Origin of the sequence: Sulfobacillus sp. hq2 (genome assembly GCF_002903155.1) — a bacterium.
GTDB lineage: Bacteria > Bacillota > Sulfobacillia > Sulfobacillales > Sulfobacillaceae > Sulfobacillus > Sulfobacillus thermotolerans.
Genome location: NZ_NWUL01000023.1, coordinates 1 through 115343, shown reverse-complemented (window position 1 = coordinate 115343; position 115343 = coordinate 1). Strand labels below are relative to the sequence as shown.

Annotated in this window: 110 protein-coding genes, 4 tRNA genes, 1 other RNA gene and 1 pseudogene (1 of these 116 running past the window's edge); 65 read left to right on the top strand and 51 right to left on the bottom strand. The window is 51.9% G+C overall.

Features of this window, described 5'->3' with window-relative positions; all coding sequences use genetic code 11:
• The 4 genes from ppdK to asnB (CO251_RS03735) all read left to right on the top strand — a co-directional run.
• A protein-coding gene (ppdK, locus tag CO251_RS03750; protein ID WP_103374465.1) for a pyruvate, phosphate dikinase crosses the window boundary here: on the top strand, nt 1-623 show its final stretch. 2017 nt of this gene lie to the left of the window's left edge; only the last 623 of its 2640 coding nucleotides appear in the window; the start codon falls outside the window, past its left edge; its stop codon occupies nt 621-623.
• 205 nt (nt 624-828) lie between these two features.
• Nucleotides 829-2625, top strand: coding sequence for a DNA primase (gene dnaG, locus CO251_RS03745; RefSeq protein ID WP_103374464.1), 1797 nt, complete (start codon nt 829-831; stop codon nt 2623-2625).
• 1 nt (nt 2626) lies between these two features.
• The gene (rpoD, locus tag CO251_RS03740; protein WP_103374463.1) at nt 2627-3739 is read left to right on the top strand and encodes an RNA polymerase sigma factor RpoD; all 1113 of its coding nucleotides are present in this window, start codon (nt 2627-2629) and stop codon (nt 3737-3739) included.
• Nucleotides 3740-4003: 264 nt separating this feature from the next.
• Nucleotides 4004-5908 carry an asparagine synthase (glutamine-hydrolyzing) gene (gene asnB, locus CO251_RS03735; protein WP_103374462.1) on the top strand — a complete coding sequence of 635 codons (1905 nt, stop codon included), beginning with the start codon at nt 4004-4006 and terminating at the stop codon, nt 5906-5908.
• Here asnB (CO251_RS03735) and CO251_RS03730 read toward each other — a convergent pair.
• From CO251_RS03730 to CO251_RS17700, 6 genes and pseudogenes are all read right to left on the bottom strand, one after another.
• Nucleotides 5875-6129: a hypothetical protein gene (locus CO251_RS03730; protein WP_103374461.1), complete on the bottom strand. Its 255-nt coding sequence runs from the start codon at nt 6127-6129 to the stop codon at nt 5875-5877. The two genes, asnB (CO251_RS03735) and CO251_RS03730, sit on opposite strands and share 34 nt — an antisense overlap.
• 137 nt (nt 6130-6266) lie before the next feature.
• Nucleotides 6267-7127, bottom strand: a complete 861-nt coding sequence (locus CO251_RS03725) for an extracellular solute-binding protein (protein ID WP_103374460.1) — start codon at nt 7125-7127, stop codon at nt 6267-6269.
• Nucleotides 7114-7461 carry a DsrE family protein gene (locus CO251_RS03720; protein ID WP_103374459.1) on the bottom strand — a complete coding sequence of 116 codons (348 nt, stop codon included), beginning with the start codon at nt 7459-7461 and terminating at the stop codon, nt 7114-7116. The genes CO251_RS03725 and CO251_RS03720 overlap by 14 nt, the downstream gene beginning before the upstream one ends.
• 630 nt (nt 7462-8091) lie before the next feature.
• Nucleotides 8092-9021, bottom strand: coding sequence for a nucleotidyl transferase AbiEii/AbiGii toxin family protein (locus CO251_RS03710; RefSeq protein WP_103374457.1), 930 nt, complete (start codon nt 9019-9021; stop codon nt 8092-8094).
• Between the two features lie 237 nt (nt 9022-9258).
• Nucleotides 9259-9639, bottom strand: a complete 381-nt coding sequence (locus tag CO251_RS03705; protein WP_146038975.1) for a hypothetical protein — start codon at nt 9637-9639, stop codon at nt 9259-9261.
• Nucleotides 9640-10205: 566 nt separating this feature from the next.
• Nucleotides 10206-10467 (bottom strand): annotated as a pseudogene (locus CO251_RS17700) (transposase); the annotation flags it as partial.
• A gap of 402 nt (nt 10468-10869) precedes the next feature.
• Between CO251_RS17700 and CO251_RS03695 the strand changes: the two are divergent.
• Nucleotides 10870-11355 (top strand): tetratricopeptide repeat protein, encoded by a 486-nt coding sequence (locus CO251_RS03695; RefSeq protein WP_158246157.1) that lies wholly within the window; start codon nt 10870-10872, stop codon nt 11353-11355.
• Nucleotides 11356-11405: 50 nt separating this feature from the next.
• Here CO251_RS03695 and CO251_RS03690 read toward each other — a convergent pair whose 3' ends face one another.
• The 4 genes from CO251_RS03690 to CO251_RS03675 all read right to left on the bottom strand — a co-directional run bounded on the left by CO251_RS03690 (nt 11406) and on the right by CO251_RS03675 (nt 17152).
• Nucleotides 11406-14024, bottom strand: a complete 2619-nt coding sequence (locus tag CO251_RS03690) for a phosphoenolpyruvate carboxylase (protein WP_103374453.1) — start codon at nt 14022-14024, stop codon at nt 11406-11408.
• Nucleotides 14025-14143: 119 nt separating this feature from the next.
• Nucleotides 14144-14725, bottom strand: a complete 582-nt coding sequence (gene folE / locus CO251_RS03685; RefSeq protein WP_242968290.1) for a GTP cyclohydrolase I FolE — start codon at nt 14723-14725, stop codon at nt 14144-14146.
• 341 nt (nt 14726-15066) lie between these two features.
• A complete protein-coding gene (locus CO251_RS03680) occupies nt 15067-15798 on the bottom strand; it encodes a HisA/HisF-related TIM barrel protein (protein WP_158246156.1) in 732 nt (243 codons plus the stop codon).
• Nucleotides 15799-16003: 205 nt separating this feature from the next.
• Nucleotides 16004-17152: a CaiB/BaiF CoA-transferase family protein gene (locus CO251_RS03675; protein ID WP_103374450.1), complete on the bottom strand. Its 1149-nt coding sequence runs from the start codon at nt 17150-17152 to the stop codon at nt 16004-16006.
• Nucleotides 17153-17287: 135 nt separating this feature from the next.
• On the opposite strand from CO251_RS03675, the gene CO251_RS03670 reads away from it, so the two are divergent.
• The 5 genes from CO251_RS03670 (at nt 17288) to cydC (ending at nt 24389) form a co-directional block, all read left to right on the top strand.
• A complete protein-coding gene (locus tag CO251_RS03670; protein ID WP_103374449.1) occupies nt 17288-18184 on the top strand; it encodes a diacylglycerol kinase family protein in 897 nt (298 codons plus the stop codon).
• Nucleotides 18185-18415: 231 nt separating this feature from the next.
• Nucleotides 18416-19831 (top strand): cytochrome ubiquinol oxidase subunit I, encoded by a 1416-nt coding sequence (locus CO251_RS03665; RefSeq protein WP_103374448.1) that lies wholly within the window; start codon nt 18416-18418, stop codon nt 19829-19831.
• Between the two features lie 57 nt (nt 19832-19888).
• Nucleotides 19889-20899: a cytochrome d ubiquinol oxidase subunit II gene (cydB, locus tag CO251_RS03660; RefSeq protein ID WP_103374447.1), complete on the top strand. Its 1011-nt coding sequence runs from the start codon at nt 19889-19891 to the stop codon at nt 20897-20899.
• A complete protein-coding gene (gene cydD / locus CO251_RS03655) occupies nt 20900-22669 on the top strand; it encodes a thiol reductant ABC exporter subunit CydD (RefSeq protein WP_103374446.1) in 1770 nt (589 codons plus the stop codon).
• The gene (gene cydC / locus CO251_RS03650; RefSeq protein ID WP_158246154.1) at nt 22635-24389 is read left to right on the top strand and encodes a thiol reductant ABC exporter subunit CydC; all 1755 of its coding nucleotides are present in this window, start codon (nt 22635-22637) and stop codon (nt 24387-24389) included. Before cydD ends, cydC begins: the two co-directional genes overlap by 35 nt.
• Here cydC and CO251_RS03645 read toward each other — a convergent pair.
• Nucleotides 24386-25633, bottom strand: a complete 1248-nt coding sequence (locus tag CO251_RS03645) for an NAD(P)/FAD-dependent oxidoreductase (RefSeq protein WP_103374444.1) — start codon at nt 25631-25633, stop codon at nt 24386-24388. The genes cydC and CO251_RS03645 overlap by 4 nt on opposite strands.
• A 92-nt stretch (nt 25634-25725) precedes the next feature.
• Nucleotides 25726-25986, bottom strand: a complete 261-nt coding sequence (locus tag CO251_RS03640) for a hypothetical protein (protein WP_103374443.1) — start codon at nt 25984-25986, stop codon at nt 25726-25728.
• Nucleotides 25987-26358: 372 nt separating this feature from the next.
• Between CO251_RS03640 and CO251_RS03635 the strand changes: the two genes are divergently transcribed.
• Nucleotides 26359-27234: a DMT family transporter gene (locus CO251_RS03635; protein WP_242968276.1), complete on the top strand. Its 876-nt coding sequence runs from the start codon at nt 26359-26361 to the stop codon at nt 27232-27234.
• Nucleotides 27235-27257: 23 nt separating this feature from the next.
• Nucleotides 27258-28046: an MBL fold metallo-hydrolase gene (locus CO251_RS03630; protein WP_158246153.1), complete on the top strand. Its 789-nt coding sequence runs from the start codon at nt 27258-27260 to the stop codon at nt 28044-28046.
• A 50-nt stretch (nt 28047-28096) separates the two neighbouring features.
• Here the strand turns inward: CO251_RS03630 and CO251_RS03625 are convergent, their stop codons facing one another.
• The gene (locus CO251_RS03625; RefSeq protein ID WP_103374441.1) at nt 28097-28948 is read right to left on the bottom strand and encodes an alpha/beta fold hydrolase; all 852 of its coding nucleotides are present in this window, start codon (nt 28946-28948) and stop codon (nt 28097-28099) included.
• Nucleotides 28949-29137: 189 nt separating this feature from the next.
• The gene (locus tag CO251_RS03620) at nt 29138-30043 is read right to left on the bottom strand and encodes a LysR family transcriptional regulator (RefSeq protein ID WP_103374440.1); all 906 of its coding nucleotides are present in this window, start codon (nt 30041-30043) and stop codon (nt 29138-29140) included.
• Nucleotides 30044-30121: 78 nt separating this feature from the next.
• Here CO251_RS03620 and CO251_RS03615 point away from each other — a divergent pair, with 78 nt between their 5' ends.
• From CO251_RS03615 to CO251_RS03605, 3 genes are all read left to right on the top strand, one after another.
• Entirely contained in the window at nt 30122-30862 is a 741-nt protein-coding gene (locus CO251_RS03615) for a class I SAM-dependent methyltransferase (protein WP_158246152.1), read from the top strand.
• Nucleotides 30863-30935: 73 nt separating this feature from the next.
• A complete protein-coding gene (locus CO251_RS03610) occupies nt 30936-31349 on the top strand; it encodes a hypothetical protein (protein WP_103374439.1) in 414 nt (137 codons plus the stop codon).
• Between the two features lie 73 nt (nt 31350-31422).
• Complete coding sequence (locus tag CO251_RS03605; RefSeq protein ID WP_103374438.1) at nt 31423-32538, top strand: 5-methyltetrahydropteroyltriglutamate--homocysteine S-methyltransferase; 1116 nt, start codon at nt 31423-31425, stop codon at nt 32536-32538.
• A 72-nt stretch (nt 32539-32610) separates the two neighbouring features.
• Here CO251_RS03605 and CO251_RS03600 read toward each other — a convergent pair whose 3' ends face one another.
• Nucleotides 32611-33096 carry a PaaI family thioesterase gene (locus CO251_RS03600; protein ID WP_103374437.1) on the bottom strand — a complete coding sequence of 162 codons (486 nt, stop codon included), beginning with the start codon at nt 33094-33096 and terminating at the stop codon, nt 32611-32613.
• Between the two features lie 375 nt (nt 33097-33471).
• Here CO251_RS03600 and CO251_RS03595 point away from each other — a divergent pair, with 375 nt between their 5' ends.
• Nucleotides 33472-34749 carry an MFS transporter gene (locus CO251_RS03595; RefSeq protein WP_103374436.1) on the top strand — a complete coding sequence of 426 codons (1278 nt, stop codon included), beginning with the start codon at nt 33472-33474 and terminating at the stop codon, nt 34747-34749.
• A 54-nt stretch (nt 34750-34803) separates the two neighbouring features.
• Here the strand turns inward: CO251_RS03595 and CO251_RS03590 are convergent, their stop codons facing one another.
• The 4 genes from CO251_RS03590 to CO251_RS03575 all read right to left on the bottom strand — a co-directional run bounded on the left by CO251_RS03590 (nt 34804) and on the right by CO251_RS03575 (nt 35680).
• On the bottom strand, nt 34804-35160 hold the full coding sequence (locus CO251_RS03590) for a hypothetical protein (protein WP_103374435.1): 357 nt from the start codon (nt 35158-35160) through the stop codon (nt 34804-34806).
• A 238-nt stretch (nt 35161-35398) separates the two neighbouring features.
• Nucleotides 35399-35473, bottom strand: a tRNA-Val gene (locus CO251_RS03585).
• A gap of 48 nt (nt 35474-35521) precedes the next feature.
• Nucleotides 35522-35596 (bottom strand) — tRNA-Ile (locus CO251_RS03580).
• 8 nt (nt 35597-35604) lie between these two features.
• Nucleotides 35605-35680 (bottom strand) — tRNA-Asn (locus tag CO251_RS03575).
• A 149-nt stretch (nt 35681-35829) separates the two neighbouring features.
• Here CO251_RS03575 and CO251_RS03570 point away from each other — a divergent pair.
• From CO251_RS03570 to CO251_RS03550, 5 genes are all read left to right on the top strand, one after another.
• A complete protein-coding gene (locus tag CO251_RS03570) occupies nt 35830-36435 on the top strand; it encodes a thymidine kinase (RefSeq protein ID WP_103374434.1) in 606 nt (201 codons plus the stop codon).
• The gene (locus CO251_RS03565) at nt 36410-37027 is read left to right on the top strand and encodes a tRNA (adenine(22)-N(1))-methyltransferase TrmK (protein WP_207654605.1); all 618 of its coding nucleotides are present in this window, start codon (nt 36410-36412) and stop codon (nt 37025-37027) included. Before CO251_RS03570 ends, CO251_RS03565 begins: the two co-directional genes overlap by 26 nt.
• 38 nt (nt 37028-37065) lie before the next feature.
• A complete protein-coding gene (locus tag CO251_RS03560) occupies nt 37066-37533 on the top strand; it encodes a ribonuclease H (protein ID WP_242968274.1) in 468 nt (155 codons plus the stop codon).
• A 51-nt stretch (nt 37534-37584) separates the two neighbouring features.
• An RNA gene (gene rnpB, locus CO251_RS03555) (RNase P RNA component class A) lies at nt 37585-37939 on the top strand.
• Nucleotides 37940-38126: 187 nt separating this feature from the next.
• The gene (locus tag CO251_RS03550; protein WP_103374432.1) at nt 38127-38507 is read left to right on the top strand and encodes a DUF190 domain-containing protein; all 381 of its coding nucleotides are present in this window, start codon (nt 38127-38129) and stop codon (nt 38505-38507) included.
• A 164-nt stretch (nt 38508-38671) separates the two neighbouring features.
• On the opposite strand, the gene CO251_RS03545 is transcribed toward CO251_RS03550, so the two are convergent.
• The 6 genes from CO251_RS03545 to CO251_RS03520 all read right to left on the bottom strand — a co-directional run bounded on the left by CO251_RS03545 (nt 38672) and on the right by CO251_RS03520 (nt 45097).
• Nucleotides 38672-39619, bottom strand: coding sequence for a LysR family transcriptional regulator (locus CO251_RS03545; protein ID WP_103374431.1), 948 nt, complete (start codon nt 39617-39619; stop codon nt 38672-38674).
• 241 nt (nt 39620-39860) lie between these two features.
• The gene (locus tag CO251_RS03540; RefSeq protein ID WP_103374430.1) at nt 39861-40961 is read right to left on the bottom strand and encodes a TDT family transporter; all 1101 of its coding nucleotides are present in this window, start codon (nt 40959-40961) and stop codon (nt 39861-39863) included.
• A gap of 382 nt (nt 40962-41343) precedes the next feature.
• Nucleotides 41344-42300: a threonine/serine dehydratase gene (locus tag CO251_RS03535; RefSeq protein ID WP_103374429.1), complete on the bottom strand. Its 957-nt coding sequence runs from the start codon at nt 42298-42300 to the stop codon at nt 41344-41346.
• Nucleotides 42297-42725: a hypothetical protein gene (locus tag CO251_RS03530; protein WP_103374428.1), complete on the bottom strand. Its 429-nt coding sequence runs from the start codon at nt 42723-42725 to the stop codon at nt 42297-42299. The genes CO251_RS03535 and CO251_RS03530 overlap by 4 nt, the downstream gene beginning before the upstream one ends.
• Nucleotides 42726-42748: 23 nt before the next feature.
• Nucleotides 42749-43666: a serine O-acetyltransferase EpsC gene (epsC, locus tag CO251_RS03525; RefSeq protein ID WP_103374503.1), complete on the bottom strand. Its 918-nt coding sequence runs from the start codon at nt 43664-43666 to the stop codon at nt 42749-42751.
• A gap of 48 nt (nt 43667-43714) precedes the next feature.
• A complete protein-coding gene (locus tag CO251_RS03520; protein ID WP_103374427.1) occupies nt 43715-45097 on the bottom strand; it encodes a dipeptidase in 1383 nt (460 codons plus the stop codon).
• 177 nt (nt 45098-45274) lie between these two features.
• Between CO251_RS03520 and tpx the strand changes: the two genes are divergently transcribed.
• The 6 genes from tpx to CO251_RS03490 all read left to right on the top strand — a co-directional run bounded on the left by tpx (nt 45275) and on the right by CO251_RS03490 (nt 51014).
• Complete coding sequence (gene tpx, locus CO251_RS03515; RefSeq protein ID WP_103374426.1) at nt 45275-45790, top strand: thiol peroxidase; 516 nt, start codon at nt 45275-45277, stop codon at nt 45788-45790.
• A 178-nt stretch (nt 45791-45968) separates the two neighbouring features.
• The gene (locus CO251_RS03510) at nt 45969-47219 is read left to right on the top strand and encodes an HD domain-containing protein (protein ID WP_103374425.1); all 1251 of its coding nucleotides are present in this window, start codon (nt 45969-45971) and stop codon (nt 47217-47219) included.
• Nucleotides 47220-47248: 29 nt separating this feature from the next.
• Nucleotides 47249-47569 carry a tRNA-binding protein gene (locus CO251_RS03505; RefSeq protein WP_103374424.1) on the top strand — a complete coding sequence of 107 codons (321 nt, stop codon included), beginning with the start codon at nt 47249-47251 and terminating at the stop codon, nt 47567-47569.
• Nucleotides 47570-47616: 47 nt separating this feature from the next.
• On the top strand, nt 47617-48621 hold the full coding sequence (locus tag CO251_RS03500) for a glycosyltransferase (protein ID WP_103374423.1): 1005 nt from the start codon (nt 47617-47619) through the stop codon (nt 48619-48621).
• Nucleotides 48618-49982, top strand: a complete 1365-nt coding sequence (locus CO251_RS03495) for a hypothetical protein (protein ID WP_103374422.1) — start codon at nt 48618-48620, stop codon at nt 49980-49982. Before CO251_RS03500 ends, CO251_RS03495 begins: the two co-directional genes overlap by 4 nt.
• Nucleotides 49983-50000: 18 nt before the next feature.
• The gene (locus CO251_RS03490) at nt 50001-51014 is read left to right on the top strand and encodes a zinc-binding dehydrogenase (RefSeq protein ID WP_103374421.1); all 1014 of its coding nucleotides are present in this window, start codon (nt 50001-50003) and stop codon (nt 51012-51014) included.
• Between the two features lie 73 nt (nt 51015-51087).
• Here the strand turns inward: CO251_RS03490 and CO251_RS03485 are convergent, their stop codons facing one another.
• From CO251_RS03485 to CO251_RS03475, 3 genes are all read right to left on the bottom strand, one after another.
• The gene (locus tag CO251_RS03485) at nt 51088-51306 is read right to left on the bottom strand and encodes an alpha/beta-type small acid-soluble spore protein (protein ID WP_103374420.1); all 219 of its coding nucleotides are present in this window, start codon (nt 51304-51306) and stop codon (nt 51088-51090) included.
• A gap of 141 nt (nt 51307-51447) precedes the next feature.
• Nucleotides 51448-52656: a hypothetical protein gene (locus CO251_RS03480; RefSeq protein ID WP_103374419.1), complete on the bottom strand. Its 1209-nt coding sequence runs from the start codon at nt 52654-52656 to the stop codon at nt 51448-51450.
• Between the two features lie 31 nt (nt 52657-52687).
• Nucleotides 52688-53950, bottom strand: a complete 1263-nt coding sequence (locus CO251_RS03475; RefSeq protein WP_103374418.1) for an NAD(P)/FAD-dependent oxidoreductase — start codon at nt 53948-53950, stop codon at nt 52688-52690.
• Between the two features lie 419 nt (nt 53951-54369).
• Here CO251_RS03475 and CO251_RS03470 point away from each other — a divergent pair, with 419 nt between their 5' ends.
• On the top strand, nt 54370-55614 hold the full coding sequence (locus CO251_RS03470; protein ID WP_103374417.1) for an MFS transporter: 1245 nt from the start codon (nt 54370-54372) through the stop codon (nt 55612-55614).
• 88 nt (nt 55615-55702) lie between these two features.
• On the opposite strand, the gene CO251_RS03465 is transcribed toward CO251_RS03470, so the two are convergent.
• The 4 genes from CO251_RS03465 to CO251_RS03450 form a co-directional block, all read right to left on the bottom strand.
• Nucleotides 55703-56707 carry a hypothetical protein gene (locus CO251_RS03465; RefSeq protein ID WP_103374416.1) on the bottom strand — a complete coding sequence of 335 codons (1005 nt, stop codon included), beginning with the start codon at nt 56705-56707 and terminating at the stop codon, nt 55703-55705.
• Nucleotides 56708-56783: 76 nt separating this feature from the next.
• Nucleotides 56784-58178: a cell wall metabolism sensor histidine kinase WalK gene (locus CO251_RS03460; protein ID WP_103374415.1), complete on the bottom strand. Its 1395-nt coding sequence runs from the start codon at nt 58176-58178 to the stop codon at nt 56784-56786.
• On the bottom strand, nt 58179-58850 hold the full coding sequence (locus CO251_RS03455) for a response regulator transcription factor (RefSeq protein ID WP_103374414.1): 672 nt from the start codon (nt 58848-58850) through the stop codon (nt 58179-58181). It lies immediately after the preceding gene.
• Nucleotides 58851-59252 (bottom strand): hypothetical protein, encoded by a 402-nt coding sequence (locus tag CO251_RS03450; protein ID WP_103374413.1) that lies wholly within the window; start codon nt 59250-59252, stop codon nt 58851-58853.
• Between the two features lie 157 nt (nt 59253-59409).
• Here CO251_RS03450 and CO251_RS03445 point away from each other — a divergent pair, with 157 nt between their 5' ends.
• Nucleotides 59410-60714 carry a hypothetical protein gene (locus CO251_RS03445; RefSeq protein WP_103374412.1) on the top strand — a complete coding sequence of 435 codons (1305 nt, stop codon included), beginning with the start codon at nt 59410-59412 and terminating at the stop codon, nt 60712-60714.
• On the opposite strand, the gene hisIE is transcribed toward CO251_RS03445, so the two are convergent.
• The 9 genes from hisIE to hisC form a co-directional block, all read right to left on the bottom strand.
• A complete protein-coding gene (gene hisIE, locus CO251_RS03440; RefSeq protein ID WP_103374411.1) occupies nt 60695-61297 on the bottom strand; it encodes a bifunctional phosphoribosyl-AMP cyclohydrolase/phosphoribosyl-ATP diphosphatase HisIE in 603 nt (200 codons plus the stop codon). The two genes, CO251_RS03445 and hisIE, sit on opposite strands and share 20 nt — an antisense overlap.
• A complete protein-coding gene (gene hisF / locus CO251_RS03435) occupies nt 61285-62043 on the bottom strand; it encodes an imidazole glycerol phosphate synthase subunit HisF (RefSeq protein ID WP_103374410.1) in 759 nt (252 codons plus the stop codon). Before hisF ends, hisIE begins: the two co-directional genes overlap by 13 nt.
• A 2-nt stretch (nt 62044-62045) precedes the next feature.
• The gene (locus tag CO251_RS03430) at nt 62046-62750 is read right to left on the bottom strand and encodes a HisA/HisF-related TIM barrel protein (protein ID WP_103374409.1); all 705 of its coding nucleotides are present in this window, start codon (nt 62748-62750) and stop codon (nt 62046-62048) included.
• Nucleotides 62728-63348 (bottom strand): imidazole glycerol phosphate synthase subunit HisH, encoded by a 621-nt coding sequence (gene hisH, locus CO251_RS03425; RefSeq protein ID WP_103374408.1) that lies wholly within the window; start codon nt 63346-63348, stop codon nt 62728-62730. Before hisH ends, CO251_RS03430 begins: the two co-directional genes overlap by 23 nt.
• The gene (gene hisB, locus CO251_RS03420) at nt 63349-63930 is read right to left on the bottom strand and encodes an imidazoleglycerol-phosphate dehydratase HisB (protein ID WP_103374407.1); all 582 of its coding nucleotides are present in this window, start codon (nt 63928-63930) and stop codon (nt 63349-63351) included. It abuts the gene before it with no gap.
• Nucleotides 63927-65150: a histidinol dehydrogenase gene (gene hisD / locus CO251_RS03415; RefSeq protein WP_103374406.1), complete on the bottom strand. Its 1224-nt coding sequence runs from the start codon at nt 65148-65150 to the stop codon at nt 63927-63929. Before hisD ends, hisB begins: the two co-directional genes overlap by 4 nt.
• Nucleotides 65151-65181: 31 nt before the next feature.
• Nucleotides 65182-65796, bottom strand: coding sequence for an ATP phosphoribosyltransferase (gene hisG, locus CO251_RS03410; protein ID WP_103374405.1), 615 nt, complete (start codon nt 65794-65796; stop codon nt 65182-65184).
• Complete coding sequence (locus CO251_RS03405; protein ID WP_103374404.1) at nt 65786-66628, bottom strand: ATP phosphoribosyltransferase regulatory subunit; 843 nt, start codon at nt 66626-66628, stop codon at nt 65786-65788. The genes hisG and CO251_RS03405 overlap by 11 nt, the downstream gene beginning before the upstream one ends.
• Before the next feature lie 74 nt (nt 66629-66702).
• Nucleotides 66703-67797 (bottom strand): histidinol-phosphate transaminase, encoded by a 1095-nt coding sequence (gene hisC / locus CO251_RS03400; RefSeq protein WP_158246150.1) that lies wholly within the window; start codon nt 67795-67797, stop codon nt 66703-66705.
• A gap of 216 nt (nt 67798-68013) precedes the next feature.
• Between hisC and CO251_RS03395 the strand changes: the two genes are divergently transcribed.
• The 3 genes from CO251_RS03395 to CO251_RS03385 all read left to right on the top strand — a co-directional run bounded on the left by CO251_RS03395 (nt 68014) and on the right by CO251_RS03385 (nt 70441).
• On the top strand, nt 68014-68613 hold the full coding sequence (locus tag CO251_RS03395; RefSeq protein ID WP_103374402.1) for a superoxide dismutase: 600 nt from the start codon (nt 68014-68016) through the stop codon (nt 68611-68613).
• 216 nt (nt 68614-68829) lie between these two features.
• On the top strand, nt 68830-70251 hold the full coding sequence (glnA, locus tag CO251_RS03390; RefSeq protein WP_255398087.1) for a type I glutamate--ammonia ligase: 1422 nt from the start codon (nt 68830-68832) through the stop codon (nt 70249-70251).
• Nucleotides 70252-70354: 103 nt separating this feature from the next.
• Nucleotides 70355-70441: transfer RNA gene (locus tag CO251_RS03385), tRNA-Leu, on the top strand.
• 83 nt (nt 70442-70524) lie between these two features.
• Here the strand turns inward: CO251_RS03385 and CO251_RS03380 are convergent.
• Nucleotides 70525-71208, bottom strand: coding sequence for an alpha/beta fold hydrolase (locus CO251_RS03380; protein WP_158246149.1), 684 nt, complete (start codon nt 71206-71208; stop codon nt 70525-70527).
• Between the two features lie 175 nt (nt 71209-71383).
• Here CO251_RS03380 and polA point away from each other — a divergent pair, with 175 nt between their 5' ends.
• Genes polA through CO251_RS03345 form a run of 7 tightly spaced genes read left to right on the top strand, consistent with a single transcriptional unit; the run spans nt 71384 to nt 77696 of the window.
• Complete coding sequence (gene polA / locus CO251_RS03375; protein ID WP_103374400.1) at nt 71384-73939, top strand: DNA polymerase I; 2556 nt, start codon at nt 71384-71386, stop codon at nt 73937-73939.
• Nucleotides 73932-74747, top strand: coding sequence for a bifunctional DNA-formamidopyrimidine glycosylase/DNA-(apurinic or apyrimidinic site) lyase (gene mutM, locus CO251_RS03370; RefSeq protein WP_103374399.1), 816 nt, complete (start codon nt 73932-73934; stop codon nt 74745-74747). The genes polA and mutM overlap by 8 nt, the downstream gene beginning before the upstream one ends.
• A 22-nt stretch (nt 74748-74769) precedes the next feature.
• Nucleotides 74770-74964, top strand: coding sequence for a hypothetical protein (locus tag CO251_RS03365; protein WP_103374398.1), 195 nt, complete (start codon nt 74770-74772; stop codon nt 74962-74964).
• Nucleotides 74964-76232, top strand: coding sequence for an ABC transporter substrate-binding protein (locus tag CO251_RS03360; protein ID WP_103374397.1), 1269 nt, complete (start codon nt 74964-74966; stop codon nt 76230-76232). Before CO251_RS03365 ends, CO251_RS03360 begins: the two co-directional genes overlap by 1 nt.
• A gap of 44 nt (nt 76233-76276) precedes the next feature.
• On the top strand, nt 76277-76876 hold the full coding sequence (gene coaE / locus CO251_RS03355; RefSeq protein ID WP_103374396.1) for a dephospho-CoA kinase: 600 nt from the start codon (nt 76277-76279) through the stop codon (nt 76874-76876).
• Nucleotides 76849-77490: a lytic transglycosylase domain-containing protein gene (locus tag CO251_RS03350; protein ID WP_103374395.1), complete on the top strand. Its 642-nt coding sequence runs from the start codon at nt 76849-76851 to the stop codon at nt 77488-77490. The genes coaE and CO251_RS03350 overlap by 28 nt, the downstream gene beginning before the upstream one ends.
• Entirely contained in the window at nt 77487-77696 is a 210-nt protein-coding gene (locus tag CO251_RS03345) for a hypothetical protein (protein WP_103374394.1), read from the top strand. The genes CO251_RS03350 and CO251_RS03345 overlap by 4 nt, the downstream gene beginning before the upstream one ends.
• A 28-nt stretch (nt 77697-77724) precedes the next feature.
• Here CO251_RS03345 and CO251_RS03340 read toward each other — a convergent pair whose 3' ends face one another.
• Nucleotides 77725-78870, bottom strand: a complete 1146-nt coding sequence (locus CO251_RS03340; RefSeq protein ID WP_103374393.1) for a homoserine dehydrogenase — start codon at nt 78868-78870, stop codon at nt 77725-77727.
• A 348-nt stretch (nt 78871-79218) separates the two neighbouring features.
• Here CO251_RS03340 and CO251_RS03335 point away from each other — a divergent pair, with 348 nt between their 5' ends.
• Genes CO251_RS03335 through CO251_RS03320 form a run of 4 tightly spaced genes read left to right on the top strand, consistent with a single transcriptional unit; the run spans nt 79219 to nt 81987 of the window.
• Nucleotides 79219-80088: a VanW family protein gene (locus CO251_RS03335; RefSeq protein ID WP_173677062.1), complete on the top strand. Its 870-nt coding sequence runs from the start codon at nt 79219-79221 to the stop codon at nt 80086-80088.
• 46 nt (nt 80089-80134) lie between these two features.
• Nucleotides 80135-80977 carry an EamA family transporter gene (locus CO251_RS03330; protein ID WP_103374392.1) on the top strand — a complete coding sequence of 281 codons (843 nt, stop codon included), beginning with the start codon at nt 80135-80137 and terminating at the stop codon, nt 80975-80977.
• 32 nt (nt 80978-81009) lie between these two features.
• The gene (locus tag CO251_RS03325; RefSeq protein WP_103374391.1) at nt 81010-81552 is read left to right on the top strand and encodes a cob(I)yrinic acid a,c-diamide adenosyltransferase; all 543 of its coding nucleotides are present in this window, start codon (nt 81010-81012) and stop codon (nt 81550-81552) included.
• Between the two features lie 18 nt (nt 81553-81570).
• Entirely contained in the window at nt 81571-81987 is a 417-nt protein-coding gene (locus CO251_RS03320; protein ID WP_103374390.1) for a DUF2203 domain-containing protein, read from the top strand.
• 20 nt (nt 81988-82007) lie between these two features.
• Here the strand turns inward: CO251_RS03320 and CO251_RS03315 are convergent, their stop codons facing one another.
• On the bottom strand, nt 82008-82583 hold the full coding sequence (locus tag CO251_RS03315; protein ID WP_103374389.1) for an HDIG domain-containing metalloprotein: 576 nt from the start codon (nt 82581-82583) through the stop codon (nt 82008-82010).
• Nucleotides 82584-82729: 146 nt separating this feature from the next.
• Here CO251_RS03315 and CO251_RS03310 point away from each other — a divergent pair, with 146 nt between their 5' ends.
• Complete coding sequence (locus CO251_RS03310; protein WP_103374388.1) at nt 82730-83704, top strand: NAD(P)/FAD-dependent oxidoreductase; 975 nt, start codon at nt 82730-82732, stop codon at nt 83702-83704.
• A gap of 2 nt (nt 83705-83706) precedes the next feature.
• Here the strand turns inward: CO251_RS03310 and CO251_RS03305 are convergent, their stop codons facing one another.
• A complete protein-coding gene (locus tag CO251_RS03305; protein WP_103374387.1) occupies nt 83707-85461 on the bottom strand; it encodes a M61 family metallopeptidase in 1755 nt (584 codons plus the stop codon).
• Nucleotides 85462-85646: 185 nt separating this feature from the next.
• On the opposite strand from CO251_RS03305, the gene CO251_RS03300 reads away from it, so the two are divergent.
• The 10 genes from CO251_RS03300 (at nt 85647) to CO251_RS03255 (ending at nt 95873) form a co-directional block, all read left to right on the top strand.
• Nucleotides 85647-86294, top strand: coding sequence for an IS607 family transposase (locus CO251_RS03300; RefSeq protein ID WP_103374386.1), 648 nt, complete (start codon nt 85647-85649; stop codon nt 86292-86294).
• On the top strand, nt 86254-87675 hold the full coding sequence (locus CO251_RS03295; protein WP_103374385.1) for a zinc ribbon domain-containing protein: 1422 nt from the start codon (nt 86254-86256) through the stop codon (nt 87673-87675). Before CO251_RS03300 ends, CO251_RS03295 begins: the two co-directional genes overlap by 41 nt.
• 225 nt (nt 87676-87900) lie before the next feature.
• Nucleotides 87901-88803: a class I fructose-bisphosphate aldolase gene (locus CO251_RS03290; protein WP_103374500.1), complete on the top strand. Its 903-nt coding sequence runs from the start codon at nt 87901-87903 to the stop codon at nt 88801-88803.
• Nucleotides 88804-89037: 234 nt separating this feature from the next.
• Nucleotides 89038-89907 (top strand): coenzyme F420-0:L-glutamate ligase, encoded by an 870-nt coding sequence (locus tag CO251_RS03285; protein ID WP_103374384.1) that lies wholly within the window; start codon nt 89038-89040, stop codon nt 89905-89907.
• Between the two features lie 91 nt (nt 89908-89998).
• Nucleotides 89999-91072 carry a Glu/Leu/Phe/Val dehydrogenase gene (locus tag CO251_RS03280; RefSeq protein WP_103374383.1) on the top strand — a complete coding sequence of 358 codons (1074 nt, stop codon included), beginning with the start codon at nt 89999-90001 and terminating at the stop codon, nt 91070-91072.
• 116 nt (nt 91073-91188) lie between these two features.
• Nucleotides 91189-92835 carry a methylmalonyl-CoA mutase gene (locus CO251_RS03275; RefSeq protein WP_103374382.1) on the top strand — a complete coding sequence of 549 codons (1647 nt, stop codon included), beginning with the start codon at nt 91189-91191 and terminating at the stop codon, nt 92833-92835.
• A gap of 61 nt (nt 92836-92896) precedes the next feature.
• Nucleotides 92897-93391, top strand: coding sequence for an NUDIX hydrolase (locus tag CO251_RS03270; protein WP_103374381.1), 495 nt, complete (start codon nt 92897-92899; stop codon nt 93389-93391).
• A gap of 52 nt (nt 93392-93443) precedes the next feature.
• A complete protein-coding gene (locus CO251_RS03265; RefSeq protein ID WP_103374380.1) occupies nt 93444-94574 on the top strand; it encodes a hypothetical protein in 1131 nt (376 codons plus the stop codon).
• Nucleotides 94575-94604: 30 nt separating this feature from the next.
• Nucleotides 94605-95396: an SDR family NAD(P)-dependent oxidoreductase gene (locus tag CO251_RS03260; protein WP_103374379.1), complete on the top strand. Its 792-nt coding sequence runs from the start codon at nt 94605-94607 to the stop codon at nt 95394-95396.
• 213 nt (nt 95397-95609) lie between these two features.
• Nucleotides 95610-95873: a hypothetical protein gene (locus CO251_RS03255; RefSeq protein ID WP_103374378.1), complete on the top strand. Its 264-nt coding sequence runs from the start codon at nt 95610-95612 to the stop codon at nt 95871-95873.
• A gap of 8 nt (nt 95874-95881) precedes the next feature.
• Here the strand turns inward: CO251_RS03255 and CO251_RS03250 are convergent, their stop codons facing one another.
• A complete protein-coding gene (locus tag CO251_RS03250) occupies nt 95882-97342 on the bottom strand; it encodes an MFS transporter (RefSeq protein WP_103374377.1) in 1461 nt (486 codons plus the stop codon).
• Nucleotides 97343-97718: 376 nt separating this feature from the next.
• Here CO251_RS03250 and CO251_RS03245 point away from each other — a divergent pair, with 376 nt between their 5' ends.
• On the top strand, nt 97719-99713 hold the full coding sequence (locus tag CO251_RS03245; RefSeq protein ID WP_103374376.1) for a S9 family peptidase: 1995 nt from the start codon (nt 97719-97721) through the stop codon (nt 99711-99713).
• A gap of 448 nt (nt 99714-100161) precedes the next feature.
• On the opposite strand, the gene CO251_RS03240 is transcribed toward CO251_RS03245, so the two are convergent.
• The gene (locus CO251_RS03240) at nt 100162-100590 is read right to left on the bottom strand and encodes a peptidylprolyl isomerase (protein ID WP_103374375.1); all 429 of its coding nucleotides are present in this window, start codon (nt 100588-100590) and stop codon (nt 100162-100164) included.
• Entirely contained in the window at nt 100574-101389 is an 816-nt protein-coding gene (locus CO251_RS03235) for a lipoate--protein ligase family protein (RefSeq protein ID WP_103374374.1), read from the bottom strand. The genes CO251_RS03240 and CO251_RS03235 overlap by 17 nt, the downstream gene beginning before the upstream one ends.
• Before the next feature lie 156 nt (nt 101390-101545).
• Between CO251_RS03235 and CO251_RS03230 the strand changes: the two genes are divergently transcribed.
• Together CO251_RS03230 and CO251_RS03225 are read left to right on the top strand one after the other, a co-directional pair.
• Nucleotides 101546-101986: a DUF4149 domain-containing protein gene (locus CO251_RS03230; protein WP_103374373.1), complete on the top strand. Its 441-nt coding sequence runs from the start codon at nt 101546-101548 to the stop codon at nt 101984-101986.
• A gap of 36 nt (nt 101987-102022) precedes the next feature.
• Nucleotides 102023-102724 (top strand): NUDIX hydrolase, encoded by a 702-nt coding sequence (locus CO251_RS03225; protein ID WP_103374372.1) that lies wholly within the window; start codon nt 102023-102025, stop codon nt 102722-102724.
• Here the strand turns inward: CO251_RS03225 and CO251_RS03220 are convergent.
• Nucleotides 102721-103899 (bottom strand): LL-diaminopimelate aminotransferase, encoded by a 1179-nt coding sequence (locus CO251_RS03220; protein WP_103374371.1) that lies wholly within the window; start codon nt 103897-103899, stop codon nt 102721-102723. The two genes, CO251_RS03225 and CO251_RS03220, sit on opposite strands and share 4 nt — an antisense overlap.
• 490 nt (nt 103900-104389) lie before the next feature.
• Between CO251_RS03220 and dapA the strand changes: the two genes are divergently transcribed.
• Nucleotides 104390-105292 (top strand): 4-hydroxy-tetrahydrodipicolinate synthase, encoded by a 903-nt coding sequence (gene dapA, locus CO251_RS03215; RefSeq protein ID WP_103374370.1) that lies wholly within the window; start codon nt 104390-104392, stop codon nt 105290-105292.
• A gap of 32 nt (nt 105293-105324) precedes the next feature.
• Here dapA and asnB (CO251_RS03210) read toward each other — a convergent pair whose 3' ends face one another.
• Together asnB (CO251_RS03210) and moaA are read right to left on the bottom strand one after the other, a co-directional pair.
• Complete coding sequence (gene asnB / locus CO251_RS03210) at nt 105325-107169, bottom strand: asparagine synthase (glutamine-hydrolyzing) (protein WP_103374369.1); 1845 nt, start codon at nt 107167-107169, stop codon at nt 105325-105327.
• Nucleotides 107170-107312: 143 nt separating this feature from the next.
• Nucleotides 107313-108332, bottom strand: a complete 1020-nt coding sequence (gene moaA / locus CO251_RS03205) for a GTP 3',8-cyclase MoaA (protein ID WP_173677061.1) — start codon at nt 108330-108332, stop codon at nt 107313-107315.
• 202 nt (nt 108333-108534) lie between these two features.
• On the opposite strand from moaA, the gene CO251_RS03200 reads away from it, so the two are divergent.
• From CO251_RS03200 to CO251_RS03170, 7 genes are all read left to right on the top strand, one after another.
• Entirely contained in the window at nt 108535-109968 is a 1434-nt protein-coding gene (locus CO251_RS03200; protein WP_103374498.1) for a cytochrome ubiquinol oxidase subunit I, read from the top strand.
• A 46-nt stretch (nt 109969-110014) separates the two neighbouring features.
• Nucleotides 110015-111025, top strand: a complete 1011-nt coding sequence (gene cydB, locus CO251_RS03195; protein ID WP_103374368.1) for a cytochrome d ubiquinol oxidase subunit II — start codon at nt 110015-110017, stop codon at nt 111023-111025.
• Nucleotides 111026-111212: 187 nt separating this feature from the next.
• Nucleotides 111213-111614, top strand: coding sequence for a hypothetical protein (locus CO251_RS03190; protein WP_103374367.1), 402 nt, complete (start codon nt 111213-111215; stop codon nt 111612-111614).
• Between the two features lie 85 nt (nt 111615-111699).
• Nucleotides 111700-112212: a 5-(carboxyamino)imidazole ribonucleotide mutase gene (gene purE, locus CO251_RS03185; protein ID WP_103374366.1), complete on the top strand. Its 513-nt coding sequence runs from the start codon at nt 111700-111702 to the stop codon at nt 112210-112212.
• Nucleotides 112209-113342 (top strand): 5-(carboxyamino)imidazole ribonucleotide synthase, encoded by a 1134-nt coding sequence (gene purK, locus CO251_RS03180; RefSeq protein WP_103374365.1) that lies wholly within the window; start codon nt 112209-112211, stop codon nt 113340-113342. The genes purE and purK overlap by 4 nt, the downstream gene beginning before the upstream one ends.
• A gap of 272 nt (nt 113343-113614) precedes the next feature.
• Complete coding sequence (locus tag CO251_RS03175; protein ID WP_103374364.1) at nt 113615-114811, top strand: peptidoglycan-binding protein; 1197 nt, start codon at nt 113615-113617, stop codon at nt 114809-114811.
• A gap of 333 nt (nt 114812-115144) precedes the next feature.
• Nucleotides 115145-115343: twin-arginine translocation signal domain-containing protein (locus tag CO251_RS03170; RefSeq protein ID WP_146038971.1), on the top strand; the 199-nt coding region annotated here is incomplete at its 3' end.

Genomic DNA, 115343 nt, shown 5'->3' with positions numbered 1-115343 from the left:
GAATCGTCTATCCTGAGATCTATGCCATGCAAGCGCAGGCTATTTTTCAAGCGCAAGCGGCATTGTTGCAAGAGGGTTATCATCCCGTGGTCGAAGTCATGATTCCTTTAGTGGGAATTGACCAAGAGTTTATCCGGATGCGAGACTTGATTCAGCAGGTGAATGAAGCGACCCAACAGCGCACGGGACTAGATCTGCCGTATAAGATTGGGACCATGATTGAGATACCTCGGGCAGCCTTGACAGCAGGAACTATTGCGGAGTCGGCGCAGTTCTTTTCGTTTGGTACCAACGATTTAACCCAGACGACGTTTGGCTTTAGCCGTGACGACGCCGAAAGTAAATTCTTGCCTCATTATTTGGCAGAAAAGATCTTAACCGAAAATCCCTTTATGGTTCTGGATCGCCAAGGCGTGGGTAAACTCATCGAGATCGCAGTGCATGATGGACGCCGCACCCGTCCTGACCTGAAAGTCGGAATTTGTGGAGAACACGGTGGGGATCCCTCCTCGATCGAGTTCTGCCACTTAGCGGGGTTAAATTACGTGAGTGCCTCGCCATTCCGCGTTCCCATTGCGCGGTTGGCTGCCGCTCAAGCCTTTCTTCGCCACCAGTCACACTAAGTCGAGAAAAAAGTCCAGCAAAGAGCACGGGAATTCTCAAAACCCGTGCTCTTTGTGATATAATTGCTTCTGACAATAAACCTTCACGTATCCCAGCCGAACGGCTTTGGGTATTTTTTTTCTTCTTTTCGCATTAGAAGCCAAAAAGATGCAGGAATATTTCCCTCGGTGGCGAATTTTTTCACATGGACTGGAGTGATTCCTGATGTCTGACCCCGAATACGATACTTGGGTAGCATCGGTGCGAGAAGCCGCGGACATTGTCGAGGTTATTGGTCGGCAGGTCACCTTGAAGCGGAAAGGGAAGCACTATTGGGGTTTATGCCCATTTCATCAGGAGCAAACCCCGTCGTTTAGTGTCGATGCGGAGCAGCAATTATTCTACTGCTTCGGTTGCCATGTCGGCGGAACGGTGTTTACGTTTCTCATGCAACATGGCGGCATGAGTTTTTCGGAAGCTGTGGACATGCTGGCCACGGAAAATGGAATACCCAAGCCGCATCGATCACAACGGGACCATGCTCGTAGTCAGAAAATGAGTCGCTTGCAGGCCATCATGGAGTGGAGTCAGGAATTTTTCAGGGCAAGCGCCCAATCATCCGTGCGAATTTATGATGGCTATTTGCAACAACGGCAGGTGGATGAAGCAACACGCGAGCGGTTCGCATTGGGTTATGCACCAGATTCGTGGACGGCTTTGCGGGATTTCTTAATGAAGCACGGGATTTCCGAGGAAGAAATGTTGGAAGCGGGGGTCGTGGTAGCGCGGCGCGAAGGACGAGGTGTCTATGATCGGTGGCGCCACCGTATCATTTTTCCGATATGGAATCACCGGGGTCAAATTATTGCGTTTGGGGGAAGGGCAATATTACCGGAGCAAGAGCCAAAATATTTGAACTCCCCAGAGACGCCGTTGTTTCATAAAGGACAGGTGTTATATGGTGAGCATTTAGCGCGTCCGCTGTGGCGTCAAGGCCGTCGCCCACTGTTAGTAGAAGGAAATTTTGATGTAATTGCGTGTCATCAAGCTGGCCTGGGACAGGCTGTCGCATCATTGGGGACAGCGCTTACAGAGGATCACGCACGATCGTTGTCGCGCCATGCGAAGGAAGTGGACTTGCTTTACGACCGGGACACGGCCGGAGAAGAAGCCATGCGTCGTGCTTTTCTGATCTTGTCAGCGCAAGGGTTACAGGTCAATCGCGTGCAGTTGGATGCAGGCAAAGACCCCGATGAATTTTTGCGGGAAAAAGGGGCCTTGTCTTTAGCCGAAAAGGTAGAAGAACGCATACCCTATTTTGAAGCCGTGTTTAAGGACCGTCTTAGTCGGTTGCCGAGTCTCACTGCGCGTGGTAAAGCCGAACTGGTGGATGAGCTAAAACCCTTGTGGAAGGCGTTGACGAATCCGGTGGAGCAGGCGGGATATCTGGAGATGGTTTCGAGAACACTGCGATTAGATCAAAGTATTCTAGCACAAAGTTTTGGGGTAGCGCAAGGCTTTAGGCATACATCCCCTAAAAATAGGCATAATATGGAGAGAAACGTGTCAAAAGGGGCAAGGCCATCTCTCGATGTATACTTACTGGCGTTGTTGTTGCGTCACCCTGAGCATGTCGCTCTGGTGCGTGAAGAACTGCCCGACTGGATTGAGAAGTACCATCTGAGTGACATCGTCACTCGCATTGAAATGGGCCAGTCGCCTGCTGAACTCAGCAGCCTTATTGACACGATGGATCCGGGTTTACGCAGTTTATTGTTAGAAGCAATAACTTTTGAGGGGCCTGACGGGGGGATAAGAGTCATCAAGGATACGATAAAGGTGATTCGGCGGCGCGAGGACTATAGACATTGGCAGTCCTTGATTGAGCGGTTGAGACAAGGTGAAAACACTGAGGCATTACGCGAAGAGATCCGAATGGTCCAAGGGCGTCTGGCACAAGGCCAAAACACGGGAATGGGAACACCATTTCCATTCGCTGGAATAATAGGAAAGGAGGGATAGCATGGCTCAGGGGAAGAAAACTGTTGGGCAAATTGATGAGGTTAAATCCCTGATACGCCGTGGTCAAGAGCGAGGCAAATTGTCTTATGGGGAAATTGTGGACACTTTGCAATCTATTGACCTTCCTCCCGACCAGATTGACAGCATCTACGAGATGTTTGGAGAGCTCGGCATCGAACTGGTGGGCGAACAACCCGTAGATGAAGAGCCCGGGCCTGATCCCGATGAGGTGGACGCTGAGGAAAGCGAAGATGTGGGGCACGAACTGACGGCCCCCGACGGCGTGGCCATTGACGACCCGGTTCGGATGTACTTGAAAGAAATCGGGCGCGTTCCGTTGTTAACAGCAGATCAAGAGGTAGAACTGGCGAAACGCATTGAAGAAGGGGACGAAGAAGCTAAGCGCAAGTTGGCCGAAGCTAATCTGCGCTTGGTGGTGTCCATCGCTAAGCGCTATGTGGGCCGAGGCATGTTATTTCTCGACTTAATCCAAGAAGGCAATTTAGGACTCATTAAGGCGGTCGAGAAATTCGACTACCGAAAGGGCTACAAATTTAGTACCTATGCGACATGGTGGATCCGCCAAGCTATTACGCGTGCCATTGCTGACCAAGCGCGGACGATTCGCATTCCTGTGCACATGGTCGAAACCATTAACAAATTGATCCGCGTTCAACGCCAATTGCTTCAAGAGTTAGGGCGCGATCCGAGCCCGGAAGAAATTGCCAAAGAAATGGGCATTACCGAGGAACGCGTCCGAGAAATTCTTAAAGTGGCGCAAGAACCCGTCTCCTTGGAAACGCCTATCGGCGAAGAGGAAGATTCTCATTTGGGAGACTTTATTGAGGACGAGGACGCACCAGCCCCGGCGGAAGCGGCAGGATATCAGCTACTGAAGGAGCAGCTTGAAGAGGTGCTCGATACCCTAACAAATCGGGAAGAAAAAGTTTTGCGCTTGCGTTTTGGACTCAATGATGGGCGAGCGCGGACGCTTGAAGAAGTGGGCCAGGTTTTTGGCGTCACCCGCGAGCGAATTCGGCAAATTGAGGCGAAGGCGTTGCGCAAGTTGCGCCACCCCACTCGTAGCAAGAAATTGAAGGATTATCTGGATTAGGGCAACGCGCCAAGCATAAGTGCTCCCTTGACGACCTCGGACTCGTCAAGGGGGCATTTGCTGTCATATTCGGGAGCGTTCGGATGTACAACCCATCCCTGACCGGAGGTGTCACCCTGGCGCTCGAAGGATATTGGCAAAATTCCCAAGAATTTGGGCATGATAATCCCAACATACCGTTATAACGGATGAGAATCTCTCATGAGCCATTCATGGTTTCTTGCAGCCGAAGCGGTATAGTAATCCAGACGGACCGAAAATGAGGTGGTTGCAATCTGCGGAATAGCAGGGATATGGCACCGGGAGAGACCGGTTCAGCCGGCGGATTTGAACGGAATGTTGAAGGCTATGGTTCACCGGGGACCGGATGACGAAGGACGGTTTGCGGAGCGCAATGTCGGACTGGGCATGCGGCGGCTTGCCGTGATTGACGTTTTGCATGGGCAGCAACCCTATTACTCGGAAGACGGCAAGATTGTCGCGGTGTACAATGGCGAACTCTATAACTACCAGTCATTGCAAACCCTGGTGGAAAGCCTAGGACATCGTTTGAATAGCCGTGCGGATGGGGAAGTGCTTGTTCATTTGTATGAGGAATACGGCGTTGATTTTCTTGACAAGATTTCGGGCATGTTTGCGTTGGCAATTTGGGATCGACGGACGCATCAGATGGTGTTGGCGCGAGACCGCATCGGACAAAAACCGTTATATCTTTACGAGCTGGCTGATACCGTGGCATTTGCCTCAGAACTCAAATCGTTGATGTATTTGCCAGATTTTCGGTTTGAAATTGACCCGAAAATGTTGTCAAGCTACTTGGCGCATCGATTTGTGCCTGCGCCGCACACGATGTTGAAAAACGTAAGTAAGTTGCGTCCGGGCGAGGTTTTGGTGATTCACGGGGATGGACGGCGCCAGCGCTGGCGGTATTGGCAGCCGACGATTAGGCAACCTGAGTCCATGGACCAAATGGCTTATTGGGCAGATAGGCTTCATGGCTTATTGGTCGATGTGGTACGAACGCATTTGGCTTCCGATGTGCCCTTAGGCATCTTTTTATCGGGAGGGCTCGATTCGAGTATTGTAGCGGCCATTGCCGCGGGTACATTAAAAAATCCGCTTGAGGCATGGTCGGCGACCTTTCCGGCCAAGTACCCTGGTTATGATGAGTTCGGCTGGGCGCAAAAGGTGGCGTCGCATTACGCTATTCCCTTGCACCGGGTTGAGGTTGATTTGAGCATTACGCCGGATAGAGTGCGAGAGCTTGCCTATATCCTCGATGAACCCATGGCAGATCCTACGGTGTTGCCTCTTGATGGGGTGGCGCGGGCCGCGGCGGAGCAAGAAACCGTGATGTTGTCCGGTGAAGGCGCTGATGAGATTTTTGCGGGATACGCAGGTTATGGAGAAGTTCAGAGTTTAGCACGGTTACGACAAATTCCGGCCTTCTTACGGGCACAGTGGATAAAACGGCAATGGCCTGGTAGCAATGCCTTTAAGCGTGCCATGGAGCCGATGGCGGAGCGCTACCGGGGTGTAGGCTACACATTTAGCCCAGAAGAACAAGCTCAGCTGTTAAGACCGGAATGGCGTGTCGCTGACCGACCGGGTGCGGTCGCCGAATATTGGGCGAGTCACTTAGCTTTACCAGACTTGCAAGCGATGCAAGGGTTTGACGTGCAGTGGTTTTTGCCAGATGATGTGTTGTTGAAGACGGACCGGATTGGCATGCATTACAATTTAGAAATTCGCGTGCCGTTTTGCGACCACGAAGTGGTGGAATTGGCGCTAAGCATGCCTCTGGCACTGCGCCGGTTTGGTCGCCAAGACAAGAGGGTTTTGCGGGAAGTGGCCAAACGGGTGTTGCCATCTGAAATTGTCAACCGCCCCAAACAAGGCTTTCCCACGCCGCTCACAGACTTACTAGCGGGGCCGCTTCACGATATTGCGTGGGATACGTTGGCGAGTCCCACGGCGCGCAGCCACGAGTGGTTTGAGGGCGCCCGTGTACGCCAGCTACTCACGGACATGGGACCGGGACACGGAACGACCTCGCGCCAAATCTATGCATTGCTCATGTTGGAACTGTGGTCGGAGGAAATGGGAAGTCGTGCGCTTAGCCGGCGACATGTCCCTTATGTCTCGTCTTCTTCCGATGTTCCCTCGTAAACAGACGCCGGGGTCATTAAGGCCGCGCTGAGGGAGGGCGGTAAGGCGGGATGATATCCCATCGCTTCTCTTGCCTGGCGGATAATGAGTCGCACCTTTTCTTCTGCGGCATGGAGTTGGTAGATATGGTAGTCACAAAAATCGGGGTCAGATTGCATAAATGCGTGTTCGGCTAGATTGCGTTCAATGACGGCTTCCTGAAGCGCCTCCTGCCAAGTCATGCACTTTCGCCTCCTTTACCATATCCTATGCGGTAGGTATGTAATCAGACGTGGGTTGCGAAAGAAGTTTTAGATATGAGGTCTTATCGGGTGGGAATGGGCCAGGCGCCCCAACGGCGGCGCTTGGCCCTGGCTGGTTAAAAACCGTCAAATGGCGTGTCTTGGTTTGGCGCTTCAAACCCGTATCGATGGTAGATACCTTGGGCCACTTGGCTGGCGATAAAGCGCAAAAAATGCTGGGCCGTGTCTGGGTGAGGGGCCTGTTTCAGTGCAGCGATATAGTAGCGGCCCACAGGATTCGCATGGCTTGGAAAAGGCGTCCAGACAATGGGGGAGCCTTGCGATGCGGCATACATTGCTTCACTAACCCATACGACCCCGACATCAAATTGGCCTTGGGCAATGGCCGGAATCGTTTCACGGTGATGTACTGTAGTGAATACCGTCTCTTGTCTTCGGACTTTTTCCTCGAACACCGTCTTCGCCAATTGCGGGCCGCCGTCCATTTCGAGTGCGCGCCGGGCTAAACGAGCAATCCCTTCAGTCATGGGGTTGGGCATGAGGACACGCACACCAAGGCGACCAAGGTCGCTTAGCGTGGCCGTACTCGAGGCGCCTTTGGGCATTACCAATGCCAAATGATTTTGCGCGTAGGGCACGGGGGAAAGAAGGTGGGAGGCCAGTTGCTGCATTTCGTGATGCCCTGCTGCAAAGACATCGGGGTTGACATGCAGTTGTAAAGATCCAATATCAAGACGGCCATGGGCCGTAATTTGCTTTGCTAAAATGCCTGGAGGTAATGTCTCGTAGTACAGGGTCTGCGATTTATCGGAATCCAGACGGAATGCGGCGAAAAGGTCGGCTAAGACCATAAACTGATTGCCATTGAAGAAAGCGATGAAGTCGGCGTTACCGGGATTGCCTACACAATCGTGCACGATGTCGTAGAGTGGCAAGTCCAAGCGGACCATATCGGCATGTCCCTCAAGGTTTGACATAAGAAAGACCCTCCCGCTGTTTTCGCACCAATTCTCCAACGGCTGACGGGACAATGGTCATGCCCGGCAGGAGGTCTGTCTCTTTAAGGTGGTTGGCTTTCATGGTGTTGCCGCATACCGCCACCGTAACCCCTTGCTGTTGCAAGGCCTCTAGTTCTTGGGGCCATGGCGAAGTTTCGGCAACGACAAGGTCAATGGCTGCGCCTTGAATGACAAGCTCGACGGGTGTCGACGGCATTTCCGCAAGTAAATTTTCGATATTGCGTAAAGCACTGCGTTGTTTATTGGGATCAGCCTCATTAACGTGAAAGATGACGCCTAGAGAATTTGCCACCGTTGTGCCTCCTTTTTCCCGTTTCGATTGATCAGGGATTTGACGGAAAGTTACTTCCTTATTCTTCTTATCATATCCCATTCTCGTCTTGGATATAGAAATCTACCACGTATTACGCTTCCGAAGGGTCGGGTGGAAAATATCGGAATGGTCACGGTGTGGTGGCCTGTCACGTCACGATTGGCCGGTCGGCCCGGCGGGGTCTTAGGGCATTTCGGACGGGACCATTCCGCTGCCAGGATGCCATGGAGGCGGCGTGGTGGCCATCTCGGGATCCAGGGCGCTCCGCCTCACAAGCAAATTCCTGATGGATCATCCGCTGCGTCGCTTGTTCGAGGGGGGTGTTGAGCCTGCTGAATCTCGCGATCCAGGGCGTGAACGCGCCGCCGATCGGGGGGGGCGGATAGGAATCGAAATGATTGTAGGGGGGCACGGAACCGATCCGGGGTGCCAATGCTGACAAATCCGCGCGTAGACATGAAAACCCGCCTCCTTGAAGGACAAGATAAGAGGGACAACGGGCGCGCCGGACAGAAGCAAAGGCGGGCTGACTCCGAGTGCCGCCACGCCGGCTCGATGACCGCCTCCGCCCATCAGCCGGAGATTACGAGATCTTACCTCCTCCTTCTGTTAAAGTCGAGGTGTGGGCATATCGGGCGGCGGCAGTGTGTGGCGTAAATACGTATAGACATGATGTTCGATCGTGCGGCGAATCTCTGGCCACGTCCACGGTGTTAATAAGAGAGGCTCCGGTTGAATTTCGGCATCGTCAAAATAGGTCAGACTGCGCAAGAGATGAGCGCGGTTAAGGTGGGGGGCTTGTGTGGCAACGGCCTCAAGAACGTTCGAGAGAGACCATCCTGTTTGGAATAGCGCGTACAAATCAATGAAATCTTTTCGAGCACCGCGGTTCGCTATCGCGTTACATTTTAGAACGACTAAGGTACGAAGGGATGCGAGAGAGATGTCTTGAAACGTCGGTCCTGAATCGAGCTGTATGCCTTGTTGCCATAAATAGGATACGTTAACGCCTTGAATGCGCGCATGAATGCTATAATGACTGCGATCGAGAATTTCCGCGTTGGGATCGAGGGCATAGATATGTTGGACAATAGAGTCTGAATTGTGCGCCTGCATGGTCATAAAATCCAGAACTTCAGACTGCCGATGTCCTAACATCAAAGCGAGTGCTGTACCCCCGCATAAGAGATAGTCGGGAGGACATAATTCCGCACCCACGCGTTCTAACAGTTTTGCGGTAGTAGGGTGTAATGTTTGGGGATACATGGAGGGTGTCTCCTCTTGAAAATAGGGTTCCCAAAAGCGGCGAATATGATCGGGAAGGCCACGCTGAGCGAGCGCGTGTTGAATCGTAGCCGAGGGATAGAGGCGAAAGAGTGCAATCCATTCGTCCCATGCTCCGAATTGAAGAATCCGGGCGATAATCCACGCAGCATGGCGCTGGGGATCGAGTGTGGTGGGGTTGACATCCCAAAAGGCGGCGGACTGTTGAAGGCGAGGCCAGTCCGATGGGTTGACCGCGACGAACGGTGTGCTCATTGTGTGTTGTGACCGTCCTTCCCCACAGTGTCATGTCTAGTATACCCGAACGTACAGCATGAGGCGATGTTCCGGTGGGCCTCCGAGACGATCAATCCCGGTCGTGGGGGGAGACGGACGACAGGTTTTGGGAGCCGAGATCCTGGTGACTGCGCCAGAGCTGATTTGTTGGCGCGACGAAAACCATCATAATCCCTTCTGGGAATAATTAAGGAATACGAGGAGCATCCCACGGCGTTACCCACCGTGTGAGCAATAGAAAGAGTTTGCGGGCGTAAGGACGAGAGCCTGGCGCACAATGGTTTGCACAAGCAGGATCTGGGCTTCTTCCATGCGCTTGCGTTGCTGATGTTGGGCGACATTGACCACGTCAAACGTAGCAGACAAAGTGACCGGAACTTTCATGAGATCAAAGTCTAAGGTATCGGGATTTTCGCGATATTGGGAGCAAATGGGGCTATGAAAGTAATTTAGGGAAGCAATATAGCCTTCGAACTCATTATTGTTAATAGCAGGAAAGGGTTGCAGGGCGTCACCCAGTAAGAGATTTTGCAACTGGTTGGCGGTTGGTTGGCCCAGTGAGTGGCTGCTGATGTTGATCGATGCGTAGCCTATCATGTCTTGTTCGATGAAGGGTTGGAGATGGGTCAAAGGATGTTGGCAACAATATTTCCGCCCGTCAAAAGATGGTCCGGGAACGGTCAAGACATGGCGACACGTAAAGCAAGTGGGCAACTGGTAGGGATAAGTCGGTTGAAGAAGAAAGATCCGCCTGGAGTTCGTCCACGGTGTGAGGAACGGCATCGGGTTCAGGAATATCGGTCCAATTGAGGTCAAGATATACGGGAAGTTTGCAGGGCGAAGGCGAATTGGAAGTACCGCCCGGGGCTTCCTGGGCCATCCTTCTGCGGCGGGCATTGTTTTTAGCGATGGTGGGTCGATCCGGAGAAAATTGGAGCCGTGGGGAGTCTCGTGTTGTATAAACACCGAATTTTTACGAATTAGAGCCTAATACGCTTGGGCGGGAGACCAGGTGAATCCGTAGCGTGATCGAGATGCAGGATCTGATGATGACAGAACGGGCAACGCCATGCTTGTTGGCTCTGATGAATATCGTCTCGGACCCATGGCGATCCAGTCGTGAAATGCTCCGGTGTCCAGATAGACTCCTGGTCGCCCGTCGTCACCACGAAGGCTATACTCACCATGCGATCGTCGTCGAGATATTTGGCATCCAGCCAGACGTACGGATACGTACCCTCCAAGGGCCGCTGCTTAAATCGGGTGACACGCTCGTCGAGGCCCTGGCATAACTGCGACACCTGCTGCCGGTCATCCCTAACGACTGCACCCGTGTACATACGCGACGGCCACGAGCGCCTGTTCACTGCGGCGGCGGGGTTCCAGGAACTCAGGATAGTAGGTCCCTTGCCGCAACTTGGGAATCGCTCGCAAGCGCCGGACCTACGCGGGTCTCCTATGTCTGCTCATGTGGGCCTGCCCCAATCTGTTGCGTGACGTCGGCTTGTCCAGGGAAAATATGGAAAACGCCTATTTACAAAATTGGACATTAACGGGCCTGTCTTGATCATTCCCTACTTTCGGAGCGGCGGCCCTCGCCCACAGCGCCCCGTTCTTTAGGTTCGCCCGTATAGTAGCCTCACCGCCAGAAATTTTGTTTACGGTGGGACAGAAAGCGCGCGATGGCTTTAAAAAAGGCGCATGATGAGTGTGTTCACCCGTACGAGAAAGCGCTAGAGAGGACGGGTGCACCATATTTTTTTAAACACCGAACCTAGGGTGATGGCATCGTCATTCGTGCGAAGTAGCAAAGAGGAGAGAGAGTCAATGGAACCGGACTTAAGTGTGATACGTCATCTGAAAAGCCGCGGCAAATTTGCGGACGCGCGTGCGCAGTTAGAACAGTGGATGGCTGCGGAACGTCACAATCCGTATTTGGAAGCAGAAATGGGAGGAGTGTTAGACGAGCTAGGCCTGATAGAGGAAGCGGTCCAATTTTATGAGCAAGCCCTGCGCCATGACCCACCCGCGGTGCTCATGCAGCATCTGGCTATTGTGTTGGGTAATGACTTACGGCTATTAGGCCGTATTCATGAATCTCGACAAGTGCTGGAAAAGGCCAGGTCCCAAGGAGCGCCGAACGAAATTCTGGACGCTGTCTATGCGTTGACATTGTGGCGGGATGAAGACCGCAGTGCGGCTTTTCGGCTCTTGTGGCATCTTGCCATGGCGGGGCTGGACGGGGAGCGCTTTGATCTGTACCGCGGCATTTTGCGTTATGGCATCGATCATCTTAATGATGCGGGGCATTAACGGACAAGGACAGAGGGAAGGCCCGGTCGAGGACCTTCCCTGCGTTGGGATTATCCGGTATTGCGCATACCTAAGGCAATGCCCTCCATGGTTTTCGCAATAAGCGGCAAAAGAGCCTCGTCCCCGGTTTGGCGAAATTGTGCTAACAGTTCAATCTGTAAGTAGTTCAAGGGGTCGACGTGCGGATTTCGCCATTGAATGACCTCTTGCAAACGGGGCTGATCTTCCAACAGTTCGTCGTGGCCGGTAATAGTGAGCAAGGCATCATGCAAGCGGTTATAGTCCTCTTGAATTTTTGGCCAAAACATTGCGCTCAGCGGGCGCGGCACGAGATCGTGATAGGCTATAGCGACATGCAAGTCCGACTTTACAAGGGCCAGTTCAAGATTGTGAATCGTGGTTGTCCAAAAAGGCCACGTGGCATACCATTCTTGCAGAAGGCGCGTGTAACCTTCTTCCAAAAAACTACTTAGGGCGTGACCAGCACCATACCATCCGGGTAGGAGCATGCGGTTTTGGGTCCAAGAAAATACCCAGGGGATAGCCCGCAAATCTTCCCAGCGGAACTGCTCGCGCCATGACGGACGCGAACCCCAATTAAGTGCGCTCATTTCACGAATGGGCGATACGGACAAAAAGTACTCCCAGAACGCAGGATCATCGATGAGAGCACGATAATGGCGATGGGCGCGCTTGGCTATCTCATCCATATGCTCCCGGGTACTGGAGTTGGGGTCGCTGGAGGGGAATAGAACGGCCTTCGCATGCGAAACAATCATCAGTTCAAGACTCCGGTATGCCATCTCGGGCAGTAAAAATTTTTGAGAGAGCACTTCGCCTTGTTGGGTAATGCGGAGCACACTGCGCACGCTGCCGCTTGGTTGTCCGGAAATGGCGTATGACGTCGGCCCGCCGCCGCGGCCTAAGGCTCCACCACGGCCATGAAAGTAGCCAATGTGATGGCCGTTTTCTTTTGACCATTGGGTCAAATCCAACTGGGCGCGAAAAATCGCCCACGAGGCGCTTAAACTGCCAGCATCCTTAGTGCTGTCGGAATAGCCCAGCATGACTTCTTGATAGTGTTGACGGGCAACCAAGTGGTGTTGCCATAAGCTGTCGCGATTGATGCGTTCGACGAGATGACGAGCATGTTGCAAATCGTCCAAGGTCTCGACAACCGGAATAACGTCTAATGAAAGCCGGGGATCGACCACGTGCATTAAGAACAGTACGGCTAGCAGATCACTGGGGTGGTGCGCCATGCTGACGAGATAATGGGTGACACCTTCAGGACCTGACAAGTGTTGATAACGCGCTAAGAGTTCTAAGACATCCTTCAAATCTTGCGTTAAAGGACTTTGCGGAATAAAGGGGGGAGGTGTTTTCCAAGCGTCGTGAATGGCTTGAATGCGCTGTTCATCATCCCATTTTTCGTAGTCAGGTCCCAAGATTTCCACCATGGCTTGCGTATGAATGCGGCTATGTTGGCGGATGTCAAGATTCGCTAAATGCAGCCCAAAGATTTCGATTTGGCGCATCAGCAAACGCAATTCCACCGGCCATTTGTCGGGATTAGGATCCCAATGCCCCGCTAGCTGCCGAACATCTTGCAAAAAATTGGAGGCGTTAGCATATCCCCCTAAACGGTGCGTGAGAGTCACTTGGAGCTTTGCGGCAATGAGACCCACCATTTGCCGAAGAGGTTCTTGGGGATATCGATGCTGCAAATCGGCAGCTTGTTCTTGGAAAATTCGGGCATGAGCTGCAATCCACCGATTCAAGAGATCGACTTGATGAATGTAGAGAGGCTCGGCACTTAATGTGCGCTCAAGCTCATCCAATGCTTGTAGATAGAGCTCGACCGCGACCTCTTGATGGCGTTGGAGGGTCTTTTGGGTGATGGCCACATCAACAAAAGGATGGCCATCTCGGTCCCCGCCAATCCAAGAATCAATAGCCCATTGAACCGGAGCGGGGGTAGGAAGCGTACGCTGTAAATCATCAAGCACTGCCGGCAGCGCATGAAAAAGGGATTTGCGGATGTAGTAGAGGCCTAATTCCACTTCGTCCATGACCGTAGGACGCGCCGTACGCTGATTGGGCGTTCGCCACAGCACTCGAATAAGCTCGGTGAGATTATGTAGTGTGCCAGCAGGCAGAGATGGTCCATCAACGTGTTCTAATAACGTGGCAATTTTCGCTAGGTGCTGTAAAATCGTCCGGCGCGTACTTTCTGTGGGATGCGATGTTAAGACGATCCGACCTTGTGCTGGCGTTGTGGGTTCGTCGCCGGGGCCGAATTGCTCAACTTGTTGCCGGAGTTCCTCGAGAGATCCGCGCAAAGGGGGATGGGGAGAACGGCGGCGGTTTTCCACTAAGTGGATACGATGCAGGTCCTCCGTCAAGTTTTGCAGACGAATTTGTTCAGTTAGCATGCGAATGATGCGATCGACTTCGTGAAGCGTAGATGATGCAGAAGCATACATGTTTCCACGCAAATGGTAGGGCACTTGCTCTTGCCGCAGACGTTCGGCGACCATATAGGCTTGCTGTCCTTTTTCTACGACGGCGCTCTGCTCTTCCTCAGATACGACACGGTGAAGAATATCCCATAAAAGTTGAACGGTTTCTTGCCAGGCATGGGACCCCGGCGAGTTGACGCTAGACATTCTAAGACACATCCTCTCGACAGGCGACTGTATAATTATTTAATAATAGCATAGGGCACAAGCGGCGGAACATAAAGAAAATCACAAGGCCAGGGCCATAAACACCCTTGGCCTTGTGACTAACCCAAATTCAGCAAGCGTAAAATCTCCATTTGCCGACTAGATTCTTCGTAGGTTCCCCGGGAAGCAATGGTGACGGTTTTGCTGCCAGGTTTTTTTATCCCACGCATAGTCATGCATAAATGTTCGGCTTCAATCACGACCATGACGCCCTCTGCATCCAATTCTTGTTCAAGGGTGTCGGCCACAATGTTGGTCATACGCTCTTGAATTTGAGGGCGTTTTGCTACGAGGTCAACTAAGCGGGCCAATTTTGATAGACCGGTTACGACGCCGTGACGTGGCAGATAGGCGACGTGGGCGGCACCAAAAAATGGCAGAAGATGATGCTCGCAGGCCGAATAGAAAGGAATATCTTTGACCAAGACGACTTCGTTATGGTCAACATGAAAGCGCGCAGACAAAGTTTCAGCGGGATCACGGTGCAGTCCCGAGAAAATTTCTTCATACATGCGCGCAACACGAGCCGGGGTTTCAAGGAGCCCCTCTCGTGTAGGGTCTTCCCCTACCGCTTCTAAAATCATCCGTACCGCCGCTTCAATTTTCTGGCGGTCGACGGAGTGAGCGGCAGTGATATTCATCTCTGGAGAGTCGGTAACGGTTACAGCGGTATCCAGGCCGACAGGCTGAGACGATTTGTTAGTATGCAAGGATTGTGACATAAACCATTCCTTCTCTCTGTTGGGCTGATTCTCCGGCGATACCGTGACATCTGCCGAAATTAGTAGTGCCCAAATCCTCTCAAATACGCTAAAGGATCTTGCTATTACAAACCATCTTCTATGGTAACCCAAAACCCGTGGGTATGGCACCTAGATTGCAATGATTTTTAAATGGGACAAAGACAAGGTAGGCAGTGGGATGACCCACGAGGCGGGAGGTAAGAGCGCACCCTGGCGACGAGTGCGCGTGGGAGAAAGCGTTAAGCGATGATGTGGGCACCGAGCTGCTCCATGGCACTGCGAATGCCATCAACGGATAGCAGGCCTTCGTGCAAAGCGCGGCCAATCAGCACGCCTTGGGCTCCGGCTTGATACATGGGAATAATGTCTTGCACATCGTCAATTTGCCCTGAGGTCCAGACCGAAAAGCCTTGGCGACGCACGGCTTCAATGAGTCGCAGATTGTTGGGGTGCGCCATGTTTTCCGGGTGTCGTGCGGTCAATATGATGGTGGTTATCCCATGGCGACGGGCGTTATCGAGGCGCTGCGCCGCATCGGGAGCTACAAGGGCCCCATTGGCTACGAGAAAGCTCCCCCACAACCGTTGAGACCCCACGACTCGTGCCACTCGGCGGGTCATGTGATCTTGTGCCAGGAGGGATCCGGCGACAAGATGCGTGGCACCATAAGCCATGCGTTGTTGAGCGGTCTCCACGTTGTAGATGCCGCCGCCCACGGAGATGGCGATAGGACGTTTCGACATCGCCATTAACAAGGCCGGTACGACGCTCATACGTCCATGAGAGGCATCAAGGTCCACAACATGGAGGTGGCGCGCACCCCGAGCAGCCCACTGTAGGGCCATCGATAAGGGATTGGCATTGGCACCGGTGTAACGTACAGGATGGTCGCCTTGCCAGCGAATGACTCGTCCCGACGAAATGTGGATGACCGGCACTACGCAAAAGGAGTCCGTCATATTAAGAGTCACAGGGCACACCTCCATGAGTGTACAATACGTTGAATCACGATCTAAATATATGACACAAAAAATAATAAGGCAACTATTCTTGTTAGGTTTTAATAAGATTTACAAAGTATATGTTAGGTTTGCGTTAGAGAGTCACGGCCCGTCGTTTTCTGATAATTATATACTTTAGGGGCGAGTATTAATACTTGGTGATAACATTTCTCATTTATTTCTCGTATAACCCAAAGCGTCGGAGAATTTCTTCCCGGTGTTCATCTAGACGTGGTGGGGGAAGGGTGATGCGTCCTGGGGTTTCGGAAAGTTTCAGCGGAATGCCGGTCATTTTAATAGGACCGGCGATGGGGTGAGATATGGTCTGGACCATTTCGCGCAATTGTACTTGGGGGTCATTAAAGACATCCGCGAAATGTTGAATGGGCCCGGCCGGGACGCCGGCTTCCTCCAGGATGGCGAGCCAATGACGGACGGGATGTCGTTCAAAAATTTCTTCTAAACGCTTGATAAGTAGCTCCCTGTGCACAACACGCTCTGGGTTGGTGCGAAAACGGGGGTCATTTCCGAATGGGATGTCACAGGCTTTCACGAGGCGTTGCCACAAATGGTCATTGCCACAGGCGACCACAAGAAATCCGTCTTGTGCGTGCAATGCTTGATAAGGGGCAATATTGGGATGGGCTGAACCTAATGGTTCGGGTTCTTCGCCGGTGGCAAAAAAATTACTGGCTTGATAGGTTTGCCAAGCAATCATCGATTCGTACAGTGACGTATCTATCCATTGGCCGCGGCCGGTATAGGAGCGCGCATGCAGGGCCACCATAATCCCGTACGCGGCCCACATGCCAGCCCCGATATCGGCGATTGAAAACCCTGCCTTGATGGGCGGTTGTTCGGATGATCCCGTCGTGGCCATAAATCCTGACATGGCTTGGGCAATCAGATCGTAGCCGGGCCTTTGACGCCCAGGGCCGGTGGCTCCAAAGCCAGAAATTGATGCCATAATGAGCCGCGGGTTTATTGCGGACAAAGAGGGATAGTCGAGCCCCCACTGACTAAGCGTGCCAGGGCGATAGTTTTCGACGACAACATCGGCTTGAGCTGCCATTTGGCGAAACATCCGTTGGCCTTCGAGTGACTTGAGGTCAACCACGATACTTTTTTTATTGCGATTCACTGACAAAAAATAGGCGCTTTCACCATGGATAAAGGGTGGGCCCCACTGGCGGGTATCGTCTCCACCGGGAGGTTCGATTTTGTAGACAGTTGCGCCAAAATCCGCTAGCATCATCGTACAAAAAGGGCCAGTGAGAATTCTTGTCAAGTCGAGAACTACAAGATCAGCCAGGGCTTCGGGCATGATCGACCTCCTTATCAACAAGAAGACACTAACGGATGCGGCAACAGAATCGGCGCAGCTTATGACATTTCGGTTACTATAGAGTAAAGGGTAACTGGAGACAGGTGGTGTGGTCAAGTTAAAACGCTCAGGCAGCTGCAGCCGGAAGAACCTACGGCGCTGCTCGTTAATCCCCACGCCCGTGTGGGACACGATCGCTTTGAAGAAGTTCGGCGCGCTTTAGCGCAGGCGTTGAATTTGGTATACGCCGCCATGCCCAATACTGAAGCGGACTTCTGCGCGCAAATCACCGCGCAACGCTCTTGTGGTGTGCGGCGAATCATTATTGGGGGCGGAGACGGGACCCTGTCTTTAGCAGCCAACATGCTAGCGGAAACGCCCGTCGTGATGGGGATTTTGCCGCTTGGTACGGGGAATACCTTCGCCGCAGGTTTGAATTTGCCTAGCGCGCTCAGCAGCCTCGCTCGTGTCATGGCTACGGGATATGTTATGCCGATAGACTTAGGGGTGGCACAAACCGCCAATGGACATCGCTATTTTCTTAATACGGCGACTTTGGGGGTCAGCGAACGGCTCACACAACTGTTAACGGCAGAATCCAAAAAAAAGCTGGGGTGGATGGCGTGGCCCAAAGGTGTGCGGCGTGCTATTGCCATGACACCGATTTTTCAAGTGCGTTTGGAATTTCGCAGCCGCGTCGTTTCCTTTCGGACCCGCCAACTTATCATTGCCAATGGGCGCAATTTAGCGGGGCCAGTGTTTGCGTTGCGCGATGCGTCACACCAAGATGGTAAATTGCATGCCTTTAGTTTAGGCGGACAGGACTGGTGGTCGTTGCTAAAAGTGGGCATGGTGTTGCTGGTGGGGCGACATATTAGTGATCGGCAAGCTCATTATGAGCAGGTGCGCGAGGTGCGAGTTAGCGCTGAGCCGGTGATGGCCATTGATATCGACGGTGAAGTCTGGGAGCATACCCCGTGTACTTTTACGGTGCGACACGGGGCCTTGTCGGTAATTGTCCCGCATGGATAATATCCTGTTGATCGATGAAGTGTCATACTAGGCAATGTGAAACGGTTCACAATTACTAGAGAGAATGGACCTTGCACCGACATAGGTCCAACCCACGCTAGCCCGGATAGGGTCTGAATGCCAGCCTGTATTCTATGTTATACCATGGATAGTGATTCGCAAGTGAGGAATCCAGGTGAACAATTATTGTGGTGCAAGGGTGCAAAACAGGCCCTTAGGGGAGGGACAAGAATGACGCAATTGGGGTGGGCCGAGCTGCAGTTCGGCGTGACGACCGTTTTTCACTTTTTCTTTGTTCCAGTAACGATCGGCCTGTCATTTTTGATAGCGATTATGGAAACAATTTACCTGCGAACAAAAAATTCAATCTATCGTGATCTGGCAAAGTTTTGGGGTCATCTTTTTTTGATCAACTTTGCTGTAGGCGTTGTTACCGGGTTATTGCAAGAGTTCCAGTTTGGACTGGATTGGGCGACCTTTTCCAAGTTTGTGGGTGACGTGTTCGGGGCGCCCCTCGCGGTGGAAGCTTTGGCTGCTTTCTTTTTGGAATCATCGTTTATTGGTGCCTGGGCGTTTGGCTGGGATCGTCTATCGCCTAAAGTCCACGCATTGACGATTTGGTTAGTGGCGATTGGGACCACGTTGTCGGCTTTTTGGATTTTAACCGCCAATTCATGGATGCAAGAACCCGTCGGCTATGTCATTCGCAATGGCAACGCGGTGATGACGAGTTTCGGCGCTATTTTAACCAATCCGCAATTGTGGGTGGAATTCCCGCATACCGAATTGGCCGCCATTCTTTCCGGTTCGTTTTTCATGTTGGCCATTAGTGCCTATCAGATTCTGCGCAAGAAAAATGTCGATGCATTTGTACGGTCCTTTAAGCTTTCCACCATCGTAGCGGCTGTGGCCAGTGTGTTGGTGATAGTGGTAGGAGACTCGCAAGCCGCGCACTTGGTGAAGGCGCAACCGATGAAATTGGCTGCGGCGGAAGCATTATGGAATACGAGTTCGCAGCATGCGCCGTGGAGCGTTGTGGCGCTTATCGATGCTAAAGCTCACCGTGACACTTTTCAGGTGCAGATTCCCGAAATGCTGACGCTATTGGCCTACAAGCGCTTGTCTGGTTCGGTGGAAGGCATTAACCAAGTGCAAAAGCAAATGGTCCACCAATACGGGCCAGGCAATTATATTCCTCCCGTGGCGGTGACGTTCTACTCGTTTCGGACCATGATCTTTGCGGGAACGGCCATGTTGGCGCTTGCCTACTATGCGCTCTATCTCTTTAAGAAAGACCGCTTTATCCAGAAAAAGTGGTTCTTAAAAGTGTTAACGTGGTCGATTGCACTACCTTATCTAGCCAACTCGGCCGGATGGATTATGACTGAGGTAGGCCGGCAGCCATGGGTCGTTTACGGGTTGCAATTGACGGAACAAGGCGTATCACCGACGGCTTCTGTGCCAGCGCTTGATATTGAGCTATCTTTGTTGGCCTTTACGATTTTTTATGGAGCGATGGCTTATGCGGCGGTTCATCTGTGGAAAAAGGCTATCCGTCAAGGATTGGATCCCGATCCAGCAGTCGCTCAGGATGTCACGAAGGACAGCGATTTGTTCTTAAGTGAAGGCGGCAAAGTCGCCCACTAAGCCTACCTTTTACCTAAGGGAGGAATAATTCGACTATCTTCAGGGGAAGGTGACAATATGTGGTTGCAGGACTTGTGGTTTGTGTTAGTCGCCGTGCTGTTTGTCGGGTATTTTATTCTGGATGGATTTGACTACGGCGTGGGAATCTTGCATCCTTTTATTAACCGAACGGACTTGCAAAAGCGGGCCTCACTAAGCGCCATTGCGCCAGTGTGGGCGGCGAATGAAGTGTGGCTAGTTGCTGCGGGGGGAGCGTTGTTTGCTGCCTTTCCGCAGTGGTATGCGACCATGTTTAGCGGATTTTACCTTGCGTTGACATTGGTTTTGCTGGGTCTGATTGTGCGGGGCGTTGGTATTGAATATCGAAGCCAAGACCGCAGCCCCAGGTGGCGATCTCTATGGGACTGGTTGATTTTTTCAGGATCCTTGGTGATTACCTTGATTTGGGGGATGGCGTTCGCCAACTTGATTCGAGGGGTGCCGATTAATGCGCATAAAGTCTACGTGGGCAATTTCGGGACCTTGTTCAATGGATTTGCTCTTTGGGGCGGGCTCACGTTCATTTTGCTATTTGTCTTGCACAGTGCCGGATACTTGGCGATTAAGGGAGACGCGGGCGCACGTAAAACGGGCAAGGCGCTTGAAGGCAAAATGCTATGGCCCACGGTCTTGGTAATGGGCGTGTGGTTTGTTTGGATGGACCGTTTGCCGGCGTCTAATGGGCATGTGGGAGTATGGACCATAGGCCTGCAAGTGGTATCGCTCATGGCCTTGCTGCTGGCATGGATTGCCACTTATGTGACACGGTCTAAACTGGCTTTCTTTCTGAACAGTGCGAGTGTGGCCGCGATGACGGTGAGTTTGTTTACGGTTTTGTTTCCTCGGGTGATGGTATCGAGTTTGAATCCTTTGTGGAATCTTACTGTTAGCAATGCATCCGCCACGACCTACACCTTGCAGATCATGTCAGTGACAGCAGTCATTTTGTTGCCCATTATTCTGGGATACCAAACCTGGATTTACTGGACGTTTCGCAAGCCAGTCAATGATAAGGAGCTGGAATACTAAATGAACCCGCGGCTGCTTAAAGAGGTGAAATCAGTACAGACCTTGCTGGGATTAGTGATCTTGCAAGGGGTGCTTAGTGGGATTCTTATCATCGCCCAGGCAAGTGTACTGGCTCTTATTGTCAGCCGCGTGTTTATTGGGCATCAGACACTGGCCTCCGTTCAGCATCTATTATGGGTGCTGCTCGCCATCATTGTGGCGCGCGCTGTTCTCACATGGCTCGGCGAGACTGGCTCTTTGACCTTGGCGACCCGCGTACAGTCCAGTCTACGCATGCGCTTGACGCAACGCTTGCTTAATGCGGGTCCATTGTATGTGCATGCTCAGAAAACTGGAGAACTGGTTAATACATTAATTCAAGGGATCGAGGATCTTGAACCCTATCTGGCCCGCTATGTGCCCCAAATAGCAATTACCGCATTGGTGCCGACAATCATTTTGGTTGAGGCGTTCTCGCGGGATTGGATTACGGGACTGATTCTATTAATTACGGTGCCGCTTATTCCGTTCTTTATGATCTTAATCGGACGCCAAGCGGAATCGTCGACCAAGCGACAATGGGAAACCTTGAGTCGGTTGAGTGCGCACTTTTTAGATGTATTACAAGGGCTCACGACGCTTAAATTGTTAGGCCAAAGTGCCGGCCAGGCACGTGGCATTGAGCGAGCTAGTGATGAGTTTCGGCGCGCCACGATGGCCAGCTTGCGTATTGCCTTTGTGTCCGCTCTGGTGTTGGAACTGCTGGCGTCGTTAAGTATGGCCATGGTGGCCGTAGCTATTGGGTTGCGTGTCATTCCAGGACGCATGCCCTTTGAGACCGCGTTCTTTTTACTTGTGCTCGTGCCTGACTTTTATTTGCCATGGCGGATGTTGGGCACCCGGTTTCATGATGGGTTAAATGGCATGGAGGCGGCCAAGAGGATTTTTGAAATTTTAGATGCTCCGGAGCTGGCCAAGGCGGGCGGTACGATGCGGCCAGCGGCTGTTGATGCTCAACCGATCGTTCTCAATCGGGTGGGGTTTCAATATCCAGGGCGTTCGGAGCCCGCCTTGCAAGGAGTTAGTGCGGTGGTGAAGCCTGGCGAGCGTGTGGCGGTGGTGGGTCCGAGTGGTGCGGGAAAGAGTACGCTGTTGGCGTTGTTAATGGGATTTGCGGTGCCCACGAGTGGAACGATTGCGCTGGGGGACACACCGTTTACGAGCCTTGATCTAGCTTGGTGGCGTCAACATGTGATGTATTTGACCCAAAATCCTTATATCTTTGCTGGCACGGTTGACGACAATCTGCGCATGGCCCGCTGGGACGCAACGGACGCCGAGATTCGCCGCGCGGCCGAACGGGCAGGTGCCTGGGAGTATATTGCGGCACTGCCGCAGGGATTGCAAACAGTTTTAGGTGAAGGGGGAACGGGACTCAGTGGGGGACAAAAGCAACGACTGGCTTTGGCCCGCGCGTATTTGAAAGACGCTCCGGTCATCTTTATGGATGAACCGACCGCGAACTTGGATCCAGAAACCGAAGCGGAGTTGTGGCGTCATCTCGAGGCCCTATTGACGGGACGCACTGCTGTAGTTGTTGCGCACAGACTGTCGACGGCACGCCGTATGGATGTGGTTTGGGCGATGAATCATGGCCAATTAGAACAGGTGGGAGCTCCACGAGAATTGGAGCGGGTTCCTGGGTTGTATCGTGAATTGATTCAGGCCTATGCGCCGCTGCCAGAGGAGGGGCATTATGCGTCAGTACACCGCGCTGCTGAAACCTTATAGATGGTGGGTGGTTTTGGCTCTATTAATGGCTACATTGACCGTGTTGGCCAATGTGGGGCTAATGTCCACCTCTGCGTATCTTATTGCCCGTGCCGCCCAACATCCGTATACGATTTTACTTCTTTGGGTGCCCATCGTTGGGGTGAGGTTTTTTGGTACCTCTCGAGGCGTATTTCGCTATTTAGATCGTTATGTATCGCATAATGTAACGTTTCAATTATTGAAGGAACTGCGCGTGTATGTCTACCGGAAACTTGAGCCGCTGATTCCATCTCGCTTGCAGGCATTTCACACTGGCGACCTGTTAAGCCGCGTGGTAAGCGATGTGGATACCTTGCAAAATCTCTATTTAGGTTTATATGCACCCCCTATTGTGGCTCTGTTATCGACGATTGTGATTTTAGGATTAATGGCTTATTTCGGGGTAGCTTTGGCCCTGGTGTTAGCGGTCTTTTTGGTTCTGGCCGGCGTGGTGGTACCTGTGCTCAGCCAATGGAGTGCTGGGGGCTTGACCGCTCGCATGGTGCAAGCCCGGGGGGAATTAAGCACAGAATTGGTCGAGACGATTCATGGCAACACGGACCTTTTGGTGTTGGGGCAAGAGGCGCGGCACTTGGAGAAATTGGGGGCATTAGTGCGCGCATGGGCGCTGCGACGCATTCGGCTGCATTGGTTAGCGGGCCTTAGCGCGGGGATTATGCAGGCTCTTAACAATGGGGCCATGTGGTTGATCTTGGTGCTAGGGATTGGCATGGTCACTCGGGGGGCATTGCCTCCTGTACTCTTACCGGTCGTGGTGTTATTAACATTGGCTAGCTTTGAAGCGGTCAACGCCTTGCCACCAGCCTTTCAAATGCGGGGTCAGATTTCCGCCGCACGCACGCGAATCAATGAAATCGTTGATCAAACGCCTCCCATTTTTGCGGGACAGAAGACGTTGGAGGCAGTAGGTCTTGACGGTAAAGCGCCTGCTGTCCAGCTTCACGATGTGCGGTTTCGTTATCACTCCACCACGCCATGGGTTTTAGATAAGACCTCTTTTGATGTGTTGCCTATGCAACATGTAGCGGTGGTTGGCCCTAGTGGTGCCGGGAAGAGTACGCTGTCAGGGGTTTTGTCGCAACTGTGGCCCTATGAGGAGGGGCATATTCTCATTAATGGTGTGGAACTCTCGGATCTGCGGGTGGATGCCATGCCCCATCTCATCGGGGTCGTGGACCAAGAACCGCATCTTTTTGATACAACATTGCGGGAGAACCTATTGCTAGCGAATCCATCAGCGACCCCGACGCAGCTCCAAGAGGCTTTACGCATTGCACAGTTGGAGAGTTTGGTCAATGAATTACCGGACGGACTCGAGACGCCCGTCGGTGAACATGGGTTCAACTTCTCAGGCGGTGAGCGCAAACGCGTGGCGATTGCCCGGGTTATCTTGCAAAATGCCCCGATTCTGGTGTTTGATGAGGCCACGGAAGGTCTTGATGCGTTGACTGAACGTCGGCTGATTCAAGAACTGCGGCAATGGGCGAAAAATAAGACGGTGTTATGGATTACGCACCGTCTCGTCAACTTGGATGTGATGGATCAAGTGGTGGTGCTAGCGCAAGGCCGTGTTGTAGAACAAGGTCCGGCAGAGACGTTGGGGCGCCAAAGAGGTCTCTTCCAGCGCATGCGAGAATCTGAAATTCAGACCTTTGCATGGAATGCCGATGCCGTCTAAAGACGCGGTCGCTTAATGTTGACATGCCCCAACACGGATTCTAACCCGACTTGCACCAGGTCGGGAGGCAAATGACCATGAGAGTAGAAATAATAGCTGTCAAAGCTCCATTTCATCAGGTGAGCACTGACTCCGTGGAGCGCGATGTCCGTTTGGCCTCCGTACATGGTGTCCGACAATATGAGGGTAGCTTCACTGCCGCCTTCATACATGATGCAAAAGACCTCGGGCTTATAGAGCGGAACGTCGCCCGTATTGGTCAATTCTTTGACGACTGTGGCGGCGGCGATATCGGCCTGAATAATCGCCAGGTGGCCTAGTTTAGGAATGGTTAGAGCATTAACGTCGCCCGCTGCAAAAATGTTGCGGTGGGTTAAATGGCGCATTGTATGGTCTGTCGGGACAAACCCTTTTTCATCGCCGAGTCCAGAGTACTTAATGACCGAAGGTCCTGCATAGGGCGGAATGACAATGGTCAGCGCGCTCGGTAATGTTGTACCATCCCTAAACACGACGTGATCGGCAGTGATGGCCACAATGGTTTGTCTGCGCAAAACCGTAATATTTTTCACCGTCATGCGTTCGTGTAAGATATGATGCACGGTCGTGCCGACATCTTCTAAAAAGTCTTGGCCTGGTGTGAACAAGGTGATTGAGCTCTTATCGCGCAAGCCGAGCCGTCTAAGGTCGTGGTCGAGCATGAACGTGACTTCTCCCATCGGACCTTCGCACGCCACGTCTAAATGGGGGATTTGGACGGTATGCCCCCAATGCGTTTTAGCGGTCCCCAGTACTATAGGGCCGCCTTTAAATTTTTTTAAGGCCTCTTGTAGGCGCGGTGCTTCGGTATCATCACACATGGAATACCCAAAGTTGCGAAAGCCTTCGATGGCTTCGTAGTCCTTAACAATTCCCATGGTCAAAAAAAGGTAATCGTAATGTAGGACCTGACCATTGGACAAGGCAACCGTTTGTTTGTGGGGATCGATATATTGAGCGGCTGCTTGAATGAACCGGGCGTTAGCGCGATCCGCAATCGGTTGCAACGGGTGACGAAACTGGGCGACGGGCTTGCCTGCCATAGCGACATCAGGCATCCCAGGTTTTTGCAAGGTTGTTGCCCGTGGGTCAACCAGAACGATGTCGGCGTGCGGGTGAAGTGCATTATGCAACCGATATAACAGCCGCAGACCGGCAAATCCTCCTCCGAGTATGACGATACGTGTTTGCGGTGTTGCAGCCATTCGTTAACTCCTTACTTGCTGAATAATAAATAATGATATGAGTGTTGCAAATTATTGTACGCTACTCATCCTCGCAACTGACGTGCAAATGTTTAAGGCTTGAGCGCTTTATGATGGTTCGGCAATGAAAAATAGGTTATCGCGCCACCGCCAACCGCCCAGATCCACACGATGCCAATAAGAGGCCACGTGAGAGGGGCAAGAAGTCCGAATGTGATAGCTTTAAGCAACCATGCCGCGGCTAGTAGACCCAGTTGAATCAATCCACTTGAGAATTTGCCCATGACTAACGAGCCAATGCCCGGAGCAAAGACATTAATGATGGTGCCGACGAGCGCTAAAGTTTTTCGCATTTGAACCATCCTTTCTGATGTCATCACACAGGGTGTCTAGTCTCGGTGGAATCTGGTTCTTAATACCAACACACGCGTGAATGGATGGAAAAAAACGTCACAACCCGAACGGATATGGTGCCTAAGAATTAGTATAGCACAGGATAAATTGTGGAGAAAAACCGTCGTGCGGGAAGGGGGTGTTGCCGACAAGGTCGTGGAATCTTGTATAATGATGAAGAATTTTTCCGCGGCATGTGATTTTTATAACGGGGTGTTTAAATGGAAGGAGGAGATTTGGTGTTAACATTATATGAATGTGATGTTCCTGCGTACCCTGCGCACTAAGGCAGGGCACTCCCTGCCTCATTTGTTGACAGGGGGATTAATAAATTGCGAACACAACGATTTTGGGGTGGAGTATTTTTGGCTATCGCCGCCAGCATTTGGGGTGGCATGTATGTCGTCAGCAAAGTAGTCTTGGAGGTTATTCCTCCCTTGTCACTTATGTGGATTCGCTATGTGTTGGCTGTCATCGCCCTTGTGTCATTAGGGTTCCTTCGTCGCGAATCGTGGCGTCTTCCCCGGCAATATTGGGGGCTCGTTGCGGCAATTGGTGTGATCGGCTATATCGTATCCATTTGGGCGCAATTTCTTGGCACTGCACTTTCAACCGCGCAAATGGGGTCTGTGATTACCGCTGCAACGCCAGCCTTTATGGTGGTCTTTGCCCATGTGCTATTACGGGAGCGTATCACCCGCCAAGGGCTAGGGTCCGTCCTATTGGCTATGGCAGGAGTGTGGCTCATTGTAGGCTGGAGTGCAAGAGGGCCGCACAGCGTTACGGGAGGCGTTGTCCTCTTTGTGGCGGCTGTGACATGGGCGTTAATGTCGGTTTTGATTAAGAAGGTGCCTTCTAGCGTGTCACTGTTGGTCGTAACGGTCTATGCGCTTGCTATCGCGTTTTTGCTGCTGTCACCAATGGCATGGCTTCAGTTGCACCATGTGAGTGTGAGTCAACTTCAGCCTTTTAAAATTTGGGGAGGCTTATTGTATTTAGGGGTTATCTCGACGGCGGTAGCGTTCTTTTTGTGGAATGAAGGGTTGAAACGTGTCGACGCGGCGACCGGGGGGATTTATTTCTTCTTCCAACCCGTGGCAGGCAGCCTTTTGGGATGGCTATTATTGGGTGAACAGGTCTCTGCAGCTTTTTGGCTAGGCGCTGCTCTGATTGCAGGTGGCGTCATGTTCGCAATCCGTACCGCGTAAGGCTAGGAGAGGAGCAAAGGACAGTGGGTTCGTGGCTCAGTTGGCTCGGGCAATCGGGATTTTTATTGGAACATCAAGGCGTGCGCATGGTCATCGACCCTTTTTTGTCTGAAACACCCGGTGCCATGTCGCCGCATTTTGATGTGTATGATTTAGGATCAGTTCATTGGATCCTGAGTACGCATGAGCACCTTGACCATTGGGATCATGAGACCATTGCACGGTTGAAAGAGGCAAATCCCCAAGCGCGTATTGTCGCACCCGGTCATTTGCGGTCGCGAGCAGCGGATGCTGGGTTTTTGGCGGAGGAATTTGTGGTTCCTTCACTGACCCATCCTGTGCATTTGACTCCAGACGTGGCAGTGCAAGCGGTGTCTGCGGTACATGCAGTACACTCTCAAGACGGCTACGGATCTGGGGAAAAGGATCAGTTCTTGGGATACATTCTGTCTTTGGAAGGTCTCACATTATATCATAGCGGGGATACCATATTGTCTCAGGCTTTGTTGGATCGGCTCATGGATGCGCACATCGATATTGCTATGTTGCCCATTAACGGCCGGGACTTTTTTCGTGATGCGCTGGATATTGTTGGGAATCTTGGGGCGTGTGAAGCGGTGGATTTGGCTGGCCGCATTGGGGCCAGTATTCTCATTCCCATGCATTACGATGCGTTTGCAGGCAACCTAGGGGACGTCGGCCAAGCGGCGCGGTATGCCCATGAGCGTTGGCCGTACATGACGGTCGCGGTATTAGGGTATGGTCAGAAGTGGCCCATGGAAAAGCCCATAGCGTTGCCTCATCACCGGTAACTTGCAGCGGCAACGAGCTTGTCTCTCGCTGCCGCTGGCATTGGGTGCTTTTAAAGCAAGAATGTCGAGGAGGGGAGGCGCTCGATGTGTTGTTGGTACCAATGAAGAAAGAGAGGGACAACGCGTTCGGGAGAATCAGCCACTAAGCTATGTAGGGCCTTGTCCAAAAATTGCGTGTCATTAAGCCCGGCCTTTTCCAAGAGCGCTGCGGACTGGGACACATCAACAATCGGATCATCGGCGCTAAAAAGAGCCAGACTGCGGCATGATAGAGTCTGGGGCTGGAGCAGGCGATGTTGTGCGTCCAAAAGGTTTAAAAGAAAGCTTAGGGTGTAATAGCGATTGGTTAAGGGATCGCCCTCAATCAGGTCGACGACTTGGGAGTTGTTGCTGACGCCCGTCATGGGCAACGGCTTTAAAGGTCGGGCTCGCCCAAGGACCTTACGCAAGCTCCATAGCAGACGAAAAGCTACGGGATGAAACTGGAAGTGCAACCGTAGCGCAGGGGACACTAAAAAGAGACCGTCAGGTCGGACTTGGGCTTGGGACGTCAGTAAAGCAATGAGTGCGCCTAAGCTTTCACCGCCAAGCAAAGACGGCGTCGACGCCGTGTTGGTTGCTAGAAAGGCTGACCAAATGGCGGATAAATCGTTTATATAGTCTTGAAACTGGACAACGTGGCCCCTTGCTCCGTGCGACCGTCCATGCCCTCGCAAGTCGGGCAACCACACACGAATCCCTGCTTCGGCTAAGTTGATAGCCAAGGGCAAATAATAATCTGAGTGAACCGCCGAGGCGTGCAAAAACATCAGCTGGGCATGGGCATGTGAGACGTCAACCGTTCGCACATATATACGCGGCTGCATAGGCAGATACTGAGCAAATACCGAAATTTTAGCCATGGATGTCCGATCCCGTCCCTAAATGCTGTAATCTTGGCATAAAATCTGCCATGATACGCTCCCCCTCACCGTTTCCACATATCGTTCCCCCATAGAACTTGAGAATGCATGTCTGCGGGAAATTTTTCCTTGAAACCCTCCCTATTATTATGCGGGAGATGCGTCTAAATGTCTTAACGACTTTTAGACTTACAAGGTTTGTTGTAAATAGCGAAGAATGCGGCGTGCCCATATATCGAGCCACGGCGGTGCCTTGGACACATATATCAGGGCCATGGTGCGTACCGGCCATATCACGCCAGGTGTTTCCACAGTGGCCAAAGTGTTTTGGAGCATATCCGCATAGACTAACGAGCGCGGCATGACGGCAACGCCTCGTCCAGCGCGAATGAGGGCTTGAGCTGATTGCAAGGAATCCACGATGATTTCATGAAGAGGATGGATGTTGAGCGTTGCCAACACCGTGCGGACGGTATACCCATGGCTAAGCGTTGGAGAAAATCCAATCCATGGCCAACTTTCGAGCGAAGACCCAAGAGTTTCGATGATATCGGGGCGTGCGATGGGGACCAATGGATCCTGATAAAGGGTCTTTAACGTCACTGTCGTCCCGAAACCATGGGTGGTGCGAATCAGGCCGGCTTTAAGCTCACCATTTTCCACACGGCGGATGATATCGTTGGAAGTTCCCGTTTGAATTTGCCATAGGAGACGATGCGACTGGTATGCATCTGGTAGAAGTTGTTCGGCCCAGCCACTAAAAATTCGGGCGATGCCGACCGCTTGGTATGAAGGTTGCGGCATGGTTAACAGCCGGTGGGCCTGACTCCAATGACTCAGACTAGATTTCAGCCATGGCAATGCCGGAATGAGAACGCTGCGTAGGCTTTGGGGATCGGTCCCCCAAGAGGGAAGATTCATTCTCTGACAAAGGCGTGACAAACGGTGGGATAGTGCCGAGGGAGAGAGGTTCAATTGGCGGCTGGCGCCAGCAAGACTATGTCCTTCTGCGAGCAAAACCAAAAGGTGCAAGTCGAACAAATCCATCTCGGGGAAACTCGCGTCCATTGTGGCATGCACATCCTTCACGGTCATCGTGTCTATCCTTCATGTGTCGAATGCCCGTCAGCCTGTATTATAGAGCAAACACCATACAGGGGGGAATTTACCATAATGAACGAGTCCAACCAAAAAATTCGAGATTTTTTTAGCCAACACCACCACGATTACCAGCAAAGTGCGGCCCACGCCCGTGGTGCGGACTTGCGGGAGCTGCTTACCCAGCTGGCTATGGCTACGGGCGCCCAAATACTTGACGCAGCGTGTGGAACCGGTCATACGGCGTTAGCCGCTGCAGCTCAGGGCTATAAAGTGACAGGGCTAGACCTGACCCCGGCTATGTTAGAGGAGGGGCGGGCTGTGGCTAAGCAGCAGGGTCTAGCAGTGGAGTGGGTCGTGGGTGATGTGCATCACTTGCCGTGGCCCGAGGGGACTTTTGATGCGGTAACGTGCCGGCGAGCGGCGCACCATTTTCGTGATTTGCCGAAGTTTCTTCAAGAGTGTCTTCGCGTTCTAAGAGCGGGCGGTCATCTGGGCATTTCGGACATGACGGCCCCTTCACACGCTGTAGCCGACCTTAATGAAATTGAACGTTTGCGAGATACCTCGCATTGGGCGGCGCGCTCAGCCAATGAGTGGGCCCAATTGCTAGCGGACGTGGGATTTGACCTGATATACCTGCGCGTATCCGAGGAAGTCATGAGTCCACAGCAATGGCTATCACCTGTGCTGCCCGAAAGTCAACCAGGCCATGCGGCGCTACAACGTCTTGAATCCCCTGACCTCGCGCCGGGCATTGTGGTGAAGGGACAATTTATCAAGTACCGGCTTGTGGCCGTGGCCAAAAAACCATAGGGCTATTTGCGCTAAAGCAGGGATTTGTCATGCATCCGTCGAATTACTCATGATAGGGACAGGAGGAATGGCCGTGAGTTCCTATTGGTTTTGGTACAAAGTGCAAAGAACGGTGATGTGGTTAGCGCTTTTGTCGATGTCGAGCCTAGCGTTGCTAGGGCTTGTCATCGGCGGCTTTTTGTTTTGGATTCAACGGTCTCACTGGATTCCTTGTGAACAAGATGTCATATCTCCAGAGTGGCAGAGGCACTTGGCAGATTACGCGCAGGCCATGGGCGCTTCGCAAGTGAGCTGTCAGGTCTATTGGATAGACAATGAGCCGAACGCTAAACGGGAACGGCGTCGGGGCAATTACCGTGTGGGTATTTCGCAGGGGAAGCACCGTATTCAGTGGAGTTATTGGAGTTTGAATAGCGATGGATCGTTGCGCCCCGAATCACCTGGTGCGTACGCTCTGGTGCGCCATAGCTCACTCGCACACGCCTAACGAAGCCGCTTGCAGGAATACGTGGATAAGCCTATGATATCTGTCATTCGAAGGCGAAGGGAGTAAGAAATCGGTGACAGATAACCAGCATCAGTGGCGGCACGAACCGCCTTTTCGGGCAGACCAAGTGGGCAGCTTGTTGCGGACACCGCGAATTAAAGAGGCGCGGCAACAACGTGCGGCGGGCGAATTGACTGCGGAACAGTTGCGCCAAGTGGAAAACGAGGAAATTGATCGCGTGGTCGCGAAACAAAAGGCGATTGGATTGCAAGCCGTGACGGATGGAGAGTTTCGTCGTGCATGGTGGCATTATGATTTTCTGGAACAGTTAGTCGGCGTGCAAGGTTATGATGCGGACTCGGGAATTCAATTTCACAACATGGCGACCAAGTCACGAGGCATCCGCGTGGTGGACCGTTTGGATTTTGCGGGGCATCCCATGATCGAGGACTTTAAATACCTGAAGCAGATCGCAGGAGACCACGTGGCGAAGATGACGATTCCGAGCCCTAGTATGCTGCACTTTCGTGCAACCATGGCAGAAGGAGTCTATCCAGACCAAGAGACCTTTTTTAACGACTTAGGGCAAGCTTATGCGAAAGCCATTGCCGCCTTTTATGAGGCAGGCTGTCGATATCTGCAATTGGACGATACGGCATGGGCTTACTTATGCTCCACAGAGCAAACAGACCAATTGCGTGCGCGAGGGTTGCAGCCTGAGCGCTTGCAAGCGCTATATGCGCAGACGATTAATCAAGCCGTGGCGCAAAAGCCGGACGACATGAAAATTACGATGCATATTTGCCGCGGGAATTTCCGGTCGACATGGATAGCGTCAGGGGGATATGAGCCAGTTGCGGAAACCTTATTTCAAGGGTTAAAGATTGACGGACTCTTTCTAGAATATGATAGTGATCGGGCCGGCGGGTTTGAGCCGCTGCGCTTCGTCCAGCGTCCCGACCTTGAAATCGTGCTAGGCCTTATCACCACCAAAGAAGGCACGCTGGAAAGTGCTGATGACATCAAACGCCGTATTGATGAGGCGGCCCGTTATGTCAATCCCGAGCAACTGTGTTTAAGCCCCCAATGTGGATTCGCGTCGACGGAGGAAGGCAATTTGCTAACCGAGGACGAGCAGTGGGATAAACTGCGGCGCGTGGTGGAAGTCGCCCACGCCGTATGGGAATAAAAACCGCTACGGGTGTACGATTGTGGCAGACGAGGGGCGAATCAGTGTCTCTCGTCTGCCCTTTCAGATCAATCAGGAAGGCGAAGAATTTTGTAGCATCGAGGCTGGAGCAATGACTAATACGGCTTCACAACGAGCACAGAGAACATCTTTCGCCCATAATTCACTGACCACGACGACTTTCTTGCGGCCGATTTCGGCAATGCGTCCAATTACGCGTAAGGTGGGGCCTAAGGGAGTCGGCTTGAGGTAATCGACCTTCAATGAGGCGGTGACGCAGCGGGGGACAGGCGTCTCGTCTCCCAATGCATGTCCTGCCTGGCGATAGAAGGCCAGCGAAGCTGACCCTGTACTGTGGCAATCAAACAGGGATGCGATAAGTCCACCATAGACAAACCCGGGAATCGCCATATGTTCGGGGCCGGGTTGATATTCGGTCAGGGTCTCTTCTTCATTCCAGCGGGTCCGAAAATGATGGCCCGAGCTATTCATACGCCCACAACCATAACACCATGCAAAATCCTCGGGATAAAAGTCTTGAACTGCAAGAAAATCCATTGACACCGTTTTGCCTCCTCGTCCGTCTCTTAAGCGTATTATAACGGGTTAGGGCATGGGTGAGGAAAAATTTCCTTATATAGTCCGGTGCGGTCGTGACCACGATGGTATCGCCTTGAATAGTTTGCCCGGCTATACGCCCTGTAACAGGTTCAATGTAATAGGGATGATTACCCTTCCTTGCTCATTATAGGCGACCGTTTAGCATCTCAAGGCTAAGGCTCGTTAAATTTTGCAATGATTCGTAAATATGGTTCGCGATGGACCTTTCATTAAATAGGATATGGTGACGTCAGGTTGTTTCTTTTCATCGTCTTCATGCGTTTTCCGTATAAGGTGTTCGCGAGTGAGAGATACAGAAGGGGGGTAAATTAGATGGATGCGTCGCTGATGGAACGCGATAATATGCCGATTGACCGATCTCATGTTCGAGTCACGGTACTAACGGTAGCTGGATACTTTCTCGATGGATTTGACCTGCTGGTCATATCGGTTGCATTATTGACCATCGTGCCGGCTTTTCATCCAACGGCTGTCGCGACCGGATTAATTGGCTCGGCAACCATTGCGGGGATGTTTTTTGGTGGTCTGGGAGCAGGATTTTTGGTGGATCGCCTGGGACGTCGACGGATTTACTTGTGGGATTTAATCGTGTTCATTATTTTTACAATCGGGGCAGCGGTAGCCCAAAATATTTGGCAGCTAATCCTTTTTCGCGGGCTCCTGGGTGTCGGAATTGGGGCTGATTACGCCTTAACTCTGACAATAGTCAGTGAATTTGCGCCTATTAAAGGGCGCGGGACGTTAATGGGGGCGGGCCTATTGGCCTATTGGATCGGCGCCGTTGCCTCGATTTTTTTGGGCCTGTTATTCTTTTTGATAGCCGGCGGACTCGCGTGGCGGTTGACGCTCTTAGTTGGCGTCATTCCTGCGATTATCGTGTTAATCCTACGTCACACGGTACCGGAGAGTCCTCGGTGGAAAGCGGTTACAGAGGGCAACAAGATCGGGGCGTCCCAAATATCTTTGAAAAGCCTTATGCGCCCCCCTTTTGCACGGCGCGTGTGGTTGTCCTACGCTAATTGGTTTATTAACGACATTATCTTTTACGGCATTGGGATTTACACACCGATTTTATTGTTGGGAATGGGACTAAAAACGCATATCGCATCCATAGCCGGTTCAGGAATTTTGGATGTCATGGGGATGTTCGGCGCTTTTGCCGGAATGATCTTACTGGATCGATGGGGAAGGCGCCCGTTACAGGTCTGGGGATTTCTCTTGCAAGGTGCCACCTTATTGGTGTTTGCATTTAATCCCAAACCATCTCTCCTTCTCTTAAGTATTGCCTTTGCTGTGTTCTATATCGCCAATGCAGGAGGCACGGGACAGACCACGGGGATTTTCGTGTCTGAGTTAGTCCCTACCCGAGTGCGAGGGACAGCCATGGGACTAGGCACGGCGATTAGCCGTATCGGTGCTTTTGTTAGTGCATTTCTGCTGCCTGTCATTCTTAAGGCGGAGGGAATTGAGGTGATATTAGTTTTAACGGGGCTTTGTGCGCTAATCGGGGTGGCTCTAACCTTAGGACTTCCTGAGACCCGGTACCAATCTCTGGAGAATCTGAACGAAAATATCGCAAACGCACACTAAAACCATGGTCATAAATCTAGAGGGGCAATGCAAGGCGCCCCTCTAAAAATTATTCTAGCCGGGCCCCAATTGTTTTAATGACGCTATAACCTCCTCCGGTTTTGGCGTTCCGATGATCAGGGTATCATATGGCTCACCGAGCAATGTGACTTTGATTCCACGTGGAGTGTGATGATGAACCGCGGCAAACAGGGTACCGTTGGCCGATTTAAAGGTTCCTATAGCAAATACCCCTGGCAACCGACTGCCGGGTAATTTGAGACCGTGTACGGCGTGGATGGCATCATCTAAAACCGTTATGGATTGCACCGCACTCCACGGAATCCGAATGTCGTTATGGAAAGCCTCGGCTTTTTCAACGGCGCTCAATTTGACCACTAAATTGGGCCCCTCGCGCACTAACTCTGCCATGCTTTTTCTCTCTCCCGTCCTTAATCCGCGCTGACTTCCGTCTCCATGATAATCCGTGCTTGTCGCTTTAGTGCCAATGATTTGTAAAATTTAGCTGGACTGGACTTTATCGCGTGACATTGGTAGGACTTTTGGTCAAAGGGCAAGACGACTAGACGAGAAATAGGGGATGAGAAGGGAGGTAGGTATAGGCAATAATGGGAGAACCCCATCCACTGTTTACTGGATGGGGTTCATATGGTGGGCACGACAGGTATCGAACCTGTGACCTCTTGCGTGTGAAGCAAGCGCTCTACCACTGAGCTACGCGCCCGAAACAACGAAAGTTATTTTAGCATAGGCATGGATATGAGTCAACTGGTGGTGGGCCCAGAAGGATTCGAACCTACGACCAACCGGTTATGAGCCGGCAGCTCTACCGCTGAGCTATGGGCCCAATAAAAATGGCTCCCCGAGCAGGACTCGAACCTGCAACCACCCGGTTAACAGCCGGGTGCTCTACCAATTGAGCTATCGAGGAATGCCGACATCAAAGATAATAGCAGGCGAAAGCAGTCACGTCAAGAGATCTGAAACGATTTTTTCTCTAAACGCACAGGTTACTTTATTAGCAGGATTCGAGGGGTGGTTGTCGAATATAACTACGGAAGGTTTTAAGGGGGAAACGGTGTGGCAGGATATATTAAGGTGATCACCGGGGGAATGTTCTCTGGTAAATCGCAGGAATTAACGCGGTTGATTGAACGAGCATTAATTGCAGAGTTATCAGTTGAAATTTTTTACCCGCGTGTGGCAGAACGTGTGAGTGTTAGGGATATCCGAACCCGGCTGGACAAAAAGCGCCATGCGGTCACATTTCATGAAATCGAAACGACGCAGTTTGCGTCAATCGGATCTTGGGATTCTGCTGATGTTATCGCGGTGGATGAAGCCCAATTTTTTTCTCCCCAAATTGTGGAGGCCGTTAAACGTTGGCGCCACCACGGCAAAACGGTATATATTGCCGGCTTGGATATGGATTATCAGGAAAATCCTTTTGGCTCCATGGGGGCCTTAATGTGTTTAGCAGATGATGTCGTGAAACTACATGCGGTGTGTACGCAATGCAAACAACATCCGGCTATGATATCCTATCGTTTGACCCAAGACGCTGAACAAATTGTGGTGGGCGAATCGAATTACACGGCGCTTTGTCTGCAATGCTACGATCGGGTACAGATGGCAGAAGGAGGACTCCGATATTCCGCGGTTGGAAGCGCGCTTAGCGTTGATTAAGGAGTGGTGTAGACCGTTTAGGGTCATTGCTGATATCGGAGCCGGGTACGGCCATTTGGCAAAAGCTCTAGCTCGCGAGCACCATAGGGTCTATGCGATTGAATATCCTCGCGGGGCCTATCTAGACCTATTACAGGGTATTGAGGGATGTCTTGGCATTACGCCGCTGCAAGGAGATGGTTTAACGCCGCTGGGCGATCGGCCCATTGATGTGGCGGTGATAGCGGGCATGGGCCCGAACTCTATTCGCCACATTATGCAGCGGCGCTATTCTTTGCCTTTTATTATTCAGCCGATGCAAGGAATTTTTCGAGTGCATCGCCAACTGGTCGAGGATGGGTGGAGCATCCAAAAAGCGCAATTGATCGATCAAGGTGGACGCCTTTATGCAACGTGGCTCGTAGGCCAGAGCGGGATAGATGGTCAAAACAAACGCCTGGTACCCGATGAATTTTGTCAAGATCCCTTGTTTCCTCGATTAGTAGAGCAGCGAATTCGGGAATTACAAAAACGCTTGACGGCCTCCGTGACTCCCCCGGGAGCTTCGTGGGATGAGGAGCTTCAGCAATTGAAAGCCTTGCAGTTGTGTTGATCCATAACAGGAAGACAATGTGGCAGAGGGAGACAAACATGGCAGACACGATGTATAACGTCTATACCGATGGAGCCTGCGCGAATAATCAGGCGCCCGGCGGTCAATTGGGAGGATGGGCATGTGTTTTTGTTGACGGTCCGTCTTACGCAGGAGCCGAACTTTCGACGACGAATAACCGGATGGAAATGACGGCCGTGATTGAAGCATTAAAACATACGCCGCCAGGGTCGACGGTGCGGATATTTAGTGATTCGGCGTATGTTATTAACGCGTTTGTACAAAACTGGTTTCAAGGCTGGGAACGGCGTGGGTGGAAAAATGCAAAGGGACAACCTGTTGAAAATCAAGATTTGTGGCGCATAATGCGGGCACTGGTCGATGAGCGCAAGGTGATGTGGACGAAAGTCAAAGGACATGCCGGTGTGATCCACAATGAAATGGCAGACCGTTTGGCCGTTCAGGCTATGGAAAAACTGCGTCAAGGACACGTAGAGGTGGAATAATCCACTAGTTGACGAAATGCACCTATCGCAGGATAATAGATATCTGAAATGCGAGCCGATATGATGACCGCGGGTGCCAGGCCGAAAGGCGGCATCTGAGGAAAGTCCGAGCTGCATAGAGCAGGGTGCTGGATAACGTCCAGTGGGGGCGACCCTAAGGAAAGTGCCACAGAAAACAAACCGCCTAAAGCGTCGCTTTAGGTAAGGATGAAACGGTGCGGTAAGAGCGCACCAGAGGCCAGGTGACTGGTCTGCTTGGTAAACCCCACCCGCAGCAAGACCGAATAGGGGCAGGATGAAGTTGCTCGCTGAGCTGCCCGGGTAGGTCGCTTGAGGCGACAGGTAACTGTCGTCCCAGATAAATGGTCATCCACGACAGAACTCGGCTTATAAGTTGACTCGCATACGAACACCTACCAGCGGGTAGGTGTTTTTTTGCGCCCGTAAACCCCAAATTTCAGGGCGGGGATATAAGGTGCTGGCCGTGAGGCGACAGTCTTTAAGCCTTACATGATAATTGAGTATAATGTAAGTATGAAGACCCAAAGCCTACACAGATCGTTTCTATCATGGCCAAAAAGGAGACGGTAGGCATGTCTGCGAAGATTTCGGGAGAAGCCTTGCGGGTTCGCATATTTATTGGAGAAGATGCCCATTGGCACCACAAGCCGTTGTATCATGCCATTGTTGTTAAAGCCCGGGAGATGGGGATGGCAGGAGCCACTGTCACCCGGGCGCTTGAAGGTTTTGGGGCAACGTCACGCATTCACACGATTAATTTGCTCGATTTATCAGATGATTTGCCCGTGGTCGTCGAGATAGTCGATAGCAAAGAGTACATTGAACGATTTTTACCTGTCCTTGATACGATGGTGGAGGGTGGGCTGATTACGATTGATCCGGTACGCATTGTAAAATACACGCATTCGCCCAGTCCCGATCCCCATGTCGACGAGTCTAAGGACTTGGGATAATGTCATGTATAGCTCAATGGACAGGGCCTCTGGTTTTTATTCGACCCTGACGGATTGGGTGTACCGGTCTCGCTTTTCCCATATCGGGTGTTGCCGCTTGTTTAACACGCCCCTAAAGAGATGAAAACGAGCATCATTGAGTGAATGCCCACATCATCGGGGGTCTAGTGATCCCCCGATGATGTGGGTGATTGGTTGAAAGCGCGTGCTGCACTGACAAGTGTCCGGATTAGTTGGTCCATGGCCGGGCGAATATCGCTAGTTGGGTGTTGAATGAGATGAATACGGCGGGTCAGTGGCAGGTCAGGAATGGGGATAAAGACGACTTCGGGGACATCGCGCGTGATCATCCAAGACATGACAGAACAGCCAACGTTGTTTTTGACGAGATCCAAAATGGCGCGAATAGAGGACAACTCGGCGTTGACGCGCAGAGCTGATACACTGAGCCCATGATGAGCTAAGGCTTGATCTAAAATGCCACGGGTGCCCGAGCCCTCCTCACGCAAAATAAGGTCGACCTCGGTTAAGTCACTCACGGAAACTGCAGTTCGTGACGCCCACGGATGCGAACGGGGCACAATCAGACCTAATTGATCTTGCCAGAGATTCGTCACCTTTAAGTCACGGTGTCCGATGCGGCCTTCGGCAATCCCGAAATCAACTCGTCCGGTTTCGACCTGACTAATAACGTCCGCACTATTGGCCATAGACAGATGAATGTGCACGTCGGGATGATGTTGACGAAATTGGCCTAAGGGCGATGGAAGAAAAAATTCGGTTACCGTGTGGCTGGCGGCCAAATGTACCCATTGTTCTCCCTCTGCGGTTTGATGCACTTCGCGGTAGGCGGTTTGCCAAAGTGCCTCAATTTGATTAGCATAAACAAATAAGACTTCTCCTGCAGGAGTTAGCCGCATCCCGCGGTTGCCACGAATAAATAGGGGCGTACTGAATTCCAATTCCAGTTGGGCAATTTGATGGGAGGCAGCGGACACCGACAAATTCAAGAGGCGGGCAGCGCCGGTGATATGCCCTTCCCGGGCCGTGGCTAAAAAGACCAATAACCGGTTATCGATGACGAAACGCCTGCCTTTCGTGAGGGATTCCATTGAGCATGTCCTTTTCGCGCAAGGGCCCACAATGAGCACTTGGAGACTGTGCTCGGCTTCTTGGCGAAGAAGGGCAAAAAATCGTGCCCGCTTCCCGCGAATAAATTCTGGGATGCGTGCGCGACATCTACGGCATAAAGCGTACCTACAGTCTATGCTGATACTAAATTATTGCGGTATAACGTTCAAGCGCACAAGATCGATCGGGCTTTACGTGGCCATCTTGTGCGCTTACGTTAGATTAATTTACGGCCCGCGTTTCGTGGAGCACCACTTTTTTAGGGGCTCCAGAAAACGTTAAGCGACCGGTGAGCACAGCACGAAACGTGCGTAGGGCAACCATGGCCCAAAATAGCGCTAGCATGACGAAGAAGAGATGAGCAAAGAAAGCGATTAACCCCACGTGCATTTGCCCATAGAGCATATCGGTTCCTCCGGTAAACACCCCCAAGGGGAAGGTCAGTCCCCACCAGCCCAGATTAAAGGGCAATCCGCGCCGCGCATGGACGACCGTGAGCAATATGCTAAGCGCCAGCCACCAAAGTCCAAAACCCCACAGGGCAAACGATCCCAGCACGGCAGCGCCATCCATGGCGTGCCCCAAGCTGCCAAACAACAAGGGTAAGGATTTTCCAAGACCAATTAATCCCATGATTCCCGTTCCTAAGGTTCCCAAAGAAATCCATGTGGAAATAGCCATTTCAGCAGGAGGCAATTTGTGTACCGCTAAGCGCAAGAACAAGAAGCCGAGCATTAGAAAGGCTAAGGGCACACTGAGAGCCCAGAGTCCAAGATTAATCACCATCATCGTCTGAGCCGTTGCGGTGTGAGCGAGATGGGGAATAATCAAACTGCCGCTCGCGGCAGCCACTTCAGCAGGAACCACGGGCATCAGCCAAATGCCTGTCATCTTATCCAAGCGGTGGTCATGGGAGATAAACATCATGAAGGGCACAACAATCCCCGAAGCCAAGGCCATCATGACATTGATCACCCACAAGGAAAATCCGATGGCGATTGCGGTATGTCCAATAAGTCTAGAACCCATATCAATAAACCCGTTAATGACTGTCGTCAGAGCCATGGGGACAGCACCAAGAAACATTGATTGAATAGGGTCGTGCAATAAGGCTATAGAACCCTTCCAATTGACAATCCACTTCAGCACCATCATGACGAGCAAAATGCCCACAATAACGACATTAACCAACCATAATCCGGTGCCGGCCTCTTTAAGCCAAAGGGGACCACCCGGATACAAATAGGCACCTAAGGCAGTGATGCCTGTGCCCATGCCGACCGTAAACCAATTCGGCGTGAAATTTTTCACAAAATTTAGCATATGATCCCCTCCTTTGATCTGGCGACATGCAAATTCCCTATGTGAAAAGAGTAACATGCGGAAGACCTGACAGCTTATGGCTTTGCATGTGGTGCTTTCACAATGTTGCAAAGCCATACACCGGAAGGGACTAAGTCGTTAGAACTATATGATTAGATGAAGAGATCTGGGGTCCACCAGAGTAATCGGCATATGCAGTCGTCTTCGCAACGGCCGCATTGGCTGCACGTATCATCGAAACATAAAGGCTTTTGGCAGTCTACACAGTGCGTAGTAGCAGGTTGACCACAAATGCACGAAGGCGTATCGATATTCATAGGGCTTGTCTCCTTTTTAGTATTTGAGACAAGCCTTTCCACTGTGTTGCAGATTTATGCGGGCGTCAGGGATTCAATTGGTGACACAATGTGGGAACATCAATATTTCCGCCGCTGATGAGGGCCACCACTTTTTGCCCCCGGATTTGGGCTGGACGTCTTAAGGCATAGGCGGTCGTAGCGGCACCGGAAGGTTCGGTTAAAAGTTTTTGTCGTGTAAGCAATAGACCCATAGCATAACGAATCTCGTCGTCATCCACAGTGACCAGGTCGTCAACGAGTCGTTCAATAATAGGATAAGTTTGCGTGCCTAATGCCAAGCTTTTCAGGCCATCGGCAATCGTGTCTGTGCTTGGGAGCGTGATGCGCGCATGCGCTTGGCGTGACTGATAGGCCTTCGCAGCACCCAAAGGTTCCACGCCGATGACGCGAATATCGGGACGCAGGCTTTTTATGGCCGTGGCAATGCCTGAAATTAGCCCTCCACCTCCGATCGGAATGAGCACGGTTTGCACATCAGGTCGTTGTTCCAATATTTCAAGACCAATCGTGCCTTGCCCAGCCATAACGAGAGGGTCATCATATGGAGGGACAAAGGTCATGCCCGTGTCCTTAGCAATTTGTTGCGCGCGCTCCAATCGTTCGTGGCTTGTGGTGCCGCAGTATTCGACCTGTGCACCGTAAGACAGGGCCGCTTCAACTTTTGCAGCAGGCGCTGTCGTAGGGACCACAATCTGGGCGGTAAGGTGCATGAAACGGGCGGCCCAAGCGACTGCTTGCCCGTGATTGCCAGAGGAACCTGTGACAACGCCGGACGCGTTTGTTTGAGCGACCGCTGACACTTTGTTTAGGGCTCCCCGAATTTTAAAGGAGCCCGTAATTTGCAGGTTTTCCGCTTTCAAATAGAGATCGCAATCGGTCAGCTGCGATAATAGGCGATTGGAAAACAACGGTGTTTGATGCACGATAGGCCGGAGCTTGGCGTATGCATCCTGAATCAGAGCGAGATCCAGGGATGTCATGGAGTAATCACCCACCACACTGGGTTATTCGATTGCGGTTGGGGAATCGTCAACTGGCTTATCGTGACCTTTTGGCGATGCACCTTGCGAGTCAGCCCTACAGTAAATGCTCGTGTATCATATTCGGCTTTGGGGATGCGGTAGTATTCCATGGTCTTAGCAATAAAGGTTTGCAAATCCTTTTGGGCTTGGGGCCAGTATTCAGTGGGAAGGTCTGCTAGGTATGTCCCGTTCCACATGCTGAGGCGCACTGTAATCTTATTCAACCACAAAACAGTTTGAGAACGTTCGCCTAAATGGGTCTCTTGGAGAAATGCCGTAAGAGGGGCCATGTCCGTGGCTTTGGGTTTCCAAAAAATCAAATCCACAAATATACTGCCGGTTCCGGTCGACAATGCGGGTTTGTTGTCATGAATGGTTTGCATCTTTTCGTCGTCCTCTCTATAAGTCATTTTAATGGTTTAGATGTTTTGGGAGCGGCTTTTTTGACGTCAACCAGTGGCTGAGTCATGACCCGGGAATTTTCTGGGACACTAGTGGTAAGCCAGACGCCCCCACCAATCACACTGCCAGCCCCTACCGTGGTCGTTCCGCCAAGAATTGTTGCGCCCGAGTAAATAACCACACGGTTGCCGATGGTGGGGTGTCTTTTTTGCCCCCGAATAATTTGGCCTTGAAGGTCCCTGGGGAAGTTTAGAGCCCCTAACGTCACGCCCTGGTAGAGCGTGACCTGATCGCCGACTTCAGCGGTTTCGCCAATGACGACGCCGGTTCCGTGGTCGATGAAGAAACTCGACCCAATATGGGCGCCGGGATGGATGTCGATACCAGTCTGGCTATGGGCAATTTCCGTCATCAGCCGTGGGAGAAGCGGTACGTCTAACGTAAACAGGACATGGGCGAGTCGGTAGACCATAATCGCATAGAGTCCCGGATAGGTGGAGAGCACCTCCGAACGGTTGCGGGCGGCAGGATCCCCTTGATAAGCAGCGTCAGCATCGAGGTAGAGCAGCCGCTGCACTTCGGGCAGTTTTTGACTAAATTGCTGGGCAAGGTCAAAGGCCTCGGATAAACCTGTGCACGGATCGCCTTGGCATTCATGGGGACGAATGCGGTGGATCTGGTGGGTAAGATCCCAAATAATGCGGCCCAACAGTTCAAGACGAGCCGCCGTGCGCGATGCTTCGACCGCTTCTTCCCATGGATGCTCGAACGGGAAGAGCAAGCTCTCTAAACGGTGAATCAGGTGTTCCGTGGCATGCCGGGTGGCGGGCGGCATGGGGTTCGGGTAGTCCCCCACATCTTCAGGCCCCAATTCACGCACAATACGGGCGAGGTTCTCAATAGTGAATGCTAAACGAGACATGATGGCCTGCCTTTCTATTTCATGAATTTCAAAACATGTCATGTGGCCTTATGATTCGGCGCGTTCTCCTAAGTAATGCCATAAAGTGGCCACCGTCTCCGCCCCTTTGTAGAAATTGTCCAAGTGAAAATGTTCATTGGGGGCGTGAAAATTCTCATTGGGCAGCGCGAAGCCTAATAAGACCGTGGGAATGTGCAATACGGTGTCAAATGTGACGACAACGGGAATGGATCCGCCCATGCGGATATACGCGGCCTCTTTGTGATAGATGTCGCGAATCGCCTGCACGGCCGCTTGGGTTGCGGGATGATCGAGCGGCGTCACGCTGCCAGGAGCTCCTTCTCCACGTTCAATGCGCAGGCGGACGGTGGGAGGACATTGCTGGCGCAGATACTCCTCTACGCGGTCGAGAATGTCATCAGGGTCTTGGTGCGGAACCAAGCGGCAGGATATTTTTGCGTGCGCACTCTGGGGGATAATGGTCTTGCGGCCTTCGCCAATAAAACCAGACCACATGCCGTTAACTTCTAATGTGGGGCGCGTCCAAATACGTTCAAGCGTGGTATATCCGCTTTCCCCATAGAGTGCGGGACTTCCTGTCGAGGCCAAAAACTCTGTGGCGTCAAAAGGTAACGATCCGAAATTTTCCCGCTCGGTCGCGCTTAAAGTATCCACTGCATCATAAAAACCTGGTACGGTCACGCGTCCTTCGCTGTCGTGTAACGACGCCAAAATTTGGGCCAACACATGGGCCGGATTGGCCACGGCGCCTCCAAAAACTCCCGAGTGTAGGTCTTGACGTGGTCCTTCGATATGCACTTCTAGAGCCGCTAGCCCGCGTAACCCATAGCAGACGGCTGGGACCCCGTCCGCAAACATCGGCGTATCGGAGATTACTGCGACGTCAGCGTGCAGTTGGTCCTGATGGGAGCGGATATAATCGTCCAAGTGAATGCTCCCGATTTCCTCTTCCCCTTCAAAAAGGAATTTGAGATTAACAGGGAGCGTGCCTGTTTTCATCCAGGCTTCTGCGGCAATAAGCTGCATGTAGACTTGCCCTTTATCGTCGCTGGCGCCTCGGGCATAGAGGATGTTGTCGGTGATGGTCGGAGTAAAGGGAGGATGGGTCCATTGGTCAAGCGGGTCAACCGGTTGGACATCATAATGGCCATAGACTAAAATTGTCGGTTTGGTAGGATCTTGGTCCGTTTCGGCATAGACGATGGGATTGCCTTCGGTTTCGTCCACACGGCTTACCACCATTCCAGCTTGGTGGAGACGTTCTCTAAGCCAAATTGCGGTATCTTTGACCGCGCTTTTGTAATCTGATAAGGCTGAGATGCTAGGTAGACGGAGAAACGCTTGCAGTTCTTCAAGATATTGGGCATGGTGGTCTTTTAAATAGGATAACGCTTGGGTTGCGTGTGACATGGATATCCTCCCCGCATGTTGAGATCTTCTCTATCATAGCGAAAATTGGTGGCGTCGGCGAACGTTCTTTCATCCCTGAAGAAAACTAAGATCCTGGCTATTCGTCTTTAGGACAGGGATGCCAAAACGGTATAATAAGGAAGACTCAGGCATCTTAACAGGAAAGGTGGTTCAAGCGTGGAAGAACGAGCACATGCTGTGCGATTTAAGGATCAAGCGATGACGTTGATTGGCCCCGAACTGCTAGTGGGTGAGAAAGCGCCAGACTTTGCAGCAGTCGCCAAAGATTTGTCATCGGCTAGCTTACGTGATTTTTTGGGCAAAGTGGTGGTCATTTTATCTGTTCCGTCGCTGGATACGCCGGTATGCGATCAAGAAACCCGCCGCTTCAATGAAGAAGCGGCGCGCCTTAATGGGGCTGTGGCAATTGTGACGATTTCTATGGACTTGCCGTTTGCTCAAAATCGTTGGTGTGGAGCAACCGGGGTAGACCAAGTGACCCTGTTGAGTGATTACAAGGATCGTGAATTTGGTGTAAACTACGGGGTCTACATTAAAGAATTAGGCCTCTTATCCCGTGCCGTTTTCATCATCGACCCCCAAGGGATTGTACGGTATGTCGAATATGTGCCTGAAGTGGGCATGCATCCCGATTATGATAAAGCGTTTGCCGCCATTCAAGCGCTCATCTAACCGCATTCATTGACCAAAGGCTGCGCGTGGGCAGAGTGTGTCCTGCCCGCGTCGCGGTAATAGGGAGCAAGAGGTCTTAGCGAAAGGCGTTGAACATGCTCTTAACCAAAAAAGTGTCCATTAACGGATCCCGGCAAGACGCGGGCACGAACATGATGAGACAGGCGGGGGGAGCCGTATGTTGAGCGAAGAAAAAGTGTTTAAAGATCCGGTACATGGATATATTTATGTCAATGATCCGTTAATTTGGGCCTTAATCAATACCAAGGAAATGCAACGTCTGCGACGCATTCGGCAGTTGGGCACCTCGTATGTCACGTACCCCGGAGGAGAGCATTCCCGTTTCTCCCATTCGCTGGGGGTGTATGAAGTCGTGCGCCAAATCGTGCAAGCGTTTGCGCGCAACGGATATCCATGGCCGTCGGAAATGGATCGTTTGGTGATGGTCGCGGGCTTATTGCATGATATTGGCCATGCCCCCTTTTCGCATGCGTTGGAGAAGGTTATTGGATTGCGTCATGAAGTGTGGAGTGAGCGCATTATTTTGGATCCGACAACGGAAGTGCATCAAGCGCTTGAAGCGTATGATCCGGGGTTGGCAAAAGACGTTGCTGCTATTATCGATAAGTCTCACCCCAGCAAGCTCGCCGTGTCGCTGGTGAGCGGTCAGCTGGATGCCGATCGTCTCGACTATTTAATGCGGGATTCGATTTTTACCGGGGTGGACTATGGGAAGTTTGACTTGGCGCGCATCATTCGCATTATGCGACCCCATGAAGGCCGGATTGTGGTCAAGCGGTCAGGTTTGCATACGGTGGAAGCCTATTTATTGGCCCGCTACTTTATGTATTGGCAAGTCTACTTTCATCCCGTCAGTCGGTCGGCAGAAGTGATTCTGAAAGCCATTTTGCGACGGGCTAAGGATTTAGTCGACCAGGGGCAAGACCCCGAGCCCACACATTTTGCGCTGAAGCAGTTGTTTCACAATCAGCTAGACATGGCCAGTTACTGTGCTCTGGATGACACCGTGTTGTTCAATGCCTTTAATGTCTGGCAATACGGACCCGATAAGATTTTGGCCGATTTGTGCCGTCGCTTTCTCGATCGCCATTTATTCAGCTATACAGATGCTCCCGGGAATGATGAAGATGCATACCAAGCGATGGTGTCAAAGGTGCGTGCGGCGGGATTCGACCCCTCCTATTACGTGGCCATCGACGAGACGGCCACGGTGTACTATGATTACTATCTTGGCGCGGATCACAACGGATCGGGTGACGGAGCTCTTTTTTTGTGGGATGAAAACCAACAGCAATTAATAGAGATGTCGCGCTTATCGGAGCCCATTCAAGCGATAGCACGGGACCGGCAAGCGCTTAGACGGTTGTATTTTCCCCCAGAAGTCTTAACACACCCAGTGCACGGATAAGTTTCGATACGGAAGAAGGAGGGAATGGCGTGGACGAGGTACAACTTCTGACCTGCCACGTGGGCACTATTATTTCAGCGGAATGGAATGCCCGTGCCAAAAAACCTGCATACCATATGGTAATCGATTTTGGACCACTGGGCCACAAGCACACATCGGCGCAAATTACCCGGCGATACCGTCCGGAAGACTTAATCGGCCGACAAATTATTGCCGCCACCAATTTGCCCCCTAAGCGTGTAGCTGGTGTCGTTTCCGAAGTATTAGTGCTAGGCGCCGAACTCGAGGGGAATGACGTGATATTATTAAACCTTGATAGTCCTGTGCCCAATGGGACCCCCATTAGCTAGGACGAAAGAGCCACTGATGATCTGCATCAGGGAAAGGCGGAGAACGCATGAAAGTAGGTTTGGTCGTCCCGTCGGATACACCGCCGACGGGGGGCAATATGATTTCCGCACAGCGGCTTCAATCAGGGCTGCAAAAATTGGGAATTACGGCGGTGGTTGAGCGGTTTCGGCCGCAACTGCCTGCCTACGACGTCTACCATGCGTGGAATGCTGTACAAGTAGGGCAGGCATTGTTGCGCGAGGGTGTGGAACCGGAACGGATCGTCATTACTTGGACGGGAACCGACCTCTGGGGTGATTGGATTCGCGACAGCCAACCCATACGGCGAACATTGCAAGTGGTGAAGCAACAAGTCGTGTTTACCCCTAACGCTAGGCTTAGGTTGTTGCAAGACGCTCCGGATTGGGAAGATATCGTCCATGTGATTCCACCTTCGGTCGATGACGCTATTTTTTCACCCGAGGGGACGCCCGTTAACCCTACAGATTCGCCTCTCGTTGTCATAGCTGGCGGCGTTCGCCCGGTTAAACGTAGTGCCTGGGCTATCGACTTGGTGGACCGTGCGCGCCGTGCGTTGGGAATGGATTTGCGGCTAGCCATGTTGGGCCCAGTGCGAGATCCGGGTGAATGGGAACGTGTAGTGCAAGGAGCGGAAGGCCGCTCGTGGGTTGAATTGGTCGGGGAAGTTCCCAAAGAGGCGATGGCCGATTGGTATCGCCGGGCTTCAGTGGTTCTCAACACCAGTCAGATCGAAGGGGTCTCCAATGCGTTAATGGAGGCCATGGCGTGTGGGGCCCTGATAGTCGCCACCAATATTCACGGCAATCGATATTTGATTGATTCCCATAAAACGGGAATACTTTTTGATGATGAAGGAGATTTTATTCGAGAGATGCAGTGGATTTTTTCACATCCCGCGGAATCTAATATTTTGCGTCATAATGCCCGGATGCGTATCTTGTCTCAGCACTTGTTGATTCAAGAAGCCGAAGCGTATCACGCGTTATATGACGTGGCTATGAATTCTTGCCCGAAGGGGTGCGGGATATGAGCGTGTATGGACTCATACGGTTTGATATTGAGGATTTCATTACGCCCGAATCTGATGAAGGATTGGCTGCGGTGCTGGCTGCTATGGAAGCATTTGATATGCCAGGTAGTTATGGGCTGGTAGGGAAAAAGGTTCAGAGCTTAAAAAGCCATCACCGGGAAGATTTGCTTGCGAAATTAGGAAAACAGCCGTCGATTGGGTTTCACTCATTGAGCCATAGTGAGCATCCAACGCTCTCCGAAGACCTCGCCGATAGGCCTTACGAGGAGGGGGTCGAGCGTTTCATTGCGCGGGAAAAACCCGGTGTGCAATGGGTAACGGAGTTGGTGGGGCCTCCCACGTATTTTACGCAACCCGGCGGGAACTGGGTGCCGCAAGCCTGTGACGCCTTGCCCCAATTGCAGATGCCTATATTCTTCAGCGATGCATGGAACAGTTATTTGGTGACCTCTCCCCAACCGATGTGGATTGAGGACATTTTGCACTTATCGCCGCCTGTGGCGACGCCTAAACCGTTTGCTATGAATCTGCCCGATAATTTGGAGGACGCTGTGGCCATGATCCACCGAGAGGCCCAAGTGCGGCGTTCCGGGGATATCTTTATGGTCATGGTGCATCCCACTGAATTGGTGACTACCAAATTTTGGGATGCTGTCAATTTTTCGTTTGGGGCAACGAACAGCACTTTGAGGCCTGCGCCGCTGCGTTCACGTACAGATCGGGATCAAGCGGCACGCGCTTTTTATGCCTATATTAAGGAAATTCACCAAATTTCGGGGATTGAATGGTTGGATGTGAACAGTTTGGCGAACCGCTTAGTGCCTTTGGGAGCGCCTCGGTTGCTCGACCTCACAACATTGCGGACGTCTGTGGCATCCCATGGATTGGGTCCGGTTGTGATCGCCGATGAGAGCTATAGCGCGGCTGATCTCGTTGTGGCAACAGCGCTTAGCATGACAGGGGCGCCTTTAGGAACCCGGTTACCGCGGGTACGGGCGCCACGGGACTGGAGAAGTGAAGAAAATCGCCAGTCAGCGGATGGGGAAAGAATGCCCATTGATGCCGTATTATCAGGTGCGCGGCAAATTGTGAATCACGTCGAAAAGACTCATCGGCTACCGGGGACCGTAACCCTTGGAACGAGCGCGGTGACCATTCAGGACTGGATGCGGACGGCGTTGGCTCAGTTCGCCCCCCATACGACGTCAACGGTGCCCTTAACCTTTTTGAATTTCGTTAAAGAACCCAACGCATTACACTGGGATTGGCCGATCTTTCCACCAGATTTTCGACCGGTTGGGCTGTGGGAAGACACGCGTCGCCTGGCGTGGTCCTTGAAATATTCTCAATATCGAACTTAATGTGAGGAGGATTTAGCTGTGTATGCGATTCGAATTCATGAGCCGGGGGCTGCGCCAGTACTGCAGTATGAAGAGGTTGCGAGTCCAGAGCCAGGACCTGGAGAGGTCAGGGTACGCCTTCGAGCTGCAGGGGTCAACCACCGTGACATTTGGGTTCGTGAAGGCGCCTTTGGGGCGTTTCCCGAACCTCTGATCCCCGGGTCTGATGGTGCTGGAGAAATTGATGCGTTGGGGCCTGGCGCGCGTGATTACCCCGTGGGACAAAAGGTTGTGATTAATCCTGGACTCAGTTGTGGGCGTTGTATCTATTGCTTGTCCGGGCAACAAAATAGTTGCCCTCATTACCGGATATTGGATGGTACGTATGCGGAGCAAGTCGTGGTACCTGTCGTGAACGTGGTTCCGATGCCCAGTGGCTTGACATTCTTAGAGGCGGCATCGATTGGTATTCCATTTGTGACGGCGGAGGACTTTCTGATTCGCGCCCAAGCGGCGGCTGGTCAGACGATTGTCGTGTGGGGAGCCAATGGCGGCTTGGGATTGGCGACGATACAGTTGGCGCATATGCGCCGCATGCGTGTCATCGCGGTGGTTCGGCATGCCAATTACATTGATCGCTTGAAGCAATATGGTGCAACCGACGTGTTGGTATGGGACGGAGCGTCTTTATTGGCGTCGGATATTTTAACCATGACGAATTCGCGTGGCGCCGACATTGTCGTCGACTCCTTGGGACAAGCGACATTTGGGCAGTCCTTGGACATGCTGCGGCGTGGGGGCACCGTGGTGACGGTGGGTGGCACAACAGGGGGGGAAGTGACGATCGACTTAGGTCAAGTGTTTCGGCGCCGACTTACGGTCCTCGGGGCGTATATGGGATCGTCATCGATTTTACCGAGACTGCTGCCCCTGTTTGCTCGAGGCGTGCTCATCCCAATTATTGACCGCACATTTCCCTTAGAACAGGCTTTTCAGGCCCATCAGCGCATGGAAGAGCATGGGCTATTTGGGAATATCGTCTTGGATATTTAAAAATATGATGACATTAAAATGAAGGCTTGCCGTGAACCGGCAAGCCTTGTTAACCATTGCGTGATATGTTGTCTTACCGGCGTCCAGCCATTTGCTGTTCAGCCATTTCAATCATCTTGCGCACCATGTGGCCACCTACTGCCCCACACTGCCGTGAAGGAATTTCACCCCAGTAGCCATCCTCGACACCTTGCAGGCCGAGTTCGCGGGCCACTTCGTACTTAAATTGGTCAAGTGCCCTTGCGGCTCCCTGTACTAGTGCCCGATTGCCAGTGTTGCTTCCACGAGCCATGTTTTCACCTCCGTCTTTCCAACATGGAGGTATTATTGCCGCCGCAGTGGGAGTTTAGCCGCATTTGGCTCGAAAGGAGGCGTGCCAATTTCCGGAAAAAAAGCACCAGCCGCACAAAACGGCTGGTGCGAAGAGCGGTAGTTAATTTGACCGTGGCGGAAGAAACTTAGTGCCGAGAGTGAGACCAAACTGCATGAGGCGCTGCACCTCTTTGTCCTTCATAATGCGCATTAACCCGCCAATACCGCCCAAGTGCGCGGCCTTCTGTTCAGTTTCTGCCGAAGCTTCTTTGACTTTCTCCATAATGCCGGAAATGTCCAGTTTTTCAGCTTTGTGAACTAATCCCGTGATATACTCGTTCCACGGCAGGCTGGCTAGATTAGGATAGGCAATTAACACATTTTGCAGCGACTTGAGAAGACCGGTCTTGCGCAACATGACTACGGTATTCAACAAATCGGGGAGTGTCTCTAGAAATTGCTTATCAAAAATAATGCCTGTGACTTTAATAAAATCAGACATAAACTCATTGGCTAAATCGCCGTTGCGCAACAAGCGAGCCAAGCGCAAGGCATCTGCCAATACAGCCGTCGTTTCCGGATCGGTGGCTTCCGCCGCCAACAGAGCAAGATTTTCCGGACGAATCTGCTTGACGTGCTCCATGAGTTTGCTGGAGTTTAAGTACTCTAACATGCTTTGAATGACGGGGCCAATGTCCAGCATAGGCGCTAGCGCTTGATAGTAGGCTAAAACGTCTAGAAGCTTATCAAGCAATCCACTGTGCTGAAGCTTTACCAATAAATCGGTGTACACGGGGAGAACCTTCAGCAAATCAGGGTTGTTGAGGACCGGGGACAATTGGTTAACAAAAGCCGTCACATCACTCAGAAATTCGGGAGGCGCTTCTTGCGTGACATAACGCAAGAGTGCCAATGCAGCATTTAGAGCACGCGTTTTGCTAGCGGACTCGCCGAGAGCCAAGGCGCCTTTAAAGTCGACCTGGCTCACGTCTTCAGCAACCTTCAGCAATTGTTCCGGTACCACCTCTTGCCAGAATTCCGGCATTTGGCTCGCCATGCGTAGTAGCATGTCAAGCTGATTGAGGAGTCCTGAACGATGCAAAGTGGTCAAGGTTTCAGTTGCCGCTTTAATCGAAGCCGGCAAGTCGCTCGGAAGAGCTTGACTCAGCGTCAAGACGTTTTCTGTGATGGCGGAACCAAAGTCTCCTTTGAGACCTTGATCGACGGCTTGGATGAGTTCACCGAGGCGTGCTAAACCTTGCCATTGCTCTGCCGTGAGGGCAATAGGCGTAGCAGGCTCGGGGTTGTGCGCCATTTCATTTACGGCCATCGCAAGCGCTCCTTATCTCAGACTGCGTATTTTAGCTGAGTTTATCAATGAGGAAGTCAGCGGCAGGAATACCCCAATCGGGGACTTTGCCACGGGTACGGAAGAACATCTCTTTGTACTGCATCTTCATCAGGAAGGGAATGTGTCCCATCTTGAGTTCAGACTTGGTACCGCCATACCAGGTATCCGAGTTGATAGCAAATCCTTTGTTGCCACCCATGTCGCCTAGACAATTGACAACAAAGTGCATCGGCACGTTGGCCTTTTCTGGCGCCATGCGTCCCATATCCATCGCAATTTGTTTACCGACCGTTTCGGCTCCCATGTGCGCCAAGATGCCTAGCTTGGGCACCGTGACGGCTGCCGCATCACCGCACGCAAACACATTGCGGTATTTGGGGTTACGGGTTGTCATGTCGGTCAAAACAAATCCTTGGTCGTCAGAAATGGGAAGATCCTTCATAAAGCTGTGTGCTTTCCAATCTGGAAATACAATTTTGAGTTCAGCTTCTACCGACTGGCCATTGGCAAATTCAATACCATCCTTGGTAAGACGCTTGATGTCATGGACGTTGTTCATATAGTGGTATCCCATCGAACTTGCTGCGGCCAGTAATTGGTTAACAACACCAATACCTGCATCTTCTGCAATGACAGCCGCTGGAGTGAAAACAGTCACCTTTTCTGGGCCGCCCATGCCGTGGCTTTGCAACCAATGTCCAAACGATAGCATGACTTCAACCGGCGGGCCTTCACAAGCAGCTTCTGCCGTAGGAACCAAATCGGTGGACATTGTGCCTTGATGGAACCGCGCTGATCCGACGGCGACGGGGCCGCCTTTGTATTCGTTGGCTAAGAACAAACGCAGCTTTTCTCCGTAAAAGGTGTCACTGACAGTCTGTCCGTATTCGGCAAAGCCTTCGATTTCATCATAGGCAAGACGAGCTCCAATGGCGACAACCACATAGTCATAGTGGATAGTCTCCGGGGCCGAACCGACCCGCTCCGAGGGCACATACTCAACGGTTTGCGCGTCCGGATCAAGGGCCTTGACCTCTCCCTGAATAAAGCGGATATTGTCTTCATGCAATACGTCGACAATCGGCATATGCAAGGTAAGTCCAGGATTGCGGTTTTCAAACACTTCATAAGGAATGTTTGGTACGAATAGGAGATATGGTTTACGGTCGATGACGGTAATGTCTACCGTATCGTGGGCATATTCGCGAATTTTTTGCGCGGCACCTAAGCCGGCAAAGTTTGCACCCAACACAAGTACGTGGGGTTTTCCCATTGAATGAGGCCTCCTTGCCTTCCGGTTGACCCGGTGTTTCAAAGCACTTGTATGGTAACCTTGTCGCATTGGTGCTCTCTATCGTACTTTCGGGGGAATGTTGTCAACTAGCTGGACACTCTTGTGCACTTTACAACTAGCTCCTAAGGACCAATCCGTTGGGAAGTTATAGAGCGACTGCGCAAGGTGGTTAAATGTTTCACAAATAGTGATAGAGGATGGCGACAAGGCTTTTTAAGCGCGATCTGAGCGCAGTTACTCATAGGGATGAGGGATTGGTCCGCCCTAACTGGTCTGAGCGGGGGGATGAGGACCTCTTCCTTTATAGTGAAAAAAGCAGTAAACTGATACTGTTGGTAATGAGACGAGATGCGGTGCAGTAAAATAGGACGGTTGGGTTTAAAGGGAGTGAGGAAACGGTGAGGCGATTTTCACGGACAGCTTGGTCTCAAGGGTCGATCGTGATTTATCTTATTTTAATTTTGACGTTTATGGCGCGAGCTATTTCGTCTATGATGCAGGCAAATAATCCACTGTACGCGCATTCGCTAGGGGTCCGATTAGCGGAAGTGGGCTTGACCACCTCGGTCTATGCCGTCGTGACCATGGTCGTACGTTTTGGATATAGTGCGCGCGTGCGGCTCCATGACGTGCCCCGGGTGATGACAATAGGATTTGTCTTGCTAACCCTTGCGATTGCCGGCGTGCTTTGGAGTCACACGTTCGTCGAATTTCTTATTGCGATCGCGTTAGCAGGGGTGTCCACGGCCCTCATCATGCCGCACCTATTGTCCCTGATGGGGGCTTTGTCGCCAGCCGAGGAACGCGAGAAAAATTTAAGCTATTACTCTTTAGCGCTCTCGACCAGTTTAGTGGTGGCTCCGGTCTTGGGAACACTGGTGCTCACGCATTTTCGACTTGGCGGTATTTATGGGCTGCTGCTAGTGTTCGCCTTGATTGGGCTTTTCGTGATGGGTTCCAATTTTAAACGGTTTCAGGACAGGCTTGCCAAGGATGCGAAAGCGCCGGCGTTAAAATTGCGCCATGCTTTGTCCGATTTGAGTCATAACGGCGTGTACACGCGGAGCTTCGCTGCCCTCTTTTTATTTAACTTGTCGTTTGCTGCAGCGATGTCGTATGGCGGTTTGGATATTAAGGACCGATTTCATTTGCCGTATAGTCTGGTTGAGCTTGTCTTGACGAGTTTTTTTGTGGCCTCATTGTTAGGGCGTTTGGTTGTATCACGAGCGGTTCACCACAAAAGACTGGAACGTAAGGCGACGTGGATGTTTTGGTCTTTAGGGATTGGTGGCGTGGGGTTGGGCCTGATGGGGTGGGCTCCCTCACTGCTGGTGTTTTTGGTCGGGTTTTGGCTATTGGCATGGCCTCACGCCGTGCTGTTTCCGTTAGTCTCGATGCGTATTGCGAGCAGTGTGGAGCGTCCTCTTCTGGTGGCCGCCAATACCGTCGCGCAATCCTCATTTGACCTATCGGGAACGTTTGGGCCCCTGGTTCTCAGTGTGATCATTAGTCATGCGAATATGGGCTGGGGATTTTGGCTGATTGGTGTCTTTCAGTTTGTAGGGATGGCCATTTTTGTTGCAGAGATGCGCCAAGAATTGCTACATCATCGACAGGTGGGACAACGGCCTATGGCTGGATAATCACATAGGCAGTTAGCGTCAGCAGGCCTTTGGGGATTGGCCATGCCAGTCCCCAAAGGCGTATTGCTTTTTGGGGAAGTCCGCCCGGTTAAGGCTGTGAGTGTGGCAATACCCGAATGACCACGGTTTTCAACGGGGAGTCTACATGCACCCAGACCGGTGCCCCGGTAGGCAAGGCGGTCACAAAGGCGCCTTGATGGCCGGGCCATATGACACGAAGGGTGAGTCCTTGAAGTGTAACGGTTTGTTCGCCCCATGCGGTTTGCAAACGCAGAAACGACGGCGTCGCTTTGAGCACAGTACCATAGGCATTGTGTTCCAAAATGTCACGACGGTCTCTGCCGGGCGGAGTCGGCATGAGCGCTAATACCTGGCGGTTCATTAAGTTGACAAAAATGGTGACTTCTTGAGCTTTTTTGAGCGTTTGGAGCGTGTGGGCAGGCTGTGGGAATAGAGGCCAAGACTCTAATGAATAGGTAAACAGGCCGTGGTAGGCGGTCTGCAATGTGACTGTGCTCCCTTGGATAGCCGTGATGGTGGCAGCGAATTTGGCCGGAGGAGCGGCGATAAGGGTCGGCATAAGGCGTGTCCCGTTTTTCGTTCCGAAGACCATCGCGCGTTGACCGTCTTTCAACTGGGACATGCCGACGAGATCGACGCCCCTAGTGGGTAGGGAAAAGGACGTGCCACGCCAGGGAGATTCGATAGACCATTGTTGGCCGGTGTGGTGAAGCTGGCCGCGCGCAACGGGCAAGACCATAAGGTGCGCTTGTTGGTTGGCCTTCCACAAGAGGACCTGCTCGCCTGGACGCAAGATTTTAGCAGTCGCAGGATAAAGGCCTGCTTGGATAGTCGTTTTGGTTAAGGCGACTGTGGACGAGGAGCCGGACGCTTGTAACATCACGGTGACGGATCCGGCTGAGAGCTGGGTAATTTGTCCTTTCCACTTGAGACAAGACCCGACCATCTTGTCGTGGCGCGTTTGCAAAAACATTGCAGGACTGGGCGATGCCGTACGGCTTGTGGGCGCTAAAGGGCTTAAAGACAGTAGACTGGCCAAGGGCATGACCAATTTGGCGAGAGAATTCAACATACCGCCTCCTAAGGGTATTTTTGGTATACACGGTGTTATGCACCAAAAATCAGCAAAGTATGTATGGGTTTCGAATTTAATGGGAAGAGGACAGGGGAAGCCAAATGGTAAATATGGCTCCGTGTTGGGGACTTGGTGCATTCGCTACGGTGACATGTCCGTTAAAGGCTTCGGCTAACGCTTGGACAATGGACAGCCCTAGGCCGCTGCCGCCAGATTTCGATGTCCTGGATCGGTCTCCACGATAAAAACGGTCAAAAATGTGGGGCAAGTCCGCCTCTTTGATACCGGGGCCGTTGTCGGTAACCTCGATGTAGCCCTTATCCATGTGTCGCCCAATCCGCACAGTAATATGTGAACCGGCTGGGGTGTACCGCGCGGCATTTTCGACTAAGTTGAAGACCATCTCGGTCAGTCGATCACGGTCAACGCTTACGACCACCGCGGCTGGGACAAGTTGCAAGAGATGGTCGTGGGTCAGTGGCTCTAACAAAGGCCGTACGGAGGCGATCCACTCTCCAAGATCCACCTCGGAACTGTGGGTGGCAGTGTCTTTCGCATTGTCCAGCCGGGAAAGTGTTAGCAACTGATTCACTAAACGTGCCATTCGTTGTCCTTCTTGGCGCATCGCGTGAAATCCTTGCTTGACTTCTGCCTCGGTGAGATTATCTTCTGAGATTAAGGTGAGAAACCCGTTGAGGGCTGTTAAAGGGGTGCGTAATTCATGGGACGCATCTGCCACAAAACGCCGCATTTGCTCCGAGAGCATTTTCTCTTGGTCAAGGAGCTCTTTGATTGACAAAGACATGGTGTTAATGGCGTCTCCCAATTCGGCCAGTTCCTTTGGCGGATTTTTCAATGTGGTAATGTGACCAATTTCGCCATGCGCAATGCGTGCGGTTCCATCCCGGATCTGTTCTAAAGGGGCTAAACTGTTTTTGACCGAAAGGGAGCCCAACCATCCTGTAATGGCGAGGGAGAGGAATCCGAGAAAAGAAAAAAATTCGATATCGCGAATGAGAATGCGATTTAACGCATGAGACTGGGCCATGAGCCAAACATAGCCCGAGGGATGCAGTGGTGAACCTAACGGAGCATCCACCACCACGTGCTCATGCCAGATAAAGTAGCTTTGTGTGAAGTTAATCGGGGGCACTTGTGGTACCAGTGTAGATGAGTTAGCAATGATGACCCCAAACCGGTTCGTAATCATCACTTCAACGCCGGGCGCCTTGAGACGGCTGACAAGTAAGGTAGCCAAAGAGTGAAAATGGGCTGCGCTGTCCTTTACCATGGCCCGATGAATAATCGGAGCGAGGACCGAGATCTCTTGGTGAAGCGATCGTGCTTCGGAATGAAACAGCACAATCCGTAAGGTTAAATATTGGCTGACTCCGATTACCACGAGCAGAATAGCCAATAGCAAAATTTGGCGACCAATGAGTTCATCGGTCAAAGTTTTCTGGGCCATTTAACTGCCTAACCGGTAACCAAAACCGCGGACAGTTTGAATGAGCTGGCGCGATCGATCTTGCAACTTGTCGCGTAGGCTGGAAATGTGCACTTCCACGAGATTGTCATCGCCAGGATAATCATACCCCCACACATGCTGCAAAATCTGGACTTTGGACAGGACAATGCCCGGATTAAGGAGAAGATATCGCAGAAGCTCATATTCTTTGGCGGTTAGGGTAATGGCCGTGTTTTGCAAGGACACTTTGTGAGCGGCATCGTCCATCATAAGGTCTCCAAATTGAATGGCGGCGTGGTCATCATGGCGAACACGCCGGAGGCCGGCGCGCAGTCTGGCGACCAATTCGTCAAAGTCAAAGGGCTTGATGACGTAATCATCGGCTCCGCCTTCTAAGCCTTGAATGCGGTCAGATACCGCATCACGCGCTGTCAACATGAGAATAAACAAATCAGGATTCTGGCGCAGACGGCGGCTTAGTTGAAACCCATCTTCCCCTGGCATCATCACATCAATAATGGCGGCATGAGGCTGAAATCCGCCTATCGCCTCCATTGCCGTTTGACTATCTTCGCAGGTTAGGACCTCAAAACCCCGGTGGGACAGCCCAATTTTCAGGACATCGCGAATGACCTCTTCGTCATCGACGACTAACACCCGGAAAGAATCCATTTATTTTTTCACAAGCTCCTTATCTAACGGATGAGGTGATAGGAAATATTCTCCCGTATCCCATCCGGCCCGTGCGATGACCCGATTGAGCAAGGGACGATCATTGTCCAACCATTGGGTTTCATGGGCAAAGTCCGGGGGGGGAGAGGGCAGATAATCTGCAAAATAAGTGTGAAGCGCGATACGGACATTGAGGTGAGCCGCGACTTTATTGGCTTCAGCCACGCGAAGTTCGCTGAAGGGCACCTTGCGGCCGATAATGGCCTCCGTGATGTCCAATTCATCGACGAAATTTTGATGTTGTACGGCGTGGTAACGGTCCACTAACGCATTTAAATGTTGTTCCTGGTACGAGGTGAGGGGGCGATCCTTCGCATAACCCCATGACCTTAGAAATGCCATTGTTATCGCATCCTTCCCAAATTCACTCATATCCTTACCAGTATTGTGCCCTGTAACCGGCAAAGTGTCTAGATTTCTTGCTGGAAATTTCCCAATGGCCCATAATTCCCATTACAATAGAAAAATGGTGAAGGCAACGAGAGAAGGGGGTAACACCGTGGCGGTAACCCAAAGCTGGCGGGCAGCAAGCCCGGAGTTAGTTGAACAAATGCGCCAATTATTGCCACATCAGGTGGAGGATTGGGCGACGGAATGGCGCCAGCGCAATTTGCCACTTCAAGAGTTTCTTCGGGCCTTGTGGCGTTTTGCGAGTATGCCACGCATCCGGGAAAATGAGCGCATCCTTTACGAGCGCGTCGACGCCGGACTTATCATCTTGTCATTATCCGTGCTTCCAAGCGATTCGAGCTGGGCGGCCGCGGTGCGGCTTATGCAACGTTTGCTGGTCATGTTAGGCGGCGATAGCATACCGGAGCCGCGTCCGTCCAATGTGGCAGGCAACCTGCATGATGCGTGGTATCAAGGGCACATGGATCAGGCCGAAGCAAGAACCGTGCAATTGGTCCGCCAAGCGGGGATTCGTGGACTGCTCGTTCAGCTTATGGCGCCTTCAGCCCCAGCAACAGTGCCGAGTACGCTGCCATCGCTGTGGCGTGTGAGCACGCGCATGGTTCAGCGATGGAGCGGCCAGGATTTGGTGCTGGGATTTCGGCTGGCGACGCGGGCACAAGCTTCGTGGGTCAGCAACCGCCACCGACTGCAGGTGTTAACGCCTGAATCCGAACAGGCCCGGTACCGCACATGGAATGATACGGCTTATGTCGTCGACTTAATTCGTGAAATGCGGCCCATGGCAGCTTTGGGGGACGTGCTAGCGTGTTATCAACCTCATCTGGCGGGGGCTTTGTTAGCACGCATTGCGCAAGGGGCGGCAGGATTAAGCAATCGGCGTCTGGCCAGCTTGCTCGTGGAAGTCTCAGCCGTCACAGTGGCCACAACTCCGGCGATGGATGCCGACCAAGTGTCCCGGCATCTTCTCGCGATAATGGATTGGCTGCACTTGTCTCGGTACGCACCCTCGGAAACCGATGAGCGAATCGCCATCTGGACAGCTTGGGGATGGTTTTTGGCCGTGGCATTGGCTTTCTTGTCGCCAGATGGGGCGATTGCTGGTGCAGTCCCTGTCGAACCGATCGATGATGACTGTGCCCTGTGGGGGGCGTTGCAGACGGGGAATGCCGACGAGGCGGTTGCACAGGCATGGGCGTTCGGCGATGTGGCCGAAGTTTGGCACGCCATCATCGACGAAGCAGCGGTGATAGCAGCGCCTGACACCTTGCGCATGGTGTGGGCGTATAAGCCGTGGCTGTCCGACGCCGCTTTTGGGGTGCCTCTTCTTCCGGCCGTCGTCCGCATTATGTCGCAGATGCGGCCCGCGCTAGTTATTCGTGGCGGCGTATGAGTTCCTGGTCGAGGGATTGCAAAGTAACTCCGGTGCGGGTTAATAAAACGCTCAGATGATAGAGCAGGTCGGCGCTTTCCCAGACCATGTCGGCGCCTTGCGTCTGGGTGTTTGTAGCCGCCGCGACGATTACCTCAATAGCTTCTTCTCCTATCTTTTTTAATAGGCGCTCCAGGGGTCCTTGCAATAATTGAGCGGTATAAGAGGTGTCTGCAGAGGCATGCAGGCGTTCGCCAATATACGACTGCAAGCGGGCCAGCGGATTAGGAGCGGCAGCGGGACTTTGGTCAAAACACGACGTGGTGCCGCGGTGACAGGCAGGATTGTAGTTGGTGACGAGATAGATAAAACTGTCGTTGTCGCAGTCCGGAATGATGTCTTGCACCGCCAGCACATTTCCGGAGGTCAATCCTTTTTCCCACAAGGCGTGGCGCGACCTGCTGTAAAAATGTGCTCGACCAGTGGATCGCGTTAAGGTTAACGCCTCTTCATCGGCGAATGCCATCATGAGAATTTGCAAGGTTTCAGCGTGCTGCACCACCACCGGATAGAGAGTTTTGTCATTTTCGATTAAAGGGGCCACCGTACATCAATTCCTTCCTCTAAGAGAGATTGCTTGATTGTTCCCACGGTCGTCTGATTTTGATGCAGTAATGAGGCGAGCAACACCGCTTGTTGCCCTTCCCGAATGGCTTCGGCTAAATGCTCGACGCGTCCGGCACCGCCCGATGCAATGATCGGACGTGACACGTGTTGACGGGCATAACGGAGCATAGGCAGGTCATAGCCATTTTGTGTACCATCACGGTCAATGCTGGTCAATAAAAATTCCCCGGCGCCTAAGTCTTGGGCGCGCCGCATCCAATCTCCTAGTTCGTGCTCTGTGCGGGTACGTCCCCCGTGCACGTATACTTGATAGTGATCTTCTTCCCATTTTGCATCGATCGCTACAACAAGGCATTGCGAACCCCAACGGCGCGATACGTGGCTTAAAATTTCAGGATGTTCAATCCCGTACGTATTGATGGACACTTTGTCGGCTCCGTGTTCCAGTAGTTCTTCCACATGGCGGATGGACCGAATGCCTCCACCTACGGTTAAGGGGATAGTTAAAACTTCCCGAGCTCGTTGAATAAGCGCTAAGCTTAATTCTTCCTCCTCTACCGTGGCGATGATGTCGAGCCAGACCAACTCATCCGCACCGTCGTCACAGTATTTGACGGCTAGCGCCACGGGGTCCCCGGCATCTTTTAGGTCTTGGAAGTGAACCCCTTTGACAACGCGCCCATGTTTAACGTCTAGGCAGGGAATAATGCGTGGTTTGACCATCTTTAGAACACCCCTTTGCATTGGTGAAGATCAATTTGCCCAGAGACCCACGCTTTTCCGATAACCGCACGTCCAATACCCATCGCCTCTAGCAGGGCGAGATCTTCCATATGGGCAATGCCTCCCCCGGCGCCAATTTCGCCAGGGTACTGCCCCGTTTCGCGCCAGAATGCAGGGTCTAGCCCAATAAGCGTCCCGTCTCGGGAGATGTCGGTAATATTACAAAGCGTAAAACCCATGTGATATAAGGGGAACCATTCTGTATCAGCGGCTAGACCGTTGGTGGTCCAGCCACGCAGCATAGCGCGACCGTCCTTGATGTCAATACTCGCAACCAGCTTATGCGGACCAAATTGATGGAGGAGGTCTTGGGCCCACGCTTTGTCTTCGATTAGGCGCGTTCCCAACACAACGCGGCATGCACCAGAATCCAGGGCCTTTTGAACCTGCTGGGTCTCGCGAAACCCACCACCCACTTCGACATCAATTCCTAAGCGAGCCATACGTTCCAACAGTGGCCACGCGGAAAAGGATCCGTCTTTGGCGCCCTTAAGGTCGACTAAATGAATGCGCTTGGGGAGGGCATGATAACGCTCTTGAAAAAGTGCGAGGGGATCGTCGGTGTACGCGGTAACACGGTTATATGACCCGCGTTCTAATCGCACCATCTGCCCATCAAACCAATCAACGGCTGGCCATATTTCCATAAGTTTCCACCACTTCTAAAAAGTTTTGTAACAATCTCGTGCCGTTTGGACCACTCAGTTCGGGATGAAATTGGACGCCATATAACGAGCCGGATTCAATGGCCACGGGGAAGCTCTCATAATAATCGGTGATGCCCCGTACAATGGCTGCTTCGTGTGGCTGAATGCGGTACGTATGCACAAAATAAAAAATGGGACGAACAATGTTATGCCATAAAAAAGGGTGATCGGTGACGGCGACATCATTCCACCCAATATGAGGCAACACAGGCGCTTGAAGACTTGGCACATTGCCCTTGAGCCACCCGAGTCCTTCGCCTCCCTCATCTCCTTGCTCAAAAAAGAGCTGCATGCCGAGACAAATGCCTAAAATCGGGGTGGATTGGGCGCGCAAATCTGTTAACCATGGCAATAGGCCATTATGGCGTAGACGGTTGACGACCTCTTCAAGGGACCCCACTCCGGGAAAGATAACACCCTCCACCGGAACAATATCCGTTGTTTGGTGAATGACGTGAGGATTCTGTCCGAGACGGTGCAAAGCGGCTAGGAGGCTACCAAGATTGCCATTGCCGTAATCGATGACGGCCAATTCCATTTACAACACCCCTTTAGTCGAGGGAATTCCCCACTCTGGATTAATCCGCACGGCTTCCCACAAGGCTTGCCCCAGCGCTTTAAAGGTCGCTTCGTAGACATGGTGCGCGTTATGGCCCGCTTGGCAAACCAAATGCAAGGTGATGCCACTATGGGCGGCAAAGGCCCGAAAAAATTCCGGCCAGACTTCGGCGTTAACGCCGTTGACCATCCGGTCAGGAAAGTCCCCTGAGAGATATAATTGGCCGCGGCCAGAGATATCGAGAGCACACAGCACCAACGCATCATCCATGGGCACGTACCGCTGACCATACCGGTAAATGCCGTGGCCATCCCCGACGGCTTCGCGTAGCACTTGACCCATGACAATCCCCACATCTTCTACAAGGTGATGGGGATCCACCTCGATGTCCCCGGTGGCTTGAATCTGCCATCGCGTATGTCCGTGCTTTCCCATCGCCGTTAGAAAATGGGTAAACAGTGGGAGGTTCGTTGAAATTTCCAAGGGCCTATCGGTGTCAAGGTTGACAGCGACTACGACATCTGTTTCGAAGGTTTTGCGGTGTTTTTGGCTTTCTCTCATAACGGCACATCCTTGGATTGGCTACGCAAAGCGTGTCGGGTTTGGAGGGATTGTTCATGGAATTGCAGACCCTCCATGGCGGCAAGGACTTGGCCATAGGATAAATACGCATCAGGCATAGTCTCTTGCGCTTCAATAATCGACATCCGCCGCGTGAAAGTACGAGTGGATAATCCGGGCAAAAAGCGTCCGGTGCCTGCAGTCGGTAAGACGTGGCTAGGACCGGCCACGTAGTCACCTAGGGCTTGGCCCGCTAACCACCCCACGAATAACGCACCGGCAGTACGGATTTGGGAGGCTAGGGCTTCAGCTTCTTTTCCAATCAGGCCTAAGTGTTCAGGAGCTGTACGATTGGCAAACGCGACCGCTTCCCAAGGAGATGAGACGGTGATCCAGTCGATAGGACCTAAGGGCGCGTTACGGTGCATGGTGGCAGTGGTGACAACACGTTGCACCTCTGCCATTAACGGGGCATCCCACGAAACCATGTAGGCGTGTGCATCACGTGCATGTTCGGCTTGAGCCAGGAGGTCCATGGCCACAACCTCTGGCGGAGCGCCAGGGGATGCAATGATGAGAACTTCTGACGGTCCCGCAATCACATCAATGCCGGTCACTTTGCGACGAAATAGCTCTTGTTTGGCTTCAGCAACATATTGGTTACCAGGCCCTGCAATTAAATCCACAGGGTCCAGAAGGCCGGCAAGCCCATACCCTAAGGCGGCGATAGCTTGGGCACCGCCTAATCTGACCACAGTTCGAATACCCAGCGCCTGCAGCGCATAAATCCAAACGGGGTCAGGATCTTGCGCCTTGGGGGCAATAGCGACCACGATGTCTTGAACGCCGGCCACTTGCGCAGGAATTGCCGTCATGAAAAGACTTGAGATGAGGGGATATTGGCCATTGGGAACGTAGATTCCGACTCGCTCTAATGGCACCATGCGTTCCGTCAAAATTAAGCCAGGGGCTTGTTCCACCTGAATGTCATGCGGTTTAGTCGCTTCGTGAAAGGCACGGATTTGGGTGATAGCAAAATCCATGGCGTCTTTTTGTAAGCGGTCGATGGCTGCGGGGGGGAGCGTGGTAATGTCCCAAATGACCGCGTCTGGGCTTAGCTCAATGCCATCAAAACGGGCGGTGTATTCTAATGCTTTGGAAATGCCATTGTCGCGAATGTCGTCTAGAATTTGACGCACCGTAGCAGATACCGTGTCCATGAGAAAGCCTCCTGATAAAGTGAAAGGTCGTTTACGGATTTAGCCTGTTTCTCAGATGCTCGAGAGCTGGCTTTGTACGCCAGTGTGACGGGTTTGCAATCAAACGGGCGCTTGATTCCATGATTGTGGCGATTTCCACTAATTGGTGTTGGCGTAGAGTGCTCCCTGTGTCCACAATATCAACGATGTATGGTGCCAGTCCAATGACAGGTGCTAACTCGAGACTCCCGGACAAGGGAACAATTTCGACGGGGTGATGGTGGACGGCAAAATACGCCTGCGCGATTCTTTGGTATTTCGTGGCGATCCGGGTAGGACCGGCTGGCCACTGACGTTCTTTACCGGCCAAGACCACACGGCACGTCGCAAAATGGAGGTCGGCCACTTGGATGATTTGCGCATTGGGATGTTCTTCGAGAACGTCGAGCCCGACAATGCCGAGATCAGCGATGCCCATAGCGACAAACGTCGGAATATCTCGCGCGCGGGCAATGAGCATTCCAGGCCGGGCCGCTTCAGGGGAGAACCAGAGTTTGCGTGATTCTTTGTCAATAGGCCACGGGAGACCTTGCTGCTCCCACAATGTTTCAGCGCCCTCGAGGATTCGGCCTTTAGCAACTGCAACGGTCACGTTATCAAAGGTCATGAGATTCTTGCTCCATTTCTTGCTGGACGGCTTGATACAGAGAGTCCAGATATAAGGTAAAGCCGACACCGTGCCATGTGCGACCATGCACGTCGGCCATGAAGCGGCCGCCATTTAATAGAGGTTGGCCAATATCTTTCAAATATAAAGAGAATACGAGGTCGGTGTAATAGGGCCAATTGCCGGTGAGCGATAAATCCCAGCGGGTAGCCATATGTTGGTCGATAGCATTTTGAAGCCGTGCTATATGGTCAAAATCCGCCTCGGGCAGCGTGTCTTGGAGTGCACGAACAAAGTCGTCATACGTCTTGGGTAACAACAAGCGCCGAGTTTTGGGCGAGGTGGGGGCTAACAGTGATTCCGCTTGGACGAGGTTGCCCGCACGCAAGGCATCACGAACGGAATGGCGCACGACAGGAAGGACGGCTTCAGCGGCCATGGCCTGATCCAGAAGGCCTAAGTGTCCCATTACCATCACCGTTTTCTCTGCGAGACGGGGCCACTGCTCAATGAGTTGCATAATGAGTTGCACCGCCATCAGTTCATGCTGGGGGCCGCCTTCGCCAAGAATTTCCACATCAACTGTTTCGGCCCAACGTCCGTGACCGGGGTCGTAGACAGGCCCAAGGGAAAACACTTTGAGCGGCAAATTGAGATGGCTTTCCGGAAACGAGCTTAAGAGTTCCAAGATGGATTGAGTATGGTCCTCACGATAATGACCGGATTGCGCCGGCGCCGTCGGCACCGGAAAAAAGCTTTGGGCTAAGAACTGATTGATGACCCTAATCATCAACGCGTATTCACTACGGTTCTGTTTTAACCATTCGTCCACCCTAGCACCTCATTACATTAGCGATTCAGCGAACTAAAGTACTTGTAAGACATTAGCCAACTTTAGACGATTTGTCAACCCCGGCCAATGGCGTCAAACGCGGCAAAGAATTGTTCTAGGATGGGAATGGGCGCTACAGTTACCCGCAGATGATGAGGCAGTCCCCAGGCGCTGGCTGGGCGTGTAATGAATCCCGCCTGTTCCAATTTAGCAGCCCACACACGCGCATCAGATTTCAGATCGACCGTGACGAAGTTAGCATACGATGGCCAAAACGAATAGCCGCGCGTTTGCCATTGCCTGGCCATGTATTGCCTGGCTGCTATCGTTTCCGATAAGACATTCTGGATGTAGGTTTGATCTTCAAGTGCGGCTTGGGCAGCGCTTAATGCCACCCGATTCACAGAGAAAGGCTGTCGAGCGGTTTTCAAAGGGCTAATAATATAATCAGGGGCGGCAGCCCAGCCAATGCGAAGGCCGGCTAATGCATAGATTTTGGAAAGGGTTCGCACCATAATAACGGGATGGCCTTTGGCGATCGATTCTTGAGCTTGTAAATGCTCAGTATGGTTGGCAAATTCAACGTAGGCTTGGTCTAGTACAACTAAGATGTTATCCGGCAATGCGGCCAGAAAAGATTCCCATGCGGTATGTTTAATAATCCCTCCCGTGGGGTTGTTGGGGGTGCAAAGAAAAATAATGCGAGTTCTATCAGTCACTTGATTCAAGACATCATCGAGGTCAACGGCTCCCTCAGGTGTTAACTGGGCTGTAACACCCCGGGCTCCTGTCATCAAGGTGCCGTGTCGATAGGCCGAAAAGCTTGGAACAGGATAGATGACTTCATCGTTGGCCCCGGCGTAGGTGACCGCAATCAGTTCCAACAACTCGTCGGCGCCATTTCCCACAATAAGCTGGGTCGGTGCGAAGTGGTGAATGCGGCCTAACGTTTCATAAAGGCTCGCCGGGTCGCTTTCAGGATAAAATGTCAAGCCTGAAGCCACCGCCTGTTGAGCGGCTTCGATGGCACGTGGGGAAGGTCCCCATAAACTCTCATTGGATGATAATTTGACGAGGGTGGATATGCCGGTGTCTTTCATGACGGACTCAATGGAACGGCCGGGAACATAAGGATTTAGTTGCTTGATGCTAGGTTTGGGTGCAATCACTGCACTACCCCTCTTTCTGCCCATGAATTGGGCAAGCTTTCTCAGGAGGCAAGAGGACTGTTCCTGATATTTATTTCAGAATAGTCCTAGTAGCCCCTTGGGGGCAAGTTGTCCAAATTCTGTTATACTAATAGGGGCCAATAATGCCAAGAACTACAAACGATGGCGTCCAATGGCATGGACTGCGAAACTTCTTAAACGACAGGAGGATGTTGAATGGCAGAGGAGCGCAAATACCGCGACCTTAAAGAGAGCTGCTTAAGCATGGAAGGCATCAGCAAAGAAGAAATTGAGCAGCATTACGGGATTTTGTATAAAGGATATGTTAACAAGCTAAACGAAATTCGAAACAAGATGGAATCGGTCGACCTATCTACCGCGAACCAATCTTACAGTGAATTGCGGGCGTTGAAGACCGAGGAAAGCTTTTGCCTTAACGGGTCAAAATTGCACGAATGGTATTTTGACAACATGGGAGGTAAAGGCGGCGAACCAACGGGGCGTGCCAAAGAATTAATTGATCGGGACTTTGGCTCGTTTCAAAAATTTGAAGCGGAATTCAAAGCAACAGGGTTAGCCGTGCGCGGATGGGTTGTGCTAGCCTATGACCTCGATGATGAAAAATTGCACATCGTCGGTCAAGATGCACACAACGTGGGTGTGCCGTGGGGAGCCTATCCCTTGTTTGTGATGGACGTGTATGAGCACTCGTACGGGCTAGATTATGGGGTGAAGCGCGCACCTTACATAGACGCATTCATGAAGAATGTCGACTGGGATGAGGTTAACGCGCGTTTAGCCAAATATCACATCTAAAAGAGAACCAACGAAACAGGCCCAGCAGAAGCGATTCTGGGCCTGTTTTTGCATAAGGATGGGACGTCAGGGCATAGTAAAAGGGTCTGTAAGATTTGAGCAAAAAGCTTACAAGCTGTATTGACATACCGGCAGATACATTCATATACTTAACAACGTATTGACATGTGTTCCGTCAAAGAGAACATTTCTTGTAAATTTAGAGGGGGATTTCAGGTGAAAGCTGAGGACGTGTTGCGCACCATCCGTGAAAAGCAAATTGAAATGATAGATGTGCATATTATTGACATGCCAGGAATTTGGCAACATGTAACGATTCCCGTGAGTGAAGTAGACGAAGAGACCTTTTCTCATGGCATTCCCTTTGACGGGTCCAGTATAAGAGGGTTCCGCGGCATTGAAGAAAGCGACATGCTCATGGTGCCCGATCCGGACACGGCGGTGATTGACCCGTTTGCACCTGTCCCCACGCTTAGCCTTGTGGCCGATGTGTACGATCCGAAACATGTCGCATATCAAAGAGATCCCCGGCGTGTCGCACAAAACGCGGAAGCATATTTAAAGGCTTCAGGCATTGCGGATACATCTTTTTGGGGCCCGGAACTGGAGTTTTTCATCTTTGATAGCGTGCGCTATATCAATCAAGGGCATCATGCTGCTTACATGGTGGACTCGGGGGAAGGATTCTGGAATTCGTTTCAGGAAGGTAGTTTAGGCCACACCATTCGCACTAAGGAAGGCTATTTTCCCGTTCCGCCTTTAGACAGCACAGCCGCTTTGCGTACAGCGATGGTGAAAGCGTTACAAAGCGTGGGAATTCGTGTGGAAATGCACCATCATGAGGTGGCGACGGCGGGCCAGGGAGAAATTGATCTACGATTCAATACCCTAACAAAGCAGGCGGACACCGTGATGATGTACAAATATGTGGTCCGTAATGTGGCCCAGCAGCACGGCAAGACCGTCACCTTCATGCCCAAGCCTATATTCGGGGATAACGGCAATGGGATGCATGTCCACCAGTCTTTATGGAAAGATGGAAAGCCGTTGTTTTATGCCGAGGAACCCGACGCATACGCGCATATGTCACCATTGGCGTTAAGTTATATTGCCGGCGTGCTCAAGCATGCCAGGGCTCTGTTAGCCTTCACTAATCCCTCTACCAACAGTTACCGTCGTCTAGTGCCGGGCTACGAGGCGCCTGTGAACATTGTGTTCTCGCATGGTAACCGTTCTGCGGCTATTCGTATCCCCGTCAACAACAATGCGAAAGCCAGTCGGATTGAGTTCCGCACTCCTGACGCCACATCCAATCCGTATTTGGCGTTCGCCGCTTTGCTAATGGCTGGCCTTGATGGTATTCGTAAAGGCTTGGATCCGGTGAAGGAAGGCTTCGGTCCCATGGATAAGAATATCTATGCACTCAGCGCGGCCGAATTGGCGACGATCCAAAGTGTTCCAGGATCTCTGGGCGAATCTCTTGATGCCTTGGAGCAAGACCACGAATTCCTGCTGCAAGGGGATGTCTTCAGTGAGGATTTAATCCGCACGTGGATTGATTACAAGCGAGCCAATGAAGTAGATGCGGTGAATCTTCGTCCTCATCCCATGGAGTTCGAATTGTATTTCAATAGTTAAGGGTATCGCTGTGGTGAGGGTCGAGCGAAATGGCTCGGCCCTGTTTTTAACTTCATGGGGGATTGAAGTGCTTGCGCAAAGGTGCTATACTAACAATGTCGCTGCCGGAGTGGCGGAATTGGCAGACGCGTGCGACTCAAAATCGTATGAGGTTACCCTCGTGCCGGTTCAAGTCCGGCCTTCGGCACCAAGTTTTCTACGGCCTTGTCAGGCCGTTTTTTTATTTTTCATAAAGCCCTCAGACTGTAAGGTCTGGGGGCTATGTATATAGAATTACAGAGGCAATGTCTCATATATAGACCGCATAATGGCATTGAACGTGTCCGGAGATTCAAGCATCATGAGGTGGCCTGCCTTAGGGATGGTATAAACCGGCAGCTGAGGCCAGATGCTTAAAAACTCTTGAGATAAGCTCTCTGGCGTCATTCGGTCCTCTGCCCCGCGAATCAGAAATGCGGGACCGTGGTAGGTATGAAGACGGCTACGTACATCGAAAAGACTGCAGGCTGTCATTTCATGCAGAATACGATCCGGAGAAATTTGGCGTAGTAGGCGTAAATTCGCCTCATAAAGTGCCGGATCAAACTGCCGTGCAAGAGACCAACGAGCAATATTGGCTGTCGCGGCATCGGGATCGACGGCCAGTTTGTTTAACAGCTCAGGATTGACAGGGAGCCTGGGACCAGTTCCGACCAAGACCAACGCCGCAACCTTATCAGGGACTAATAACGCGAGCGTCTGGGCGATAGCGCCTCCCATGGAATGACCAACGAGAACGGCGGGTTCGTGAATTTGCGGCACAATCCAATCTGCGAGGGCAGCAATCAAATGATCCGGCAATATTTGGGGTTTTGCGGGCAAATTGAGAAACATCGTGGGCCAAGGCAATCGGTGTTGTCGAGACCACGTGTGTGCGGTCGAACCGGCTCCATGAATAAAAATCCACGGCTGTGGCAAAAGTAGACCTCCTCGCCTCGTATGGCGTATGAGATAGGTTTGTGAGCGTAGTCGATATCAGTTACTATAGTATAGATCACTTTTTGCGAAGATGCCGAAGTGCTGAGAATAGACCGCTACACTTGTGGCAGCCAATCTTTCGGGGGATTTTTAGTGAAGGAGCCCACATAATTCCATGCCTACGCAACTACTCATAGATGGCCATAGCCTTCTTTTTCGAGCATATCATGCGCTTTCAGCTCAAAATTTGCAGGCGGCGGACGGAACGCCGACGGGTGCAATTCATGGGTTTTTGGCGATGGTGCTCAAAGTTATTGGTCAAGAACATCCGGACCGGGTGATTATTGCCTATGATGGTCCCCACAAGACCTTTCGCCACGCGCAATATGCTGAGTACAAGGGAACGCGTAAAGAAGCTCCCGACGACTTTCGCGTTCAAGTCCCTTTAGCGCTGGACATTGCCAGTCACCTCGGGATTCCTACGATTATGGTTGATGGCTACGAGGCGGACGATGTGATTGGTACGTTATCGGTCATGGGGCGTGCACGCCATTACCGTACCTTGATTGTGACGGGAGACCGCGATTTGTTGCAACTCGTGGATGATGATACCACGGTGCTTCTGACGTCACGAACAGGCATTAGTGATATGGATCGCATGGACGCTCAAAAAGTGGAGGAAAAATTGGGCGTGGCCCCGGTGCAAGTGCCTGATTTGAAAGGGCTCATGGGGGATAGCTCAGACAATATACCGGGAGTCAAAGGGATTGGAGAGCAGTCGGCGCGGGAATTAATTCGCCGGTATGGATCCGTGGACAACCTTTTAGAACATGTGGATACACTGGATAACACGCGGTGGATAAAGGCACTTAAGGGCCACGAAGAGGATGCCCGAACGAGTCGAGATTTAGCGACCATTATTCGCGATGTTCCCCTTCAGTGGCCTGACGTGGCAGAACCCTTTACGCCTGCGCCCGATGCCCACGCGTCAGAACTGCTCAACCGTCTAGCGCTACATGCTATAGAAAGACGGTTAGGCCAGGCGCCGCGTTCGGCGGACGAGGTGGCCACCGCCGCAGAGGAGACAGTCCAGCATGCGGTAACCCGGGATCAAGAACGAGTCTTGTGGAGCCAATTAGCTGCCAATCCAAAATATTTGGTGGTGCATAGCGACGACACCGGCATTTGGGTTATGGACCCTGAAGGGCATATGGCCCCGTGGCAAAATGAGCCGTGGCCCGATGTGCCATTATGGACATGGGATAGTAAGGCGCTCTATCATAAAATCCGGGCCTTAGGTGAAAGGTGTCCAGACTTTGCCGAAGATGGGCAACTGCAGGCGTATTTGCTCGATGCGGAACGTGGCCACTATGACTTGGCGTCTGTGGCTCAGAGCCAGGATATTGTGCCTCCCCGGTCGACAGAAGAGGTGTTAGCGGTAGCAGAGACTTTGATTGCCAAGCAACGACAAGCGGTGGCAGCGCAAGGATTGGACGATCTCTACCGGCGCATCGAAGTGCCTTTAAGCCGCGTCTTGGCAGACATGGAATCTGTGGGGATGCGGGTAGACCGCCAGCAACTGGCGTTATTAGGGCAAGAACTAGATGGGTCTTTGGTTCAGATCCAAGCCGACATCTACCAGTTAGCCGGCACGGAGTTTAACATTAATTCTCCACAGCAGTTGGGTGAAGTTCTCTTTGGCAAGCTGGGATTGCCCAGCACTAAAAAGACGAAATCGGGAAGTTATGCCACGGACGCGGATACGTTGGAAAAGATAGCGCCGCTGCATCCGGTGGTGGAACACGTTTTGCTGTACCGTCAGTTGATGAAAATCAAGGGCACGTATGTCGATGGGTTATTACCGTTAATTGGCTCTGACGAGCGAGTACACACTACCTTTCACCAAACCGGCACGGCCACGGGACGTTTGTCGTCTAGTGATCCCAACTTGCAAAATATTCCGGTGCGGCTGCCGCTAGGGCGGCGTGTGCGCAGTGTATTTGTGCCCAGTCCTCACCGCATTTTAATAGCGGCCGACTATTCTCAAATTGAGTTGCGTCTTTTGGCCCATCTATCGGGCGATGAACATCTTATCGAGGCTTTTTGGCATGGTGAAGATATTCATCGCCGGACGGCAGCCGAAATCTTTAATATACCGTTTGATGAGGTCGATAGTACATGGCGCAGTCGAGCCAAAGCGGTCAATTTTGGTATTGTGTACGGAATTTCTGATTTCGGGTTGGCTCGCGATACTGGAGTCAGTCAACGAGAAGCTAAAGATTATATTGCCCGGTACTTTGCGCGCTATCCTAAGCTGAAAGAGTACTTTGACCGTGTCATCGAATCGGCGCGGGAGGAGGGATTGGTCCGCACCATCATGGGACGTATCCGCCCTCTTCGCGATATTCATTCCAAAAATCGCGCGCGACGCCAGTATGCCGAGCGTATGGCAATGAATACAGCCATTCAGGGAAGTGCCGCTGACTTAATTAAGATTGCGATGGTGAACTTGGGGAAACGCCTGCGCCAAGAGTCGTTTCAAAGCCAATTGGTACTGCAGGTGCATGATGAACTCATTTGGGACGCAACGGAAGAAGAAAAGTATTCTCTGGCGCGGTTGGCGAAAGAGTATATGACGAGCGCTATGCAGCTGAAAGTGCCTTTGGAAGTAGAATTTAAGCAAGGAATAACATGGGAAAGTATGACGTCATGGGAGATTCCTGATGCCTGAGTTGCCAGAGGTCGAAACAATTCGCTTCTATTTAACCGAGACGGTATTAGGCCAACGGGTTAATACGGTCAAGCATTTAGACCAACGCATGGTGAAAACTGGCTCAGCCAGCGCAGAGGAAATCACTCGTCGTTTGCCGGGGCGCATGGTAAAATCCATAAAGCGGCGGGGCAAGTTTCTTTTCCTTGAGTGGGATACCCAAGATCATTTGCTGGTGCATCTCGGGATGTCGGGGCGCTTAATTTGGATCCCCGACAGTGCACCATGGGTAACCCATACACATATGGTGTTGGGCTTTCGAGATTTTGACCTGCGCTTGAGTGACCCACGGCGTTTTGGGCGAATTGGGTGGCTCCCAGCGGGCGAGGAGCCCGGGGCGCAATTGGGCGTTGAGCCTCTTGGCCGGCGGTTGACCCGTCAATTTCTCGCCCAAAAGCTTAAAGGGCGCTCTGCGCCGATAAAAGCTCTACTGCTCGATCAGCGGATTATTGCGGGATTGGGCAACATTTATGTGGATGAATCGTTGTTTCAGGCTCGGATTAGGCCGGATCGCCCAGGCAGCAGTTTGACCCCTGCCGAGATCACGCGAATGATTCGTGCAATTCGGGCGGTCCTGAAACAGGCTATTATGCACCGCGGCACAACATTTTCCGATTATGTCGACGCCCTAGGACATCCTGGTGAAAACCAGGCCTATCTCTGGGTCTATGGGCGCAGTGGGCAGGAATGCCGCCGTTGCGGTCATCTTTTGGCACAGCAGGTTATTGCGGGCCGCACGAGCCACTTTTGTGGGCACTGTCAATCATGAGACGGATGAGGAGGAATTTTTCTTGCAACATCTGACATTTGGGGTGGATTCGTTAACGGAGGCCCAGAATTTGAAAAATATCTTGTGGGACTCGTATGAGGTTCGGGGAGAAGTTGAGATAATTCCTCAAGAACACGACAAATACCGTGTGAATGTCATTTCAGAAAAGGATTTAACGCCATCGCAGTTGGAGAAACTGCCTGGGAAACAAGGCTGATGCGGGGGCGGATATGGCCATGGTTGTTGCTGGTACTGGCCTTTCTACCGGCGCTGCTGATTCAACGACCGCAGGAAAGACTAGCGCCGGTAACCAGTCATGTTTTTACCGAAGTGATTTTTCAAAGTCCCGGTAATGTTGATCCTGCTTTAGCGTCGTCGCCTGCCGATTGGCAGGTGGCAAGCAATGTGTTTCAAACGTTGCTGACGGTGTCTCCTACGGGACGCCTTGAGCCAGGGCTAGCTAGCGCTGTCAGTTATCAAGGCAATACGGTGAAAATTGAACTGCGTCCCGCCCGCTTATCCAATGGCCGACGCATAACAGCTGACCTTGTTGCTGAGGCCCTCGTCAGACCTTTGGTAGCCCCTGTGAATTCATCGGCGGCGCAACATCTATTGGCCGAGGTGGTTGGGACCAACCGATTTGAACATGGACAAGCTCATTATGTTCAAGGGATTGCGGTCAACGGGCCCTTAAGTCTGCAATTAACCTTAAAAAAGCCGGTGACGACGACATTCTTACAAAATTTGGCGAATCCGGTTCTGGCTATCGTTCCGGTATCGGACCAAAGCCAGGGCGGCCAAAATTGGCAGTTCACCAATTTGATTGGCACGGGTGGCTACGCCCTGACGCAATGGACCCCAGGGGATCATTTGAGTTTTTCTAAGGTTTCGGGCTCTGGGCCGCAGGCGGTCAATCTCGAGGTCTATTCCCAGCTGAATCAGGCCTTACTAGCGTATCAGAATGGCTTGGTCAATGCGGTGCCGATTGCTCCAACGGCCCTATCCCGTTTAACGCGGCGAGAATTGACACATGTGCAGACGTTAACTCAGCCGGGGGTTGTGACCTTGTACATCAATGCACATCAGTCCACGGCGGCCATGTCCCGTATTAATATCAGGCATTGGGTTTCCAAAGCGTTCCGAGGTTTGCTGCCGCCATTATCACCATCAACTCGCCTCCCATCTCACGGGCAGGGGCCATTTGTTGTATGGGTAGACCGGACAGATTCCCAAGCGGTCCAATTAGCCCAATCATTGGTGACGTTGTCGCGGGGACGTATTGCCATACAGCAGACGACGGCTGCCCATTTGGCTACGGTAGCGAAAAATGGACAAATCGGAGCGTATATTGGGCAGCATCGCTGGTTTACTCACGGAACATCTGTAGAATTGGTAAAACGCCGCTCTTTTTGGCTCTTTTCCCAATCGATGCCCCATGCGGAGGTATTGTCTCATCAAGTATTGTCGTGGCATTCTGTTCCGTAAAGACCGACCATATGGTAAGGGTGAGACAGGCTGGAGGTGATGACATGCGTGTCGTGGGGCTAACAGGGGGCATCGGCAGTGGAAAATCAGAGGTCAGCCGGATATTGAAAGAGTTGGGGGCACCTGTCATTGATGCGGATGCGTTAACACACCAGTGTCAAAGGCGCGGCCAGCTGGTGTGGCGTGCGGTGTGGGATCGTTACGGGTGGGGTATTCTGGGGCCGGATGGGGAACTGCTGCGTCGGAAGTTGGGTCACATCATTTTTCATGAGGCTTCTGAACGTGAAGCATTGAATCGTATCGTTCATCCGGCCGTGAAGCGGCAAATTCAGGAGAGGCTCGCGGAGCTTGAAAGGCAAGGCTCCAAGGTTGTGGTCTTGGATATTCCGTTATTAATTGAAGGAGAATGGCGAACCCAGGTGGACGAGATCTGGGTTGTATATTCTGATCCGCATCAGCAACTTGCTCGGGTGATGGCACGGGATCATATTGGCCCGGATGAAGCGCGGCGACGTATTGCCGCACAAATGCCGTTAGCGGAGAAAGTTCAATATGCCGATCATGTAATTGACAACCAAGGAACGTTGTTGTCTTTAAGGGAACAGGTGACGCAACTATGGCGCAACGCACACACTATCGCCTAAATCCCAAGCGCAGCGCGGGTTTGTGGCTGCTGGTGATCATTTTCATGATTTTTGGCGCGTACCATTATGTAGCCCCGCTCCCCTACCGAGCGATTGTGTGGAAAGAGGCGCGCGCCCATTCGGTTAGTCCTTATTTGGTCGCTGCCGTTATTCGGGTTGAGAGTAGCTACCGTCCTGATGCCGTCAGCGCAAAAGGCGCGGTGGGGCTCATGCAGTTAATGCCTGCGACGGCGCAGTGGGCTAGCCAAAAAGCGGATAAGCGCTCGATTAAAACACAAGACTTGAACAATCCGGCACTCAATATCCACCTCGGCACATGGTACCTTAGCCAGTTGCTGGGCAATTTTTATGGGAATCCCGTTCTTGGATTAGCGGCATATAACGCGGGAGGACGCAATGTAGCACGGTGGATAGCAGAGGGGAGATTGCAGCCGACATCCACCACTTCAGATCAAATCCCCTTTCCAGAAACCAAGAATTTTGTGACCCGCGTGCTCTTTTATGAAAAAGTCTATCATTTTCTCTACGGGGCGTTTCCGGCGATGCAGCCACCATTATCACGCGACCTCGCAGAGGGTCTAAAAGTCTGGCATCAGATTATGGGGCGTGAATGAAAACACGCGCAGAAGCCACACTAGTTGTGGGGGGTGGTATCTTGGCAAAAATCTTGTCCGAGGCCACAAAAATGAAATTGAGTGAACGGTTGGGTGTCGATGACATTGTTCGCCGTGAAGGATGGGGTGCCGTACCGGCACGCGAATGCGGCAATTTGGTCCGCGAAGCCATCCGCATGGCGGAGGAACAGCTTCAGAATCAATAGAGCCCCATGAGGACGGCCTAGGCCGTCCTCATTTTGCGCGGTATCGGTATTGGATGATGCTAGGGTCCTCCGGTAACTTGTGGGGAGCGACAATAAAGCCCGGGCCGCTGCGCAGGGCATCTGCGATGTGCGGTAAAGGCTTGTCAGGGTTGTCCATGAAGATGAAATAGGCATCATCAACATTTTCCGCATAGGATGGCGAAAAAAAGAGCGGATTACGGTCGGGAACGGACATACGGATCCGTTGAATATCGGCGACAATGCTAGTGGCCGTGGCAATCCCACCCGCTCCTGGCCCTTCAATCCAGGTCCAGCCAGCTTCTGACAGAAAGCCAATCGCATTCTGTGAGCCATGCAATTGGAGATAGCGGTGGTCCTGAGGATAGACAGTGGGGGCTACCACAAACCCAATGCTCCCAGGGTGGCGTTCAGCGCGTGCGACAAGCCGCATGCCAAAGCCCATTTGGCGCAGGCGCGTCAGATGCTCGGCGTCAATCTGACGGATCCCTTCTACGATGCCTTCTTCCGCATCAACCCAGGCATGAAAGGCTAACCCCGCTAGAATCGTCAGCTTGCGGGCACTATCCCAGCCATCAACATCGGCTGACGGATCTTGTTCGGCAAATCCTAGGGCTTGAGCGCGCTCTAGTGCATGGTGATATGACATGCCTTGGTCCATTTGGTCAAGGATAAAATTGGTCGTGCCGTTCACAACGCCTTCGACAACGTGAATGGGTACGGTGCTTAAGTGCTGTGACAACGCATCAAGTACTGGAATGCCGCCTCCAACACTGGCCTCAAATAGGAAATTTTGTCGGGCTTCTCGAGCACGACTCATCAATTCTGGACCATAACGGGCCACAACGGCTTTGTTTGCGGTCACAACGGATTTGCGTTGTCCCAACGCTGCGACAATAAGGTCGTAGGCAGGACGAAGGCCACCCATGACCTCTACGATGACGTCAATATCCGGATCGGACAAAATGTCGTCGGGATTAGAGGTAAAGGGGATAGCATACTTTCCCTGATAGTTTTCAGGATGACGTACAAGGGCTTTTGCGACATGGAGTCCTTCCCGTCTGTTGACCACGTCCAGCACGCCCTGACCTACGGTGCCAAACCCCAATAATCCAATCTGTGTGTTTTCCATAATTCCTTGGCGGAGGGCTTGCACCGCCTTCCTCCCTTCTCACGCATTGCAACGGTAGGGATACTCCTATCCGTCTTGGCGTTGAACGACACGGCAGTATTTGCACACGGTTATGTTGCGAACGTCGTGGTAGTAGCCTTCACACAAGCATCATTGGCACAGAGGGATAGTAGACCCTGTTTTACCTTGAGCTTCATGTGCGCATGGCATGCGGCAAAGACTGCTTGTCTTCCTCATAGTGTGCCACAACTTGGCGGATTGTGCACAAAATGCACGAGATAACATTCTTGGGAAAGGGTGGCAATGCGTGGCGAGGAGTGGAAACCCTACGTCTGGGGCAAGATACCGTCAAATAGGGAGGGATTAAAACTTATGTTGCGTTTTTGGCTATTGGCGGCTTGGCTAGGGCTTTTTCCGGGGGTTTCGGCACCTGCGGTCATTGCTCCGCATGGTGGGGCGCTGTGGGCACGCTTGGAATATCACGCACAGGCTCCCTTGGTCACAGAGCAAGGACCTGGGGGAGATAAGGTGATTCCCTTGCATTATTTGCTTGGGCAACAGACGACCAATTATTTTCATGCCACACCGAGTCAAGCTAAAAATATTGAGCTCGCGGCAAGCCGGATTAACGGTACGGTCATTCAGCCTGGCCACATCTTTTCATATTATAAGGTGGTGGGACCTTACACCGCGGAGAATGGATATGGGTGGGGGCGTGCTTTTGTGGGAGACCGTATCGTACCTTCGGTGGGTGGCGGCGTGTGCCAAGGCTCATCCACCTTGTATTCGGCTTTGTTACGGACAGGATTGCCCATTATTGAGCGCCATAACCACGGGTTAACGGTCCCGTATTTGCCACCGGGAGAGGATGCCACAGTTGCGAGTGATTACCTCAATTTTCAATTTCGAAACAATCGCTCGACACCTATTCTTCTCAGTGCACAAGCTGGGCAGCGCCATTTGACGGTAAAAATTTGGGGTGCCTCGGCTGGACCCGAAATTATTGTGCACCATAAAACGTTGCAAACGTATCCCTACCGGACGATAGTCCGCTACAATTCAAAGCTCAAGCCCGGTGAAGAAAAAATTTTAGCGCCGGGGCAGCCTGGTGTTCGGGTTGAGACCTGGTTAGAAATTAAAGAGCCTCAAGGAACTCGCACGAAAGTGATAGGGATTGACCATTATCGCCCGAGTCCTCGCATTATTGAAAAAGGGCCATCCGTGAGCTCCCCCACGCCTTAAGACTAGTTCGCCCCCTCGTCCCATAGAATGGGACAGGGGGACGGCTATGGACCTGTGGATTGTACTTCGCATTGTCAGCTTAACAGGAGAACGGCTGGCTTACCGCGTGTTTGGACGCGACCGAGCCAGCCCTTGGGCCGTTATGGGGCTTTCCTACGTGGGTGCCGCAGTCTGGCTGTGGGCGATTGCTGCATGGAAGGGCACGAGTGGGTTCGATTGGCAGGCCTTAGGCCCTGGCACGCTTTATGCTGGAGCATTTGCCTTATCTACGATGTCTTTGGTGATTGGGGAAGCGAGTCAGGTGAGCCCGTGGTCCAATGCCACAACACTCTTATTGTTTTTGATTCATCCAGCCCATTTACCCCCCACGTCATGGCTCCTCATTGGATTGTTTGCCGTCGGAGCGTGGTGGCAGGTTCAAGGCCATTTATCAAAACCCGTGTGGATGATGTTAGCCAGTGACGGCCTCCTCGCTATGGGCCGTTTGGCAGATGTCCACGTGCAGTCCCCTGATCCGTGGACATATGGTGCCAGTCTTATGACCTGTGTTGCATCATGGATGATTGCTGCTGTATTTTGGCACCAAGAAGGCAAAGCTGTTTTTCGTGTCGCAAAGGCAATGCCTGTAACCACAGGCATTGTGGGCCTGTTAAACGCGATCGCGTATGTCAGTGTGGTCATTCTTTTAAAGAGATGGCCGGCGAGTCTCGTTGAGGCCTCGTCGGCGGTTGCAGCATTCTTTGCCGCGCTGATCGCCGTCTATTTGTTTCGAGAAGCGGCTAATTCTCGTAGAATAGGAGGAGCCGCTATCATGACAGTCACCGCTGTGCTTTTAATCCTTGATTATAGCCGGGTAGCAGGACATCAAGGTCTAGGAGATCCGTGGTGAATAGGGCGTAAGGCACGCAGGAGGACTGACGAATGAAAATTTACACGAAAACAGGCGACACGGGGCTTACTAGCTTATGGGGGCACGGCGGAATGAAGCGCGTGCCAAAAGATGGAGTGCGGGTCGAATCCTATGGAGCCGTGGACGAGGCGAATGCGGCTATTGGTGTAGCCCGTGCATACTTGGCGCCTGGACGGCTGGATAACATGCTCAGACAAATCCAGAATGATTTGTTTGGCTTGGGGGCGGATTTGTCTAATATCAGCCCGGACCGGACCGACCGACTCTCGGACCAGGCGGTAGAGATGCTAGAACAATGGATTGACTTGCTTGATCAGGGGTTGCCAGCACTTCGGCAATTTATCTTGCCAGGAGGAGCTCCCGCGGCGGCCTTTTTGCAGCAGGCGCGAACCATTGTGCGCCGGGCAGAACGCCGCTTAGTGGCCCTCATCCAAGAGGAACCCTCATATGCCTTGCAGTTGAAATATTTAAACCGATTATCCGATTTTTTGTTTGTTGCCGCACGGGAAGCTAACCAGGTAGCTGGTGTCTCGGACGAGCTGGCGCAATTTTAGTGACAGGAGGTTGGGGTAATGGTAGCCAGACAATTTACGGTTGACGAGGCCAATCAATTGCTCGAGCCTCTGCGCGAACTTCTCACAACTTTGCAGACGCTGCAGCGACAAGCTCGCTTGAAATATGAAGAAATGCGGGATATTCGAGAGGTCGGGTACCGCAAAGATGGTAACTTGATCATGCTGAGTGACTACCAATTGGCAAAACAGGAATTTGATCAAGTGGTGGCCGATGCGAATGGCGTCTTAGCGGACATCAATCAGATGGGATGTCGGGTAACCGATGTCGAAATGGGATTGGTAGATTTTCCGAGTGAACGGGAGGGGGAGCCCATTTATCTGTGCTGGAAAATGGATGAACCGTCTGTTCTCTATTATCATGGCGTTGACGAAGGATTTTCAGGACGCAAGCGACTGGAATCCTCCTCGGGTTGAACCTCCGAGGAGTTTTCTTTTTACGGGTTCAATCCGAGTGCTTGCGCATGCAAGATCAGTGCGTCGACGATAAAAGCAATGAGCTCCTCAAGAGGAATACCTAATCCTTCGGCGCCTTGAATTACATCCGTGCGATTGACGCCTTTTGCAAAGCTTTTGTCTTTTAATTTCTTAATAACGGAACGGGGACTGACTTCACTTAAACTCTTAGTGGGGCGAACGAGTGTGACGGCCACAACAAACCCGGTCAATTCGTCGGCGGCATAAATGGCACGTTTAAGCACTGAGTCCCGGGGTATGCCATTTTCGGTGACATGCGAAGCAATCGCTTCAATGATGGTAGGGGGGAACCCTTCCGCTTCTAAAATTTTCCCGCCTTCAATTGTATGTTGCCCAATTTCGGGATAGGCTTCGTAATCAAAATCATGCAGGAGACCCACCGTACCAAATAGGTCCGCATCTTCGCCATAACGCTCAGCCAATGCCCGCATGACGGCTTCTACCGCTAGTCCATGCTTAATAAGCGAAGGATTTTTCGTATAGCGAGTCAGCAAGGCAAGGCTTGTCTCCCGATCGGGTAGCGACGAAAGAGACATCAGAAAACCACCTCCATATTAATTAGGAGTTTTCAGACGACAATAACGCGAAATAAGATTTTTGACAAGGAGAAAATCCAGTGGATACACTGATGAAGGAATTCGGAAGGATTTCCATTCGAGCATACGAACAGTGAGGGAACGCCATGGCAGAGAGCTCGGCAGAAGTGCTTATCGTGGGGGGAGGACCAACAGGTCTTTATGCGCTCTATTTGACAGGGCTGCATCATCTGGACACGATTTTATTGGAACGCTTGCCTCGTCTTGGGGGCCAGTTAGACCACTTGTATCCAGACAAACCCATTTATGATGTCGGCGGATTTCCGATGATTACCGGACACAATTTGGTGGAGGCTTTGAAGCAACAAGCGTTGCAGTATCCCAGCCGCGTGTTATTGAATACGACGGCCCAATCTCTCACCGCCGAAGGCGGTCTTTGGCATATTGAGACAGACCATGGACCTGTCTCGGGCCGCACTGTTATCATTACCGCAGGCATTGGGGAATTTATTCCGAGGCGTTTTAATGTTGATGCCATCGATCGTTTTGAAGGCCACGGTTTGTATTACGTTGTCAATACGCTGGAAGATTTTCGGGGGCACGATGTATTGGTCGTAGGAGGGGGGGATTCCGCGGCGGACTGGGCCATGGCGGTGGCGCAGGTGGCCCGACAAGTCTGGATGATTCATCGCCGCGATACGTTTCAGTGCCATGCGGACAGTTTAGCCAAGTTGCAAGCGCTTCCTAACGTCACTTTACTGCCGCGCCACGAATTAGTCGCCATTGAGGGAAGTTCCGATGGCATTGACTCCGTTAGTCTGCGTGATAACCAGACACAGACTCTAGCCTCATTAGCCTTAAGTCGCGTCATCGTAGCGATAGGGCTTTTGCCGGGGACGCAAATTTTTCAGCGTTGGAACCTACAAGGCAACGGGACAGAGATTCATGTAAATTCGGCGATGCACACGAATTTGCCGGGAGTTTTTGCTGCCGGCGACATCGTGAGTTATCCAGGCAAAGTCAAGTTGATTTCGGCTGGATTCGGTGAAGCGGCTACGGCCGTAGAGTCGGCACGCCATTATCTGCGAACCGCCTCCACGGTGGAATTAACGAATTTATAAAATCACGGCAAAGGGGCTCCCAACCAGTCGCGAAATTGTTGGCGGGCCTTTTCTGTGCTCTGAGCTTCGGGTTCAAGGGCCCACTTGTCGGGTTTTGGAGCCTCGGGGATGAGGGTGTAGATCTGCAATCGTTGGTGACGGAATATGGTGACGGTGACTGGGCGTCCGGGGACGCAATGCGCCAAGCGTGTGTCGAGATCTTGAAAACGCAAGCGGACTTGATCCCAAGCAATCCATTCGTCGCCGGGAGCCAATCCTGCCGCCTCTCCGGGGCTTCCTTGCAGAACCGACTTAATTTTGACACGGTCGGTTTCAGATCGTTCGACGATGAGGCCAGTAAAAGCGGGCGTCATGCGGGGATTTTTCCATTCCTTCTTTAAAGCAAGGCCAAACTCAGGCCACAGATCGGTTTCTAAATCATCCGTACCATAGACCCACCGGCTCAGCCATGTGCGGACGATCGGGCCGCCAACCTCCTCTAGGGCGTGGTCCACGGCATTTTCAGGGTAGCCATGGTCGCCATATTGCTCCCATAATGTTTGCAGTACGGTGTCAAGGCTTCCACGGCCATTCGTGGCATGCCGCAAAGAGAGGTCCATGAAAAGCGCCACCAAAGCTCCTTTGAGGTAATAGCTGACCGTAATGTTCGGCGTATTTCCATCGGGGCGGTAAAATTTGATCCACGCATCCCATGACGCTTCTGCCACACTCTGTACCTTGTGGCCGGGAGTCATGTCCAAGATTCGAAGGGATTCGGCAAAATGTTGTAGGACAATGTCTGGGGTGACGGTGCCCGAGCGCGCTAACAATAGCCATGCGTAATAATCTGTCCAACCTTCTAGTACCCAGAGTAAATGGGTGTAGACTTCGTGTTGATAGTCAAAGGAACCTAAATTCTGTGGACGAAGTCGTTTGACATTCCACAAATGGAAATATTCATGAGCAAACAGCGCCAAAATTTTCGGATATTGCTCCGGATTATCGAGTTGTAACGGATCGAAGATAATACTGGCTGAGCTGCGGTGTTCGAGCCCACCACCTTGGTCTGGAACCCCCGCCACCAAAAATACGTAGCGAGTGTAGGGTAAAAGACCACCAAAGACTGCATGAGCCGCCTCTAAAATGCGTGGGAGGTCACGCAGAAGGTTGGAAAGGTTGGTTCGGTCAAATCCCGTCAGGATGAGCTCATGGCGGACGCCATTCATTTCAAAGCTTTCTCGGCGAAATGTTCCGCATTCTACAGGACTGTCCACAAGGGTATCATAGTCAGCCGCAGTAAAAACGAAGCCTGGAGCAGCAGAGCGTTCGAGGGCCGTGGCAACATCCCAGCCTGGGAAGGGGACGACTTCAAGTTCGATCATATAAGGCACGTCAGTTTGTGGATAAAGAAAAACGTTCGCACCATTGAAATATCCCCGTGTGGTATCTAAATAGCTTGAGCGCACGCTCAATTCGAAGGCATAGACATCGTAAGCCAATTGCCATGTCGATGCGGAGCCGTCGTCAGGTACGAGGGACCATTCGGCCTTTCCCACCTTATCAACTCGCACCGGGTGTCCTGCGTGATGGGCACGGACTTGACTCACATTTTTGGCAAACTCGCGCACGAGATAAGACCCTGGGGTCCAAACGGGCAACGCCCAGTGTAAGGGCATCGGATGTGGGCCGCTCCACGTAATCTCGACATGAAAGCGGTGACGGCCTGGGTCTTCCATAGAAATTTGATATCGCAATGTCGATGGAGCAGTCGTTGGCATAGGTCCTCCTTGAATTTATGATCGCGTGCCGTGCACTGAGGGAGACACCCGCAGTTTGATGATACCCAAAAATCGCCAAAATGTCCCGCCTTATGGGGGTTGTCTTGGGTTCTATAGGGGTTTCAATCAGTAACTAAAATATTGCTTTTTCTCCACTAAATCATATTTTTCTGTATGATTTAGATATGCTATTAAGTTTAGAAGAAGCAGCGAAAGTCTTAGGGGTATCCAAAAGCACCATGCGCCGTTGGGAAGCGGAAGGGCGTCTGAAACCCGAGCGAACGCCGGGCGGACATCGCCGGTATCGGTCTGAAGAGTTAACGCAAAGGGCCGTGCATCCCCTGCCCAAAACAGATCGTGTGACCATCGCGTATGCCCGTGTGTCGAGTCCCGACCAGAAAGCCGACTTGGAAAGACAGGCCATGGTGTTATCCGAGTTCTGCACAACGAACGGCTGGACTCATGAGGTGATTCGTGATCGGGGATCCGGTCTGAATTACCACAAGAAAGGATTGCGTGAGCTTTTACAGCGCATTATGCGCAATGATGTGGAACGGCTCGTCGTCACCCATAAAGATCGGCTGTTGCGATTCGGCGCAGAACTGGTCTTTGCTCTCTGTGAAGAGTTCCACACCGAAGTGGTGATCGTCAATACATCAGAAGAGAGGTGCTACGAAGAAGAACTGACGCAGGACGTGCTCGAAATCATTACGGTGTTTTCCGCGAGACGGTATGGTTCCCGGAGCCACAAGAATAAAAAATTGATTGAACGCATGAAAGAGGCGACGCAAGATGATGCGAACCCGGCGGCGGCTGACCCGACAACCGAATAAACGCAAAACCGTTTTGCTCCATGACCTCATCGACCGGTACGCCCAGCAGAAAGATGCGTACCTGGTGGCACTCGCCAAAACGAAGAACTGGCACATTTGGCAATCGCCGCGCAAGGTCAAACGCCGATTTGCCCGTCAGTATAGTTATCACACGTTACCGATTCATATCGAAGATCAATGTGTTTTCGATGCCGTTGCGACGATGGTGGCGTGGGTGGAGAGTGCCAACGCTCTCAATCACTGGAAAAGCCAAGTCTTCGCCCACACGGAGGATGCGAATGCGCGCATCCGCTACTTTAAGGCGTTCAAGTCCTACGCTGAACTGGCCCAGGTGCTGTCTGGCGCATGGCACGATCCGTGGTTGTTCCACTTGATACGCAATCCCTTGATGCACCCACCGCGGGTTCACAATCGGCATAGTGCCATGCTGGACGACAGTAGCTATCGCGTGTTCATCGAGAAAGGAAAACAATATATTAGCCTCACGAGTCTTGTCAAAGGTCAGCGTATCGTGTTACCCCTTCTTGGCAACGCAGGCATCCGTGGGAATATTCGCGTGATGTATGCGGCCGATCACTTTGAGATTCATACGATGACCCAGGTCAACGTCAAGAAGATGTCCCCTGGCATCAAAAATATTGCGCTAGATGCGGGCACCACGGAAGTCTATACCGATCAGAATAACCGACGCTATGGCACTGACTTTGGGCGCATCCTCGCGAAGGTAGACGCGCGGGTGACGGATAAAGGCAAGAAGCGCAATCACATTCGTGATGCCGCGAAGAATAAAGTGCTTGTCCGTGAAGAAGAACGCCAGGCACACCTCAAGAAAGTGCATCGAAACAATCTGGGCAAGAAGAAACAAAACATGCGGCGTACCAAAGCCCGAGCAGCGTTTGCCACGGAAATTAACCACGCGCTCAACGACGTGTTGGAACAGAGACCGCAACGGATCATTGTCGAAGATTTAAGTCATATGCGCGGCAAGGCCCAAGGTAAGACCATGTCCCGTCAAGTGTCCTTGTGGATGCGTAGCGTCCTGGCCGAACGATTAGATTTTAAAACCACGGCGAGAGGTTCTCGCCGACAAGCGGTTGCGTTAGCGTATACGAGTCAGGAGTGCGCTCATTGCGGTTTCACGGCTAAAGACAACCGCAAAGGGGATCATTTCCGGTGCGTGTTTTGTGGCACGGTCGATACCGCCGATGGCAATGCAGCGAAGGTGATTTTAAAGCGGAGCACCGATCCCGAGATCAAACCGTGGATGACGAAAGAGGCCATTAAAAAGATCTTGGATCAGCGCAACGCCCAAATCACGGGGGCAACCCCAGCGCCGGTTGTGAAGGTCGCATCGCTTGTGGAGGATGTGACTCACCGTTAACGGCCTGACTCTAGCAACGGCAGACTGTCGTGGAAAGCCGTTCAGAGAGCGAACAATAAGACGAAAACTCCCCGTGAGTAGGTTTAGGGAAGTTTTTTGTAACGGAATAGGGCGGGAATGTTCTGTCAACCGTACGTTATGGCGGTCGAATTTTCCATTGCTACAGGGTTTGCTATGATGGAGACAGAACAGGAACCGACAAGAGAAAGGACTGACATATCGAACATGGCAGGTCTAGACATACGCACACATCTTGATCAATTGACTCTTAATGCGGGAAAAAAGGCGCGCTTATACCGCCTTCTCTATGGAGCTGGCCCCGCCAATGGGACGCTTATGATCTTACCCATTGACCAAGGACTGGAACATGGGCCGCGTGATTTTCTAGAGGCGCCAGAAAGTCTTGACCCCGGATTTCAGTTTCGCCTAGCCTTGGACGGGCACTTTTCCGCGATTGCTTGCCAAATCGGATTGGCTGAGAAATTTTATCCGGAATATGCGGGACAGGTTCCCTTGATTTTAAAACTCAATGGGAAGACCGAGATTCCGTCCGATAACGAACCGTTGTCGCCTCTGACCGCATCGGTGGAGGATGCGGTGCGGCTTGGCGCAGACGCGGTGGGGTACACCCTATACGTTGGGTCGCCCCGGCAAGATGAGGATTTTGCTCAGTTTCGTCAAATCCGGACGGAGGCAGAGCGCTTTGGAATGCCTGTCATTGTCTGGAGTTACCCGCGTGGAGCAGCGATCGAGGCGAAGGGAGGGAAGAACACCGTCTACGCTATAGACTACGCGGCTCGCGCGGCCCAAGAGCTCGGTGCGGACGTCATCAAGGTCAATGTGCCCAATGTGGAAGCAGATCTCAGCCAAGCACCTAAGGCCTATCAGCGTGAGTGGACACTTGATGCCGCATTATCTCAGATTATTCGTTCGGGTGGACGGTCTTTGGTCATCTTTGCAGGCGGGGAGAAAGCGTCAGAAGAAGAGACGTTGGCCAAGGCTCGCCAGTGCATGGATAGTGGAGCCACTGGACTGATTTTTGGGCGGACTGTATGGCAACGGTCATATCATGATGCGATGACACTAGCTGAGGAGATTCATAAATTGTTGGCCAATTATCCCGGCTAATGCTCCTTGAGAAGATAACGGAAAAAGGCGCTGACCATAAGGTCAGCGCCTTTTTCCGATGTTCCACAAAGGAATGTGGGCTGAGCCCCGGAAATGTTGCGGCCTGTTGCCAGAATTTAAATGATATGGAGAAGACAATCTGCCTTGGTAGAAGATGACGCCAATTGTGGGCGTACCTGGGGTATGCGTTGCGCATACGTTAAAGGGTATAAACGTGCGATGGGAGAGATGATCATGGCAGGGTCTGTCAACAAGAATGCACATCACGCCAACGAAGACGGCAATGGGACGTGGATTCAAAAACCAACGCAAACCGCTGGCTCTCAGCGATTTCAACGGTTTGTCGTGCGCAGCCATCTGGTGACACCAGGGGAAGATTTGCTTAAGACGCTCGTACCCTATTTTGCGGGGAAAGTGTCGCCGCGCGATATCGTGGTGATTGGAGAAAAGGTGGTAGCGATTGCCGAAGGGCGGGCGGTTTTGCTAAATCAAGTGAAGCCGCGGTGGATGGCCCGATGGTTGTCACGGCATGTGCGCCAGCTTGGATACGGGTTGGGCTTGCGGCGCCCCGAAACCATGGAGATGGCGATTCGTGAGGCGGGACTGCCGCGCATTTTAGCGGCGGCAACTGCCGGGGCCTTTGATCGTCTGACGGGACGTTCGGGAGACTTTTACCGGATTGCGGGGAGGGAAGTGGCGTCGATTGACGGGCCAGGGCCAACAACCATTCCGCCGTATAACGAATATATTGTCTTAGCACCAGAGCATGGACAAGAAATTGCCGACCGATTAGCTAAACTTTTGCATACACAGGTGGCCATTGTTGATGTCAATGATATCGGGGCGGAAGTCTTGGCAGCATCAGCGCGGGTCGACAAAGAATTGGTGCGCAGTCTTCTGCGTGATAATCCGATGGGCCAAGGTGCGCAACGCACTCCTCTGGCCGTGTTAAGGCCACAGGCTGTCGCTGAGCGGCGCACCGCATGGCCAACAGCACAGATTGGCGACGAGGAGGGGGGGATTGTGGGCATGATACCGGGGGAAGGTTTAGGGGGGCTTATTTGGGCGGACGATGAGGTGGCGTCAACCAAAACCAAGAGATAGAACGCGGATTGTTACTGGTTGCAATGCCTGTCCTTTGTCGCTAAAGTCATAGAAGAAGCGTGGAGCGTTTTTGCCGACAAGGGGGAATTCAATGAATATCTTTAAGGCTATGGCGCAGCAAGGGCATGAGCAAGTGATTTTCAACTTCGATAGGCGTACAGGATTGCGGGCGATTATTGCTATCCATGACACGACTTTGGGACCGGCCTTGGGCGGGTGTCGGCTGTTTCCCTATGGGTCTGAAGATGCCGCCATTGAGGATGTGCTCAGGCTGTCCGAAGGCATGACGTATAAGGCCGCCGCAGCAGGTATCGATTTCGGCGGCGGGCAAGCGGTCATCTTGGAAGATCCGGTGAATCGGTCAACTTCAGAAGCTCTGCGAGCATTCGGCCGCTTTGTGGAAACCCTTCAAGGTCGGTATATTACCGGGGAAGATGTTGGCATCAATGAATCAGATTTGGTCCAGGTAGCTAAAGAGACTCATCATGTGATTGGTTTGCCAAAAGCTTATGGAGGGTCCGGTGACACTGGTGATATGACGGCGCAGGGAGTGCTCACCGCTATCCGGGCATCGTTGGAATACCGATTTGGTTCGCCGTCGTTGACGGGACGTAGATTGGCCATCCAAGGCTTAGGCAAAGTAGGTTATCAACTCGCCCGCCGTGCCATGGCGGAGGGGGCGCATGTGATAGCCGCGGATATCAACCCGCATGTCGTCGGCAAAGCCTCAGCGGAACTGAACATAGAACCTGCCGATCCTTGGACAATTTTAGAAACACCTTGCGATGTTTTAGCACCTTGTGCCTTGGGCAATGTCGTGAACCGCGGGTCGATCGACCGATTGGCATGCCACATCATTGCTGGGTCTGCCAATAATCAGTTGGAGGACATGGAAATGGGGCGTGCGTTGCGTGAGCGGAACATTTTATATGCCCCCGATTTTATTGTAAATGCCGGCGGCCTTATTCAAGGAGCTGCTGAGCTTCAGGGCTATAGTCAGGAACGGGCTAAACGGCAGATTGAAGATATTTCCCCGTTATTAAGCGAAGTGTTTCGGCGCTCAGATGAGAGCGGCTTATCGACCGTGGAAGTGGCAATGGCCATTGTTGAAGAACGCATTGATATGCTCCATGCGATTCGGCGCATATTTACACGCCCCTCGTGATCACGACGGAGGGTAGGAAAAACCGGATTGCAACCCCTAAGCTCCCTGTGTAAGATGGAAATTATAAACTGTGCTGTAGATACGGAGGGACATTGAGAACGGGAAAGGAGCCTATCATGGCAACCGAGGCATTTCACCATCATTCAGCAACCTTGCGTTCGGCACCGATTGGAGACCCCTATCAGGGGCATCGTGAGTTTCGTACATTATCTGGATTACCGGTAAAAGAGGTCTATGGTCCAGAAGATGTCAACATAAGCCCTGAACGACCCGGTATTTATCCTTTTACGCGAGGGATTCATCCGACCATGTACCGTGGACGTGTATGGACCATGCGACAATTTGCCGGATTTGGAACAGCACGTGAAACAAATGAACGTTTTCATTATCTTTTGGAACAAGGGCAAACGGGATTGTCCGTGGCTTTCGACATGCCAACGTTGATGGGCTACGATTCGGACGACGGGCACAGCTTAGGAGAAGTAGGTCGGGAAGGTGTGGCTATTGATCATGTCGGCGATATGCAGCGTTTGTTTGAGGGAATCCCACTGGACAAAGTGTCGACGTCGATGACGATCAATGGGCCAGGCCCCATTATTTGGGCAATGTATCTGGTGGCTGCAGAACGCCAAGGCGTGGCTTGGGATCAGTTGCGAGGGACGTTGCAAGCAGACATTTTAAAAGAATACATTGCACAAAAAGAGTGGATTTTTCCTCCCAAACCGTCGATGCGCGTTATCGTGGATATGATGGCTTATGCGACGGCTCATGTTCCTCAGTGGAACTCCATTAGTATCAGTGGATATCACATTCGCGAAGCGGGATCGACGGCTGCGCAGGAACTGGCCTTTACCTTAGCGGATGGATTTGCTTATGTGGAAGCCGGTATAGCCGCTGGCCTTGATGTCGATGCATTTGCGCCACGTCTTTCCTTCTTTTTCAATGCCCATATTGACTTTTTTGAAGAAATTGCAAAATTTCGTGCGGCTCGCCGAATCTGGGCGCGCCATCTTAAAGAAATTTATGGAGCGAAAAATCCCAAGTCCTGGACCATGCGCTTTCATACGCAGACGGCTGGTTGTTCCTTAACCGCCCAACAGCCTGAGAACAATATTGTGCGGACGGCATATGAAGCGATGGCGGCGGTATTGGGAGGAACGCAATCACTGCACACGAATTCTATGGACGAAGTGTTATCGTTGCCAACAGAGAAGGCTGTGAAGATTGCTCTGCGAACGCAGCAGATTCTGGCATATGAGACGGGTGTTCCCAATACCGTGGACCCTTTGGCAGGCTCTTATTACGTTGAAGCCTTGACAGACCAAATGGAGCAGCTGGCGGAAGAGTATTTCCAGCGCATTCACGATCAAGGTGGCGTTCTCGAATGCATTGAGAATGGCTTTTTGCAGAGAGAAATCGCGGATGCCGCCTACCGTTATCAAAAAGAATTAGAAAATCACGAGCAGATTATGGTGGGGGTTAATGCATTTGTGGAGCCTCAAGAAGGAAACGTTATTCCCCTTTTGCGCATCGACCCAGCGGTCGAACGGGAGCAAGTTCAAAGCCTTCAGGCATGGAAACAGCAGCGGGATGCCGCCGCTGTACGGTCAACATTGTCCAGTCTTGAACGGGCGTGTGCCACGGAGTCGGCGCCATTAATGCCTGCCATTATCGATGCCGTTCGGGCTGGGTGTACCGAAGGTGAGATTGTCGAGGTGATGAAGTCAGTTTTTGGCACGTGGCGAGAGCGGCCTGTGTTCTAAGACGATATGGGCCTTGTATTAAGTAAACGACGCCTTTTAAGTCCCAGAACGGAGTGGCGCCATGCGATTTAAGCAGGCGTGGCAGCGGTTGAGATTCTTTGTAGTGGGGCGAATGCTGCCAAAACGTCTGGTTCAGTTCTTAATGTATCTAACGCAAACTAAATTCTTAGTGGCCGTCGTGGTAGTGCTGTGGCGCGATGACAAGATCTTGTTGTTGCGCCATAGCTATCGTCCTCGCTATCCATGGGGTTTGCTGACAGGCTGGGTCAATGCCGGAGAAACGCCCGAGGCGGCCGCGTGTCGGGAAATCTTTGAGGAAACGGGGTTGCATATTGAGCATTTGAAGTATTTCTATTCAGGTGTGCCACATCACCGTCATCTGGAAATCGGCTATTGGGCGGAGGTGTCGGAGCCAACGGTGTCTAAAAGTTCGAAAGACGGGGAGATTATGGAATCACGTTGGTTTGGTTTTACTGAACTGCCCGATCGGTTGTTGCCATCACAGTATCCCTTAATTGAGCAAGCTTACCGCCACTATCAGCATCTAGAAGCCTAATTGCTTGCGATTAATGTCGAAACGTCGCACAATAACGGGTGGTGATGCGACAATGACAAAATGGGTTAAAAGGCTGGGCATCGTGGGGCTATTGGGTGCGCTTGCGGGTTGTGGGACACCACCCGCGCCAACGCTATCAGTTCGGATGCCTCCGGCTTATCCAGGGATAGCAGCGACCTCCTTACAACCCATTAGCCCAGAACTAGAAGGCTATGTCGGGCGATTGGCTTTAACACCGACTGGAACCATTCGAGCGGAAGCTTTTTGGAGCAATGTGCCAGGAGCCCTGACAATGATAAGCTGGCAGCCGAGCAGCGGTGCAGTGCGTCAAACAGCATATGACGCGGCTTCTGCTTCAGCGTTGGGGATCAAGGGTCAGACTGCGGTTGAACATAAGTCAGCAGGGCTTGATGAATTTAGCGATGTGAGTGGCCAACAAACATTGTCTGTCCATGGACTCCTCACGCCAGCAGCCATGGCTGTGTCTGCATCCCGTGTCTACGCTGCGCTTCCTATGGGCCATCAACGCTGGGAAATGGCTGTCACATACGGCCAGCAGGTGTCCTTGTATCCCTTGCCATCAATCACGGGACAAGTCGTAGCCATGCAACCTGCACCCGGTGACGGGGTGTGGTTAGCCGAAGACCATCCCAATGTGGTTATGTTATGGCAAAAGGGTCGCGTGCTAACCCAGACGTCAGCAGATGGGCCCATTGTGGCCTTATCCTCTCCCCAGTTTTCTTCTTCAACCCCACAGGTCTTGGCATTAATTGCAGGGCCTGGTGCTTTCCCTCAAACGGCTAACCAAGTCATGAAAATTGGAGCACATGATACGTCTGTCACCATAATACCCTCTAGCTGGGCTGTTCCTGGGAATTCACAGTTATTTGCGGGAGGGGTCAGTCGTCTTGCCTGGGTGACGCCCCACGAAGCGGTCGTCACGTTGTGGGATGCTGGCGTCAACCAAGTGGCGATTGGTCGCGTGAATCTTGCTCGTGATGTTCTTGATGTCGTGCCTTCTAGCAATTTTTCTCCCGTTCTCCTCTACGGACAACCTCCTATTTTTCCCGTTATATCCACCCCCTCGGGGGTCATTGTGGTCGGACAGGGATATGGTCTAGCTTTTTATCTCCCATCAGCCGACGCATGGACCAAGTTCATAAAGACACCCGCCCCAGCATAAAGTGGAGGTATCACGAGCAGGGGGTGGACCATGGAACAGACCAATGACCGCGCAATTATTACGGGTGGCAGCCGCGGTATCGGTCGGGCTGTGGCTGAACAATTGGTGACCCGTGGGCACGATGTCCTTTTGGTGGCCCGCAATGCAGAGACTTTGGCTCAAAGCACGGTAGCGCTGAATGCGTTAGGGCCGGGTAAGGCGTGGTGGTTTGCCACCGATCTGACAGATCAGCCCACAGCGGCGGGTGAAGTGGTGGCTTACGCCGAGAGGGTTATGGAAGGAGTTCCAACGTTATTACTCAATGGGGCCGGAGGAGCCTCTATTACCGGTGCCCTTGATGCTTCGTGGACACTATGGCAACAGGACTTTTCCCTAAAATTCTGGGGGTATTTGGCGATGATGCGCGCTGTCTTGCCCAAAATGATGGAGAATCGGCGCGGGGTGATTGTTAATCTGGTAGGGGTAGCGGGCAAAGATCCCAATCCAACGCTCGCTGTGGCCAGTGCCGTGAATGGGGCTTTGCGCGCGGTGAGCAAGGTATTAGCGGACGAAGCGAAGAGTGCCCACGTCCGAGTGGTTAATGTCAATCCCGGAGCGACTGATACCGATTTGCTTGTAGAAATGGCGAGAGGAATTGCGGCCAGAACGCATAAAGATCCGGCCCAGGTTCTAGCTGAAATGCGCCAAGGGGCGCCCTTGGGCAGTCTTCCGACGGCATGGGATGTGGCGTCTTTAATTGTCTTTCTCATGTCGGATGCGGCAGGGTTTATCACGGGTACTAGTATCGACATTGATGGCGGTGCCCACAGGGGTCTTGCATAATCTCCGGGATAATCTCCCGACAGAATTCACAGAGTTCTACGGTATTGAGTGAGCCAAGGTGCTCACTCTTGTCGAAGTCTGTGGATATAATGGGGATAACGTTGTGAAAAAACTGTGGAAAGGAAAGTAAGAAAGGCAGGAAAAGCTCTGCGGTATGTGGAAGTTTACTGTGAATAACTTGAAACCTGTGGAATGAAATGGGAGGGTTTGATTGTGGATGATCGGTGTTCGGTTTGTGGATCAGAAGAAATGGTTACTACTGGACCTTTAACAGTCGAAGGACAGAGGGCCACGATCACCGTGGTCCATGGCTGGCAATGTACCTTGTGTGGGAATTTACAAGTGATGGTGCCGCAAGCTGTGCTTGTCCGGCTGTACCCCCCTGGCATTCGGTTGCTGACAGAATCGCGGCGTAGTCGCCTTCAGGCACGCAAACGCTTAAAGCACCATAAAGCGAAAATGCTGCATGCGGATTAGGAGGCGGCTCAACGTGAGCCGCCTCGTCCGGGCATGCGGGGGTGCGGTGAGGTGTCTGGATTTACTGTGGTAACAAAGGCCAGGAACGAAAAGATGATGGCCACCCAGAATACCCCGTGAAATCCGAGCAGAAACCATGTACTGTAATGGGGATTTGTGTGCGATGGAGACGGTCCGATACCTATGAGGACCCAAATGAGAGATAAGGTTTCTGTGGCAAGGCCGACGCCAATGGCGCGGCCTAAATTTCTTTCCGTCGCCATTAGACTCGAGGCGAGTCCCGTATCGCGTTTTTGCACGGAATTTAAGATTGCCGCACTGTTCGGTGATGAGAAGAGGCCAGCAGCTATGCCTTGACCAGCGAGCAGCGCCCAGACCCACCATAACGGGGCATGGCCAGGAATAAGCGCTAAACCTAGGTTGACAACAGCAAAAATGGCCAGACCTAACCGGGCGGGCAATAGCACGCCGTATTTGTCCGCAAGGGTTCCTCCCCAAGGAGAGACAATGATCATGGTAAGGGCTTGAGGAAAAAGAGAGACTCCAATAACTCCGACGGATAGGTGCAGCTCGTCGCGGAGAAAAAACGGCAAGAGAAAAGCGGGAAACATCATTAAAATCCAGTAAAAAATACCGGCGATCATATTCATAGAGAAGGGCTTCACTTTAAACAGGCCCAGTGGTACTAATGGATGGTCGCCATGTGATTCAACCATGATGAATAAACCAAGGGCTATGGCGGCCAACACCATAAATAGCAATCCATACCAATTGTGCAAATTGGCGAGTCCAAATTGCAATAGTGATGTGGTGAACGCAAAGGCTAAAGCGCCTGGCCAATCAAATTTCTGACGTCTCAGGCTCTCGTCGCGTGGAAAGCGGGGAAGATACCGATACGATCCCCATAAGCCCCATAAACCAAAGGGAATGTTAATCCAAAAAATGCTTTGCCACCCGAATGCGGCCGTGAGCACACCACCTAAGGGAGGGCCAGCCAGGGTTCCAGCAGCCACGACAGACCCAATTAATCCGAGTGCTTTGCCTCGTTGATCGGGGGCGAAGATTAATGCGATGATCGCCATGACATTGGCCATAATGATGGCCCCTCCGAGCCCTTGAAATACGCGAGCTGTGACGAGCCATTGAAAGTTTGGCGACAAGGCGCATAAAAGAGATCCAGCAATAAAGGTGGCAGTTCCCACAATAAAGACTTCTCGGCGGCCAAGTCGGTCTGCAATTTGTCCCATAACGGGCAAAACGCCGGTAATAGTCAATAAATATGCAGTGACAACCCATTGCAAAGTACCGATGGGTAGGACAAATTGATGCTGCATGACGGGGAGTGCCACATTGACGACACTGGAATCGACATTAACCATAAAGGTACCGGTGGTGGCGGCGGCAAAGCTAAGCCATAGAGCTCGACCGGTCAATGGTTGTTGGCGTTTAGCATGTGATGAGACAGCCATGGGATCCTCCTTGTGTCACCTGTTCAATGACAGGATGCAACAAATACGGTGAAGTATGCCTTGACCATACTAAAAGTTACTTTACAATGCAACTGTCAGTATATTGAGCTGACTCCTTCGCTTTGTCGCGTTTTGAAAACTTGATACCATGGCGTAGGCACCAGATATGAACGATCGAATGATCTTTAGATCCAGGTCGTTGTCGGCAACGATTTAGGACCGACAAGGTGTAAAATGACAGGAGCGATTGGGGATTTTTGCAAAAAGTGTTTTTGAGGTGACCTGTTTGAAGGGACGTCGGGGGATCGGCTCAAAAATGGTTCATGACTCGTAGGTTTGAGATCTGTACGGGCCTCAACTAAGTAGGAGGGTTGGGATGGACAGCAGTGATCTTCTCTTATTGAAAACATGGGGACAGGCGGTAAGCGACCCACAAGGCCGGGTTTATATGGTGGAGTCGCATTTTGATGCAGAACAAAACCGTGTCTGTCACCAAATTATGAGAACCGAGCCGCTAGATGGCGGAGCCACGTGGGCTTCCCCGGTGCCTTTTACGACGGGGGATTCTGATATAGCCCCTCAAATTTCGCCTGACGGTGCTTGGCTGGGTTTTATTTCGAAACGGTCGGGCAGTCGTCAGGTCTGGGTGATGTCAACCACCGGAGGAGAACCTCGACAGGTTACAAGGTTTAAAGGGGGAGTCAGCGAATTTATCTGGCATCCTTCTTCGCGCCAGATCGCCGTCGTGGCCGCTACGTTTCGGGGACTCATCGAGTCCGAGGTGGAGTTAGCGCGTGATGATGGGGAAAGGTCCGGGCATCGGTATGGGGCTACCCGGGATGTCATGGTCATCACCGACCAGTATTATAAGCACGACGGGATGGGTTATTTCAATCATACGATTCAGCGGGTTGTGCTAGTTGACATGGATAGGCCCTATTTTGTGGTGTTAACGGCTGGAATTTCAAGTGCGTCGTGCCTGGCGTTTTCGAAAGACGGTTCTGACCTGTACTACCTGCAGCGTCCTCGTGACACGGCTGATAGCAATCCTGGGGTGCAGGATATCTTTCGTTGTCATGTCGACACGTTGACAACGGAACGCGTGACGGATTTATCGTTGGCCATCACCCGTCTTGTTGTCGCTGGTCCATCTCAGTTGGTCATTACGGCCGCGAATCCTAATGACTATGGCTATGGGAATGAAGAACTTTATGTGTGGGATCAGGATGAGCAGATCCTACGGCCGTTATCTCGTGAATTAGATCGGCCGGTTGGTGATCATAGTGTCACAGATGTGGCTGGGTTAGCTTGGGATAATCCGGTAGTTATGGCAAACGCCACAACGGTTATCATGAGTGTATCTAGCGAGGGATGCGTTCATTTGTGGGCGTTTAGTTTGGAGGGAGGTCCTCCTAAGGCGCTGACGCAGGGCGATAAGGTGATTTATAGCTTTGCGCGTCATCCACATGGAGTCGTCGTGCTCTCCGCGGATGATCGTTGCCCTTCAATTCTTTCACTGGTCGGTCAGAAATCGGGGATTGAGCCGATGCTGCGGGTGGCCATGCCCTGGCCTGCGTATCAATTGGCAGAACCACAGGCTCTTTCCGTAACGAGTGCGGACGGGACATCTGTCGCAGCATGGATGTTGTTGCCCGAAAATATTCAACAGAAAGTCCCAGCGGTGCTGGAGGTCCATGGCGGACCAATGGCCATGTATGGGCACCGATTCAATTTTGAGCTGCAGTGGCTGCGGGCGCAAGGATATGCGGTGATTTTTGGCAATCCTCGCGGCTCATTGGGGTATGGACAGGCTTATTGTCGTAGTATTGTGGGAGAATGGGGCGATAAAGATTATGCGGACGTAATGGCTATCATTGACGCGGCAATAGCCCATCCCTATGCATCGGTCATCGATGCGGGTCGTCTCGGGATCTTAGGTGGAAGTTACGGTGGGTTTATGGTCAACTGGGTGATTTCCCATACGAACCGGTTTCGGTGCGCGGTGACCATGCGCTCGGTTGTCAATCGATTCAGTGCGATGGGTACCAGTGATTTGGGCTGGTTACGGGTGCCCCAGTATGGAGACAAGCCATGGTGGGAGGATCCAGCGCCTTATTGGCAACAATCACCTTTACGGTATGCCTCGCAGATTGATACCCCCCTATTAATTGAACATCAGCTCAATGATTTTCGTTTGCCGGTAGAACAGGCCGAACAGTTGTATCATGCTCTAAAATATTTGGGAAAAGAGGTCAAGATGGTTCTGTATCCTGACGAATCTCATGGCATGAGCCGCCAAGGAAAACCATGGCACCGGATTTTTCGTCTTGAACAAATTGGTCAATGGGTGAATCAACACCTCATGGCCTAGTGGCCCGCTTTAAAGCGCCCCTATGGCAATGCCGCGGCTTCTATGGAGGCTTGAAACAAGGCGCCATGGTTACGCCTTGAAGGGGCCTTAGAGAGACAATGCGGGGGATGACCTTCGGGTTCTCCCCTTTATTGTGGATGGTTGCGCTGCGGGCATTCTAGACACCGGCACGCCACGGATAGGCAAAGTCCTCGGCCAAGCGTCTAAGAAGCGGCGATCTTCGGGGGTGATAGCTCTCTAGTGTTTAGGAGTGGCGTTGAAACGTCACGAAAGGCCCCAAGGTACCTGCATCCTCGTCACCCAGAGTTATCGCGACGCGGGCTACGCAGCAAGACACGAAATTGTGTCAAGTCCAACTCATTTCCCCGCTAGTGATCCATATGGCGCATATAAAATAGCCGCCTATTACGCATCAGAGCTGGGAATAGGCGGCGGTCATTATGCGGTCTTAGTCTTCCTGAATGGTAACGCGGATCATATGATCGCCTTGGCGAATGTTGTCCAACACGTCAAAGCCTTCTGTAACGCGACCAAAGACGGTATGGACACCATCTAAGTGTGGTTGCGGACTATGGCAAATAAAGAACTGGCTACCGCCGGTGTCTTTGCCACGGTGGGCCATGGACAAGGAGCCGCGCAAGTGTTTGTGGGGGTTGCCTTCAGTTTCGCATTTGATGGTGTAACCAGGGCCGCCCGTTCCGTTCCCGTTAGGATCCCCACCCTGAATGACGAAGTTAGGAATCACGCGGTGAAAAGTTAGCCCGTCATAAAATCCCGATTGTGCGAGTTTTGCAAAGTTGGCGACCGTTCCTGGCGCTTCGTTGGGGTAGAGTTCGAGAATCATTGTCCCCTTATCCGTTTCAATAGTGGTATGCATCGCTTGTCTCCTTGTTTGTGATATCCGCGACCAACCGCCCGGTGACAAGATTGGCGGCCGTGTCCCATTCTTCAGGGGTAAAGGGCTGCCATGCTAGGTCGAAGGTTTGCGAGAACCCCTTGATCAAGGCATCGTGAACATCGTCGACGGACACCTTCTCAAATCCGGGCAGACGGTCTATCGCGGTGACGACAGAATCTCGCAATACTTGAGAGCTACCGGCACGTCGGTAAAATTCTTGGATCAGCGCCGTAGTGCGAACGGGATCTTGTTTGACTAGAATCATCCCAGAGACGAGGGCTGACCCGCCTCGAATCGCTTGGGCAATTCCCGAAATCTTTTGACCGTCTAACGTCACGAGGTCATAAGGACCCTCACAATACGACCCTTCCGCACGTCCAAAACGGCAAGCCACTCCGAATTGAGTAAGGGCGTCGATGACCGGCTGAGCCATAATACGGAAGTTTTGCTCCCACACCGTGAGATCACGGCACGGCATGGACACGGCAAAGCTTAGACACTGACGATCCAATAAGACAACAGAGCCGCCACCGACCCGCATAAATACAGGATATCCTTGTTCGGTTGCCCAACGGATAGCCTCATCGAGATGAGGTAGGCGCCGGTCTTTTGGACCGAGAAGAAGGTATGGGTTATGTTCCCGTATCATAACACCCCAACGCTGGGTACGGGCAGAATATTGTCCCATCACTTCGGCCAGCACGGGCGAGCGTTGAAAGAGAATGGGATCTAGTGTGGGGCGGATATCGATGAATCGCGCAGAGACTTTGTCGTGCATACCGTGTCCTTTCCCGTGTGCCGTATTTGGGGCTATCCTTGTTCATGGTACTTGAAACAAGCGGCGGGAGCAACAGGGCTTGCAAGAGGGATGGGTGGTATTGTGTTGTCCCCTTAGCATAATTTATTGTGAAAGCGGAGAACGGAGGCAAATACGATGACGCGCAATATTGGTCGCCTATTGTGGATGATGGGCACAGGCATTTGGTTAGGTACCATTCTCTTCTTTTCGCTGGTGGTGGCGGAGGCGGTATTCAAAGTGCTACCGATGGAGGATGCGGGAAAGCTCTTGGTGCAGATTTTTCCAGCCTATTACGGGATTGGTTTGTGGGCAGGCGGCGCAGCGTTAGTGGGTGCGTTGATTGTCGCGTGGTTTTCGTCACGGCGGATGGGATGGGTACTATTTGCTCAAGCTTTCATTTCTTGGATCTTGGTGTTGTATGCTAACAGCATGTTGCATGTCATGAATGAAATTCGCTCGACGTCGAGTGAATTTGCCCAACTTCATGGTGAATCGGTGATGATTAATACGGTGATTGGAATTTTACTGATTGTCGGGTTTATTATTGAGGTCTGGTTTGTTGGCGAATCAACTTAGAAAGGGGGAAGGCCTCTGAATCGGTGGTCGCAGTGGGTGCCGTGTGATGCATTAACGGTTGTGGTAGATCCGTTGCCTATGAAACTACCAAGGACCGTGCAAGGCCAGATTGACCAATTTTGGGCGGAACAAAAGAGGCGTCAACCCGGTTTGTTTCGGGGCTCTGTGCTCACTGTCACTCATATGGATCAGGGCAGTGCCCATCATTATCTCTACACAGCACTGACGGACTATGCGCATTTCTTATTCGCTCAGCGCTTAAACGTCGATGATCCGTATTATGTACGGGTTCTGTTTGCGGCGGCATGTGTCAGAACATCTGATCGCTCTCTCATTGTGGGGGTGATGGGCTCAGACACTGCGAGGCCGGGATGGATTCAAGCCATAGGAGGATCGGCGGATGCTCAAGATATTATGGATGGATTGTTCTTACCCATTGTTTCCGCCCGTCGCGAAGCGCGAGAAGAAATAGGCCTTGATGTTCCATACGAAGCGTGTGCGGTGAAAGGCTATACAGTCGACGAAGCAGGGCGCATTGCCATTGCGGTCGATATGGCCGTTATGGCCACGAGTCAGGAAATTCGCCGGCATTTTCGCCAATACGTTCAGCAGCCGAGCGCCGATCCCGAACTAGACGACGTGCTGGCTGTGCCATTAGGTCCTGAAGGAGTGGACTTATTGAACAACCAGCCGCGTCCTGTCGTCCGGTACTTGAAGACATTAGTCTCTGTGCTTTAGGCCGGCGGGTGGCTGCGGACGGCTTCGGCCATGCGCTCCATGCCTTCGCGCAGTCGAGGCGTGTCAATTGTTAGGGAGATACGGAGCCATCCTTGACCATGTGCGCCGTAAGCTTCACCTGGGGTTAACAGCACACCTGCTTCTTGGATAAAATAGGTAGTGGCTTCGGCCGCTGTCATACCGAATGGCGCTGGGAACCAGAGGTAAAATGTTGCAGCGGGAGTGGCTGCCGCAATTCCCATAGCATGGAGGGCACGAATGGCTATATCGCGCCGTTCCTGATAAAGTGCATTCATGTCGGCAAAAAAGGCCCTCGGATCTGATTGCAGCGCGGCTATTGCCGCATCTTGCACGGCTGTAAAGGGCCCGGAGTCTAGATTGCTCTTCAACGTTCCCAATGCGGCGACTGCCGATGAGTTGCCTACCGCGGCTGCAATACGCCAACCGGTCATGTTGAAGGGCTTAGACAAGGAATAAAATTCGATAGCAACGTCCTTCGCGCCCGGAATCTCGAGGACGGATGGTGCCTTGTAGCCATCAAAACCCATTTCTAAGTATGCCCCATCACTGCATAACAAAACGTCGTGCGTGCGGCAGAGATCGACGGCTTCTTGATAGAAATCGTAAGGAGCTACCGCTCCCGTGGGATTGTTGGGATAGTTGAGCCAAAGCATTTTGGCTCGCGCCCAGATATCCTCGGGAATGGCGCGTAAATCCGGAAGAAAGTGATTCTGTGCCGTGAGCGGCAATGGATAAGGTTTAGCTCCCGCTAAAATAGTTTGGGTATGGTAGACCGGGTATGCTGGGTCGGGAACTAAAACAATATCACCGGGTTCTGCCATCGCCCAAATCAGATGCGCTATGCCTTCTTTTGATCCGATAAGACCGACAACCTCATTGTGAGGATCAAGCTGGACCTGAAATCTTTGGTTATACCAGTCAGCAATGGCTTGGCGAAATTCTGGACTTCCCAAGTAATTGGGATAGCGATGCGTTTGCGGGTTGTCCACTGCGTGTTTTAAAGCCTCTACCGCAACAGGAATGGTGGGTTGAACCGGGTCACCAATGCCTAAGCTGATGATATCGCGACCTTTGGCCCGTTCCTGAGCTACAAGGTTGTCAAGTTCTAAAAATAAATACGGAGGAATCTGTTGCATTCGAGACGCCCATTGCATAAAGGGTTACCCTACCTTTCGTTTCATCGTAACAAAGTTATCGTTTGCCAAAGACAATACCCCGGAATCATTTCGGGGCTTTGTACCGGGACGAAGAGTGCCGTCGATTGACGCACCATGGAGTGTTGGAATGATGGTGCGGGTTACGGAATCATGTTGGCTACGACATCGTTTCATTTATGCCACAAGTGCGGCCAATCCGCAAACGCCAACGTATGCAATGACGGTGAATGATTATTTGACAAGATGCGTAAGAGGTGATATAGTCGAAAAAACTTTAACACACGGAAAGGGGAATTGCGATGACCGGATATTCAGAATCTGTCTGGTTGAGCAATTTCTTTGCGATTTCGTGTGTCTCTGCAGTCTCTGAAAAGTCGTGGAAGAAGCCGGGCGTTAAGACCTGGCCGGTTCGCGCGTAATTTTTCGCGCGTCCCGGCGTACCTGTCTAACTACCTATCCTATCCACACTTCTAAGGAGGCTAATTTTATGCTACCCCGTGTATTTACTGCGATGATAACCCCATTTAACACTGACGGTGATGTTGACTATGAAGAAGCAGGCACTATGGCCGCGTGGCTTGTGGCCCATGGAAGTGGTGGCCTGATTTTGTCCGGGACTACGGGCGAGTCGCCCGCCTTAACCGATACAGAGCGTATGAACTTATTACGGGCGGTTCGTGCGGCAGTGGGCAATGACGTGCCCCTATGGATGGGGACAGGAACCAACAACACGCGTCACAGTCGAGAGTTATCTTGGCAAGCAGCTGAAGCTGGAGCCGATGGCGTATTGCTAGTGTGTCCTTACTACAACAAACCGCCGCAGGAAGGACTAATCCGCCACTTTGTCGATATTGCCGATGGTCTTCCCGTTCCTGCTATGCTTTATAATATTCCGGGACGTACGGGCGTCAACCTCTTGCCACAAACGGCCCGCACGATTATTCAGGAATGTCCCAATGTAATCGCGATAAAAGAGGCGGCCGGCTCTCTTCCCCAAATGCAGGAATTGATTAACTTGTTATCTCCCGCCACGCATGTTTATGCAGGAGATGATGCCATGTACTATCCTGCTCTGACATTGGGGGCCTATGGCGTTGTGAGTGTGGCCTCGCACTTGGTGGGTTGCAAAATTCAAGAAATGACACAAGCTGTAGAACAAGGAGATTTGCATGAAGCTCGCCGCATCAATGGACTTCTGATGCCGCTCTTTCAGGAACTTTTTCGTTATACCAATCCAATCAGTGTGAAATGGGCGATGAATTATCTAGGATTCCACGCAGGTGATGTGCGGCTGCCATTGGCTACGCCTGGGGATCCACGGGCTTTTGATGAATTGCGTCTCTTAATCGATCAATTGGTGCCGCAAGCAACTTGGCCTCGTGCCTGTTAGCCGAGCGGCTAAGCAAAGCCGCTCGGTTCCGATTATGCCAGGTGTACACGATATTCTTTAAACCAATGATGGGCTTGAATGAGAAACGCAAACAGTTGGGCATTACCCATTAATTGACCAAACCAAGGAATTTGTTCGGCTTGAGGTCCTTGTCGCATCACCTCGCGGATTTTTGCGACATCAACAATGGCGTGAAGAGGCGAGCTTGGTTCGTGCAAGATTTCTTCGAGTTGGTCGCGCATTGCCGCAAAATAGGTGGGATTGGGTGTAGATGGGTAAGGACTTTTTTGGCGCCAAAGGACATCCTCAGCGAGCAGGCCCCGCATTGCCTGCCTCAAAATGACCTTCCGCTGCTCCCCTTCTGTTTTCATAGCCCATGGGACGTTCCACACATATTCCACCAACCGGTGGTCACAAAACGGTACGCGCACTTCCAGACCGACGGCCATCGTCATCCGGTCTTTACGGTCGAGCAACGTGGGGAGGAACCGTGTGAGTGTAAGATAACCGATTTCACGGATTCTTGCGGCGTAAGGGTCCTCGCCCTCCAGCCGAGGCACTTCTTGCAACGCTTCGCGGTACCGTTGATCGACGTAGGCAAAGGGTTGAATGTATTCTGTGAACTCTGGGGATAAAATGGCGACGCGGTCCTTTAAGCGCCGGGCCCATGGGAAGGTGTCTGCCGCTATGGCATCCGGATGATGAAACCAAGGATATCCTCCGAAGATTTCGTCAGCCGCTTCTCCCGATAGGCCTACCGTGGCCTCTTTTTTAATTTCGCGAGCGAAGACTAAGAGGGATGTATCCACGTCGGCCATGCCCGGCAAATCCCGAGCCCGCATGGCAGCCAGTAAATTTTGCACGAGGTCAGGGGTGTCTAGCACAACGCGGTGATGGCGTGTGTGTAGCGCCTCCGATACGCGCCTTGCCCACGGCGCATCCAAGTTGGTTTGAAATTTAGTGGGCTTGAAATGTTTCTCCATGTCCACAAAATCTATCGAATAGGTATTTAACGGACCCCGCCCTTCTTGCTGAAAAGTACGGGCGGCCAGTGCAGTGACGGCGCTTGAGTCGAGCCCTCCCGACAATAATGTGATGACGGGAACATCAGCAATCAGTTGGCGTTTCACGGTATCTTCTAAAATGTCACGGATGGTCTGTTGTGTGGTATGGAGATCGTCAGGATGTTCATGCGAGACGAGTTGCCAATATGACCGGATATTCAAGCCGCGGGCGTTAAAGATCAGAAATTGTCCTGCGGTAAGTTCTTGCACACCCTTAAACACGCCGTGCCCCGGGGTGTGCGCTGGTCCTAAGGCGAATATTTCTGCGAGCCCATCGCGACCTATCTCATGAGGCATCTCGGGATGGGCTAATATTGCCTTCATTTCCGAGCCAAAGAGAATTCCGTGGGGGGTCCTTGCAAAAAATAGCGGTTTTACCCCTAATCGATCCCGCGCCATGAATAAGGTCTGATCAACGGCGTCCCATATGGCGAACGCAAAAATGCCATTAAAATGTTGCAGGCAATCCGTTCCCCATGCGATGTACGCCGTGAGCAGGACTTCGGTATCTGATTCCGTGCGGAACTCGTAGCCGAGGCTTTGAAGCTCCCGACGCAGCTCGCGATAATTATAAAGTTCGCCATTATAGACAATGGTGAAGACTTTTCGCCCTTCTTTACGGGACATCGGCTGCATGCCACCTTCAGGGTCAATCACGATAAGTCTTCGGTGTCCCATGCCCGCGTGCTCTGTCACCCAGGTGCCGCTTCCATCTGGTCCACGGCAGGCCAAAGGAGATACCATGGCCTCCAATGATGATTGATGCTGGCGAATATCTTTGTTCCAGTCTATCCACCCTGCAATGCCGCACATAGAAAATCCCTCCTCAAGTTCAGTGCCCAATGCGCGACGCCGCGCCATCTGTGGGGCCAATCACGCAACTAAACTATGCGGCACTGGCTAGGGAGTGAGACGGATGTGGGGAGTAAGTAATGGAGGATTAAGCAATCCTCGGATTATCCTCCAATATGTGACATTTCCACTTTGGAGTGGGACGGTGTTGCGGTCGTCCGGTCGACCGAGTATTGATCATGGCGCTTGTTCCAAAGGCCCGTGAGCGCTTCTGCGACAATCTGATCGGTAAGCTTGGGATCGCGAAGGAGTGCACGGATGTCGTAACCGTCGTGACCAAATAGGCAGGTATAGAGGCGTCCTTCCGGGGATAGACGGATACGGCCGCAGGTGTGACAAAAGGGTTGACTGACAGAGGAAATAATGCCAAATTCCCCGCCGCCGTCTAAAAATCGAAAGCGGCGCGCGACTTCCCCTGGATGATGGGGAGCAATGGGTTCGAGGTCCCAATGGGTGGATAATTGGTGAAGGATTTCCTCGGCCGTCACAACATCTGTGAGGCGCCAACCATTGGTATTGCCAACGTCCATATATTCAATAAACCGCAAGATGTGCCCTGTAAATCGAAAATGACGTGCCATGGGAATAATAGCTGAGTCGGTCATGCCGCGTTTTACCACCATATTAATCTTAATAGGGCTGAGACCCGCGGCATGAGCTGCGTCAATCGCATCGAGCACGCGTTTGACAGGCACACCGACGTCATTCGTCCGACCAAAAGTCTCATCATCGAGCGCGTCCAGGCTGACCGTAATACGGTTGAGGCCTGCCTGTTTGAGCTTTATAGCTTTGTCTCGCGTCAAAAAATAGCCATTTGTCGTCATGGCCAGGTCGGTAATGCCAGGGATTTTGGCCAATTGTGCGACAAGGTGTTCAAGATTTTGCCGCAACAACGGCTCGCCGCCAGTGAGACGGATTTTTTTCACGCCGAGTGAGGCAAAAATGCTGACAATTCTTTCAATCTCATCAAACGTCAGCAGCTCGTGTTTAGGCAAGAACCGGAATTTAGCCCCGTAAACCTCTTTGGGCATGCAGTAAACGCATCGGAAATTGCATCGATCTGTGACGGATAGACGCAAGTCACGTAATGGTCGTTGTTTGCTATCGATAATAGCTGTCGGCATCTTGTCTCACCTGCTTTTTGCTTGATCGTTTCGAACACATGAAGCCCCTATGGACATAGAGCTATTATAGCCCATGTGGTACTTGCGGAAGCGTGGGCCAATTATGATTACTCCGGTTTTTCTTAACTTCCATTGCGTGGTGTTCCTCTTGGCACATAATTATGAGCCGGTCACGGCATACTTCTTGCGAGGTGATGTGACGATGACGGCAGTTGGGCTGGCCCGATTACAATTTGGAGGAACCTTACTATTTCACTTTTTGTTTGTCCCTTTGACCATTGGAATGGGAATTCTTATTGCTGTGTTGGAGACGTTTTATGTCCGGACGAAGGCCGAGGAATATAAAGTAGCTGTAAAATTTTGGATGAAAATTTACTTAGTTAATTTCGCTGTAGGCGTTGTGACAGGGATAATTCAAGAATTTCAATTCGGAACCAATTGGTCGCAGTTTTCTCGGTTTGTCGGTGATATTTTTGGCGCGCCTTTAGCTATTGAGGTCCTCATGGCCTTCTTCTTGGAGTCGACCTTCTTAGGCATTTGGATTTATGGATGGGACTATCTTTCTCCGCGACTCCATCTATTGTCGGTTTGGCTAACCTCGATTGCCTCGGTTATTTCAGCGTTTTGGATTTTAACGGCTAATTCGTTTATGCAAGAACCGGTGGGCTACATGGTGCGCCATGGGCGAGCCGAAATGGTCAACTTTTTCGCGCTTTTAGGAAATCCCCAATTGTGGCTAGAGTTTCCGCATACGGTATTCGGAGCAATGGCGTTAAGTTCCTTCTTTATGGCCTCTGTGAGTGCCTATCATCTCATCCGTCACACCAATGACGCCGTCTTTGACCCAAGCTACCGTTTGGCAATGACGAGCGCGCTAATATTTAGCGTACTGGTGTTTGTATTAGGGCATGAACAGGCGCAGCATTTAATTACTGCGCAGCCCATGAAAATGGCCGCGTCGGAAGCCTTATGGCATACGAGTCCCTTGCATGCTCCATGGACCGTTATTGGTTGGATTAACGTTGCAAGACATGCCACCCCGTTTGTTATTCAAATCCCTGACTTACTCAGCATCCTCGCCTACAACCGGTTTACGGGACGAGTGTTAGGGATTACTGAGCTCAATCATCTATATCAAAAGAAGTTTGGTATGGCCAGCTATATCCCGCCAGTCAACCCGACGTTTTGGAGTTTTCGCATCATGATTTTTGTGGGGACAGCCATGATGCTTATTGCCATGGTGGGCACATATATGATGGCTAAAAAAGTCCGTCCGCGGTGGTTTTTGGTATTAACGGAATGGACATTAATTTTGCCCTATATGGCGACCACGTCGGGATGGTTGATGACGGAGGTTGGTAGGCAGCCGTGGATTGTGTTTGGCTTGATGTTTACCGCTAAGGCTAACTCTCCGCTCGTGAGCCTAACAGAACTTTGGACAACCGTGATCGCGTTTGGTTTGGTGTATTTGAGTGTGGGAGCGGCAGCGGTCTATCTCTTTGTCCACATTATTCACGCGGGTCCTCAAACGGAAGAAGGTCAAGAAGCACGGCCCAAACCGCAGGAATCACTGTTTGTCACGGGACAAGAGCGGCATGCTCGTGGTCAAGACCCCATTGGTGGCGAATGGCATTAAATAGGGCGGCGCGGGGAATAGAACAACCCAAAGGGAGGGAATTGCCGTGTTGAACATCACATGGTTTGTCCTAGTGGCGATAATCTTTGTCGGGTATTTTTTTCTTGAAGGATTTGACTATGGCGTGGGAATGTTGTTGCCCTTTATGGGGCGCAGTGATCGCGAGCGACGGATTGTCTTAACGACTATTGGACCGTTTTGGGATGGCAATGAAGTATGGCTTATTGCCGCAGGTGGAGCCATATTTGCAGCCTTTCCCCAGTGGTATGCGTCAATGCTCAGCGGGTTTTATTTGGCCATTTTTCTCTTGTTAGGAGGGCTAATTCTTCGGGGCGTTGCGATTGAATTTCGCAGCCGCGTTGAAGGACTGAGGTGGCGCCGTTGGTGGGATGCCATGTTCTTCATTGGAAGTTTACTACCCCCCTTGATTTGGGGAGTAGCTTTGGCCAATTTGGTCAAAGGAATTCCGATAAATGCGCAAGGAAACTATGTGGGCACCTTTTTAGGGTTGCTTAATCCCTTCGCCATTGTGGGGGGGTTGACGGTTGTCGCAGTCTTTGTGTTTCATGGAGCCTCCTTCTTGATGCTGCGAACGTCCGGTGAGCTGTATCACCGAGCCAAGCGTGCGGCGTTCACCATGGCTCCGGTCGTCGTGGGGATTTTCTTTGTTTTCATTGTGATGATGTACTATGAGACGGATGTCGTACGCCGCCTTGGGCTCGATCCTGGGCCTATTCCTCTCCTCGCGTGGTTGAGCGTGATTGGAACGTGGGCTTTTGTCCGGAGGGGTCACGACAAATGGGCCTTCATTTCATCGGGTTTGGCGATAATGCTTGGGACCGTTTCTATGTTCTTAGCGATGTTTCCCGACGTCATGATCAGCAGTTTGAACAGTCATTGGAATTTAACGATTTATAATGCGGCGTCAAATCCTTACAGTTTGCAAGTGATGAGTATCATGGCCGCCGTTATGCTTCCCATTATTGTGGCATATCAAGCATGGAGCTATTGGATTTTTCGCAGGCGTTTAACGGATGATACCAAACTTGAGTATTAACAATGAAGTGGGACCAGGGCTTTTTAGGGAGTCCTGGTGACAATTTCCATTGCATTTCTATCGCCTGAAAGAGCCCCGTCTGGTGCCGAATGTGATACGCTGTAACATAGCAAAGAAACCTGGATCCGTTCGTGACCTTCGGGACTTCTTCGGCGTTATGTAAGTAAAGGGCTCGGGAGTGAGCAGTATGCGTGCAAAATTTTTCGCGATCATCATGATGGCGATTGTAGCTTCTTTTGCTTGGGTGCGGTATCATGCTCCGCTCCATTTCGCTCCTAAACCTAATATTTCAGTGTCTGTATCGGCCAAAAAACTTGGTCACCTTCCGACTATTGCGTTCCCCGAACTGGAAAATATGATAAAGCAAGGCATGGTCTATGGTGTGAACCTGCGTACCGGCTCGTCGATTGCTTTATTTCTTGCCCGAACGCCCAATAATCCAGCAAATCTTGAGATTATGCACTGGCCTCCGCAACGCTTTGCGGCCATTGCTGTCATTGCGCATCCTACGCAAAAATTTGGTACGCATTGGCGGCAAACGGAACACCAGATACACTGGTTGCACATTGCGCCTGATCTTGCCCAATGACAGTGCAAGGTAGTCTTTCCTATCGGCTATAATCAGGGAAGAATGTCATAAGGTACGTAATGGCGGAGGAATGGGGGAGCAAGAGATGTCAGTAGCGGTCATCATGGGCAGCCAGTCTGATTGGACTGTCATGCAAGAAGCAGTGCAATTTTTGCAGACTATGGATATTCCTGTCGATGTGCATGTGTTGTCGGCGCACCGTACACCAGAACGCATGGCAGAATTTGCTCAAAATGCGGAAGCCCAAGGATATCAAGTCATTATTGCAGGGGCCGGGGGCGCCGCACATTTACCGGGTATGACGGCCGCATATACCACACTTCCAGTGATTGGTGTGCCGGTGCCGTCCAAGCATCTTGCGGGTATGGATTCTCTCTTGTCGATTGTCCAAATGCCTGGGGGCATTCCGGTCGCGACGGTCGCCGTCGGTCAAGCAAAAAATGCTGGCATCCTGGCTGCCCAAATCATCGCCCTCTCACAACCAAGGGTGCGAGAGCGGCTGCATCAATATCGAGCAACCCTCAAAGCAGAAGTTCTTCATAGTGAAGAGACCGTCAAAATAGCGGCACATAAAGGTTTTGGAGGGCAAAACGAATGACGACGGTTCGACCGGGAGAGTACATAGGCATTATTGGTGGAGGCCAGCTGGGGCGCATGATGGCGGACGAGGCACATGATCTGGGATTCAAAGTCGTGGTGCTCGATCCGGATGAAAATGCGCCGCTGTGTCAGGTGGCAGATGCCCGCATTATTGCGGATTATGGTGACCAAGCGGCGGTTGCTAAGTTAGCACAAATGGCAAAGGTTGTTACCTATGAATTTGAAAACGTGGATGCTGCGGTGTTGGCAGCGTGTGAGGCTGAGCGTCGATTATTTCCCAATACACGCTTATTGAGCATATCGCAAGATCGCATTCAAGAAAAGGCTACGTTTCGGGCTTTAGGTCTACGTACAGCCGATTACTTGGCTGTAACAGGTGTTCAAGGAGAACCATGGACGCAAGTAGCGCGGTTCCCGGTCATTGTCAAAACGGCTCGAGGCGGTTACGACGGCCATGGACAAAGGATATGCGGATCCGCCCAAGAGCTGCAGGGCGTGCTTGAGGAGTGGCGCGACATTCCCGTGGTGGTTGAGCAAGTGGTACCGTTTGATAAAGAGGTATCCGTGGTATTAAGCCGAGACCAAGGGGGACAAATTGTCGATTTTGGATTGATTGAAAACCATCATCGGAATGGCATTCTCGATTTTTCCATATCGCCGGCTCCAGTGGCTCCCATCGTGCGAGAACGGGCGACGTCCTATGCATATCGCCTTGCCATCGAACTCGACCTAGTGGGAACTATGGCGGTTGAATTTTTTGTCATTGGTGATGACGTCCTAGTTAATGAAATGGCTCCGCGTCCGCATAACTCGGGACATCTTACCATTGAAGCCTTTGAGTACTCGCAATTTGCACAGCATATCCGAGCTGTAGCCGGTTTACCATTGGGACAAACGCGTCAGTTGAGTGCGGCGGCCATGGCGAATTTACTAGGAGATATATGGACGGCCTCCGATCAACCGAATTTTTCTGCGGCCCTCGCCATCCCCTCGACCCACTTGCACCTTTATGGTAAAGTCACCCCTCGGCCGGCGCGGAAAATGGGGCATCTAACGGTCTTAGCAGATAGTCCCAATACGGCCTTGCGGCGTGCGGATCAAGCGCGGCGAGCCCTTACGGGGCCTTAGGACAAAGGCCCGGAAAACTTTCGAAACTCATGAGTCGGCCGAATCCATTCATACGAAATAATAACCCTCGCGTCCCAACGCGGGGGTTATTATCCTTTTTCAAGGATTTCACGTTCGCCTTTCCGCTCATCACGTGTGTACATATGAGCATTGGGCTACCACCTGCTTAACTCGATAGGTTTACATGAAATGAGTGGTTTTTATGGCAACAATTGCCGACGGATGTCATAACGTACGGTGTAACGAAAAAAGCACAACGAGGAGGGCTGGACATGGCGTTATTTGACGAGACCTTTGCTCCATATGTCCCGTTTGGCAGTCGGGTCTTATCAGTGGGAGCTTTAGGGACTGATGTGGCTGTTTTGCAGGCCGTGTACAACGTGATGATACAAGCGATGAATCCCCCACAAGGTGCTCTAGGCGAGCCGATTGCGATAACAGGACGATTCGACGACATGACCGCTGTAGCGGTTGCCAACATTCAAGAATACTTTGGTTTGCGCGTGGACAATGTGGTGGGACCCCAGACATATTGGGCTTATGGACAAGGTGTCGGTCCGTATACTCCCTATGGGGGACCCGCTTATGGCAGTCGCGAACTAAAGGATGGAATGTATGGCGGTGATGTGATGATTCTGCACAACCGCCTTAATTGTTTTCGCTATGCGTCCTTGATTGGAGGGGCTAGTGACACGTTTACGCCCCGCACGGTTGAGGCGGTGGCGGCTTTTAAGATAGATGCCGAGAATAATGGGGATACGGGATTTCCGCCAAACGGCATTGCCGGGTTTGGATTTTATGATGCTTCGTGGCTCTATGCGGTGGCCGGGGGCCGTTCGCTTAGTCTCGGACGCAAGGGATTTGATGTGGTTTTTGTGCAAGTGCTACTGCAGAACTTGGGTTTTTATGGCGGCCGAATTACTGGATATTTTAACGACGAGATGGTGGTGGCGACCAAACACTTTCAAGAAGCTGTTCATATTGCAGCCGATGGTATCATTGGCCCTGTAACGTATTTTCACATCGGCAAAAACAATGCGGTTGCGGCGCCGAGTCCGTTATCGATAGCGTGGCCGCCTGCCGTTAAGCCGCAAGTGAGTGTTTGCAGTGCGCCGTTGATGACCGTAACCTCCGATTTGCATCCCTATGGCAGTGCATCGTTGGTGATTAATGAGTTAGAGGGTTTCGAAAGTTTGGATGTGGTAGCAAATTTTGTACCGGCCCCGCAAACTTTTGGTAAGAGATTTCAACGATATTTTTTTACGTTAACAAACCCGGTTACAGGAAATCTTGTGGTCACGACTCCCATGTTTCTTACTTCCGCAAAGGAGCCCCCTCAGGATTGGGCGGGGAGTTACTCGCCAGGAGTCTCTACCATTCCTTTGGGGGTCGTAACGGTTCGGGCCGGCACAGTTGATGGAGTTTTGGGGCCAGCCGTCTTGAGCGCAAACCTTCATGATTGCCATTAATCACGGAAAAAAGAGGGCGTTACGCCCTCTTTTTTTATTATCCTTAACAGCTCATCTGGATTGGAATACAAAGCTTTCAGCGCGCGGGCATTATAACTTGACCTAAAGCTTATCTCTGTATTGCGAGAAATGAACAGTCTCTGCAATATTTGAGGGATCCATTCGCATATAAACGTGTTACAATTTGCTAGTACTGTTGAGTAGTTATTAAACAGGCAATAAAGGCTAGGTATTACCAGTCATCTTAGTGAAGCAAAGATTTTTGTTAACTGTTGCTGACTCGAACAATTAAAGTTTTATAACCTCAGCAACGGTTGTTAAGTTGCGAAATACATGGGTCTCGCCGAAGTATTGAGATCCTGTGAAGGAGGTAAAGGTGTGGAATACGAGTCTCCCAAAGATGAGAAAACCCCGAATACTGAGAACAGTGAAGAAAATCAATGGAGCCGGCGGCAATTTCTCGTGGGCACGGCGGCGATTGGCGTGGCCGGCGCGGTGACGTTGTTTGGGCGCCAGAGTCTCGTGAATGCGG

Bases quoted from the DNA above. Each gene is read 5' to 3' on its own strand.
- CO251_RS03175 (WP_103374364.1), top strand. From the start codon at position 113,615: ATGGCGTTATTTGACGAGACCTTTGCTCCATATGTCCCGTTTGGCAGT.
- hisD (WP_103374406.1), bottom strand. From the start codon at position 65,150: ATGGACACGGTATCTGCTACGGTGCGTCAAATTCTAGACGACATTCGC.
- CO251_RS03310 (WP_103374388.1), top strand. From the start codon at position 82,730: ATGGCAGAGAGCTCGGCAGAAGTGCTTATCGTGGGGGGAGGACCAACA.
- CO251_RS03315 (WP_103374389.1), bottom strand. From the start codon at position 82,583: ATGTCTCTTTCGTCGCTACCCGATCGGGAGACAAGCCTTGCCTTGCTG.
- CO251_RS03230 (WP_103374373.1), top strand. From the start codon at position 101,546: ATGACGCGCAATATTGGTCGCCTATTGTGGATGATGGGCACAGGCATT.
- CO251_RS03710 (WP_103374457.1), bottom strand. From the start codon at position 9,021: ATGAGCACACCGTTCGTCGCGGTCAACCCATCGGACTGGCCTCGCCTT.
- CO251_RS03485 (WP_103374420.1), bottom strand. From the start codon at position 51,306: ATGGCTCGTGGAAGCAACACTGGCAATCGGGCACTAGTACAGGGAGCC.
- CO251_RS03265 (WP_103374380.1), top strand. From the start codon at position 93,444: ATGACAAAATGGGTTAAAAGGCTGGGCATCGTGGGGCTATTGGGTGCG.
- CO251_RS03290 (WP_103374500.1), top strand. From the start codon at position 87,901: ATGGCAGGTCTAGACATACGCACACATCTTGATCAATTGACTCTTAAT.
- mutM (WP_103374399.1), top strand. From the start codon at position 73,932: ATGCCTGAGTTGCCAGAGGTCGAAACAATTCGCTTCTATTTAACCGAG.
- CO251_RS03535 (WP_103374429.1), bottom strand. From the start codon at position 42,300: ATGACATCCCTGGATCTCGCTCTGATTCAGGATGCATACGCCAAGCTC.
- CO251_RS03295 (WP_103374385.1), top strand. From the start codon at position 86,254: ATGATGCGAACCCGGCGGCGGCTGACCCGACAACCGAATAAACGCAAA.
- CO251_RS03600 (WP_103374437.1), bottom strand. From the start codon at position 33,096: ATGGATTTTCTTGCAGTTCAAGACTTTTATCCCGAGGATTTTGCATGG.
- CO251_RS03480 (WP_103374419.1), bottom strand. From the start codon at position 52,656: ATGGCCGTAAATGAAATGGCGCACAACCCCGAGCCTGCTACGCCTATT.
- CO251_RS03725 (WP_103374460.1), bottom strand. From the start codon at position 7,127: ATGTCAAACCTTGAGGGACATGCCGATATGGTCCGCTTGGACTTGCCA.
- cydB (WP_103374447.1), top strand. From the start codon at position 19,889: ATGTGGTTGCAGGACTTGTGGTTTGTGTTAGTCGCCGTGCTGTTTGTC.
- CO251_RS03430 (WP_103374409.1), bottom strand. From the start codon at position 62,750: ATGGAAATATGGCCAGCCGTTGATTGGTTTGATGGGCAGATGGTGCGA.
- moaA (WP_173677061.1), bottom strand. From the start codon at position 108,332: ATGCCGACAGCTATTATCGATAGCAAACAACGACCATTACGTGACTTG.
- hisB (WP_103374407.1), bottom strand. From the start codon at position 63,930: ATGAGAGAAAGCCAAAAACACCGCAAAACCTTCGAAACAGATGTCGTA.
- CO251_RS03285 (WP_103374384.1), top strand. From the start codon at position 89,038: ATGGCAGGGTCTGTCAACAAGAATGCACATCACGCCAACGAAGACGGC.
- epsC (WP_103374503.1), bottom strand. From the start codon at position 43,666: ATGTCTCGTTTAGCATTCACTATTGAGAACCTCGCCCGTATTGTGCGT.
- CO251_RS03235 (WP_103374374.1), bottom strand. From the start codon at position 101,389: ATGCACGACAAAGTCTCTGCGCGATTCATCGATATCCGCCCCACACTA.
- CO251_RS03545 (WP_103374431.1), bottom strand. From the start codon at position 39,619: ATGGAATCCCTCACGAAAGGCAGGCGTTTCGTCATCGATAACCGGTTA.
- CO251_RS03330 (WP_103374392.1), top strand. From the start codon at position 80,135: ATGGACCTGTGGATTGTACTTCGCATTGTCAGCTTAACAGGAGAACGG.
- CO251_RS03275 (WP_103374382.1), top strand. From the start codon at position 91,189: ATGGCAACCGAGGCATTTCACCATCATTCAGCAACCTTGCGTTCGGCA.
- CO251_RS03450 (WP_103374413.1), bottom strand. From the start codon at position 59,252: ATGGCATTTCTAAGGTCATGGGGTTATGCGAAGGATCGCCCCCTCACC.
- CO251_RS03395 (WP_103374402.1), top strand. From the start codon at position 68,014: ATGGCAGAGGAGCGCAAATACCGCGACCTTAAAGAGAGCTGCTTAAGC.
- CO251_RS03335 (WP_173677062.1), top strand. From the start codon at position 79,219: ATGTTGCGTTTTTGGCTATTGGCGGCTTGGCTAGGGCTTTTTCCGGGG.
- CO251_RS03550 (WP_103374432.1), top strand. From the start codon at position 38,127: ATGTCTGCGAAGATTTCGGGAGAAGCCTTGCGGGTTCGCATATTTATT.
- CO251_RS03190 (WP_103374367.1), top strand. From the start codon at position 111,213: ATGCGTGCAAAATTTTTCGCGATCATCATGATGGCGATTGTAGCTTCT.
- CO251_RS03280 (WP_103374383.1), top strand. From the start codon at position 89,999: ATGAATATCTTTAAGGCTATGGCGCAGCAAGGGCATGAGCAAGTGATT.
- CO251_RS03475 (WP_103374418.1), bottom strand. From the start codon at position 53,950: ATGGGAAAACCCCACGTACTTGTGTTGGGTGCAAACTTTGCCGGCTTA.
- CO251_RS03540 (WP_103374430.1), bottom strand. From the start codon at position 40,961: ATGCTAAATTTTGTGAAAAATTTCACGCCGAATTGGTTTACGGTCGGC.
- asnB (WP_103374369.1), bottom strand. From the start codon at position 107,169: ATGTGCGGCATTGCAGGGTGGATAGACTGGAACAAAGATATTCGCCAG.
- CO251_RS03250 (WP_103374377.1), bottom strand. From the start codon at position 97,342: ATGGCTGTCTCATCACATGCTAAACGCCAACAACCATTGACCGGTCGA.
- CO251_RS03350 (WP_103374395.1), top strand. From the start codon at position 76,849: ATGGCGCAACGCACACACTATCGCCTAAATCCCAAGCGCAGCGCGGGT.
- CO251_RS03675 (WP_103374450.1), bottom strand. From the start codon at position 17,152: ATGCCCGAAGCCCTGGCTGATCTTGTAGTTCTCGACTTGACAAGAATT.
- cydD (WP_103374446.1), top strand. From the start codon at position 20,900: ATGAACCCGCGGCTGCTTAAAGAGGTGAAATCAGTACAGACCTTGCTG.
- polA (WP_103374400.1), top strand. From the start codon at position 71,384: ATGCCTACGCAACTACTCATAGATGGCCATAGCCTTCTTTTTCGAGCA.
- CO251_RS03220 (WP_103374371.1), bottom strand. From the start codon at position 103,899: ATGCAATGGGCGTCTCGAATGCAACAGATTCCTCCGTATTTATTTTTA.
- CO251_RS03665 (WP_103374448.1), top strand. From the start codon at position 18,416: ATGACGCAATTGGGGTGGGCCGAGCTGCAGTTCGGCGTGACGACCGTT.
- hisH (WP_103374408.1), bottom strand. From the start codon at position 63,348: ATGGAATTGGCCGTCATCGATTACGGCAATGGCAATCTTGGTAGCCTC.
- cydC (WP_158246154.1), top strand. From the start codon at position 22,635: ATGCGTCAGTACACCGCGCTGCTGAAACCTTATAGATGGTGGGTGGTT.
- CO251_RS03245 (WP_103374376.1), top strand. From the start codon at position 97,719: ATGGACAGCAGTGATCTTCTCTTATTGAAAACATGGGGACAGGCGGTA.
- dnaG (WP_103374464.1), top strand. From the start codon at position 829: ATGTCTGACCCCGAATACGATACTTGGGTAGCATCGGTGCGAGAAGCC.
- CO251_RS03455 (WP_103374414.1), bottom strand. From the start codon at position 58,850: ATGGATTCTTTCCGGGTGTTAGTCGTCGATGACGAAGAGGTCATTCGC.
- CO251_RS03690 (WP_103374453.1), bottom strand. From the start codon at position 14,024: ATGTCTAGCGTCAACTCGCCGGGGTCCCATGCCTGGCAAGAAACCGTT.
- CO251_RS03640 (WP_103374443.1), bottom strand. From the start codon at position 25,986: ATGCGAAAAACTTTAGCGCTCGTCGGCACCATCATTAATGTCTTTGCT.
- CO251_RS03530 (WP_103374428.1), bottom strand. From the start codon at position 42,725: ATGCAAACCATTCATGACAACAAACCCGCATTGTCGACCGGAACCGGC.
- CO251_RS03240 (WP_103374375.1), bottom strand. From the start codon at position 100,590: ATGCATACCACTATTGAAACGGATAAGGGGACAATGATTCTCGAACTC.
- dapA (WP_103374370.1), top strand. From the start codon at position 104,390: ATGCTACCCCGTGTATTTACTGCGATGATAACCCCATTTAACACTGAC.
- CO251_RS03695 (WP_158246157.1), top strand. From the start codon at position 10,870: ATGGAACCGGACTTAAGTGTGATACGTCATCTGAAAAGCCGCGGCAAA.
- CO251_RS03300 (WP_103374386.1), top strand. From the start codon at position 85,647: ATGCTATTAAGTTTAGAAGAAGCAGCGAAAGTCTTAGGGGTATCCAAA.
- purE (WP_103374366.1), top strand. From the start codon at position 111,700: ATGTCAGTAGCGGTCATCATGGGCAGCCAGTCTGATTGGACTGTCATG.
- CO251_RS03360 (WP_103374397.1), top strand. From the start codon at position 74,964: ATGCGGGGGCGGATATGGCCATGGTTGTTGCTGGTACTGGCCTTTCTA.
- CO251_RS03560 (WP_242968274.1), top strand. From the start codon at position 37,066: ATGGCAGACACGATGTATAACGTCTATACCGATGGAGCCTGCGCGAAT.
- CO251_RS03460 (WP_103374415.1), bottom strand. From the start codon at position 58,178: ATGGCCCAGAAAACTTTGACCGATGAACTCATTGGTCGCCAAATTTTG.
- CO251_RS03510 (WP_103374425.1), top strand. From the start codon at position 45,969: ATGTTGAGCGAAGAAAAAGTGTTTAAAGATCCGGTACATGGATATATT.
- CO251_RS03260 (WP_103374379.1), top strand. From the start codon at position 94,605: ATGGAACAGACCAATGACCGCGCAATTATTACGGGTGGCAGCCGCGGT.
- folE (WP_242968290.1), bottom strand. From the start codon at position 14,725: ATGAATATCACTGCCGCTCACTCCGTCGACCGCCAGAAAATTGAAGCG.
- CO251_RS03705 (WP_146038975.1), bottom strand. From the start codon at position 9,639: ATGATAGGCTACGCATCGATCAACATCAGCAGCCACTCACTGGGCCAA.
- CO251_RS03270 (WP_103374381.1), top strand. From the start codon at position 92,897: ATGCGATTTAAGCAGGCGTGGCAGCGGTTGAGATTCTTTGTAGTGGGG.
- CO251_RS03620 (WP_103374440.1), bottom strand. From the start codon at position 30,043: ATGACCGTGAAGGATGTGCATGCCACAATGGACGCGAGTTTCCCCGAG.
- CO251_RS03500 (WP_103374423.1), top strand. From the start codon at position 47,617: ATGAAAGTAGGTTTGGTCGTCCCGTCGGATACACCGCCGACGGGGGGC.
- CO251_RS03625 (WP_103374441.1), bottom strand. From the start codon at position 28,948: ATGGCTAAAATTTCGGTATTTGCTCAGTATCTGCCTATGCAGCCGCGT.
- CO251_RS03595 (WP_103374436.1), top strand. From the start codon at position 33,472: ATGGATGCGTCGCTGATGGAACGCGATAATATGCCGATTGACCGATCT.
- purK (WP_103374365.1), top strand. From the start codon at position 112,209: ATGACGACGGTTCGACCGGGAGAGTACATAGGCATTATTGGTGGAGGC.
- CO251_RS03645 (WP_103374444.1), bottom strand. From the start codon at position 25,633: ATGGCTGCAACACCGCAAACACGTATCGTCATACTCGGAGGAGGATTT.
- CO251_RS03465 (WP_103374416.1), bottom strand. From the start codon at position 56,707: ATGTTGAATTCTCTCGCCAAATTGGTCATGCCCTTGGCCAGTCTACTG.
- CO251_RS03200 (WP_103374498.1), top strand. From the start codon at position 108,535: ATGACGGCAGTTGGGCTGGCCCGATTACAATTTGGAGGAACCTTACTA.
- coaE (WP_103374396.1), top strand. From the start codon at position 76,277: ATGCGTGTCGTGGGGCTAACAGGGGGCATCGGCAGTGGAAAATCAGAG.
- CO251_RS03495 (WP_103374422.1), top strand. From the start codon at position 48,618: ATGAGCGTGTATGGACTCATACGGTTTGATATTGAGGATTTCATTACG.
- hisF (WP_103374410.1), bottom strand. From the start codon at position 62,043: ATGGTCAAACCACGCATTATTCCCTGCCTAGACGTTAAACATGGGCGC.
- CO251_RS03520 (WP_103374427.1), bottom strand. From the start codon at position 45,097: ATGTCACACGCAACCCAAGCGTTATCCTATTTAAAAGACCACCATGCC.
- CO251_RS03730 (WP_103374461.1), bottom strand. From the start codon at position 6,129: ATGACTTGGCAGGAGGCGCTTCAGGAAGCCGTCATTGAACGCAATCTA.
- CO251_RS03325 (WP_103374391.1), top strand. From the start codon at position 81,010: ATGAAAATTTACACGAAAACAGGCGACACGGGGCTTACTAGCTTATGG.
- CO251_RS03590 (WP_103374435.1), bottom strand. From the start codon at position 35,160: ATGGCAGAGTTAGTGCGCGAGGGGCCCAATTTAGTGGTCAAATTGAGC.
- CO251_RS03305 (WP_103374387.1), bottom strand. From the start codon at position 85,461: ATGCCAACGACTGCTCCATCGACATTGCGATATCAAATTTCTATGGAA.
- hisG (WP_103374405.1), bottom strand. From the start codon at position 65,796: ATGACCTTTGATAACGTGACCGTTGCAGTTGCTAAAGGCCGAATCCTC.
- rpoD (WP_103374463.1), top strand. From the start codon at position 2,627: ATGGCTCAGGGGAAGAAAACTGTTGGGCAAATTGATGAGGTTAAATCC.
- CO251_RS03615 (WP_158246152.1), top strand. From the start codon at position 30,122: ATGAACGAGTCCAACCAAAAAATTCGAGATTTTTTTAGCCAACACCAC.
- CO251_RS03320 (WP_103374390.1), top strand. From the start codon at position 81,571: ATGGTAGCCAGACAATTTACGGTTGACGAGGCCAATCAATTGCTCGAG.
- CO251_RS03345 (WP_103374394.1), top strand. From the start codon at position 77,487: ATGAAAACACGCGCAGAAGCCACACTAGTTGTGGGGGGTGGTATCTTG.